We start from the raw sequence: 113,484 nt of genomic DNA, 5'->3' as shown, positions 1-113,484 counted from the left end.
AACTACACCGCGCTGTTCTCCGACGAGGTGTTCCTGAAGGCCCTGTGGCACAACATCCTGCTCCTGGTCTTCCTGCCGATCGCGACCATCCTGCTCGCCCTCTTCTTCGCCTTCATGGTGAACGTGGGCGGGCGGGGTGGCTCCGGCGGGATCCGCGGAGTGAGGGGATCGGGCCTCTACAAGATCCTTTTCTTCGTTCCGCACGTGCTCTCGATCGCCATCCTCGCCGTGCTCTGGCGGGCGATCTACCGCGGCGACGTCGCCGGCCTGATCAACGGCATCTTCCTCAAGCTGGGCCTGTCCGACCCCGCGCACCCGATCGAGTGGCTCAACGACCCCGACCTCGTGCTGTGGTGCGTGGCCTTCGTGCTGCTGTGGTGGGGCGTCGGCTTCTACCTCGTACTGTTCTCCGCCGCGATGCAGTCGGTGCCGAAGGAGATCTACGAGGCCGCGCTGCTGGACGGCGCGAGCCGGACCCAGTCCTTCTTCCGGGTCACGCTGCCCCTGCTGTGGGACACCGTGCAGACGGCCTGGGTGTACCTCGCGATCCTCGCCATGGACTGCTTCGCCCTCATCTCGGTCATGACACCGGGCAACAGCTACGGCGGCGGCCCCGACCACAACAGCGAGGTCATGGCGACCTACCTGATGCGCAACTTCCTCTCCTTCGGAAAGAGCGGTTACGCCTGCGCCATGGGCGTCGTCATCCTCGTCCTCACGCTGATCCTGTCCCTCGTCACGCTGCGGGTCAGCCGCCGCGAGCGCATCGAATACTGAGCGGGGAACACGCCATGTCGAACACCCGGTTGATCACCGGCGTCGAGAAGGACGCCGTGCCCGGCCCGCGCGGCTCGCAGAACGGTGTGGACGGCCGCACCGGATCCGCCGGCGGCGACGGCGAGGGCAGGGTCCTCAACGTCTTCTCGCACGGCTTCCTCATCCTGTGGGCCGTGATGATCGTGCTGCCGCTGTTCTGGCTGCTGATCGGTTCCTTCAAGACCGACACGGAGATCGGCGCCAGCGCCTGGTCGTGGCCGTCGAACTGGAACTTCGACGCCTTCGGCCGCGCCTGGGAGAAGGGGATCGGCGACTACTTCGCCAACACCCTGATCGTGCTCGCCTTCTCCATCCCGCTGACGATGCTGCTCGGCGCGATGGCGGCGTACGTGCTCGCCCGCTACGACTTCCCGGGCAACCGCTTCTTCTACTACTTCTTCGTCGCCGGTGCGATGTTCCCGGTCTACCTGGGCCTGGTGCCGCTGTACTTCCTCGTCGACATGCTCGGCATGCTCAACACGTACCAGGGCCTGATCCTGGTCTACGTCGCCTACTCGCTGCCGTTCACCGTCTTCTTCATGCACGCGTTCTTCCGGACGCTGCCGACGGCCATCCACGAGGCCGCGGTCATCGACGGCGCCTCCCACACGCGGATCTTCTTCCAGGTCATGGTCCCGATGGCGAAGCCGGGCCTGCTCAGCGTCGGGATCTTCAACGTGCTCGGCCAGTGGAACCAGTACATCCTGCCCATGACCCTGATGCAGCAGCAGAGCGGCTTCGACGAGGACCGTTCGGTGCTCACCCAGGGCCTGGTGCTGCTGAACCAGCAGCAGGGCTACGAGGGCGACCTGCCGGTGATCTTCGCGGGCATGACGATCGCCATGCTTCCCGTGATCGTCGTCTACCTGTCCTTCCAGCGGCAGGTCCAGTCCGGTCTCACCGCGGGCACGCTCAAGTAACGAATAGGCTCCACCGCCCACCGCGGCGCACGCCCGGGCCCCGTTCGACGCCCCGTCGAACGGGGCCCGGGCGTTGGTGCGCCCTGGTGCCGGGGCCCTGTGGCCCTTGCTCAAGGTCTTGACGCGAAAGGGCCCCGAGAGTTGAGCTTAGAGTTCACAAGTTGGAGAGACGTCGGGGTCCCCTCGCGGAGCCCCGGCCGGGGGCGGTCGTCGCACCGCCCACCGGGGGCAGGAGTGGATGGGTCAATGGAGACTCCGGGATCGCAGACGTCACTGCACCGGGCCAACCTCGAGCGGGTCGTGCGCGCGGTGCGCATGGCCGGCTCGCTCACGCAGGCGGAGATCGCCAGGAGCACCGGCCTCTCCGCGGCCACGGTCTCCAACATCGTCCGTGAGCTCAAGGACGGCGGCACGGTCGAGGTGACGCCCACGTCGGCGGGCGGCAGACGCGCCCGCAGCGTCTCCCTCAGCGGCGACGCGGGCATCGTGATCGGGGTCGACTTCGGCCACACCCACCTGCGTGTCGCGGTCGGCAACCTCGCCCACCAGGTGCTGGCGGAGGAGGCCGAGCCGCTGGACGTGGACGCGTCGTCGGCCGAGGGCTTCGACCGGGCCGAGACACTGGTCAACCGGCTCGTCGAGGCCACCGGCATCGGCCCCGGAAAGATCATCGGCGTCGGTCTCGGCGTGCCCGGCCCCATCGACGTGGAGTCCGGCACGCTCGGCTCCACGGCCATCCTGCCGGGCTGGACCGGCATCAACCCCAGCGACGAGCTCTCCGGGCGCCTGGGCGTCCCGGTCTACGTCGACAACGACGCCAACCTCGGCGCGCTCGGCGAGCTGGTGTGGGGCAGCGGTCGCGGGGTCAAGGACCTCGCCTACATCAAGGTGGCCAGCGGTGTGGGCGCCGGGCTGGTCATAGACGGCCAGATCTACCGCGGGCCCGGCGGCACCGCGGGCGAGATCGGGCACATCACGCTCGACGAGTCGGGTCCGGTGTGCCGCTGCGGCAACCGGGGCTGCCTGGAGACCTTCGCGGCCGCCCGGTACGTGCTGCCGCTGCTGCAGCCGAGCCACGGCGACGGGCTGACCATGGAGAAGGTGGTGCGGCTCGCCCGCGAGGGAGACCCCGGCTGCCGGCGCGTGGTGGCTGACGTGGGCCGCCACATCGGCAGCGGCGTGGCGAACCTGTGCAACCTGCTGAACCCGAGCCGGGTGGTGCTGGGCGGCGATCTGGCGGAGGCTGGAGAGTTGGTACTGGGACCCATCCGCGAGTCCGTCTCCCGCTACGCGATCCCCAGCGCGGCGCGGCAGCTCTCGGTGGCGCCGGGAGCGCTCGGCGGACGCGCCGAGGTCCTGGGAGCCCTCGCCCTCGTGCTCAGCGAAATGGGTGATTCGACCCTTCTGGAGAGCGCGTTGCCCACCAGGACTCCTGCCTTCACTTAGATAACGGATGGCACCGTTGTCATCTCGTTAAGGATTTACTCCTTGACGCTGGCGGCGGGGCCGAGTTGACTTCCAGCCACCTCGGCCGCAGCGACGCGGCCTCGTCAGGGAGGTTTACATCGTGAACGCACATCTGCGTCGTGCCGCTATCGCTGCCGCTGCCACCGCAATGGCCGTCTCGCTCGCCGCCTGCGGCCAGGCGGGGGAGTCGGGCGACGCCGCCGACGAGACCGGCGCGAAGAAGGGCGACGACCTCACCATCGGCCTGCTCCTGCCGGAGAACCAGACCGCCCGTTACGAGAAGTTCGACAAGCCGCTCATCGAGAAGAAGATCAGCGAGCTCACGGGCGGCAAGGCCAAGGTCGTCTACGCCAACGCCAAGCAGGACGCCACGCTGCAGACGCAGCAGGTCGACACCATGATCACGAACAAGGTCGACGCCCTGATCGTGGACGCCGTCGACTCGAAGGCCATCGCCGGCAGCGTCAAGAAGGCCAAGGACGCCGACATCCCGGTCGTCGCCTTCGACCGCCTGGCCGAGGGCCCGATCGACGCCTACACCTCGTTCGACAACGAAGAGGTCGGCCACGTCCAGGGCAAGGCCCTGCTGGAGGCCCTCGGCGACAAGGCCAAGGACGGCCAGATCGTCATGATGAACGGCGCCATCACGGACCCGAACGCCGCGCTGTTCAAGAAGGGCGCCCACGCCGAGCTCGACGGCAAGGTGAACATCGGCAAGGAGTACGACACCAAGGAGTGGAAGCCGGAGAACGCCAACGCCAACATGGAGGCCGCGATCTCGGCCCTCGGCAAGGACAAGATCATCGGCGTCTACTCCGCGAACGACGGCATGGCGGGCGGCATCATCACCGCCCTCAAGGCCGGCGGCTTCACCAAGCTTCCGCCGGTCACCGGCCAGGACGCGGAGCTCGCCGGTGTGCAGCGGATCGTCGCGGGCGAGCAGTTCATGAGCGTCTACAAGCCGTACGCGCCGGAGGCCGCCGCCGCGGCCGAGATGGCCGTGGCGCTCGCCAAGGGCGAGTCGCTCGACGCGATCGCCAAGGAGAAGGTGGACAGCCCGACCAACAAGGGCATCCCGGCGGTGCTCGTCCCGGTCGTCTCGCTGACCAAGGACAACATCAACGACACCGTGATCAAGGACGGCGTCTACACCGTCCAGGAGATCTGCACCCCGAAGTTCAAGGCCGCGTGTGACCAGCTCGGCCTGAAGTAAGGCCGCACGCCGGAGCACCGGTCCCCGGAGCTGCGGCCTCTGCCCGAGGGACGGTCCCGTCCCTGCAGAAACCTTCCGGTGCCCCCTCCCGCCATTCATCCCCCGCTGCGGGAGGGGCACCGGTCGGAACACTCGCACATATCTGCTCTGCTCAGCCTCCGCGCCGCCTACCCCGTGGCGCGGCATCCCCGCCGGTCAGGCGGCGAAGGAGATGGTTCACGTGTCCGCTACGCCCGTGTTGGCGTTGCGCGGGGTCTCCAAGCGGTTCGGTGCCGTCCAGGCGCTCACCGACGTAGAGCTCGAGATCCACGCCGGTGAGGTGGTCGCCCTGGTCGGCGACAACGGCGCCGGAAAGTCCACGCTGGTCAAGACGATCGCCGGCGTGCATCCCATCGATGAAGGCGTCATCGAGTGGGAGGGCAGGGGCGTGTCGATCAACCGCCCCCACGACGCCCAGAACCTCGGCATCGCCACGGTCTACCAGGACCTCGCGCTGTGCGACAACATCGACGTCGTCGGCAACCTCTACCTCGGCCGTGAGCTCCGCAAGCGCGGTGTGCTCGACGAGGTCGAAATGGAGCGCCGCGCCCTCGAACTGCTGAAGACGCTGTCGATCCGCATCCCCAGCGTCCGCATCCCGATCGCCTCGCTGTCCGGCGGTCAGCGCCAGACCGTGGCCATCGCGCGGTCGATGCTCGGCGAGCCCAAGCTCGTCATCCTCGACGAGCCCACCGCCGCCCTGGGCGTCGAGCAGACCGCACAGGTGCTCGACCTCGTGGAGCGGCTGCGGGAACGCGGCCACGCCGTGATCCTGATCAGCCACAACATGGCCGACGTCAAGGCGGTCGCCGACAAGGTCGCCGTGCTCCGGCTCGGCCGGAACAACGGCGTCTTCGAGGTCAAGTCGACCTCCCAGGAAGACATCATCTCCGCCATCACCGGCGCCACGGACAACGCCGTGACCCGCCGTGCGGCGCGCAACGCGGAGGTTCAGAAGTGAGCACCGAGAAGACCTCCACCCCCGTAGAGGCGCCCGTCGTCAACCCGGACGCGGCGCACGACGCGGTCACCGCGGTCGACCCCCGCCTCCTGGTGCGCGAGCAGGGCCTCAAGGGCTACGTCTCCGAGTTCCGGCGGAAGATGCACGCCGGTGACCTGGGCTCGATCCCGGTCGTCCTGGGCCTGGTGATCATCGCGATCATCTTCCAGAGCCTGAACTCCGCCTTCCTCTCGGCGGAGAACCTGAACAACATCGCCGTCACCATGGTCGGCACCGGCATGATGGCCGTCGGCATCATCTTCGTCCTGCTGCTCGGCGAGATCGACCTGTCGGTCGGCTCCGTCAGCGGTGTGGCGGGCGCGATCGTCGCCGTCATGAGCGTCACCCACGGGATGAACGAGTGGCTCGCCGTCCTCGTCGCCCTCGTCGGGGGCGCGGCCATCGGCGCTCTGCACGGCTTCTTCTTCGCCAGGATCGGGGCCCCCGCGTTCGCCGTCACGCTGGCGGGCCTGCTGTTCTGGCTCGGCTTCATGCTCCAGCTCCTCGGCGACGCCGGAACGATCAACCTGGACTCCGAGGGTGTCGTCGGCAGTCTGACCACGTACTACTTCTCGGACATCGCGGCCGCGTACGGTCTCGCCGCTGTGGCCGTGGCCGTGTTCTTCCTGACGTCGTTCTTCGACAACCGGCGCCGGGAAGCCGCGGGCGTGCCGTCCCGGCCGTTGTCCGACATCGTGCTGCGCACGGTGCTCCTCGCGATCGTCGCCTTCGCGGCGGCGGCCATGTTCAACCAGTACAAGGGTCTGCCGCTGGCGCTGGTGCTGTTCCTCGCGGTCCTCGTGATCACGGACTTCGTGCTCCGCCGCACCGGGTACGGCCGCAAGATCTTCGCGCTGGGCGGCAGCGTCGAGGCGTCCCGCCGCGCCGGTATCAACGTCACCGCGGTCCGCATCTCGGTCTTCGCCCTGGCCGGGTTCTTCGCGGCGGTCGGCGGCCTGTTCTGGGCGTCCAAGATCGCCGCGGCCAACCAGAGCGCCGGCACCGGCGACCTGCTGATGAACGTCATCGCGGCGGCCGTCATCGGCGGCACCAGCCTCTTCGGCGGCCGGGGCCGCACCTGGAACGCCCTGCTCGGCGTCATGGTGATCGTCTCGATCCAGTACGGCCTCGCCCTGGAGGGCATCGCGACACCTGTTGTCTACATGATCACCGGCGGTGTGCTGCTCGCCACGGTCGTGATCGACTCCATCACGCGCAAGACCCAGAAGACCGCTGGTCGCGCCTGATACGGCCCCCAGTGCCCGGCACCGCCCCGCGGTGCCGGGCACTGCTGTGCGCGGCGGCCGGCGTGACCGACAACGCACGGCCGCGCACCGGAGATCGCGATCGGAACATTAGACTCGGGCAATCGGCAAGGCTCGATCAGCTCGAAGCAAGGAGGCAGAGTGACGCAGCCGCGCGAAGCGCGCCCTTCACGGGTGGTGGTGGGCGACGGGTGGGGTCTGCTTTCCCGTATCAAGGGACCGCGCGACCTGGACCGGCTCGGCCCGGAGCAGTTGGAGCAGCTGGCCGCAGAGATCCGGACCTTCCTGGTGGACGCCGTCTCCAAGACCGGCGGACATCTCGGCCCCAACCTGGGCGTGGTCGAGCTGACGATCGCCCTCCACCGCGTCTTCGACTCCCCGAAGGACAAGGTCCTCTGGGACACCGGTCACCAGAGCTACGTCCACAAGCTGCTGACCGGTCGTCAGGACTTCTCGAGGCTGAAGATGAAGGGCGGCCTGTCCGGCTACCCCTCACAGGCGGAGTCCGAGCACGACATCATCGAGAACTCGCACGCCTCCACCGTTCTCGGCTGGGCCGACGGCCTCGCCAAGGCCAACCAGGTCCTGAAGAAGGACGACCACGTCGTGGCCGTCATCGGCGACGGCGCGCTCACGGGCGGCATGGCCTGGGAGGCGCTGAACAACATCGCCGCGGCCAAGGACCGCCCGCTCGTCATCGTCGTGAACGACAACGAGCGCTCCTACGCCCCCACCATCGGCGGCCTCGCCGACCACCTGGCCACCCTGCGCACCACCGACGGCTACGAGCGCTTCCTCGCCCGCGGCAAGGACATCCTGGAGCGCACCCCGGTCGTCGGCAAGCCGCTCTACGAGACGCTGCACGGCGCCAAGAAGGGCCTGAAGGACTTCATCGCCCCGCAGGGCATGTTCGAGGACCTCGGCCTGAAGTACGTCGGCCCCATCGACGGCCACGACATCGAGGCACTGGAGTCCGCCCTCGCCCGCGCCAAGCGCTTCGGCGGGCCGGTCATCGTGCACTGCCTCACCGAGAAGGGCCGCGGCTACCAGCCCGCCCTGGCGGACGAGGCCGACCGCTTCCACGCCGTGGGCAAGATCCACCCCGACACCGGTCTGCCCATCTCCAGCTCGGGCCTCGACTGGACCTCGGTCTTCGGCGAGGAGATGGTCAAGCTCGGCAACGAGCGCGAGGACATCGTGGCCATCACCGCCGCGATGCTCCAGCCGGTCGGCCTCGACAGGTTCGCCAAGGCCTTCCCCGAGCGGGTCTACGACGTCGGCATCGCCGAGCAGCACGGCGCCGTGTCCGCGGCGGGTCTCGCCACCGGTGGCCTGCACCCCGTCTTCGCGGTGTACGCGACGTTCCTGAACCGCGCCTTCGACCAGGTCCTGATGGACGTGGCCCTGCACAAGTGCGGCGTCACGTTCGTCCTCGACCGGGCCGGCATCACCGGCACCGACGGCGCCTCCCACAACGGCATGTGGGACATGTCGATCCTCCAGGTCGTCCCCGGCCTGCGGATCGCCGCTCCCCGCGACGCCGACCAGGTCCGCGCCCAGCTGCGCGAGGCCGTCGAGGTCGACGACGCACCCACCGTGGTCCGCTTCTCCAAGGGCGCCGTCGGCCCCGCCGTCAAGGCCGTCGGCACCGCCGGCGGCATGGACGTCCTGCGGTACGCGGACAGCGAGCGGCCGGACGTGCTGCTGGTCTCCGTCGGCGCGCTCGCCCCGATGTGCCTGGAGATCGCCGACCTGCTGGACGCGCAGGGCATCTCCACCACGGTCGTCGACCCCCGCTGGGTCAAGCCCGTCGACGAGGCGCTCGCCCCGCTCGCCGAGCGGCACCGCGTCGTGGTCACCGTCGAGGACAACAGCCGCGTCGGCGGTGTCGGCTCCGCGATCGCCCAGGCCCTGCGCGACGCGGGCGTCGACGTACCGCTGCGCGACTTCGGCATCCCGCCGCGCTTCCTCGACCACGCCTCCCGCAAGGAGGTCCTCGCGGAGATCGGGCTGACCGCGCCCGACATCGCCCGCCAGGTGACCGGACTGGTCTCCAGGCTGGACGGCCGGATCGACAGCGAGGCGGTCGAGCCCGCCCGCGACTGAGCTGACCCATCTGCGCACACGTAGGGCCGGACGGAGCACCCCCAGGGGTTTCCGTCCGGCCCTTTCGTGTGAAACGCACTGCGAGGGCGGGCGCGGTCCCGCACCGCTCTCGATCATGGGTATACGGCCATGGCTACGGAGGTACGCCGGTGAGCACAGAGCAGCAGCGCCCCCAGAGCACCGGGGTGTTCCGCACCAAGACTGTGGAACAGTCCATCCGCGACACCGAGGAGCCCGAGCATGCGCTGAAGAAGAGTCTGTCCGCGTGGGACCTCACGATCTTCGGTGTCGGTGTCATCATCGGCACGGGAATCTTCGTCCTCACCGGCATCGCGGCCCGCAACAACGCCGGACCGGCCACCGCACTGTCCTTCGTGGCCGCGGGCATCGTCTGCGCCCTCGCGGCGCTCTGCTACGCCGAGTTCGCGTCCACCGTGCCGGTGGCCGGCTCGGCGTACACCTTCTCCTACGCCTCGATCGGGGAACTGCCCGCCTGGATCATCGGCTGGGACCTGGTCCTCGAATTCGCTCTCGGCACCGCCGTCGTGGCGGTCGGCTGGTCCGGCTACGTACGCAGCCTCATGGAGACCAATCTGGGCTGGGACATGCCCGTCGCGCTGTCCGGGCCCGACGCGGGAGGAAGCTTCGACCTGCTGGCCTTCCTGCTCGTCCTGGTGCTGACCGCCATCCTGGTCGCCGGGACCAAGCTCTCGGCCCGGATCACCGCGATCGTGGTGGCCGTCAAGGTCACCGTCGTGCTGATGGTCATCGTCGCGGGCCTGTTCTTCATCAAGGCGGACAACTACTCCCCGTTCGTGCCCCCGGCCCAGGCGCAGCCCGCCGGAAGCGGCCTGCACGCGCCGCTGATCCAGGTGCTCTTCGGCTACGAGCCGACCAACTTCGGCGTCATGGGCATCTTCACCGCGGCCTCGCTCGTCTTCTTCGCCTTCATCGGCTTCGACGTCGTGGCGACTGCCGCCGAGGAGACCAGGAACCCGCAGCGTGACATGCCGCGCGGCATCCTCGGCTCGCTGTTCATCTGCACCGTGCTCTACGTGGCCGTGACGCTTGTCGTCACCGGTATGCAGTACTACCGGGAGATGTCGCCGAGCGCTCCGCTCGCCGACGCCTTCAAGTCCGTGGGCCAGCCCTTCTTCGCCGGTGCCATCAGCCTCGGTGCGGCCGTCGGCCTCGTCACCGTCTCCATGATCCTGCTGCTCGGCCAGACCCGGGTGTTCTTCGCGATGAGCCGTGACGGCCTGCTGCCGCGCTTCTTCTCCATCACCCACCCGAAGTACCGCACCCCCTACCGGGCGACCATCCTGCTCGGTGTGGTGATCGCCGTCATCGCGGGCTTCACCAGCCTCGAGAACCTCGCGGAACTGGTGAACATCGGGACGCTCTTCGCCTTCGTCGTCGTGGCGCTCGGCGTCATCATCCTGCGCCGCACCCGGCCCGATCTGCACCGCGCCTTCCGCACGCCGTGGGTGCCGCTGATCCCGATCCTGTCCATCGCGGCCTCGCTCTGGCTCATGCTCAACCTGCCGACCGAGACGTGGATCCGGTTCGGCGTCTGGATGGCCGTCGGCGTCGTCGTGTACTTCCTCTACGGACGGTCCCGCAGCCGTCTCGGGCGACTGGGACGCGACGCCACGTTCTGAGGCTCCGCCGCTTCCGGCCCCGTACGCCTGCGGGTGTGCGGGGCCGGAGCGCGTCCCAGGCCCCGTCTTCCGGGAAGCGGCGGCACATGACGCGGGATCAGTTCGCCGGTGCGTCAGGAGTTGCCTGCTCCGCCCAGATGATCTTGCCGGTCTTCGTGTAGCGAGTGCCCCACCGCCTGGCGAGCTGCGCGACGATCAGCAGTCCCCGGCCTCCCTCGTCCGTGGTCCGGGCGTGGCGCAGGCGCGGTGAGGTGCTGCTGGCGTCGGAGACCTCGCAGATCAGGGCGCGGTCCCGGATCAGACGCAGCGAGATCGGTGCGGTCGCGTGGCGGATGGCGTTGGTGACCAGTTCGCTGACGATCAGTTCCGTGGTGAACAGCAGATCGTCCATGCCCCACTCCGACAGCGTCCGGCCGGCGAGGCTGCGGGCATCGGCGACGGCGGCGGGATCGGAGGGCAGGTCCCAGGAGGCGACCCGGTCCGAGCCCAGGAGGCGCGTACGGGCGAGGAGCAGGGCGACGTCGTCGGACGGCGGACCGGTCAGCAGGGCGTCGACCACGTTGTCCCCGATCTCCTCCAGCGTCGGCCGCGTCACCGCGAGGGCGTCGCTGAGCCGGGACAGCCCGACGTCGATGTCGCGATCGCAGGTCTCGATGAGGCCGTCGGTGAAGAGCCCGATCAGGCTGCGTTCGGGCAGCTCCAGCGTGACGGATTCGAAGGGCAGCGAGCCGAGACCGAGCGGCGGTCCGGCGGGCAGGTCCAGGAAGTCGACAGCGCCGTCGGGGCCGACGATCACGGGCGGGAGGTGGCCGGCCCGGGCCAGCGTGCACTGCCTGCTGACCGGGTCGTACACGGCGTACAGGCAGGTGGCGCCCATCATCGCCGCGCCGACGCCTTCGTTCTCGGTTGCCGCCGGCCCGTCGCCGCGGTGCGCCTCCATGAGGCCGATGACCAGGTCGTCCAGGTGGGCCAGCAGTTCGTCGGGGGGCAGGTCCAGATTGGCGAGGGTGCGCACTGCCGTGCGAAGCCGCCCCATGGTGGCCGCGGAGTTGATTCCGTGTCCGACCACGTCCCCGACGACCAGTGCGACCCGGGTTCCGGACAGGGGGATCACATCGAACCAGTCACCGCCCACACCGCTCGGCGCGTCCGCCGGGTAGTACCACGACGCCACGTCCAGAGCGGATCCGCCGGTCAGCTCCTGGGGCAGCAGATAGCGCTGCATCGAACGGGCCGCGGTGCGCTCCCGGGTGAAGCGGCGTGCGTTGTCGACACACAGAGCCGCGCGCGAGACCAGCTCCTCGGCGAGACGTACGTCGTCCTCCTCGAAGGGGCCCAGGCGACCGGACCGGACGAACGTCGCCACGCCCAAGGTGACGCCGCGCGCCCGCAGCGGCACCACCATCACCGAGCGGAAGTCGAACTCGCGGATGACGGCACCCAGCGACGGGTCCATGGCCACCCAGGAACCGGCGGAGGAATCCAGGTCCTCCACCAGGGTCCTGCTCTCCAGAAGGCACCGGGCGACGGGCGAGGACGGGTCGCGCTGGACCGCCTCCCCCACGGCCAGTCTTGCCTCCGGGCTGCCCTCACGCACCGACTTCTGGCCGGCGCGACGGATGACGGGGCCGGTGTCGACGGGGCCGGGGTCCGGTTCCTCGCCTCTGATGACGGAGTCCAGCAGGTCGACGGCGACGAAGTCGGCGACGGACGGCACGGCGTTGTCGGCCAGTTCCTGTGCGGTCAGCGGCACGTCCAGCGCGCTGCCGATACGGGCACTGGCGTCGTTGAGCAGGGCCAGGCGCTCCTGCGCCCGCCAGCGCTCGGTGACGCTGATGATCATGTACCAGACACCCACGGTCCGGCCGTGGCGGTCCTTCATCCCGAAGAACGACGCCGAGTACGCACGCTCCCGCTGGGGATCCGCGTAGGTGGGGCCGCGGAACTCGTGGTCCATCACCGGAGCCCCGGTCCGAAGGACCGTCTGCATGTTCTTCTCGAACGCCTCCGCCTCCAGCCTCGGCAGCACCTCGTCCACCCGCCGCCCCAGGCGTTTCTCGAGCGGGATCAGGCGCGCCAGGATGTCGTTCACCCAGACGTAGCGCAGGTCGGTGTCCAGGACGGCCACACCGACCGGTGCGTGCGCGAGAAACGGTTCGAGCCTCAGCTGGCTGACCCCGCCTCCCGGCATCCGCCAGAAGGCACGCTCCGGCGGCCGGCCGACGAACCTGCCGAACGCCAGCGCGGCGACCGTGGCGACCAGCACGCCCGGAACCATCTCGTAGATGCCCGACTCGAGCGGCCCGAGCAGCGGGTTGATCTTCTTCCAGAGCAGCACCGTGGCCGCGCCCGACACGATTCCGGCCATGGCCCCCGCCCATGTCATACGCGGCCAGTACAGCGACAGGAGGACGACCGGCCCGAAGGCCGCCCCGAAACCGGCCCAGGCATAGGCGACGATGTTCAGCACTCCGCCACCCTTGAGCGCGATCGCGCAGGCGACCAGGATCACCACCACCACGGCGCCGCGACCGGCCCACACCAGCGTCCTGTCCGAGGCCCGGCGGCGGAGGAACGCCCGGTAGAAGTCCTCGGTGAGCGCGACGGACGACACGAGAAGCTGGCTGTCCGCGGTCGAGATGATCGCGGCCAGCACGGCGACCAGCATCACCCCGGCGACCCAGGGGTTGAGCAGTGCCTGGCTCAGGGCGATGTAGACGGTCTCCGGGTTGTCCAGCGGTGTGCCGAGCTGACCGGCCCCCACGAGGCCGACGAGGATGGCGCCGGCGAGCACGACGAGCACCCAGCCCGTTCCGATGCGCCGGGCCGCCGGGACGGCATGGGTGCTGCGGATCCCCATGAAGCGGGCCAGGATGTGCGGCTGACCGAAGTAGCCCAGGCCCCAGGCGAGCAGCGAGACGATGGCCACTGCGCCCAGGGGGCCGCCTGCCGTCCACTGACCGTCGGCGAAGCGTGCCTCGGCCCCCACGTCCAGCAGCGCCGGCGTCCTGCTGTCGAGGGCGTCTGTCAGCGGCCCGAAGCCACCGAGCGTCGCGATACTGATCGCCGGGAGCACGATGAGGGCGAGGATCATCAAAGTGGCCTGCATCACGTGGGTCAGGCTCACCGCGAGGAAGCCGCCGAGGCACGAGTAGACCACGATCACCAGGGCGGTCACGGACACCGCGAGTTCGAAGTCGACGTCGAAGACCTGCTCGAACAGCAGCCCGCCGGCCACCAGACCACTGGCGACGTAGACGGTGAAGAACACGACGGTGACGGCCGCCGAGACCAGCCGGAGCATCCGGGTACGGTCCTCGAACCGCTCCTCCAGGTAGGCCGACAGGCTCACGGCGTTCCCGGCGCGCTCGGTGTAGGTGCGCAGCCGCGGCGCGACGAACAGCCAGTTGAGGTAGGTGCCCATCGCCAGCCCGACGGCGATCCAGCCGGCGCCGATGCCCGCCGCGTACACGGCTCCCGGGAGTGCCAGGAACAGCCACCCGGACATGTCACTGGCACCTGCGGACAGGGCGGCCGCCAGCGGGCTGAGCCTGCGGCCACCGAGGGCGAAGTCGGCGAACGTGCGGGTGCGGGGGTACGCCCAGACACCCACTGCGATCATGACAAGCACATACACGACGAATGTGGCCAGGATCGGCGCGCTCAGGTCGGACATGTCTTCCTCGCCTGCGAGGCTGATGAGCACCAGCACGGCAGTGGCAGGTCTGCACGTTGCCCTGTCATACAAATCTACAGATTCCGCCCCGGCAGGGACGGCCGCATCCCGCCGCGCGGCCCCGTGGCTTCAGGCCACCGGCGCCCTCGGGAACGCGCTTCGCCCCGTGCGCAGGGCCCGGGCGCCTGTCGTGCCCCACCGTGTCCGCGTCAGACGGTGTCCATGCGCCGGCGCACCGAGCGCGGACCGGCGCACCGCGCCCCGTACCGCGTCACCCGCTCCCGCAACTGCCGGTCGGCGGTGACCACGACACAGGGCCGCCCGGCGCCCATGGCCGCCGCGGCCAGCTCGGTGATCAGGTCGTCGCCGCTTCCGGACGCCGCCTCCACCCGCACCCCGGGCACCGGGGCGACGCTCCGCGCGGCCCCTTCGACGACGAGAACGATCTCCACGGGACCTGTCGCCGCCGACTGCCCGCCGGGAGACGCCAGCGAGTCCCGCAGCCGTACGGCGGCGCCGTGGCGGTCGTGCCACCACCGGTCCGGGACCGAGCCGACGACATTGGCGCCGTCCACGATCACGACTGTGTCCACGGGACCAGCATCCCAGGGCCGCGTGCAGCGCCCGGAACCGGGCTGAGACAATGACCGCCGTATGAACGACTCGGTACCGATCGGTTTGGACGCACTGGACCTGCCATGACTGCTGTGCGTGCGACGACGCTCCCGGACCCGCAGGGCACCGGCCCCGGACGACTCTCGGGCAACTGGCTGACCCGGGGCAGGGACGGACTGCTCACCGCCTTCGCGCCCACGGAGGGCGGGGTACTGCGCTGGACGCAGAGGGGAGCGGGCTGGACCGGCCCCGATCTGCTGCCCGCACCCGGACTGCTGCCCCGGCTCGCCGTCGCCCAGGGGGCGGACGGTTACATCCACCTGGTGGGCATGCGCCCGGTCGGCTCCGGCCACGGTCTGGAGCTGGTGCACGCGGTGCAGTTCCAGACCGGGCGTCCCCTGCTGGGCTGGGATGTGATCGGGCACCCCAACAAGGATCCGCAGTGGACCGGCAACCCGGTGGCCGTCGTCGACGGCGAGGGCCGCCTCTGCGTCGGACTGCGCAACGGCGGCTCCGGCGTCAGCTGCCGGAGCCAGGGGCCGCGCGGCGGCTGGGGGCGCTGGCAGGACCTCGGCGGCTTCGGAGTCCAGGAGTCCTTGGCGGCGGCCGTCGACGGCGCGGGGCTCGTCGAGCTCTTCGTGCCCAGCCAGAAGGCGATCACGCACTACACCCAGGAGAAGCCGGGCGCTCCCTTCGCCCTGGCGGACCGGTTGGACACGCGTGCCGTCCCCGGGACGCTCTCGGCACTGGCCACCGCGTCCGGTTCCGTCTCCCTGTTCTTCGTCGACGACGAGGGGGTGGTCCAGGTCTGGGCCCCGCGGCGGGATCCGCAGCCCCGGCCGCTGATGAAGGCGGCCGGTCCGGGTCCGCTCCACCTCGCGCCGGCGATGATCGAGGGTTACGCCTGCACGGTCCTCGCCCAGGAGACTGGCGAGGGGGGCGAGGTCGCGTTCGCGGCCTACCCGGCGGAGAACGAGGAAGCGGGTGCCTGGTGGACCCCTACCTCGATCGTTGCCGCCACCGGCACGGACGGCCCGATGCCGCTGGCGCTGCAGGAGCACGGTGACGGCGGGCTGATCGCCATGGCGCTCACCGGCGACGGCGTGCCGATGGCCACGCGCCAGAAGACGGCGGCCGGCGGATTCGCGCTGGGCCGCTGGAAGCCGCTGGTGTGAACGGGCGGCAGCGACGGGCCGGATGACGCGCGTGCCGCCTGGTCGGTGCCCCGCCACTGCGCACCGACCAGGCGGCACGCGGAACGGGTCGTACACGCGGAACGGGTCGTACACGCGGAACGGGTCGTACACGCGGAACGGGCCGTACACGCGGAACGGGCCGTACACGGGGAACGGGCCGTACGGGATCTCTCCCGTACGGCCCGTTCGCCGTGACTGCGGTGCTTACGCGGGGACGCTGGCCACGCCCGGCGCCAGGAACCGCTTGCCGTTCACGCGCTCCGAGACGCCCTCGCGGTCCAGGTACGGCGTGATGCCGCCCAGGTGGAAGGGCCAGCCGGCACCCGTGATCAGGCACAGGTCGATGTCCTGGGCCTCGGCCACGACACCCTCGTCCAGCATCAGGCCGATCTCCTGCGCCACCGCGTCCAGGACGCGGGCACGCACCTGCTCCTCGGTCAGGACGGTGTCGCCCTGCTTCAGGAGGGCGGCGACCTCCGGGTCCAGCTCCGGCTTCCCCGAGTCGTAGACGTAGAAGCCGCGCTTGCCGGCCTCGACGACCGCCTTCAGGTTGGGGGAGACCTTGAAGCGGTCCGGGAAGGACCGGTTGAGGGTCTCGGAGACGTGCAGACCGATGGCCGGGCCGACGAGCTCCAGCAGGACCAGCGGCGACATCGGCAGACCGAGCGGCTCGACGGCCTTCTCGGCGACGGCGACCGGGGTGCCCTCGTCGATGACGTTCTGGATCTCGCCCATGAAGCGGGTCAGGATGCGGTTCACGACGAACGCCGGGGCGTCCTTGGTGAGGACCGCGGTCTTCTTCAGCTTCTTCGCGACACCGAACGCGGTGGCGAGCGACGCGTCGTCCGTCTTCTCGCCGCGGACGATCTCGAGCAGCGGCAGGACCGCGACCGGGTTGAAGAAGTGGAAGCCGACCACGCGCTCCGGGTGCTTGAGCTTGGAGGCCATCTCGCTCACCGACAGCGAGGAGGTGTTGGTGGCGAGGATCGCGTGCGCCGGGGCGACCGCCTCGACCTCCGCGAACACCTTCTGCTTGACGGACATCTCCTCGAACACGGCCTCGATGACGAAGTCCGCGTCCGCGAAGCCCGCGGCCTTGTCGAGCACGCCGGTCACCAGGGCCTTGAGGCGGTTGGCCTTGTCCTGGTTGATGCGGCCCTTGCCGAGCAGCCTGTCGATCTCGGCGTGGACGTAGCCCACGCCCTTGTCGACGCGCTCCTGGTCGATGTCGGTCAGTACGACCGGCACCTCCAGGCGGCGCAGGAACAGCAGCGCCAGCTGAGAGGCCATCAGACCGGCGCCGACGACGCCGACCTTGGTGACCGGGCGGGCCAGGCTCTTGTCGGGGGCGCCGGCCGGGCGCTTGCCGCGCTTCTGGACCAGGTTGAAGGCGTAGATGCCGGAGCGCAGTTCGCCACCCATGATCAGGTCGGCGAGCGCGGTGTCCTCGGCGTCGAAGCCCTTCTGCAGGTCGCCGTCCTTGGCGGCCTCGATGATGTCGAGGGCGCGGTAGGCGGCGGGAGCGGCGCCGTGCACCTTGGAGTCCGCGATGAAGCGGCCACGGGCGACGGCCTGGTCCCAGCCCTCGCCGCGGTCGACGTCGGCGCGCTCGACCGCGATCTCACCGGTGAGGACCTTGGCGGTCCACAGCAGGGACTGCTCCAGGAAGTCGGCGCCCTCGAAGATCGCGTCGGCGATGCCGAGTTCGAAGACCTGCGCGCCCTTCAGCTGCTTGTTCTGGTTGAGCGAGTTCTCGATGATGACCGAGACCGCGCGGTCCGCGCCGATCAGGTTCGGCAGGATCGTGCAGCCGCCCCAGCCCGGGACGAGACCGAGGAAGACCTCGGGCAGCGAGAACGCCGGGATCGCCTTGGAGACGGTGCGGTAGGTGCAGTGCAGACCGACCTCGACACCGCCGCCCATGGCCGCGCCGTTGTAGTACGCGAAGGTCGGAACGGCGAGGCCCGCGAGGCGCTTGAAGACGTCGTGGCCGCCCTTGCCGATGGCGAGCGCGTCCGAGTGCTGCTTGAGCAGCTCGACGCCCTTGAGGTCGGCGCCGACGGCGAAGATGAACGGCTTGCCGGTGAGGCCGACGCCGACGATCTTGCCCTCGGCGGCCTCCTTCTCGACCTGGTCGATCGCCGCGTTGAGGTTGGCGAGCGACTGCGGTCCGAAGGTGGTCGGCTTGGTGTGGTCCAGGCCGTTGTCCAGCGTGATGAGCGCGAAGCGCCCGGCGCCCGAGGGGAGGTCGAGGTGGCGCACGTGCGCCTGCGTCACGACCTCGTCGGGGAAGAGCTCGGCCGCGCCCTTGAGGAGTTCAGCGGTGGTGCTCACTTGTCGCCTCCGGCGTCCTTGTGGTGCGGGTTCTCCCAGATGACCGTGGCGCCCATGCCGAAGCCGACGCACATGGTGGTGAGTCCGTAACGGACCTCCGGCTGCTCCTCGAACTGCCGCGCGAGCTGCGTCATCAGACGCACGCCGGAGGAGGCCAGCGGGTGACCGAAGGCGATGGCGCCGCCGTACTGGTTGACGCGCGCGTCGTCGTCGGCGATGCCGTAGTGGTCCAGGAAGGCCAGGACCTGGACGGCGAACGCCTCGTTGATCTCGAAGAGGTTGATGTCCTCGATCGTCAGGCCCGCCTTGGCGAGGGCCTTCTCGGTCGCCGGGATCGGGCCGTAGCCCATGACCTCCGGCTCGACGCCGGCGAAGGCGTACGAGACGAGGCGCATCTTGACCGGGAGGTTGTTCTCGCGGGCGAAGTCCTCGGAGGCGATGATCGACGCGGTGGCGCCGTCGTTGAGGCCCGCGGCGTTGCCGGCGGTGACGCGGCCGTGGACGCGGAACGGCGTCTTCAGACCGGCCAGGCTCTCCAGGGTCGTTCCCGGGCGCATCGGCTCGTCGGCGGTGACCAGGCCCCAGCCGGTCTCGCCGGCCTCGGGGTTGGTACGGCGGACCGAGATCGGCACCAGGTCCTGCTGGATCTTGCCGTCGGCGTACGCCTTGGCCGCCTTCTCCTGCGAACGCACGGCGTACTCGTCGGCGCGCTGCTTGGTGATGTGCGGGTAGCGGTCGTGCAGGTTCTCCGCGGTCATGCCCATGAAGAGGGCCGACTCGTCGACGAGCTTCTCGCTGACGAAGCGCGGGTTGGGGTCGACACCCTCGCCCATGGGGTGACGCCCCATGTGCTCGACGCCGCCGGCGATGACGGCGTCGTACGCACCGAAGGCGATGGAGCCGGCGACGCTGGTCACGGCGGTGAGCGCGCCGGCGCACATGCGGTCGATGGAGTAGCCCGGCACGGACTGGGGCAGACCGGCGAGGATGCCGGCGGTGCGGCCGAGGGTCAGGCCCTGGTCACCGATCTGCGTGGTCGCGGCGATGGCGACTTCGTCGATCTTCTTCGGGTCGAGGGCCGGGTTGCGCCGCAGCAGCTCCCGGATGGCCTTCACGACGAGATCGTCGGCGCGGGTCTCGTGGTAGATGCCCTTCGGGCCCGCCTTGCCGAACGGGGTGCGGACGCCGTCGACGAAGACGACGTCCCTGACGGTACGAGGCACGATGGCTCTCCTCCAGGGTGCGGGGTTGCACTGCTGCGGCGCACACGCCTGAGCGTGCGCTTGCTTCCTCCATGCTACTTGCGGGTAACCAGGCTGCCCAGTCCCCTGAGGGGCGGGGCGGTGAAGGTCACACGTCAGGGTGGTGTTCGGGGGGTCTCGGCAGCGCTCGCCCGGAGGGGACGGGCGGGGGCTGTCGGGCGGCCGCGAGGCGAGACCGAGGAGATGTCGCCCGGACGGGGGACGGACACCGTGCCGCAGCGCCGACGCCGGTCTGTGCCGAGTCCCTCGGGGCCCGAGCGGGTGCAGAGGCGATGGCAGTGGCTGCGTGGGGGGCGCCGTTGGCCGCCGAACGCCGGCGACAGGCTCGTCGCGGTGAGCGGGCACGCGGCGGTGGTGCGGTGCCGGGCGCGACGATGTCGCCCGCCCCGACGGGAACGCCGCCCGGCCGCCGAACGGCGGGAGGGAGATGGCGGGCCCTGGGCACGGGGCTCGTCGCGGCAACGGGGCCCCGCCCCGGCGGGCGCATCCGCCATCCACGGCACCTCGCTCGGCCGGGCCGGCCAGAGGGCGGGGTGCCCCGCTGGGGCGGCAACGAGGCCCGCCCCGACGGAACGCGGAGGCTGCGGCGCCCGGCCGCCGAACGGCGGGAGGGAGATCGCGGGCTCCGGGCGCGGGGCTCGTCGCGGTGAGCGCGCGCACGGCCCCCGGTCGGGCAACGAGGTCGCGGAGCATCAGCCGCCCACGGCACCTCGCCGCGTGGCGTTACGCCGGTCCTGCGACCAGCGCAGCCGACAGCAGCGGGGCCACCAGGGCGATCTGCCACTGCCTCGCGCCCAGCGAGTCCAGCATCTGGGCCACCGAGTCCGGCGTGACCGGCGACGGCGGTTCCCAGCAGACCCTGCGCACCGTGTCCGGGGTGATCAGGTTCTCCTGGGGCACGTTCAGTTCCTCGGCCAGCGCCGACACCGCCGTGCGGGCGGCCGACAGGCGGGCCGCCGCCGCGGGGTCCTTGTCGGCCCAGGCGCGGGGCGGCGGGGGGCCCGCCACGGGCTGGCCGGGCTGCGGGAGCTCGGAGTCGGGCAGGGCCTTCGCCCGGTCGACGGCCGCCTGCCACTGCTCCAGCTGACGCCGTCCCATCCGGTGCCCGAAACCGGGCAGCGCCGTCAGGGCGTGCACGTTCGCCGGCAGCGCGAGCGCCGCCTCCACGATCGCCGCGTCGCCGAGCACCTTGCCGGGCGAGACGTCACGCCGCTGCGCGACCTTGTCGCGGGCCGTCCACAGCTCCCGTACGGCCGCCATCTGACGGCGCCTTCGTACCTTGTGCATGCCCGACGTCCGCCGCCACGGGTCCTTCCGCGGTGGCGCCGGCGGGGCCGCGGCGATCGCGGCGAACTCCTGGACCGCCCACTCCAGCTTCCCCTGGCGCTCCAGCTCCTTCTCCAGCGCGTCGCGCAGGTCGACCAGCAGCTCCACGTCGAGCGCGGCGTAACGCAGCCACGGCTCGGGCAGCGGGCGGGTGGACCAGTCGACCGCGGAGTGGCCCTTCTCCAGCGCGTAGCCGAGGACGCCCTCCACCATCGCGCCGAGCCCGACGCGCGGGAAACCGGCGAGGCGGCCGGCCAGCTCGGTGTCGAACAGCCGCGTCGGCACCATGCCTATTTCGCGCAGGCAGGGCAGATCCTGGGTGGCGGCGTGCAGGATCCATTCGGCGTCGGCGAGAGCCTCGCCGAGCCCGGACAGATCGGGGCAGCCCACCGGGTCGACGAGCGCGGTGCCCGCGCCTTCGCGGCGCAGCTGCACGAGGTAGGCGCGCTGGCCGTAGCGGTAGCCGGAGGCGCGTTCCGCGTCGACGGCCACGGGGCCGGTGCCCGCGGCGAAGGCCGCGATCACCTCGGCGAGCGCGTCGTCGTCGGCGACCACCGGCGGGATGCCGTCACGGGGCTCCAGCAGGGGGATCGGCAGCCCGTCGGAGGGTACGCCGTCGTCCGGGGGGGCGCCCCCGGTGGTTCGCAGTGATGTCTGCGCTGCGGTCTCTTGGGCGTCGGTCACGTGTCAAGGGTATCTGTGAACGGAACGCGCCCGTCGACGGAACGTTCCGTCGACGAGCGCGGAAGATGTGTCAAGTGTGTCAGTGGATGATGCCGGTCCGCAGGGCCACCGCCACCATTCCGGCCCTGTCTCCCGTGCCCAGCTTGCGTGCGATACGGGCGAGGTGGCTCTTGACGGTCAGTGCGGACAGGCCCATCGAGACGCCGATCGCCTTGTTCGACTGGCCCTCCGCCACCAGGCGCAGCACCTCGACCTCGCGTCCGGACAGCTCGCGGTAGCCGCCCGGGTGGCTCGGGGCACCCGGGGGGCGGCGGTGCATGCGGCCGGCCGCGGAGCCGAGGGGAGCGGCGCCGGGCCGGGCGGGGTGTCCGATGTTGGTGCGCGTACCGGTGACGACGTAGCCCTTGACGCCCCCGGCGAGGGCGTTGCGCACGGCGCCGATGTCGTCGGCGGCGGACAGCGCGAGGCCGTTCGGCCAGCCCGCGGCACGCGTCTCGGACAGGAGGGTCAGCCCGGAACCGTCGGGCAGGTGGACGTCGGCAACGCAGATGTCGCGGGGGTTGCCGACGCGGGGACGGGCCTCCGCGATGGACGACGCCTCGATCACGTCACGGACCCCGAGCGCCCACAGGTGGCGGGTGACGGTGGAACGGACGCGCGGGTCGGCCACGACGACCATGGCCGTCGGCTTGTTGGGGCGGTAGGCGACCAGGCTTGCGGGCTGCTCGAGAAGAACGGACACCAGGCCTCCTGGAAAGGTGCGGGACGGAGCCGGCTCGGGGGATAAGCCGGGGCGAACCGTGCAGTTAGGTCATTGACCTCTTCGGCATCAAACCCGCCCGCCTTTAGAGAATGATCACGATTTGGTGAGTAATTATCGGGGCAATTCGGACAGGCGATCGATCATCCTACGAGCGAGCAGTGGGCGTGCGCCTGCCCCTGTACGAGTGGGGCAGGGCCGTGACACGGCCCGCGCCAGTGTCCCGGAGGCGAGCCGTTCCGCCCCTCAGGGCTGCTGCGGTCCGCGCCGCTGCGGAAGGCTCACCACACCCGTCGTGCCGTCCGCGGCACCGGCCGGGGACGGGGGCAGTCCGGCGACCTGGCAGAGGAGATCACACCAGGCCGCGAGGTGCGTGGCGGTGTCCGGGACGCCCCCCGCCCCCTCCCGCGGAGTCCACGACGCACGGATCTCGATCTGCGTCGCGGGACGGCGGTCGGCGAGTCCACCGAAATAGTGAGACCCCGCGCGGGTGACGGTGCCGCTCGGCTCCCCGTACGCCAGCCCGCGGGCCTCCAGCGCGCCCGTCAGCCAGGACCAGCAGACCTCGGGCAGCAGCGGGTCGGCGGCCATCTCCGGTTCCAGCTCGGCCCGCACCAATGTGACGAGGCGGAACGTGCCCTGCCAGGCCTCGTGGCCCGCGGGCTCATGGAGCAGGACGAGCCGGCCGTCCGCGAGATCGTCCTCGCCGTCGACGACCGCGGCTTCCAGGGCGTAGGCGTGCGGGGCGAGCTTCTGCGGCGGCCGGGTCGGATCGATCTCGATCTCCGCCCGCAGCCGGGCGGACCGCAAGCCCTCGACCGCCTGGCGGAAAGCGCGCGGCACCCCTCCCTGCTCCGTGCCTTCCGCCGCGTCGACGCCGTTGGAATGATCGGAAAAATGTCCCTGAGCCGCAGCCATGCGGGGAAGAGTAGGCGGAACGAGGCCATCGCGCAGGGAAGGACACCCTGCCCGGGGCGGCCACTTCCGGCTCACGTGCGAAGATTCTGGTCGTGAGCGCCAATGACCTTCCCCAGGCTCGAGGCTCCGCCCGAACCGGGGACGCCCCGTCCCAGGGCCAGCCGACGAAGACGTACGACTCCGCCTTCCTGAAGGCGTGCAGGCGCGAACCCGTGCCGCACACGCCGGTCTGGTTCATGCGGCAGGCCGGGCGCTCGCTCCCCGAGTACCTGAAGGTGCGCGAAGGCATCCCGATGCTCGAGTCGTGCATGCGGCCCGAGCTCGTCACCGAGATCACGCTGCAGCCGGTACGGCGGCACAAGGTCGACGCGGCGATCTTCTTCAGCGACATCGTGGTGCCGCTGAAGGCCGTCGGGGTCGACCTCGACATCAAGCCGGGCGTCGGCCCGGTCGTGGCCGAGCCGATCCGGAGGCGCGCCGATCTGGAACGGCTGCGCGATCTGACGCCCGACGACGTCGCCTACGTCACCGAGGCGATCGGGATGCTCACCGAGGAGCTCGGCGCGACACCGCTGATCGGCTTCGCGGGCGCGCCGTTCACCCTGGCGAGCTATCTGGTGGAGGGCGGGCCGTCCCGCAACCACGAGCACACCAAGGCCCTGATGTACGGCGACCCGCAGCTGTGGGCCGACCTGCTCGACCGGCTCGCGGACATCACCTCCGCCTTCCTGAAGGTCCAGATCGAGGCCGGGGCGTCCGCCGTCCAGCTCTTCGACTCCTGGGTGGGCGCGCTGGCCCCGGCGGACTACCGGCGCTCGGTGATGCCGGCGTCGGCGAAGGTCTTCGAGGCGGTCGCCCCGTACGGCGTCCCGCGCATCCACTTCGGTGTGGGCACCGGCGAGCTGCTGGGCCTGATGGGCGAGGCGGGCGCGGACGTGGTCGGCGTCGACTGGCGCGTCCCGCTCGACGAGGCCGCCCGCCGGGTCGGTCCCGGCAAGGCGCTCCAGGGCAACCTGGACCCGGCCGTGCTGTTCTCCTCCCCGGAGGCGGTGCGCGCGAAGACCCGTGAGGTCCTGGAGGCGGCCGCGGGTCTGGAGGGCCACGTGTTCAACCTCGGGCACGGGGTGCTGCCCACGACGGACCCCGACACGCTGACGCGTCTGGTGGCCGACATCCACGAGACGACCGCGCGCTGAGCCTCGCGCCCTGACACACCGCTCGCCGCCGGGCCGGGCCCGGCGGCGAGCGGTTCCTGCCCCAGGACCGCCGAGCGGCCGGCGGCGAGGTCGCCGGAGCTCACCCGGCAGAAGCCGCCGCCCTGCGTCCACCCGGCCGGCCGCGCCGGCGGCGCGGCCCCCGCCCGGGCGTCTACCCGCCCGCCCGCACCGCCGCCGTCGCCTTGCGCGCGGCCACCAGGACCGGGTCCCACACCGGCGAGAACGGCGGCGCGTATCCCAGGTCCAGAGCCGTCATCTGCTCCACCGTCATCCCCGCGGTCAGTGCCACGGCCGCGATGTCCACGCGCTTCGCCGCGCCCTCGCGGCCCACGATCTGAACCCCCAGCAGCCGGCCCGTGCGGCGTTCGGCGAGCATCTTGACCGTCATCGGGGCCGCGTCCGGGTAGTAGCCCGCGCGGCTCGTCGACTCGATCGTCGACGTCACGTACTGCAGGCCGACCTCCCGCGCGTCCTTCTCCCGCAGACCCGTCCGGGCGATCTCCAGCTCGCAGACCTTGCTCACCGCGGTGCCCACCACGCCGGGGAACGTGCCGTATCCGCCGCCCGCGTTCGCGCCGATGACCTGGCCGTGCTTGTTCGCGTGGGTGCCCAGCGCGACATGGCGTTCGCGGCCCGAGACCAGGTCCAGCACCTCGACGCAGTCACCGCCCGCCCAGATGTTCTCGTGACCGCGCACCCGCATCGACAGGTCCGTCAGCAGGCCTCCGTACCGGCCCAGCGGCAGGCCCGCGGCACGGGCCAGGGCCGTCTCCGGTTCGACCCCTATGCCCAGGACCACCACGTCCGCCGGGTACTCCGCCTCGTCGGTCGCCACCGCACGGACCCGGCCGTCCTCACCCGCGAGGATCTTGGTGACGGCCGAACCGGTCACCGTGATGACGCCAAGACCGTCCAGCGCCCGGTGCACCAAGGCGCCCATGTCCGGATCCAGCGTGGCCATCGGCTGCCGGCCGCGCGTCACCACGGTCACCTCGTAGCCGCGCTTGAGCAGCGCCTCCGCCATCTCCACACCGATGTATCCGGCGCCCACCACCACCGCGCGCCGGCCCTTCGTACGCGTCAGCGTGTCCAGGAGCGCCTGGCCGTCGTCGAGCGTCTGCACCCCGTGCACGCCGGCCGCGTCGATGCCGGGCAGCGGGGGCCGCACCGGGCGGGCGCCGGTCGCGACGACCAGCTTGTCGTAGCCGGTCCACGCCTCCTCGCCCGTCTCCAGGTCGCGGGCGCGGACGCGTCCGCCCGCCGTGTCGATCTCCGTCACCTCGGTGCGCATGCGCAGATCGATGCCGCGGGCACGGTGCTCCTCGGGCGAACGGGCGATCAGTTCGTCCCGCTCGGAGACGTCCCCGCTCACCCAGTACGGGATGCCGCAGGCCGAGAACGAGCTGAAGTGCCCGCGCTCGAACGCCACGATCTCCAGCTCGTCCGGGCCCTTCATCCTGCGTGCCTGCGATGCGGCGGACATGCCCGCCGCATCGCCCCCCACGACCACCAGTCGCTCCGTTGTCATGGGGAACACGCTACGACGCAGGGTCCGTTCAGTCCCGGGCCCCGGAAGGAGATGTCACCTCCGCCCCCCGCACCGCAGGGCGCGCCTTCGACCGCAGCCGAGGCCGCACCAGCCACCGCCACACCGCGTACAGCAGGCCCAGCAGCGCGGCGAACGGCGCCACCGCACCGATCACCACCGTGATCCACCGAAGCGTCGCCACGAGCGCGTCCCAGCCGCCGCCGAGCGCCTCCAGGAACCCGGGGTCGTCGTCCTCCTGCGCGACCGCCGCCTCCGCCTCGGTCAGCGTCAGCGTGATCGTCGCCAGCGTCGTCCGGTCCTTCAGCGAGGCCTGCCGTGCCAACAGGGACTCCAGCTCCGCCTGACGGCTGCTCAGCTGCCCCTCCAGCGTGACCACGTCGGACAGGTTCGTCGCCCGCTCCATCAGCTCCCGCACCCGCGCCACACTCGCCCGCTGCGTCGCGATACGGCTCTCCACGTCCACCACCTGGTCGGTGACGTCCTTCGCGTCGGCCTTGCGGGAGAGCAGCTTTCCGGCACCCGCGAGCTCCGCGAGGACCGGGCCGTACCGCTCCTGCGGTACGCGCAGGACGACACGGGACGTCACGTGGGTGTCGTCGACGCGTTCGGTGGTCTCGTCCTCCACCCGGCCGCCCGCCCGCTCCGCCACCGCGCGCGCGTTCGCGAGTGCCTTGACCGCGTCCTTCACCTCCACGTCGAGTTCGGCGGTGCGGATGACGTGCGCCGCGGTCGGCGCCGAGGGCTTTGTCGTCCCCTCCCGGCCCGCCCCCTCCGCGGGCTTCTCGGCGGACTCGTCCGCCGCGTAGCCGGATCCGGCGGCCCCCTTGCCGCCGTCGTGCGCGGCCGGTTTGGCGTCGCCGGACGCGGAATCGTTCGCGCCGCAGCCGACGAGGCCGAGCGACGCGGTGAGCAACAGGACCGCGAGCGTTCGTCGTGCACCCATGAGACCCCCCAGGGTTGAAATGGTGAGCGGTTGCCGGTTCGACGGCTCACCCCTGGTGACCGGTTGCCCGTATCCGATCCCGAACCGGTCACGGTCAGGACTCGTTACGGGGGTCGTGCCGGCGTTTGAGAGAGTTGCCTCATGAACGTGGACACAGCGGCGCGTCATGTCGTCGTCATCGGGGGCGGCATCGCCGGTCTGGCCGCCGCTCACCGCCTGGTCGACGCCGGGGTGCGCGTCACCCTCGTCGAAGCCTCCGACCGACTCGGCGGCAAGCTCCAGGGCGGCGAGATCGCGGGAGTCCCGGTGGACCTCGGCGCCGAATCGATGCTCGCTCGCCGCGTCGAGGGCACCGACCTGGCCCGTGCGGTCGGTCTCGGGGACCGGCTCCAGCCGCCCGCCGTCGCGACCGCCGCGGTCTGGACCCGCGGCGCCCTGCGTCCCATGCCCAAGGGCCACGTCATGGGCGTCCCCGGCACCCAGGAGGCACTGGCCGGCCTGATCTCGCCCGAGGGGATCGACCGCATCGGGCGCGAGAAGGACCTGCCGCCCGTCGACGTCGGCGACGACGTCGCCATCGGCGCGTACGTGGCCGAGCGCATCGGCCACGAGGTCGTCGACCGGCTCGTCGAGCCGCTGCTCGGCGGGGTGTACGCGGGCGACGCCTACCGCATCTCGATGCGCGCCGCGGTTCCCGGCCTCTTCGACGCCCTGCGCCGCCACGCCACGCTCCTCGACGGCGTACGCGAGGTCCAGGCCAGGGGAGCGGCGCAGCAGGGCGCGGGGCCCGTCTTCATGGGCCTCGACGGCGGGATGGGCACCCTGCCCGCCGCCGTCGCCGCGTCCGTGCGCGACGGCGGCGGCGACATCCGCACCTCCACCGCCGTGCTCGGGCTGACCCGCACCGGCTCCGGCTGGCGGATCCGCACCGACCGCGAGCCGCTGACCGCCGACGCCGTCGTCCTCGCCACCCCTGCCTGGTCCGCGTCCGCGCTGCTGGCCGCCGAGTCCCCGGCCGCGGCCGCCGAACTCGGCCGCGTCGAGTATGCCTCCATGGCCCTGGTCACCCTCGCCTTCAGGCGGGCCGACCTCGGCTCGCCGCCGCCCGGCAGCGGCTTCCTCGTCCCGCCCGTGGACGGCCGGGCGATCAAGGCGTCCACCTTCTCCTCCAACAAGTGGAGCTGGGTGGCCGAGGGGGCGGGCGACCTGTTCGTCCTGCGCACCTCCGTCGGCCGCTACGGCGAGGAGCAGGCACTGGAACGCGAGGACTCCGAGCTGGTCGGCGTCTCCCTGACCGACCTCGCCGAGGCGATCGGCCTCACGGCCGCGCCCGTGGCCTCCGAGGTCACCCGGTGGACCGGCGGTCTGCCCCAGTACCCCGTCGGGCATCTCGCCCGGGTCGCCCGCGTCCGCGACGCGGTCGCGAAGCTGCCCGGCCTGCGGGTCTGCGGAGCGGCGTACGACGGCGTCGGCATCCCCGCATGCATCGGCAGCGGACAGCGCGCGGCGGACGAGATTCTCGCCACGCCGACCCTGGCGCGGGGCACTGATCGGGACGCGGGACAATAGCCGTATGAGTGCGCCCGAAAAGATCCCGAACGCAGGCAAGAAGGCCAAGGACCTCAACGAGGTCATCCGGTACACGCTGTGGTCCGTCTTCAAGCTGCGCGACGTCCTGCCGGAGGACCGTACCGGCTACGCCGACGAGGTCCAGGAGCTGTTCGACCAGCTCGCCGCCAAGGACGTCACCGTGCGCGGCACCTACGACGTCTCCGGGCTGCGCGCCGACGCCGACGTGATGATCTGGTGGCACGCGGAGACCGCGGACGAGCTCCAGGACGCGTACAACCGCTTCCGGCGCACCCGTCTCGGCCGCGCACTCGAGCCGGTCTGGTCGAACATGGCGCTGCACCGCCCCGCCGAGTTCAACAAGTCGCACATCCCGGCCTTCCTGGCCGACGAGACGCCCCGCAACTACGTCTCGGTGTACCCCTTCGTGCGCTCCTACGACTGGTACCTGCTGCCCGACGAGGACCGCCGCCGGATGCTCGCCGACCACGGCAAGATGGCCCGCGGCTACCCGGACGTGCGCGCCAACACGGTCGCGTCGTTCTCGCTCGGCGACTACGAGTGGATCCTGGCCTTCGAGGCGGACGAGCTGTACCGGATCGTCGACCTGATGCGCCACCTGCGCGCGTCCGAGGCGCGTATGCACGTGCGCGAGGAGGTCCCGTTCTTCACGGGCCGCCGCAAGAGCGTGGCGGATCTGGTGGCGGGGCTCGCGTAGCCCCGCGGAATCCCGACGGCGAAGGTTTCTCCGCGTTCCCGGCGGAAACCCAGCCGTCCACGACCGGGCTCGACGGCCCGGTCGCCCCGGCCGGGCCCGTGGAAACGGACCGCCGGCAGGGACCGTCTCCGGCCCCTGCCCTGGTCAGCCACGGACCTGGCTGCCTCGGCCGGGCCCGTGGAAACGGACCGCCGGCAGGGACCGTCAACGGCCCCTGCCCTGGTCAGCCACGGACCCGGTCGCGTCCCTGACCCGGAAGATCAGACGGCGTGCGGCAGCTTCCGCTGTTCCGCGTGCCGGTCCAGCGACACCGGGTCCGGCTCCGGGTGCGGCGCGCACGATGCGCGCCGCACCGGCGTCTTCCCGTGCAGCAGGTAGTCCTCCAGGTACGCGTTGACGCACGCGTTGTTCCCGCCGCCGATGCCGTGCGTGCCCGCGTCCTCCTCCGTGATCAGCACCGAGCCGCGCAGCCGCCGCTGCAGTTCCAGCGCCCCCTCGTAGGGCGTCGCCGCGTCCCGCTCCGCCGCCAGGATCAGCGTCGTCGGCAGCGCGCCCCGCGCCGTGCCCACGTCCACCGGTTGCTGCCGGGGCGCCTGCCAGAACGCGCACGGCAGGTTCATCCACGCGTTGTCCCACGTCTCGAACGGCGCGATCCGCGCGAGCCGCGAGTTGTCGCGGTCCCAGGTCTGCCAGTCCTCGGGCCAGGGGGCGTCGTTGCACTCCACCGCCGTGTAGACGGCGTTGGCGTTCTCCGCCGCCTTCTCGGTGCCCGGCTCGGGCGCGGCCTGGTCGATCAGCGGCTTCGGGTCGCCCTTCAGATACGCCGACAGCGCCTTCGCGCGCAGCGGCCAGTAGCCGTCGTGGTAGGCCACGCTCAGCAGCGCCGCATGAAGCTGCCCCGGGCCGACCTTGCCGCCGGCCGGCTTCGCCGCCAGCGCGGCGCGCACCCGTTCGTGACTGCGGGCGACCTCCTGGGCGGTGGTGCCCAGTTCGTACGTGGCTTGGTGCTTGGCCAACCAGGTGCGGAAGTCGGCCCAGCGGCTCTCGAACGCCTCGGACTGACGGAGGTTGTTGCGGTACCAGATCCTGCTCGGGTCGGGGTTGACCGCCGAGTCGAACACCATGCGGCGCACCTGGCGCGGGAACAGGGTCGCGTAGAGGGCGCCGAAGTACGTGCCGTACGACGCGCCCATGAAGGTCAGCTTCTTCTCGCCGAGCGCCGCGCGCAGCACCTCGAGGTCGCGCGCGTTGTTGAGCGACGTGTAATGGCGCAGTGCCGCACCGGCCTTGCTCGCGCAGCCCCGCGCGTACGCCTTCGCCTGCGCGATCCGCTTCTGCTTGTACGCGAGGGAGGGATGCGTCGGCGCCTGCGTCGGTGCCTGTACGAAGTCCGCCGGGTCCTGACAGGACAACGGCGCGGAGCGGTCCACGCCCCGGGGCGCGTAACCCACGATGTCGTACGCCCGCGCGATGTTCTTCCACTCGGGCAGCTCGGCCGCCATGGGGAAGGACATGCTGGACGCGCCGGGGCCGCCCGGGTTGTAGACGAGAGCGCCCTGCCGCTCCGACGGCCGGCCGCCGGCCCGCACCCGGCTGACGGTCAGCGTGATCTGACGGCCCGACGGCTTCGCGTAGTCCAGCGGGACCTTGACGGTGCCGCAGGTGACCGGCTCGGCCAGGTCCTCCTCCTTCGGGCAGGCGCCGAAGACGATGCCGGCGGCCGCGGCGCGCTCGGCCGCCACCGCCGTCCCGCGGGCCTCGGCGGACGTCAGGGAGGCGCCGCCGGCCGGACGGACGGCGCCGGCCGGAGGGGCGGTGAGCGTCGTGAGGACCAAGGAACCGAGGCCCGCCACGGCTCCGAACTTCGCAACTGTTCTCATCGCGTTCCCTTCGTGCACGTGCGGCGGCCGACGGCCGCGGGGACGAAAGGATCCTTTGTTGAGCGCTTGACGTTGTAAAGCACCGATATGTGCCGCGTGTCGGCCCCCCGGTGGCCGGAATCAGCGGATCCGGTCGACTGTCCGGCCGTCCGCGAAGGCGGCCCGCAGCTGCGGATCGTCGAGTGCGCGGATCCCGTGAACGGCGACCATGGTGAGTTGAGCGCGTTCACCGGCGCCGGACGCGGCGTGTGCGGCGGCCCGGTCGGTGAGGGAGGCGAGCAGCCGGTTGCCGGCGGGGGAGGCCCAGCCGAGGTAGGGGTGCACCTCGAAACGCGCTATGGCCAGACAGCCCAGCGTCATGGCGAGCGGCAGCGCGAACCACGCCACGACCGGACCGGGCCGTTGCCCCTGAGGGAGCGTCAGCACCGCGCCGACGGCCAGCACCAGGGTCGCAACGCTTGCCGCACGGACGGCGCGGATCGCGGAGACCACGGGATTCCTGGCCGTGTCGGGGACGGCGAGCCCGGCGCGGACGAGCCGGTCGGCGAGGACGCGTACGGCATCGGCGGCGGACACGGCCGTCCGCACCGCCGCCGTGCGGGCCTGGCCCGACGGACCGATCGCGCCGATGACCGAACGCTCCAGGTCGCTCTCGCCGTCGGGATCCACGACCGTCGCCCAGCCCGTGTGCGCCAGCAGCAGCCGGCGCTCGCGGTGCATCGACACGAGCGTCAGCTCGGTGACCCGCTGCGGGCCGCCGGCCAGGAACGCGGCCTCGGGCAGCGTGAGCTCGTACGTGCCGCACACCTCGGCGCCGGCCGCCTCGCCGTGTGCCTCCTCGGCTGCCTCGTCCAGGTGGTGGGGCGCGTCGGCCGCGGCCAGACACAGCCGCAGACAGCTGACCGCCGAGACGGCCCAGGCCAGAAGGACGAGGATGAGCCAGAGCATGGGCGAGTTCTACGCGAGGAGTGGGCGTCGCGCCACAGGTTGTTCGCGATATGGACGCGCCGGTGACGCCTGTCAGGAGCTGCTGGACGATCCACAGCTGGAACCGGAGGAGCCTCCGCAGCTCGAACCGACGGACGAGCCTCCGCAGCTCGAACCGCCGGACGAGCCTCCGCAGCCGGAGCCGCCGGACGAGCTGCCACAGCCCGATCCTCCGCTGCCGGCCCCGCAGCCCGAACCGGAGCCCGAACTCGCGCACCATACGGGCTCTGCGCAGGCGGCGGAGTCGTGCCCGGCGTACCCGGTGTGCGACACCGTGGAACGCGATCCGCGGCCGAGCCGGGCGGCGCCGGTCAACTGGGCCCGCAGGTGCGGGTCGGGGAGCGCCCGCACTCCGCGGAGCGCGATGAACGCGACGACGCCGGGGGCGGCGTGGGCGTGCGCGGCGCTGTAGGAGCGCAGGGCGCGGCGGCCCGCAGGGGCGACGCGACGGCCCGCACGGCCCGCCTGGTTGAAGCCGATCAGCATCCCCGGGAGCAGCGCGGGCAGAGCCGTCAGCACGAACGGCAGACCGACCGGCTTGTGCCCCGAGCCCATGAACTGCGCGATGGTCGCGAAGAGCGACAGAGGCAGGCCGATGAGGCAGACGATGCCCTGGATCTGTCCCCAGGCGGAGAGGCCGCTGTGCTGCCGGGGAGGCGTCATGAGCCCGCGGGCGGCGAGGGCGTGGCCGATCTCCTGCACGGCGGGGCTGCGCATGACGTCCTGCCGCACGAGGGGGAGCGCTCCGCTCGGAGCGGTGGCCAGTGCCCGGAACACCTCGCGCTCCACGGGGTCGTGCGCGACCGGGCGTACCGCCGTGACCACGCCGGGACCGCCGACGACGACCCTGCCGTCCGTGTGCAGCGCGGCGAGCGCCGCGTCGGCGACGCGGGCCGGGCCGCCCGCCAGGAAGGCGGCCTCGTAGGGGTGGTGGACGCGTGCGTCGCCGTGCGAGGCGCTGCGGAGGGCGGCGGAGACGTTGACGATCAGCAGCGCGGAGGAGAGTCCGACGGCGAGGTACAGGGAGAGGAGGACCATGGGGCTCACCTTCCGATTCCGGCGAGAGCCGCGCGGGCGGCGCGGGCGAACCGTACGGTCCGGCGCGGCGGCTCGGGCGCGGCGCGCTCCTGCCACCAGAGGGTGAGCCGTCGCCGGACGGCCGCGTCCTCGGGGCGGCCGGTGGCGAGGAGGTGCCCCACGAAGTCCATCGCGTCGCGCCGGTAACCGGCGTGCATGGGGCGGCTCCTGGCGTAGGAGAGGAACGCGGGGCGGTAGGCGTCGCCCAGGATCCGGGGAAGTTCGGGCGCGACCTTGCCGACGACGTCGGCCCGCTTGGCCAGGAGCGCCCTGCTCTGCACGCGCAGCCGACGCCGGTCGAACCCCTCGGGCGCGGGGGTCCCCGCGACGAGTGCGGACATCAAGGCGGCCTGTCCGATCGCCACCCGCTCCCGCGCGGCGTCGGTGTCGTGCGGCGGGACGTCGACACGCTCGCGCGCGTCGCCTCCCGCCTCGGACTCGGCGGGCGCGGCGGGCCCGTTCGTCGTGCGGAGCGTCTCGCGGATCCTGGACAGCTCGGCCGACAGGGCCTTCGGCCCGGGAAAGTCGTCGTCACGTTCCAGCAGCACCCCCGGCGGGCACACCCTCGCGCGGAGGTCCGCGAGCACGTCCAGGACCGGCTGCGTCACCGGGTGCGCGTGGGTGTCGTGCCAGACGCCGTCCCGCTCGACGCCGCCCGCCACGTGCACGTACGCGATCGCCTCCACCGGCAGCGCGTCCAGCGCCATCGAAGGGTCCTCGCCCCGGTTCACACGGTTCGTGTGCAGGTTGGCGACGTCGATCAGGAGTCGCACGCCCGTCCGCTCGACCAGCTCCGCCAGGAACTGGCCCTCCGTGAGCTCCTCGTCCGGCCAGCTGATCAGCGCCGCGATGTTCTCCAGCGCGAGCGGCACCGGCAGCGAGTCCTGCGCGATGCGCACGTTCTCGCAGAGCACGGACAGCGCGTCCCATGTGCGCGGCACCGGCAGGAGGTGGCCCGCCTCCAGCACCGGGGACGCGGTGAGGGGGCCTCCGGCCCGTACGAACGCGATGTGCTCGGTCACCAGCGGCGCGTCCAGGGCCGCGGCCCGCTCCGCCAGGTCGGCGAGGCGACGCGCCGAGGGCCGGTCGGCGCCGCCGAGGCCGAGCGAGACCCCGTGCGGGACGACGCGCGTGCCGCGCTCCCGCAGCCGGGTCAGCGAGGCCGGCAGGTGCCCGGGGCAGATGTTCTCCGCGACGACCTCGACCCAGTCGACGTCCGGCAGGCGTTCCACCGTCTGCGCGATCTCCGGCCGCCAGCCGATTCCGATGCCGAGTTCCATGACGTCGCCCTCCTCTGCCCGGCAAGCCTCTGCCCGACATGTGATGTGCAGAGGTCATGGCCCCGCCGGGCACGGGTGAATCCGCAGAGGGGGACGTTCAGAGCTACATCTGAGGTTCCGCCGGGGGATGCCTCACCCGGCCGGGGGCACCTCGGGACGGTTCGTGTTCACCGTGCCCGGCGCCCCGGGCGACGGCCGTGACGTGACGGTCACGTCACCGGTCGGCTGCGCGGGTGCCGGCGCGGGCGGCAGGTTCCCGTCCGGCGCCGGAGGACCGCTCGGGCTCGCCGTCGCCTTGCCGGCCGCCTCGTTCGCGATCGCGTCGAAGTCGACCATCCCGGTCGCCTCCAGCATGGTGATGTGGTCGAGCACCGTCTGGTTGGCGTCGCTCGCGAGCTGGCGTATCAGCGTGTTGCGGGTCGTGTGCCGGACCTCCGCTATGGCCGCGAAGACCTTGCCGTGCGCGTTGCGCAGCAGGTTGGCGAACTTGCGCTCGTACTCCTGTCCGCTCGCCGCGGACAGTTCCCGCAGCCAGCCCTGCTGCTGCTCCGTGGGCTGGTTGGGCAGTGCGACGCCCAGCTTCGCCGCCACGTCACGCGCCCGCCGGTCCAGATCGGTGTGGCCGACGATGAGGTGGTCGCCCGCCTCCTTGATCGCCTGGCTCGGCGCCCGCTCGATGGCCTGCTGGCCCGCGGGCAGCTCCCACAGGCCCGCCAGCCGCACCTTCACCAGCAGGTCGCGGTCGGCAGCCGAGAGGGGGCCCCACTGTGTCGCGACGGTCGAGGCGTTGAGGTTCGCCTGCCCCGTACCGGAGCGGTCGGCGTAGGACCAGACGGGAAACGCCAGCGCGCCGACCGTGACGACCAGAGCCGCGATGATGAGTGCTGTCCCGTTGATGCGCCGCAACAATGTGCCTCCCTGGCCGATGCGTGACACGGCAGCCGAAACCGCCCCCCAACTGACTGGCCGGTCAGTGGCCGGCCCGTCCCGCCGGTCGAACATAGCCGGTCAACCTACTTGGCGGTACTGATGTATACGCACCCGGGGGCCGGGATGTTCAGCCGCGCAGCGCCGGATGATCGGCGATCACCGTGCACGACCCCGGAGCGATCTCGGTGAACCCCGCGTCGCGCACCACCGGCAGTCCGCTGTCGGTGAGCGCCCGCCAGTGTGCCGGATCGGCGGTGCGCACCGACAGGCGACAGCCGGCCGTCCGCCACGCCTTGCGGTCCGTCTCGGAGAGTTCCCACCAGGCGAGTTGGGCACCGTGGCCCACCTGGGCCATCGCCTTGCCGGCCGACATGTCCAGGTCGGGGCTCAGCCACAGCACCGGACCGTCGAGGTCGGGGGCGGCGGGCGGTGCGGGATCGTCGAGATCGGTGCCGGACACCTGCAGCTTGGCGAGTTCCTTCGGCCAGCCGTCGAGCGGGACGGGCGGGAAGACCCGTACCTCCGCCCGCTCGCCGGTCACGGTGATGCCCGGCAGCGTGCACGCCCGGCGCCACTCCGCGCCGCGCGCCCGGCGCACCACCTTGCGGATACGCGCGTCCTGCCAGTCCCGCATCGCCTGGGCCCACTCGCCCTCACCCACGGACCGTTCGTCACCGAGGATCTCCAGGACGGCGCGCGCCGCGGTCTCCAGCGCGTCGGTGCGGGCGGGCGGTTCGGCCTTCTCGATCCGTACGACCAGCGGCAGGACGAACTGCGGTGCCGCGTCGCGCAGGCGGTTCTCGTGCCGGAAGGGACTGTCCGCGGGCCGGGCGGTCTCGGTGCCGGTGTTCTCGCTGCTCACCCGATCAGTGTGCCAGCCGCCACGCCGCGCCCTTCGGGGCAGTTGGCGGAACCAGTGGCTCCGGGCGACCATGCCCCCCATGAAGAGCGATCTTTTCAACGGCGACAACATGGCGCAGCAGGCGACGGTGCCGGGGATGACCCTGCAGAACGCCAAGTCGGTCAAGTACGCGGTCAACGGGGAGATGCACGCGCGTCAGGGCTCGATGATCGCTTTCCGCGGCAATCTCCAGTTCGAGCGCAAGGGTCAGGGCATCGGCGGCATGCTCAAGCGCGCCGTCACGGGCGAGGGCCTGCCGTTGATGGCGGTGCGCGGCCAGGGTGAGGCGTGGTTCGCGCACGAGGCGGCCAACTGCTTCATCGTGGACATCGAGCAGGGCGACGCGCTGACCGTCAACGGCCGCAACGTGCTGTGCTTCGACGCGACCCTCTCCTACGAGATAAAGGCGGTGAAGGGCGCCGGCATGACGGGCGGCGGACTCTTCAACAGCGTCTTCACCGGCTACGGGAAGCTCGCGGTCATCTGCGAGGGCAGCCCGATCGTGATCCCCGTCACCCACCAGCAACCGGTGTTCGTGGACACGGACGCGGTCGTCGGCTGGAGCGCCCACCTGAGCACCTCGCTGCACCGCTCGCAGTCCATCGGATCGATGATCCGGGGAGGTTCGGGCGAGGCGGTCCAGTTGAAGCTGGAGGGCGAGGGGTTCGTGATCGTCAGGCCCAGCGAGGCCACTGCGCAGAAGGCGGCGCAGAGCTGAGGCTGCAAGGAGTCGGCCGCCGTTACGGCCTCGGCGGTCCGTGGGTGCTGCGCGGCGTCGACCTCGACCTCGCCCCGCGCACCCTGGTCCGCGTCGAAGGCGCCAACGGCAGCGGCAAGTCGACACTGCTCAGGCTGCTCGCCGGCGTCGACGCCCCGACAGAGGGCCGTGTCACGGACCGGCCACGCACGGCGTACGTGCCCGAACGGTTTCCGGCCGCGCTGCCGTTCACCGCACACGGCTACCTGGTCCACCTGGGACGGATCCACGGCCTCGGCCGACGGGCCGCTTCGGCTGCCGCGGCGCGGTGGCTGGAGCGCTTCGGCGCCGCGGGCCATGCCCGTACGCCGCTCGGTGAGCTGTCCAAGGGCACCAGCCAGAAGGTCGCCGTCGCCCAGGCGCTCCTCGCCGGGCCGGAGCTGCTGGTGCTCGACGAGGCGTGGACCGGACTGGACGCGGCGGCCCGCCAGGAACTCGACCGCGCGGTCGCCGAACATGTCGCGGCGGGGGCGACGGTCGTGTTCGTCGACCACGATCCGCGCCGGCTGGCGGGCGCGGTCGATGTGGTGCACTCCGTTCGGGAGGGCCGGCTGACGCGGGCCGGACCGCGGTCCGCCGACGGGCCGCCGGGGCCGCGCTCCCGGATCGTGGCGGTGGGGCCGCCGGGTGCGGCGCCGCCCGGGGACCTGCCCGGCGCGCCCGACGGCGTCCCGGGCCGGGACGGCGCGACGGTGTTCTCCGTCGCGGCCGCGCACTCGGACGCCCTGCTCCGGGCGCTGCTGACGTCCCGGCCGCCGTGGCACATCCGCCGGCTCGACCCTCCTCCAGTGCCTCGCCCGACGACATCAGCGGTGCCCGCCCCGGCACCGGCCGCCGGCACGCAAGACCCGGCCCGCCCTGCCGCGCAGGCGCCGGGTGGTCCGGGCGACGCGGCCGGCGACGCCGCTTCGGACGGCCGGCCCGGCGGCGCCCCCGCACGGCGCGTACCGGACGAGGAGCCGGGCCGCGCCTCGGCGGCGGGTCGCGACGCGTCCGGCGAAGAGGCCACCCGCACGCACACGACCACGGGGCACGACACACCATGACCGCTCTCTTCGGCTATCAGGCCGCTCTCCTGCTGCGCTCCCAGCGGTGGCTGCCGCCCGTGCTGCTCTACGCCATCACCCTGGCCGTCGGCGTGCAGGGCGGCAGGCCGGTGCTCGACTCACTGGGCTGGACGGCCGCCGCGCTCCTGCCGGTCACTGCCTGGCTGGTGCGGGTCTGCGCCACCCAGGAGCCGCCCGCCGCGCGCGCCGTCACGGCCGCCGCCGCGGGTCCGCCGCGGGCACACCTGTCGGCCCTGCTCGCCGCCGTGGCCTGCGCCGGGGTGCTCGGCGCCGCGGCCACCGGGGTCGTCGCGCTGATCAGCGACGCGAGGAGCGCCGACCACCGGGTCGTGGTCCCCCTGCTGCCCGCCGCGGCGGCCGGGCTGCTCGCCTGTGCGGTGAGCGTGCTGGTGGGCGCCGCGGTGGGCGCGCTGTGCACCCGGCCCCTGCTGCACGCGCGCGGCTGGTCGCTGCTGGCCACCGCGACGGCGGCGCTGCTGGCGCTGGTGACCACCGGCTCGCCGGCGCAGCACGCGGTGAGCGGCCTGGTCGCCGGCTCGCGGACAGGGGCGGTGCACCTGCCGGTGACCGCCCTGGCGGCCGCGGCGCTGATCGCGGCCGCGGCGGCCGCGATCGCCTGCCTGCTGTGCTCCCTGCGGGGCGCGGACGGGGGAGCGGCCTCGGCCTGAGGCAGGGCCGCCGTCGCCCCCGGTCGCGGACTACAGTCGTACGTATGGACGAGCCGTACCGCGAGACTCCGACCGACTCCGGCACCGCCGCCGGAACGGCCGCGGACGCGGCACCCGGCGAGGAGTTCGCCGAGTGCGTGCTGTGCCGCGAGCCGACCGAGTACCCCGCGTCCGTCAAGGGCGCCCCGCTGTGCCCCGTGTGCGAGTGGCGAGAGGCCGAGAAGTCGGCCTGCTCCGGCTGAGCCGGGGCGGGCGGACGCCTACGAGGCGCGCATCAGGTCCGAGACCTTCACGAAGCGGTACCCGCGGCGGCGCAGCTCCGGGACGATCCGGCGCACCGCCTCCTCGGTGACCGGCGCCGCGCTGCGCGTGCAGTGCATGACCACCACCGAACCCGGTCGCACCCCGGCGAGGACCTGCTCGGCGACGGCGTCCGCGTCGGCGGCGAAGGCGTCGCCGCTGACGACGTCCCACTGCACCGCGGTGACCTCAACGGGCGCGACCGCGCGCAGCGCGCGGTCGTCGTAGCAGCCGCCGGGGAAGCGGAAGTACGGCACCGCGTTGCGCACCCCGGCCTTCTCGAACGCCGTGAAGGCGCGTTCCACGTCCGCCCGCATGTCCTTCGCGGCGACGACCGGGAGTCCGTAGCAGCCGGACGTGAAGGCGTGGTGGCTGTAGGAGTGGTTGGCGGTCTCGAAGAGCGGGTCCGTGCCGATGGCTCTGGCCTGCGCGGGGTACTCCTCGGCCCAGCGGCCGGTCATGAAGACGGTGGAGGGAACCTTCAGCGCGCGCAGCGCCGTGATGAGTCCCGGGTTGTCGAAGCGCTCGCCCCGTGCGGCGCGCGGGCCCTGGTCGGCGGTCATGTCCGCGTCGAAGGTGAGGGCGACCGTCATGGGGGCGTCGGCGGCCGGAGCCGCCGCACGCCGGAACACGGGCGTCAGCCCGCGCGGTCCGGGGGCGAGCGTCGGCGCCTTCGGTCGCTGCCGGGCGCCCGGTTGGCGGGGGTTGCCCGGCTGGGGCGACGCGGCCTCCTGGCCGGGCGGGGCGGGGGAGTCGGACGCCCCGAGTGCGGCGGCGCGGGGATCGGCGCCGGAGGAGGTGCCGGTGCCGCATCCGACAAGTACAGCGGCCAGGGCAGCCATGGCCGCACATCTTCGCGCAGAAGTGGTCACTGGCGGAAAATATACGATCATCGGCCCGATGGGCCGTCAGGGACGCTGCTGCGTCGGGGTTGCCTTCACGGCACCGCGTTCGGCCGTGTCCGTTGCACCGTGCAATGATGCCTCCGGCTCGTCCCACGGTCCGCCGCGCGGATCTCGCGTTCAGGAGGAATGGCATGACCCAGCCCCCCACGGCCGGTGTGCTCGCCACCATGCAGGACCTGCTCGCCGTGCCGGAAGGCCGGGGCGGCGCCGTGTGGCGGCTGGATCCGGCCGCCCGCCAGCTGGACGCCAACGTCATCCGCGTCCTGCCCGGCGACAGCGTCGCGCGCCATGTCGAGCCCGACCTGGACGTGCTGCTGTGTGTGCTCACCGGCAGCGGTGAACTCACCGTCGGCGACGAGGTCCAGCGGCTCGAACCCGGCTGCGTCGCCTGGCTGCCCCACGGCATCGGGCGCGCCCTCGCCGCCGGGCCGGACGGGCTCGTCTACGTGACGGCGCACCGGCGGCGGGCCGGTCTCTCCATCAGGCCGGCGGCCCCCGCGGCCCCCGCCGCCCCTGGCGGCCCGGCCGCGGAGGGCGGCGAGTCCGCCTGTCTGCTCCACCGGATCTGCCCCGGCTGCGACCGTCCCGCCGAGGACGCCGGTGCACGGTACTGCAGCCGCTGCGGCACCGAACTGCCGCAGGCCGACGGCTTCTGACGCCCCGTCGGCCGTGCGGAAGGCGTCTTTCACGACGGGCGCCGATGAGCACAACGCCCGCCTCCTGCGTATCAAGGGTCGGACGCGTCCCCCGGTTCCCTCCGGCAACCGGATTCCGTACCCCCGCAGGAGGCAGCGAGTTGAGTCACAGGCGAATACCCAAGCGAAAGGCCGTGCTTGCAGGAGCAGGGGCGGTGGGCATCGCCGCGGCGGCCGTGCTGCTGCCGCAGGCCAACGCGTCGCAGTCCGATTCCGGCGCCGACGCGGCCCCGAGGGCGATGAGCGCCGCTTCCGCCCAGGACCTGCTGTCGCGGCTGGGCCCCGAACTGGGCGACGCGTACGCGGGCGCCTACTACGACGCGGCGAAGAAGCAGCTCGTGGTGAATGTCGTCGGTGACGACGACGCCATGGGACAGGTCAACGAGACCGGCGCCGTGGCCAGAGGCGTCGAGAACAGCATGGGCGAGCTGAAGGCCGCGGCGAGCACACTGGCCGCGAAGGCCACCATTCCCGGCACGGCGTGGGCCGTCGACCCGAGGACCAACCGGATCCTGGTCACCGCCGACCGCACCGTTGTCGGCGCACGCTGGGACAAGCTGGAGTCGGCCGTCGGGTCGCTGGGCTCGGGCACGGCCCGTATCGAGAAGTCGGCGGGCGAGTTCAGGACCTTCCTGGAAGGCGGCGACGCGATCTTCGGGGGCGGAGCGCGCTGTTCGCTCGGCTTCAACGTGACCACGCAGGAGGGTGCGCCGGGCTTCCTCACGGCAGGCCACTGCGGTGTGGCCGCCGAGCAGTGGTCCGAGGACGCGGGCGGCGCCCCGATCGGTACGGTCCAGGCGGCGACGTTCCCCGGCGACGGCGACTTCGCCCTGGTCGCGTACGACGACCCGGCGACGCAGGCGCCGAGCACGGTCGACCTCGGGAACGGCCAGACGCTGGACATCGTGGGCGTGGGCGACGCGGCGGTCGGTCAGCAGGTGTTCCGCATGGGAAGCACCACCGGCCTCGACGACGGCCAGGTCACGGGGCTGAACGCGACCGTGAACTACCCCGAGGGCACCGTCACCGGGCTGATCCAGACCGACGTCTGCGCGGAGCCTGGCGACAGTGGCGGAGCGATGTTCACCCGCGAGGGCCTCGCGATCGGCCTGACATCGGGCGGCAGCGGCGACTGCACGTCGGGCGGCGAGACGTTCTTCCAGCCGGTGACGACGGCGCTGGCCGCGGTCGGCGCGCAGATCGGCGCGGGCGGTGCCGGGGACGGCAACGGCGCGGGTGGCGGGGGCGGCGGCGCGCAGGACGCCGGGGGCGCGAACGGCGCGGGCAACGGCGCCGGCGACGCGCAGGACGGCGGCGACGCCGACGGGGTCGCCCGTCGGCAGGGCTGACCGCACGCGGCACCGGGGCGGCGGAGCTCCGGGCGGCCTTCCGGCCCCCGGAGCTCCGCCGCCCTCAGTCCGTCTCCGGGCCGTCGGCCGCGCAGTCGCCGGCTCCCGCGCCGCTCCCCGCCGTGTCCAGCGTCGCGGTCAGCGCGTCCAGCTCGGCACGCAGCGCCCGCATCCGGTCGAGCGGCAGACCCGTGGCCTCCGCGATCCTGCGCGGCACGCCCTGCGCCCGGCCGCGCAGTGCCTCGCCCTCGGCGGTGGGCCGCGCGGTCACGGAACGCTCGTCCGCCACACCGCGCCGGCGTTCCACGTACCCCGTCGCCTCCAGGCGCTTGAGCAGCGGGGACAGCGTGCCCGAGTCGAGGCGCAGGTGCTCGCCGATCTGCTTGACGGGCAGTTCCCCGTGCTCCCAGAGGACCAGCATCACGAGGTACTGGGGGTAGGTGAGGCCCAGGTCCTTCAGGGCCGAGCGGTAGACGCCGTTGAACGCGCGCGCCGCCGCGTGCAGTGAGAAGCAGATCTGGTGGTCGAGGCGCAGGAAGTCCTCGTCCGCCACATCGCGCAGTGTTGTGTTCTCCGTGCGTCCGTCGCGTCCGTCCATGTGCCCAGACTACCAAGGTGCGCACGATTGAGTTGTGCACAACTTAATCGTGTGCTTTATTGATGGGGCGGCCCGCTCCACGGCGGACCGCCACCGCATCACCGGACGAAGAGGGATGGACTCATGGACGCGCTCTACACCGCTGTCGCCACCGCCAACGGCCGCGAAGGCCGCGCCGTCAGCTCGGACGGCCAGATCGACCTGCCGCTCGCGTTCCCCGCGGCCCTCGGCGGGAACGGGCAGGGCACCAACCCCGAGCAGCTGTTCGCCGCGGGCTACGCCGCCTGCTTCGCCAGCGCGATGGGCGCCATCGGCCGCCAGGAGAAGATCGACGTCAAGGACGCCTCGGTGACCGCCGAGGTCTCCATCGGCAAGGACACCGACGGCGGTTTCGGCCTTTCCGTGATCATGCGCGTCGAGCTCCCCGACCACCTGCAGGGCGACGCGGGCCGCGAGCTGCTGGAGAAGACGCACGCGTACTGCCCGTACTCCAAGGCGACCCGCGGCAACCTCCCGGTCGAGCTCGTCATCGAGTGACCGCCGGTCCGCGAGGGCTTGGTCAGGTCCCGGCCAGCAGCCACTCGCGGCACTTCGCCGCGTCGAAACCGCCCGGCGGGAACCGCGGGTCCATGGCTTCGAGGTGTTCCAGCAGAAGGGCGCTGACCGCCCAGTTGCGGTACCACTTGTGGTCGGCCGGCACGACGAACCAGGGTGCCGCCTCGGTCGAGCACCGTTCCAGGGCGATCTCGTACGCCTCCTGGTAGGCGGGCCACAGCTCCCGTTCCTCCAGGTCGCCGGGGTCGAACTTCCAGTGCTTGTGAGGGTTGTCGATCCGCTTCAGCAGGCGGCGGCGCTGCTCGTCGAAGCCGATGTGCAGGAAGACCTTGACCAGGGTGACGCCGTCCTCGGCGAGCTCGTTCTCGAAGCGGTTGATCTGCCCGTAGCGGCGGTTGAGCCGCTCGCGGGGGACGAGCTCGCGCACGCGGGCGATCAGCACGTCCTCGTAGTGCGAGCGGTCGAAGATACCGATCTCGCCGGGGTGCGGCAGCGCCTGGCTGATGCGCCACAGGAAGGGCTGGCCGCGCTCCTGCGGCGTCGGCGCCTTGAAGGCCTTGATACGGCAGCCGACCGGGTTGAACAGGCCCACGACGTGCTTGAGCGTGCCGCCCTTGCCGCTGGTGTCCATGCCCTGGAGCACCAGCAGCAGGCGGCGGCGGTCGCCGGCCGTGGCCGCCGCGTACAGCCGCTCCTGGAGATCGGCGAGGCGCGGGGCCATCAGGGCGGTCGCCGCCAGGCCGGCCGCCTTGTCGGGCGGGCCGCCCGGGGTGGCGGACGGGTCGTGGCGGGACAGGTCGACACGGTCGCCCGGCGTGATCCGCAGCAGCTCGCTCAGCGGCACGGGCCGCTGCGGCTCGTCCGCGGTCCCGGCGGTCTGCTCGGGCCGGTTCTCGGCGTCGTCCTCGGCCACCGCGTGCCCCTTTCACGTCCGTGCGCCTCTCACGATCGTGCGACGCGACACGCACCACCGCGAGCGCGGCGCCACCGCTGTCCGCGATGCGGGACGCGCCTGGGTGGTGTCGCTTCCACAGGGCGACGGGCCCGCAGAGGCGAACCCCGGTCGGCCGCGAACGCCCGCGGGGCGGGGAACGCCCCGGGGCGAACGCCTGCCGGGCGGGCGCACCCGCCCGGGGCCGACGCGCCCGCCGGCGCGGTGCCGCGTGCGGCGCGCCCGCGGGCGTCGTGGCGGGGGCCCGGCCGGTCAGCGCCAGGGGCCGGTGACCGCGAACGTCGTGCCCGGCGTGTAGCAGTTCACGTACATCGTGCAGCCGTCCGGCGAGAACGCCACGCCCGCGAACTCGCCCCACTCGGGCTCCTCGGAGGTGCCGATGTTCTGCGCGTTGCGTGCCATCGGATACACCTCGCCGCGCTTGGTGAGCCCGTACACGTGCTGCGCGCCGTTCCCGTCCTCGCACACCATCAGGCCGCCGCTCGGCGCGAGGCAGATGTTGTCGGGCGACTCGCCCGGCAGCCGGATGTCCGAGTCCGGGCCGAAGACGATCACCAGCGTGAGGCGCCGCCGTCCGGGCTCGTACTTCCACACCTGTCCGTAGTGGTCCGCCGCCGAGCCCTCCGCGCTGCGCGCGTAGCTCGACACGAAGTAGACCGAGTTGCCGCCCCAGTAGCACCCCTCCAGCTTCTGGGCGTGGGTGATGCCCCGGGGGCCGAAGTCCTGGAGCCGGATCGGCGTCTGCTTCGCCTGGCTGTCCGGTACGGGCACCCACTCGATCCCCTCGAAGCGCGCCCCGATCTCCTGTATCTCCGACAGGTCGGGCACGCCCGGCACCCGCATCGCCTCGAGTTCACCGCCCGCCCGCAGCGAACCGGTCCCGCCCATCGGCTTGTTGGGCAGGAAGCGGTAGAAGAGGCCGAACGGTCGCTGGAAGGCGTCCTCCGTCTCGTACACGATCCCGCTCGACGGGTCGATGGCGATCGCCTCGTGCTGGAAGCGGCCCATCGCGGTGAGCGGCACCGCTCCCGTGCGGCGCGGGTCGGCGCCGTCGACCTCGAAGATGAAGCCGTGGTCCTTCGTGTAGCCGTTGGTGCCGGCCCTGTCCTCGTTTTCCTCGCAGGTGAGCCAGGTGCCCCACGGGGTGGGCCCGCCCGCGCAGTTGACGGCGGTGCCGGCGATGGCGACCTGCTGCGACACCACGTTGTTGCGGCCGTCCAGCTCCAGCGCCGTACAGCCTCCCTTGCCCATCGGGTCGTAGGTCAGGCCGCTGACGGCCGGCACGGGGATCCGGGCGTTGTGCCGGTTCTCGTGGTTGCGGACGAGGTGGACGCGGCCGCGGCGGCCGGCGAAGGCCGCCATGCCGTCGTGGTTGCTCGGCACCCTGCCCTGCCCGTGGCTCAGCTGGTCGCCCTCCCGGGACAGGACCGTGTAGCGGAAGCCTCTCGGCAGATCGAGCAGGCCGTTCGGGTCCGGCACGAGCGGGCCGTACCCGCCGTTGCCGCGGGCGGCCGCGCTGCCCGCGAAAAGTTCGGAGAACGCACCGGTGAACGCGATACCCGCGCCGACCGCACCGGCACCGGCCAGAACGTGACGTCGTGAAGCGGTCATGAGGCACCAACTCTCTGCTGGCGGACAGGAGATGTGACCCGCATGTGTGTATCACGCAGATGGTGTTCGCGTAACCATGCGGGCCACGGTGCCTGGTGGTGCGGCTGCTCAGCCCAGTTCGGCGGTGAGCGTGATCGTCGTGCCCGTCAGCGCCTGGCTCACCGGGCAGTTCGCCTTGGCGTCCTCGGCGGCCTTGGCGAAGGCGGCCTCGTCCAGGCCCGGGACCGTGCCCACGACGGTCAGGTGGATGCCGGTGATGCCCTCGCCCGGCTGGAAGGTGACGTCGGCCTTCGTCTCCAGGCGGGCCGGCGGGGTGCCCGCGCCGGCGAGGGCGTGCGAGAGGGCCATCGAGAAGCAGCTGGAGTGGGCGGCCGCGATCAGTTCCTCGGGGCTCGTCCGGCCGCTGGCAGGTGCCTCGGCGCGGGCAGCCCAGGTGACCGGGTACTCGCCGACGCCGGAGGAGTCGAGGCTGACGACGCCCTTGCCGTCCAGCAGGCTGCCTTCCCAGACGGTGTGGGCCTGACGCGTGGTGGCCATGGTGGTTCCCTTCAGATCGGGTATTACCGCCCCAACCTACTGCGCCACCAAGGCCTTCGCGTCCCGCGCCAGCGCGGTGAGCCGGGAGATCGCCCGGAAGTACTTCTTCCGGTAGCCGCCGTTCAGCATCTCGTCACTGAACAGCCTGTCGAACGGAAGGCCGGAGGCGAGCACCGGGACCTCCCGGTCGTACAGCCGGTCGGCGAGGACGACGAGCCGCAGCGCGGTCGACTGGTCGGGCACCGGCTGGACGTCGGTCAGGCACACGGCCCGCACCCCGTCGGTCAGCGCGCCGTAGCGGCTCGGGTGGACCCTGGCCAGATGCTCCAGAAGCCGCGGGAAGTCGTCGAGGGAGGCGTCCTCGGTCGCGTACGCGGCCTTGGTGACCTGCTCGTCGGAGTACGGGGGAGGGGCCTCGGGCAGACCGCGGTGACGGTAGTCCTCGCCGTCGATCCGCAGCGGGCGGAAGTGGGCGGACAGGCCCTGGATCTCGCGCAGGAAGTCGGCGGCGGCGAACCGGCCTTCACCGAGCTTGCCGGGCAGCGTGTTCGATGTCGCGGCGAGCGCGACGCCCGCGTCGACCAGCTTGCCGAGCAGGGTGGACACGAGGACGGTGTCGCCCGGGTCGTCGAGCTCGAACTCGTCGATGCACAGCAGCCGGTGTCCGCTGAGCGTGCGCACGGTCTGCTGGAAGCCGAGCGCGCCGACCAGGTTCGTGAGCTCGACGAACGTGCCGAAGCCCTTGAGCGCGGGTTCGGCGGGGGTGGCGTGCCAGAGCGAGGCGAGCAGGTGGGTCTTGCCGACGCCGTAGCCGCCGTCGAGGTAGACCCCGCGCGGCGCGGCGGGCGCGGCGTTCCTGGGGGCTCTGGAGAACCAGCGCCGCTTGCCGCCGCCCACGGCGTGCGCACCGCCGAGGCCGGACGCGAAGTCGCTCAGCACCTTGACGGCCTCGACCTGGCTCGGCTGCTGGGGATCGGGGACGTACGTGTCGAAGCGCACCGCGTCGAAGCGCGGCGGCGGCACCATCTCGGCGACCAGACGGTCGGCGGGGACGTGCGGCTCGCGGGCGCAGAGCGACAGGGGCGCGGCTTCGGTTATCGGGCTGGTCGGCACAGTACCCAACTGTAAGGGCCATGTAAGACTGCACAGCATGCGACGCCTGTTCCCTGTGACCGACCAGACACCGCCCGCCGACGTACGGGAAGACCGGGAGTGGTCGCTCGACGAGTTGGCCGAGGCCTACGCGTACCCCGCCGATGAGGAGCGGGAGGGCGCCTGGCTGCGGGCGAACATGGTCTCCTCGCTCGACGGCGCGGCCCAGCACGACGGCCGCTCGCAGCCCATCTCCTCCGACGCGGACATGCGGATCTTCGGCACCCTGCGGGGTCTCGCCGACGCCGTGGTCGTCGGCGCGGAGACCGTACGGCTCGAGGGCTACCGGCCCGCCCGTGCGCGGGAGGCCTTCGCCGACCGCAGGGCCGCGGCCGGGCAGGGGCCCGCGCCCGCGATCGTCGTGGTCAGCGCCTCGCTCGGCCTGGACTTCTCGCTGCCGCTGTTCACGCAGCCCCTCGTGCCGACGCTCGTCCTGACCGGCGCCGCCGCTGCCCCGGAGCGGATCAGGGACGCGGAGAAGGCGGGGGCGGAGGTCGTCGTCGCGGGTGACGGACCGGGTGTCGAGCCGGCGAGGGCCGTACGCGCGCTCGCCGAGCGCGGCCTGGTGCGGCTGCTGACCGAGGGCGGTCCCCGGATGCTGGGCCAGTTCGCGGCGGCCGGGGTGCTGGACGAGCTGTGCCTGACGGTGTCGCCGACGATGACGGTGGGCGACGCGCAGCGCATCGCCGGCGGCCCGGCGCTCCCGGACCCGGCCCGTTTCGCCCTGGCGTCGGTCCTGGAGGAGGCGGGCTTCCTCTTCACCCGGTACCGGAAGGTGTGACGGGACGGCCGGGAGTGCCCCGGCCATCCGGATGGCGTACCCGGGGCGGTCGGGGCGATGGCGGGGGTGGCCGGTGCGCGAGGACCCAGGGTGGGGACGGCCCTGTGCGGGCAGCCGCAGTCGGGTGTCCGTTGTCCGTACGGGCGCGCGAGGGCAGTCGTCGCGCGCCGTGGGCGCACGCTCGTCGGCGACAATCGCGGAATTTGCCGTTCCGCTTAGCTCCCGGGGGGCACACTTATCTCGCAGACCCCGTGCTGCACGGGGAAGGATGCTTTCCGCAGAAGGGCTCCTGAACGTGTTCACAAGCGTATTGATGATCGAGAAGCCCCTGACCTCGGAGGACGTGGAGTTCGTCACCACCCTGCACGGGGACGAGGGCGTCTCTTTCATCGTGCTGATGCAGCCGCGCGGTGACCAGGCCGACGTCCTGCTGCGGGCCATCGACGACGTCGCGCTCGGAGAGCTCAAGGAGGCCGTCCGGGAGGGCGAGGAGCCGGAGGGCGAGGCGGCCAAGGCCCCGGCCCAGCGCGGCCTCGAACACTCCCTGGCCGCCCTGCGCGCCGCGGGCTGCGAGGCCGTGGGCCAGGTCGTGGAGGACCACCCGCTGGACAAGCTGAAGGCCGTCGTCGACGAGGCCGGCGCGGACGAGGTGATCGTGCTGACCGCGCCGCACTACGTGGAGGAGTTCTTCCACCGCGACTGGGCCTCCCGTGCCCGGCACAAGGTCGGCGTGCCGGTGCTCAAGCTCTTCGCGCACAGCAAGTAGCACGGCAGGTGGCGGGCCGGGGGATGGCCCGCAGGCAATAGGGTGGGCCCCTGCACGTGTACGCGACCCCGGGAGACAGACACATGGCACCCGCCGTTCCCAGCGCCATGGAGCGCCCGCACTTCATCGGCATCGGCGGAGCGGGCATGTCGGGGATCGCGAAGATCCTCGCCCAGCGCGGCGCGAAGGTCGCGGGCAGCGACGCCAAGGAGTCCGCGACCGCCGAGTCCCTGCGGGCGCTGGGCGCGACCGTGCACATCGGCCACGCCGCCGAGCACCTGGCCTCCGACGCCAGCTGTGTCGTCGTCTCCAGCGCCATCCGCGCCGACAACCCGGAGCTCGCGCGCGCCGCCGAGCTGTCCGTCCCGGTCGTGCACCGCTCCGACGCGCTCGCCTCCCTGATGACCGGCCTGCGCTCGATCGCCGTGGCGGGTACGCACGGCAAGACCACGACCACGTCCATGCTGGCCGTGGCCCTGACCGAGCTGGGCCTGGACCCCTCGTACGCGATCGGCGGCGACCTCGCGGGCCCGGGCACCAACGCGCGGCACGGCGAGGGCGAGATCTTCGTCGCCGAGGCCGACGAGAGCGACCGCAGCTTCCAGAAGTACGACCCCGAGGTCGCGATCGTCCTCAACGTCGAGCTCGACCACCACGCCAACTACGCGTCGATGGACGAGATCTACGAGTCCTTCGAGACGTTCGTCGGCAAGGTCGTCCCGGGCGGCACCCTGGTCGTCGCGGCGGACCAGCCCGGCGCCGTCGAGCTGACCGCCCGCGTCCGCGCCGGGTCCTCGCTGAAGGTCGTCACCTACGGGGAGTCCGAGGGTGCGGACGTCCGCATCCACAAGGTCACCCCGCGCGGTCTGACCAGCGAGGTCACCGTCCTGCTGGACGGCCGCCTCCTCACCTTCACCGTCTCCGTCCCCGGCCGCCACTACGCGCACAACGCGGTGGCCGCGCTCGCCGCCGGCGTCGCCCTCGGCATCCCCGCGCACAACCTGGCCTCCGCCCTCGGAAAGTACACGGGCGTCAAGCGCCGCCTCCAGCTCAAGGGCGAGGCCGCGGGCGTCCAGGTCATCGACTCCTACGCCCACCACCCGACGGAGATGACCGCCGACCTGGAGGCCATGCGCGGCGCGGCCGCCGACTCGCGCCTGCTCGTCGTCTTCCAGCCTCACCTGTTCTCCCGCACCCAGGAGCTGGGCACGGAGATGGGCCAGGCCCTCGCGCTCGCCGACGCCTCGGTGGTCCTCGACATCTACCCGGCCCGTGAGGACCCGATCCCCGGCGTCACCAGCGAGCTGATCGTCGACGCCGCGCGCACCGCAGGCGCCGAGGTCACGGCCGTCCACGACAAGGCGGCCGTCCCGGACGTGATCGCGGGAATGGCGAAGCCCGGCGATCTCGTTCTCACGATGGGCGCGGGTGACGTGACGGACCTCGGTCCCCAGATCCTGGCCCGCCTGTCGAGCTGAGGGAGCGGTTGATGTCGTACGAGGTCGAGAAGCCGGACGAGCAGTGGCGGGTCGAGCTGAGCCCCGCCGAGTACGCGGTGCTGCGCCAGGCCGGGACCGAGCCCGCGTTCGTCGGTGAGTACACGGACACCAAGACGGCCGGCACCTATTCCTGCCGGGCGTGCGGGGCGGAGCTGTTCCGCTCGGACACGAAGTTCGAGTCGCACTGCGGCTGGCCGTCCTTCTACGACCCGAAGGACACGGACGCGGTCGAACTGATCGAGGACCGCTCCCACGGCATGATCCGCACGGAGGTCCGCTGCGCCCGCTGCGGCTCGCACCTGGGCCATGTCTTCGAGGGCGAGGGCTACCCGACGCCGACGGACCAGCGGTACTGCATCAACTCCATCTCGTTGCGACTGGAGCCGGACGCGGAGTAGGGCCCGTTCAGAAGAATTTTGCCCAGAGCAGGAATGATGCGAGTGCGACCGCCGCTTCGTAGGAGGTGGCGGTCTTCTCGTACGTTCGTACCGGCCCGCCCTCGACACCTCTCGAACCGGTGAGGAACAGGGCACGCGTTCTGCCTTCACGTTCCATGAGGACGTGAAGGACTTCTGCGGTCACCGGGGCGTCATGGCGACGACCAGCCAGTCGTCGCCGACCAGGAAATTCGGCTGCGCCGACCGGCGGGCCCGCCCAGACTGGGCGGGCCCTTCCCGTCCCAGCGAACCGAAGGAACACTTCCGCGTGCAGGCCGCCGTCACCGTCACTCCCGCCCAGGTTCCCGAACTGCTGCTCGGGCTTGCCACCGTGCGGCCCGTCTTCCTGTGGGGCGCGCCCGGGATCGGGAAGTCGTCGCTCGTGCGGAGGTTCGCAGAATCGCTCGGGCTGGAGTGCGTGAGTCTGCTCGGGACGCAGCTCGCGCCCGAAGACCTGATCGGGGTGCCGCAGATTCGTGACGGGCGCTCAGTGTTCTGCCCGCCCGAGGCCATCGCCCGCGCCGAGCCGTACTGCCTCTTCCTCGACGAGCTCAACGCCGCGTCCCCCGACGTCCAGAAGGCGTTCTACTCGCTGATCCTGGACCGGCGCATCGGGTCCTACGAGCTGCCCGCCGGCTCGATCGTCATCGGCGCGGGGAACCGCGCCACCGACAACGCCCTCGCGCGGCCCATCGCGTCGGCGCTGGTGAACCGCCTCACCCATGTGCATCTCCAGGCCTCGGCGGCGGACTGGCTGGTCTGGGCGGGCGAGCACGGCATCCACCCCTGGGTGACGGACTACCTCACCGACCGCCCCGACCACCTCTGGTCGCAGCCGCCGAAGACCGAGGAGCCGTTCTCCACGCCCCGCTCCTGGCACATGCTCTCCGACGCCCTGCACTCCTTCGGGCCGGGCATCGACGAGGACACCCTCAAGGTCGTCGTCCACGGCACCCTCACGCCTGCCCACGCCGTCTCCTTCTGCGGCTACGCCAAGATCGTGCGCCACGCCTTCGGCATCGAGGCGATCCTCAAGGGCGACGCCTCCTGGCCGAACCGGCTTCAGGACCGGGACCTGCTCTACTACCTGGCCGAGGCGTTCCGGGGGCGGCTGGTGAAGGAGCTGCCGCGGCAGAAGGAGCATGTGTCGCCGTCGCTGCGGCAGACCGCCTACCGGGCCAAGTCGCTGCTCGTGCAGCTCGCCGAGATCTCCGTCGAGGTCGCGCAGACCGTCATCGCGGACGACGCCGACGGGCAGCCGGTGCTGCCCTCCTGGTTCCTCGTCGAGGCCGCCCGCGACATGCCGCGGCTGGTGGAGGCCCGGCGATGAAGAAGGCCGCCGCGGGGCAGCAGGGCGGCAAGCCCGACCCGGCCACCGAGGCGTTCGCCGCCGGGCTCGCCATGGTCAAGCGGAACCCGGCCTTCGCCGCCGTCGAGGCCGAGTTCTGCCGGCACAGCAAGTGCGCCGCCACGCCTGCCGGGGGACTTGCTGCCGTGGACTCCAACGGCGTCGTCCACGTCCACCCCACCCGGCGCGCCGAACCGGACGACTGGGCCTGGACCCTCGCGCACTGCCTGCTGCACCTCGGGTTCGGGCACGTTCCCGCGGCCAAGGAAGCACCGCGCGAACAGCCCGACCGCTTCGAGCGGACCGCACGCTGCACGGTGGTCAACCGCTTCCTGCTCACCTTCCCGGTGGGCCGCCCTCCCGGCCACCTCCCCGAGACGTATCCCGGCGGCGATGAGGCGATGCTCGCCACCCGCTGGCGCCGCGACGGCATCCCCGCCGCCTACGAGCACTGCGGCACCGCGGGCGAGCACCCCGACCAGGTCCTGGTGCCCTGGAAGAAGTGGAACACCGCCCCGCCCGACTGGGAGACCGCATTCGCCCACGCGCTCACCCGCAGTGTCTCCGCCGCCATGGACGTGGCGGGCGGCCGCCGCGACCGCGTCACCGGCGAGCGCGTGCCCCAGCGGCCCTGGGACCGGGCGCTGAACTGGTTCGTCTCCTCGTACCCCCTGCTCGGCGGCCTGGCGGCCGGCCTCACGGTCGTCGCCGACGCCGAACTCGCCCGCACTCAGGACATCTCCATCGCCGCCGTCAGCTCCGTCGCCGGCGAGATCTACATCAATCCGCTGCGCACCTTCACCGACGAGGAGTGGCGCTTCATCCTGGCGCACGAGATGCTGCACGCCGCCCTGCGCCACGGCGAACGCCGCGGCACCCGCGACCCGGTGCTCTTCAACGTCGCCGCCGACTTCGTCGTCAACGGCTGGCTGGTCGAGATGCGTGTCGGCGAGATGCCCGAGGGGCTGCTGTACGACACGGACCTCAAGGACCTGTCGGTGGAGGAGGTCTACGACCGCATCGCGACCGCCCTGCGCCGCCGTCGCCGACTGGCGACACTGCGCGGCAAGGGCGCCGGCGACATCCTCGGCGAGCCGCTGCCGCACCCGGACGCCCGCCCCTGCGCCGACCTGGACGACTTCTACCGGCGCGGCCTGGTGCAGGGCTTCGACCTGCACCAGTACGGCGAGCGCGGTCTGCTGCCCGCCGGTCTCGTCCAGGAGATCCGCGCCCTCGCCCACCCGCCTGTGCCCTGGGACGCGCAACTGGCCCGATGGTTCGACGAGTACGTGCCCCGGCCAGAGCCCGTACGGTCCTATGCGCGCCCGGCCCGCCGGCAGGCGTCCACCCCCGACATCCCGCGCGCCGGACGGTACTTCCCGTCCGAGGAGACACCCCGCTGCACCTTCGGTGTCGTCCTCGACACGTCCGGCTCGATGAACAGCGCCCTGCTCGGCAAGGCTCTCGGCGCGATCGCCTCCTATGCCGAGGCCCGTGACGTCCCGGCCGCCCGAGTCGTCTTCTGCGACGCGGCGGCCTACGACGCCGGATACCTTCCCCCGGCGGAGATCGCCGGCCGGGTACGGATCCGCGGGCGCGGCGGGACGGTGCTCCAGCCGGGCGTCGACCTGCTCCACCGCGCCGACGACTTCCCGGCGAACGCCCCGGTGCTGGTCATCACCGATGGATGGTGCGACACGCTGCGCATCCGCCGCGAGCACGCCTTCCTGATCCCGCAGGGCGCGTCACTGCCGTTCACGCCCCGCGGCCCGGTCTTCCGGCTGACGTGACGGCGCCGGACGGTTCGGGGCGGACACCCCGAGCGTCGCAGAGGCCGGTGCGCGGGGGTGGTGGTGGCCGCAAGCGGACGGGCAAGGCGGTTCACAGGACTCCGCCCGCCTCGTCGTGGAACACCTCCGGCCAGTAGCGGTAGTCGTCGGGGCCGGCCGCGGGGAGGCAGGCGACCGGGTCGACCGAGGCGAGGGCGGCGGCCATCGTGTCGGCGAGGCAGGCGTAGAAGTCGTCGGTGAAATCGTGCTCCTTGTCGAGCGTCTGCTCCCGGCTGTGCATCCACACCGTGAAGGCCAGCGTGGAGATGTCCGCGTTGACCGGGGTGACGGTGTCCGAGTGGTACTCCCGGTAGTGCACCTGGCCGGTGCGGCCATCGATCAGGGCCTCGAAGTCGTGGACCAGGCTCCCCAGGCACACCAGCCACTCCGCACCGGCCGGCAGCCGCTCGCCCCCGTCCTCCCCGGTCTCCTCCCTCTCGGGCAGCGTCTGCAGCAGGTAGTCGTCGCGCCACAGCTCGAACATGAGACCGTCCTGCGGGAGCCCGACCTCCGTGAGGAACCTGCGTGTCGGCTCGTGCTCCAGAGCGGCCGGCAGGTCCGCCGGAGCCATACGGACCACTTCGCCCGGCCCGAACTCCTCGTCCAGCAAACCCTTCGGAAGGTCGAGCCGCAGGCCATCGCCCGGCGCGGCGATCAGGGCCAGGGGACGTATCAGCGCGGCGATCCGCCAGAACGCCGGGACGGCGTGGTCCCACTCCTGCGGATCCCCGGCAGCGCCCCAGCCGCCGTCTCCCCACTCCTCGTCGGTGAAGACGGACAGCAGTCGCGCCGTGGCCTCCTCCACCACCACCGGGCCCGTGCGGCCCACCAGGTCGGCGAAGTCGCCCCGCAGCGCGGTGAAGTCGTCGACAGCCGACAGGAAACGCGCGAGGGCGTTGACAAGACTGAGACAGTCGGTCCCGGCGGGGCGTTGGCCGACCGGTCCCGTACGGCTCCACGGCCTGCCCACGGCCGCGGATGTGGACGAGGACAACCGCGGTGGGCAGGCGGTCCGTTGGGCGATCGACGATCCCGTACTCTCAGGGCGTTCGATGGCCGCAAAGGGGTGGGGGTCCGCGTGTCGACACAAGGGAATGATGGCCGGGCCGGTGGGACGGCACCGGTGAGCCGGTGGCGGAAGCTGATCGGCGTACTGCTCGTGGGCAGTGTGGGGCTCGCCGTCGTCGGCGGCATCGCCTCCGTCTTCCTGGCCGGCTCGGGCTATCTGCCCTTCTTCTCCATGACGGTCGTCTGGGAGACCCCGGTCGACCGCAAGGCGGCCGAACACGGCAACGGCGACTGGCTTGTCGGCGACACCGTCGTCCGCAGCCGCTTCGACGCCGTCACCGCCTTCGACGCGGGGTCGGGCAAGAAGCGCTGGGAGTACGTCGTGCCCCGCCGGGCCGACATCTGCGCGGTCAGCACCGTCGCCGACGGCTCCGTCGCGCTCATCGCCTACGGCGAGGCGGGCGCGGCGGGAAGCACCGAGGTGGAGAAGGGCAAGGGCTGCGCCACCGTCGCCGCGATCGACCTCACCGACGGCCGCGAAATGTGGCACACCCCCCGCGCACCGGCGACCGGCGACGTGACCGCCGAACCCGACCTCGTCGCCACCGGCGGAGGACTGGCCGTACTCCGTGACAGCGACGGCTCCCGGCAGGTGAGGGAGAGGGAGAAGGCTTCCGGCCGGTCCGGCGTCCATGCCGTGCGCGCCTTCGACCTGCGAACCGGAACTCCGCGCTGGAAGGCCGCCGTACCGAAGGGCTGCCTCCCGCACCGGGTCGCCGCCGCCGCGAAGCAGGTCCTCGCCGTCGTCGGCTGCGCCGACGAACTGAAGCTCACCGCGTTCGCCCCGGCCGACGGCAAGGAGCGGTGGACCGTTCCCCTCGGCGCACGGCGTGCCGTCACCAGCGCCGACGTGACCTTCCTGTCCGCCGAACCGGCCGTGCTGCGCGTCGCGGAGGGAGAACGAGGCGTGAACGCCTTCCTCGCCTTCGGGCAGGACGGCCGCCCTCAGGGGCAGATCGATGCCACCGGCGACTACGGCAAGATCCCGCTGGACAAGCCGAACAAGGTGGCCGTCGACGACGGGAAACTCTTCGCCGCCGCCGAGTACGAGGACAACGTCAACCTCGATCGGCTTGTCGCCTTCGACCTGGCGAGCGGGGACGAGGCGTGGCGGGCGGAGGGCCCGGGCGGCTCGTACGACGTCGCGGCGCTGCACGTGGAGGACGGGCGGATGACGGTCCTGACCAGCTCCCCGAAGTACGGGGACGGGCTGATGGTCTTCGACGCCGCCACGGGCGACGAGGAGGACGACCGAGCCTTCCGCGAGGACCCGGTCAGCGGCTACGACGAACTCGCGGACGTGCTCACCTACAAGGACCTGGTCATCGCCGTGCGCTGGGGCGAGGGCGTGCGGCCCTTCTCCGCGTACGAGCGCTGGTGACGGGTCCGGACAGGCTGTCCGCTTCCGCCGAAGCGGACAGCCGCGCGCGTTCCGCGCCTGGACGTCAGGCCCGGGCGGCGGCGAAGGGGACGAAGGCCGTCCAGGAGGCGGGGGAGAGGGCGAGGCGGGGGCCCTCCACGTCCTTGGAGTCGCGGACATGGACGGTGTCGGGGCAGGCTGCCACCTCGACGCAGGAGTCGCCGGAGCCGCTGCTGTAACTGGACTTGTGCCAGGAGAGGGCTACTTCGACGCAGGAGTCGCCGTCACCGCCGCTGTAGCTGCTCTTGAACCAGGCCAGTTCTTCGGTGGTCATACCGCTCCTCGCATCAGCCGCAACAGGCTCAGGGAGTCCTCCAGGGTAAGAGCCTGTGACCGCATCCTGGCATACCGCATCTGGAGCACGCTGACCACTTTCGGGTCGGAGATGAACTGGCCACTCTTCTGCCCCTCGCAGTAGCCGAGCCACTGATTGTCCGGGGTCTCCAACAACTGCATCGGGCCGTCCATCCCGGCATGGCTGTGCCGTACCAACGGCATGATCTGAAGTTCGATGTTGCGCAGATTGGCCAGCTCGATGATGTGGTCCACGAGGTCCTGGGTGACGTGCGGTCCGCCCATTTCGCGCCGGAACAAGTGCTCTTCCAGGATGAAGCTGTACGCCGTGTTCGGCCGCTCCCGCAGCAACCGCTGGCGTTCCTGCCGCGCCACGAGCTGTGCCTCGATCTGCTCGTCACCCAGCGGCGGCAGCTGGTTCGTGAACAGCGTCCGCGCGTACGCCTCCGTCTGTAACAGCCCCGGGATCAACCGGCATTCGTACGTGTAGAGGCTCACCGCCTCCGCCTCCAGGCCCGCCCACTGGCGGAACCAGCTCGCCAGGCCCGGCCGGCGTGACAGGTGGCGTGCCGCGCCCCTGATCGTGCCGAACGCGTCCAGTACCTCCTCCGCCCGGACGACGAAGTCCGCCGGGGGGAACCGCCTGCCCTGCTCGATCGAGGCGACCGTCGGCAGTGAGTACCGCACCCGTGGCGCGAACTCCTCCTGCGTCAGGCGCGCCCGCTTCCGGAAGGACTTGACCACCTCCCCGAAGGACTTCAGGCTGTCCGAGACCTCCGGCTCCCCGCCCGAACCGCCCGAACCGCCAGAACCACCCGAACCCCCGGCTGTCGTCTCCGCCGTCATCTACGGCCACCTCCCGCGCGTGCACCTGTGCTGAGTAACCCCGCAACTGCTTCATCGTCACGGTCAGTTACCCGTACTGTCCACCGCGTGTACCCGTACGCCGACTGAGCGTACGGGTGCCTGATCTGGGGGAACGCCCCCGTGCCCCGCCACGGTGTGGACCATGCACTCATCCGTCACCCCGCAACTGCCGGGCGTCCTCAGCAGCTTCGCCCAGTGCTTCAGCTCCACGCCGCTCGGCGCCCGCCTCGCCCGCCAATTGACGCTTCGCCAACTGGACGCCTGGGGCTTCCCGCAGGGCAGCGACGCTTCCGACACCGCCGCGCTGATCGTCGCCGAACTGGCCGCGAACGCCGTGACGCACGGGCGCGTACCGGGCCGGGACTTCGAGCTGAGGCTCACACGCTCGCCCGACACATTGCGTATCGAGGTCTCCGACACGCGCGATGAGCGCCGCCCTCCCCGGCCGGACGCCCTTGCCGCACCGGAGCCGCTCGCCGACAGCGGGCGCGGGCTGCTGCTCGTGGAGAGCCTGGCCGACCGATGGGCCGTCCTCGACCGGGTGCCCGTCGGGAAGACCGTCCGGGCCGAGCTGGACCTGTAGCGACCGCACGTCGCCGCCCCTGTCACGTCCGGACTCGGATGACCCAACCCCGGGGGAGCCCGCCGCTACGGCCGGTAGGGGAACTCTTTCGGGTTACGCATATGCCTATAGCATATGTCGCACCTCTGTGGTCCCTACGATCCGGACCATGGTCACTTCCTCCCATGAGGCATCGCACCGGATCTTCCAGGATCGACCGGAGTTACTTGCGCCGGTCTTTCGCATTCTCGGTGTCCCGCTGCCGGCCCCCGCCACCGTGGACGTTCTGACCCCCGACACCACCGAGATCCGGCCGCTGGAACGCAGAGTGGACAGCGTCCTGCGCATTCAGCCGGTGTCCGGCGCGACGGGCGGCCTTCTGCTTGCCATCGAGGCCCAGGGGCGGCGGGACAAGACGAAGCCCACGAGCTGGGCGTACTACCTGGCGCACCTGAGGGCGAAGTACGACTGCCCAGTGCTGCTCCTGGTCGCGTGTCAGGACCAGGCGACGGCCCGCTGGGCAGCCGGCCCGTTCCATCTGGGTCCCGAGGGGTGGCACACGGCTCTCGCCGTCCATCCCCTGGTTCTGGGACCGGAGAACGTCCCGGTGATCAAGGATGCCGGGGAGGCGGCGCGGGATCTGGCGCTGGCGGCCTTCTCCGCGATGACGCATGGAAGGGATCCCAGCGTCGCTGCCATACTGGAGGCGCTGGCCACCGCACTCGGATCCGCCGACGGGGCGTCCGCCGAGTACTTCACCGAACTGCTGGAGATCGGCCTGGGGGACAGCCCGGCCAGGACCATCTGGAGGAAGCTGATGAGCGTGGGCACCTACTTCCCGGGGCGGGGCACCATCGTCGAGGAGTCCTACCTCAAGGGCATCGAGGAAGGCCGCGAGGAAGGGCGCACCGAGGAGCGTTCACAGATGGTTCTGCGCGTGCTCGACAAGCGGGGGATCCCCGCGTCGTCAGCCCTCCGTGAACGCATCGCCGCGTGCACCGACGCCGATGTCCTCGACCGCTGGCTGGACCGCGCCTTCACGGCAGCCGCCGCCGAGGACATCTTCGCCCAGGACTGAGGCACGGCTCAGGTGGGGCGGCAGAGCAGCGGCTTCGCCAGTTCGGCGCAGGGGCGGTGGCCCTGGGCGCGGAGGATGTCCTTGCCGACCTCGTTCGCCAGGTAGCGCAGGAAGCCGGCGGCGATCGAGTCGGCGGGCGGCTCCCCGTAGGTGTAGGCGAACTCGGTCTGCCAGTACGGGTACGCGCCGTCGTCCGCGCCCTCCAGCGTGGCCGCGTAGCCGTCGATCCGTACCCGCTGGAGGTCGTCGCGGGTGAGCGTGGCGCCGACCTCGCTGTGGCCGAGCGCGCCGGGGGTCGCGGCCACGGTGTCAAGAAGGGTGCCGGTGTCACCGACCTCGCAGCGGCCCGGTCTGCTTTCGTCCAGGGCCACGCAGTCGCCTTGCGTGACCTCCTTCAGTTCCTTGCCGTCGAGGACCTGCTGCACGAGCGTGGAGCGGGTGCCGGAGCCGGGGTTGCGGCTGACGAGCTGGACGGGGAGGTCGTTGCCGCCGACCTGCCGCCAGTTGGTGACGCGGCCCGTGTAGATCTCCCTGACCTGTTTCAGGGAGAGGTCCTGGACCCCGGCGTCCTTGTTGACCACCAGGGTGAACAGGGACAACGCGACGGGTCTGGGCAGCAGTTGCGGGCGGCGGACGCTCTTGACCCCGTCGGTGAACGCCAGCCGGTCGGGGAGCCCGGCACTGCCCTGCTGTTTCGCCTTCCTGCCGGCCGCGGCGAGCGAGTCGAGTCCGGCGACGCTGCCCTTGAACGAGTTCTCGGTGATCGGGATGCGGGCGTCCGGACACGTCTTCTCGTACTGCTCCGCGGCCTCACGGACGACGGGGGCGAACGCGGTGGAGCCGGAGAGGACCAGCGTCCCCTTGGCGCAGTCCAGCGGGGCGGCCCGGACCTCGTCCCTGGTGAACGTGGTCAGGGACTGGGCGGCCGCCACCAGGACCAGCATGGCGATGAACATCATGACGGGCTTCGAGGCGAGGACGTGGCTCGCGGTCTTCCTGATCGACCCGCCGTGCACCCCGCCCTTGATGCCGGCGACGACCACGGGGTCGGGGAACTCCGGGGCGGTGAACTCCGGTTCGCGTTCCAGGACCGCGAGAACCTTGTAGTGGTTGCCGCGGTTGAGGGCCACCTTCGGGAGGGTGATGCGGCCGTCGATGACCTCCAGGCCGGGGGCCGCCTCGGCGGGGACCCCGTCGCGGGGCGTGTGCACGAAGGACCGGCGCAGGTAGTCGTGGCTCATCTCGGTCACGACCATGCCGACGACCTGGCGGCCCGGGAAGCGGACCTCTATGCCGACGTCGGTGGAGCCCTGTGAGACGTAGTCGTCGGAGTCGATCAGGGTCCAGCCGCTGTTCTCGATGCGCAGCAGCGCGAACGAGGGGTCGCGCAACGAGGCGTTGTCCCGCTGCATCTGCCGCAGCACGCCGGCGTGCGGGGCCTCGGCCGCGTCCGGCGCGGTGGTGTCCATCTGGATCCGGTAGCCGAGCCGCTTGCGCCCCACGAGGGCGAACTCCCATGCGGCGGCCGCCACCGGGATGGCCAGACCGAGGATGGCGATCGTCGACTCCCAGGGAAAACCGTTCACCGCCGACTCCCGTGCTGACCGGATACGGATGCGCGCCAAAATTACGAGCGCGCCTGCGGGGGCTGCCACGGCTGCCGTGAGTGTTCGGACGGCATTCACCGGGCCGTCGCCAGGGGCGGTGGGCGTTCACGCGGCGTTGGCCGTAGGCGGCGTGGCGGGCCGGCGTGTCCTCCCCTCCGGAGCCGGGGGGACAGGGCTGTGTCAGCGTGTGCGCCGGGTGGCCAGCCAGAGGCAGATGCCGGGCGGTACGGCACCGGCCAGTCCCGCGATCAGTGCCGCCGTCGCGATCGGCTCGTCGAGGGTGGGGAGCACCGCGCTCCTCGCGCCGTCGGCGGTCCGCACGGTCACCTCACAGCCTTCCTCGGTCATGCTGACGCTGTCGCCCAGCCCGTAGCCGCCGTCGAAACACTTCCTGGTCGCGAAGGCGTCGGCGACGAGCCACAGCACTGCGGCCAGGGCCATGAACAGGAGCATGCCGGTGAGGCCCGCGGTCCGCAGGGACCGGTGCCGGCCAGGGGCCTGGTGGGTGTCCGCGCTCATGTGCTCATCATCCCCAGCTGCCGACGCCGGCGGTCGGCAGGGTCGCCGGCGGCGCCTCCGCGCCGGACGGTGTGCGCGGGTGCCGGACGCCGCTCGTGGTTAGGCTGCCGGGCATGGGCAACGTGGGAGCGACTGACCGGCGTCGATTTCTCCGAGCTTTCTCGGGCGTCGCCGCGGGGGCCGCGCTGCCCGGGTGCGGGGAGGCCCAGGATCCCCGACCACGAGCGCGGTCGCAGGCGGCGGTCACGCCCACGTCCCGCGCCCGGCGGGTCCGGCCGCTGTACCTGGGGACGTACACCTCCGTCGACGGGGGCGGGAGGGGGATCGGCGTCGCCAGGTACGACGAGACGACGGGACGCATCACCGGGGCGGGCGTCATCGAGGGCGTCGGAGACCCCTCGTACCTGGCCGTGCATCCCTCCGGGCGGACGCTGTACGCCGTGAACGAGCGTGAGGCCGGTGCCGTGACCGCCGTGCGCCTGGCGGACGGCGGCGACCACCGGGTGCTGGGCAGCCGGTCCACGGGCGGGGCCGCGCCCGCCCATCTGTCCGTGCACCCCACGGGACGCTGGCTGCTCAGCGCCAATTTCGGGTCCGGCAGCGTCGCCGTCCACCCCATCGACGTCTCGGGGGCGCTCGGCGAGCGCACGGACCTGGTCCGGCACACCGGCACGTCGCCGCACGCGCACCAGATCATCACCACACCCGACCGCGGTCACGTCCTCGCCGTGGACCTCGGCAACGACGCCGTGTACACCTACCGCCTCGACACCAGGGCGGGGACGCTGACGGAGGTGTCCCGCGCGGCCGTGCGGCCGGGAGCCGGACCGCGCCATCTGACGTTCCACCCCTCCGGCCGGTACGCCTACCTCGCCAACGAGCTGGACGACACGGTGGTCGTCTGCGCCTACGACCCGGCGACCGGCACGCTGCGGCCCGGCGAGCCGCAGTCGACCGGCACCGGCCCCGGCACCAGCTACCCCGCCCAGCTCGTGGTCACCGACGACGGCGCGTACGCCTACCACGCCAACCGCGGCCCCAACACCCTGACCCGCTATGCAGTCGAGGCCGGCGGCTCCCGGCTGCGGCTCCTGGACACGGTGCCGGTCGGCGGCGACTTCCCCCGCCAGATCGCTCTGTCGCCTTCCGGCGCTCTGCTGTTCGCGGCGAACCAGCGCTCCGGCACCGTCACCGTCTTCCACGTGAACCCGCGGACGGGCGAACTGCGGGCGGCGGGCGAGGCGTTCGAGTTCCCCGTGGCGGTGTGCGCGCTTCCGCTGTAGGGGCGTACGGCAGGATCCGCCGGGTGTTCCCAGGTTCTGGGCAGGGCCGCGACCGCCCACTTCGCCCGGGTCGACAGCTCGCTCAGGGAGCTGCGGAGCTGCCCGGCGATCGTCTTCAGCAGGACCTTGGCGTGGGCCATCGTCTCCCGTGCGAGGGCGTGGTCGCCCGCCTCGATCGCGGCGAGGACGAGTTCGAGATGCTGCTCCGTGATCTGCCGGCCCAGCACCCGGCGGTGCCACTCGGCGACCGTCTCGTCGGGTACGGGGCCGCCGCCCAGGCCGACGGCGGCCCGCGCCCGGCCCAGTGCCCTGCCCGCCGCGGCGAGATCGCCCTTCAGGCGCTCGACGCGGGCCAGGACGTAGGTCTCCGCGGCACGGTCCCAGCCGGTGTCCTGGAGCGAGGCGAGGCAGAACTGCGCGCGGGCCGCCTGACCGTGGTCTCCGAGGTCCTCCAGGGTGCGGCTCAGGGCGTGCAGGCGCTCGGCGTCCGGACCGGTGTCGTCCAGCATGCGGATCAGCGCCACCCGCGCGTGCTCGATGCGGCCCTGGCGGCGGGCCAGGCCGATCCAGGTGAACTCGCTCTCGGCCGCGGGATCCTGGCCGTAACCGCTCGCGTCCTCCTCGCGCGCCCACGTGACGACGCCGGCCGGGTCGTCGGACACGCACCCGGCGTGCGCCGACCGGACGAGGGGGACGTCCTCGGCCCGCCCGTGCAGGGCCACCAGCACGGCGGCGAGGCGCCGCTCCTCGAACCACTCCGTCCGCTCGGCGTCCTCACGCTCCAGCAGGAAGCGCAGCAGGGGGAGGTCGTCCGCGCGGCGGTCGTACTGCGCCGCGCGCAGCACCCCTGCCCGCAGTACCGCGTCGGCGCCCGCCTCCGCCAAGGACGCGGGCCCCCCGGACCGCATCCGCTCCAGGGCCGCGCGGCCGGGAGCGAGGACGACGTCGCGCAGCGGTTCGGGCGCCGCCCCTTCCGGCAGCCGGTAGGCGCAGAGCTCGGCGGAGTTGAGCAGCAGGTGGTCGGGCTCCGTGCGCCGGGCGGCCGCGTCCGACAGGGCGAGGAGTTCCCGCGGGGGCCGGACGCGCAGGCCCAGGCCGCTGACCAAGGCGGCGCGCATGGTGTCCAGTTGGGGCGCGAACTGCTCCCGCGCCTCGGCGTCGCCCTCGCGCAGTGCCGCCGGCAGCTGCTCCTCGTCGAGACCGGGCTCGATGCCCTCGCAGTAGGAGGGAAGGCCGATCAGGATCTCCAGGGCCTCGGTGACGCTGCCGCCGACCAGGACCGCGTCGCCCTCGGACGAGGCGTACAGGACCGCGCCGTCCGCACAGACGAAGTACGTGCCGCCGGTGTCGTCACCGGCGACCGGCTCCAGCGACGCGCCGGACGCCAGGTGTACGTCCTCGACGTGGTAGGCGCGACCGATGTCGAAGCCGAAAGGAAACGCGGCGAGTTCGGCCAGATCCGGTCGCTCGTGGAGCAGGCGCAGTAGGGGGTCGGTCATGTGGCCGGAGCCTACTGGGGCTCCAGCAGGTCCCACTTGTTGCCGTACAGGTCCTCGAAGACCGCGACCGTGCCATAGGGCTCGTGCCGCGGCTCCTCCAGGAAGCGCACCCCCGCCGCCGTCATCCGGGCGTGGTCGCGGGCGAAGTCGTCGGTGTGGAGGAAGAAGCCGACCCGGCCGCCCGTCTGCGCGCCGACGCTCGCGCGCTCGGCGGCGTTCTTGGCCCGGGCGAGCAGCAGACCCGTGCCGGGCGCGGCGCCGGGCGGGCGGACCACCACCCATCGCGAGGAGTCCCCGCGGTCCGTGTCCTCGACCAGGTCGAAGCCGAGAGCGTCACGGTAGAAGGCGATGGCCTCGTCGTAGTCGCGGACGACGAGACAGACCAGGGCGAGGAAGGGCATGGACCCAGGTTATACGTATGACCAGGATGCGACAATGCACGCCATGAGCCTCCCGCCTCACCTGTTGGACCGCGCACGTGCCCTGGCCGCCCCCGGGCGGCGCCGCATCCTGGGCCTCGCCGGAGCGCCCGGCGCCGGCAAGTCCACTCTCGCCGGCCGTCTCGTCGCCGCCCTGGACGGCCTCGCCGTGCTCGTGCCCATGGACGGGTTCCACCTGGCCCAGAGCGAACTGGAGCGCCTCGGCCGAGCCCACCGCAAGGGCGCACCCGACACCTTCGACGCCGCCGGATACGCCGCGCTGCTCTCCCGCCTGAGGGCGCCGGAACCGGACACCACCGTCTACGCGCCCGCCTTCGACCGCGGGATCGAGGAGCCGGTCGCGGGCAGCATCCCGGTCGGGCCCGACATCCCGCTCGTCGTCACCGAGGGCAACTACCTCCTCCACGACGAAGGGCACTGGGGCCGCGTCCGCCCCCTGATCGACGAGATCTGGTTCCTGGAGCTCGACGAGCCGACCCGTGTGCGCCGGCTCGTCGACCGGCATGTGCGCTTCGGCAAGGAGCGGCCGTACGCCGAGCGCTGGGTCCACGAGTCGGACGAGGCGAACGCCCGGCTGATCGGCCGGGGACGCGACCGGGCCGACCTCGTGGTCGCGGTGGGCTGAGGCAGGCCCCCGCCCGGTCGGATCCCGGACCTGCCCGCCCCGCCGCTGACCGGTGATCTGTAGGCTCGAACAAAGGACATGTGGCGAGTGACGAGCACGAAGGGCGGTCGGCGTGGGGCTGTTCCGGCGAGGGCCGAAGCGCGACGGACGCGATGGGCCCCGGGACCCCGAGTTCGCCTTCCTCTCGGCGGGTGAAGGCGCGCGGTTCCGCGGCCTCGTGCGCGAGGCGTTCGCCGAGCGGGGCCTCGAGGTGACCGTCTACGCGGACATGGTGTCCGACAGCGCGGGCCGCCAGTTCGGCCTCGGCAACCTCGCCGCCGTCTGCCACAACGACGAACGCGGGCCGCGCGCCTGGCCCGAACTGGTCCACCAGCACGTCGGCATGGTCCTGCGCACCATGGAGGCGCCGTCCGCCCTGGAGACCCTGCCGAGGGAGCAGATCCGCGCCCAGCTCTACCCTCGCGTCGTCGGCGCCGACGGTCTGGACCCGAAGAACTTCGCCTACGCCCGCCCCCTCGCTCCCGGCCTCTTCGAGATCCTCGCCCTCGACCTGCCCGAGAGCGTCATGATGCTCACCGACGAGGCCCTCGAACCGCTCGGCGACCTGCCCTACCTGCGCGACCAGGCGCTCTACAACCTCCGCGGCCTGCCCGTCGAGGCCCACGAGACCGTCGCGGACGACGAGGGAATGCGCTTCGAGGTCGTGCTCGGGGACTCCTTCTACACCGCGAGCCGGGTGCTCGCGCTGGAGTCCGTCGTACGGCAGGTCACCGGCGAGGAGCTGACGGCCGACGGGGCGCTCGTGGCGATGCCCTTCCGCCACCAGCTCGCCTTCCACGCCATCCACGACACCGGCATGATCGCCGCGCTGAACGCCATGGCGTCCTTCGCGGCCACCGGCTACGAGGACACCCCCGGGGCCATCAGCCCCTACGTCTACTGGTGGCGGGCGGGCACCCTGACCCAGCTCAGCGACCGCGACGAGGACGGGGCGGGGCTGCGGATCACGGTCGGCGAGGAGTTCCACGCGCTGCTGGAGCGGCTGGTCGCCGAGGAGGGCGGACGGGCCGGCGACGACGGCTGACCGCGACGGGACCGGGTGCCGGCCGCCACTCGCGCCCGACGGTGTGCCGACGGAGGATGGCGGGCAGGACGGTCCGAGGAGACGACCGCAGGCCGGGCAGGAGGCCCCATGACCAGCACGCCGCCCCCGTTCACCGCCGACGACTACCGCGCCCGGATGACCCGTGCCGCCGAGTCCGCGGCCGACGCCGGGCTCGACGGGGTGCTGATCGCGCCCGGACCCGATCTCGTCCACCTGACCGGCTACCGGCCCGTGGGCACCGAGCGGCTCACCGTGCTCGTCCTCACCGCCGGCCAGGAACCGGTCCTGGTCGTCCCCACCCTGGAGGCGCCCGACGCCGAGGCGGCGCCCGGCGCGCCCGCGCTGACCGTGCGCGACTGGACCGACGGCAAGGACCCGTACGCCGCCGTCGCCCCGCTCCTGGACGTGTCGGGCCGCTTCGCCGTCAGCGACAACACGTGGGCCATGCATCTGCTCGGCCTCCAGCGGGCACTGCCCGGCACCTCGTACGTCTCGCTGACGGAGGCGCTGCCCATGCTGCGCGCGGTGAAGGACGCCCGTGAACTCGCGCGCATCGAGGCGGCGGGCGCCGCGGCCGACGAGGCGTACGGCGAGATCCTCAAGGTGCCGTTCGCGGGCCGCAGGGAGACCGACGTGGCGGCCGATCTGGCCGCGCTGCTGCTGCGGTTCGGGCACTCGCAGGTCGACTTCACCGTCGTCGGCTCGGGCCCCAACGGAGCCAACCCGCACCACGAGGCGGGCGACCGCACGATCGTCCACGGCGACATGGTCGTGCTCGACTTCGGCGGCCTCAAGCACGGCTACGGCTCCGACACGACCCGCACCGTCCACGTCGGCGAGCCGAGCCCCGCCGAGCAGCACGTCCACGACGTCGTGCGCGAGGCGCAGCAGGCCGGAGTCGACGCCGTCCGGCCCGGCGTCGCCTGCCAGGAGGTCGACCGGGCCGCCCGCGAGATCATCGAGGAGGCCGGGTACGGGGACCTGTTCGTCCACCGCACCGGCCACGGCATCGGCGTCACCACCCACGAGCCGCCGTACATGATCGAGGGCGAGGACCAGCCGCTCGTCCCCGGCATGTGCTTCTCCGTCGAGCCCGGGATCTACCTCCCCGGCCGGTTCGGCGTCCGCATCGAGGACATCGTCACCGTCACCGAGGACGGGGTCCGCCGCTTCAACAACACCTCGCGCGAGATGGCGATCGTCGAGTAGCGCGCCGGGGATCGGGGGATCGCGGGCCCGTCCTAGGACCCGGCGAGCACCACACAGCTCTCCGCCGCCAGGCGCAACACCCCGTCGCCGCCCGGGACCTCGACCTTGCCCCAGGCGGCGGCGACCCGTCCGCCGCCGCCCAGCGGGATCTCGGCGGTGTCCTTGCCGAGGTTCACCGCGATCCGCAGGTCGCCGCGCCGGTACGCCAGCCAGCGCCCCTGCTCGTCGTACGCCACCTTCACCGACGCCAGGTCCGGATCCGTCAGGTCCGGCAGCGTACGGCGCAGGGCGATCAGCTCCCGGTGCCAGGCGAGCAGGGCCGCGTGCGGCTCGCGTTCGCGCTCGGAGCGGTCCAGGCAGGAGCGCTCCCGGGTGGCCGGCGACTGCGGGTCCGGCACGTCCTCCTCCGCCCAGCCGTGTGCCGCGAACTCCCGGCGCCTGCCCGCCCGTACGGCCTCGGCGAGGTCGGGGTCGGTGTGGTCGGTGAAGTACATCCAGGGGGTGCCCGCGCCCCACTCCTCGCCCATGAAGAGCATCGGTGTGAACGGGGAGGTCAGCACCAGCGTGGCGGCGCAGGCCAGCAGGCCAGGCGTGAGCGTGGCCGAGAGCCGGTCGCCGAGCGCCCTGTTGCCGATCTGGTCGTGGGTCTGCGCGTAGCCGAGGAAGCGGTACCCGGGCGCGGTGTTCACGTCGACGGGCCGGCCGTGGGTGCGGCCGCGGAAGGTCGAGAACGTGCCGTCGTGGAAGAAGACGTGGTTCAGCGTCTTGGCGAGCGCGGCCATCGGGGCGCGCGCGAAGTCGGCGTAGTAGCCCTGGGACTCGCCGGTCAGGGCGGCGTGCAGGGCGTGGTGGAAGTCGTCGTTCCATTGGGCGTGCAGCCCGAGGCCGCCCTCGGCGCGGGGCGTCGTGGTGCGCGGGTCGCACCGGTCGGACTCGGCGATCAGGAACAGCGGGCGGCCGAGGTCGGCGGCCAGGGTGTCGACGGCGGCCGACAACTCCTCCAGGAAGGTCAGGGCCCGGGTATCGGCCAGCGCGTGCACCGCGTCGAGCCGCAGGCCGTCGACCCGGTAGTCCCGCAGCCAGGCCAGCGCGCTGCCCGTCAGGAAGGCGCGCACCTCGTCCGATCCGGGGGCGTCCAGGTTGACCGCCGAGCCCCAGGGCGTGTGGTGGGTGTCGGTGAAGTACGGGCCGAAGGCGGGCAGATTGTTGCCGGAGGGGCCGAGGTGGTTGTGGACGACGTCCAGCACCACGCCCAGTCCCAGCCCGTGCGCCGTGTCGACAAAGCGCTTCAGTGCCTCGGGACCCCCGTACGGCTCGTGCACCGCCCACAGGTCCACCCCGTCGTAGCCCCAGCCGTGCACGCCGGGGAACGGGCACAGCGGCATCAGCTCGACATGCGTGACACCCAGATCGGCCAGTTCGCCGAGGCGGGCCGCCGCCGCGTCGAGGGTGCCCTCGCGGGTGAAGGTGCCGATGTGCAGCTCGTAGAGGACCGCGCCCCGCAGGCCCCGGCCGGTCCACTCGTGCCGCCAGGCGTACGCGTCGTGGTCGACGACCGCGCTCGGGGCGTCGGGACCGTCGGGCTGGCGGCGCGAACGCGGGTCCGGCCGCAGCGGGCCCCCGTCCAGCGCGAAGGCGTACCGGGCGCCGTCGCCTGCCTCGGCCTCCGCGATCCACCAGCCCGCCCGGCCCTGGTCGCGCTCCATCGGGCGTTCGGCGCCCTCCAGCCACAGCGTGACCCGCTCCTCGGCCCGCGGCGCCCACACCTCGAACAACAGCACTGGCGAATCCCCTCGTCGTCGATGCCGGTCCCGTCGATCCCGTATGTCCCGTCCATCCTGACAAGACCGGGGTCTTCAGGCGGGGTGCTTGGGCCATTAAGGTCACAGGACATGCCGATACCGACGGAGCCGCTGCCCGCTTTCCCGCCCGGCTTCCGCTGGGGTGCCGCCGCGTCCGCCTTCCAGACCGAGGGAGCCGCCGACGCCGACGGCAAGGGCCCCTCCGGCTGGGACGCCTTCGCGGCCGCCGGACGGATCAAGGACGGTGCGGACGCCGCCCGCGGCACGGGCTTTTACGACCGCTTTCCCGAGGACGTCGCCCTGCTCGCCGGCCTCGGCGCCGACGTGTTCCGCTTCTCGGTCTCCTGGCCCCGCGTCGTCCCCGGCGGCAGCGGCCCGGTCAACGCCCGCGGACTCGACTTCTACGACCGGCTCGTCGACGAACTCCACGCCCACGGCATCACTCCCGCACCGACGCTCTACCACTGGGACACGCCGCTTCCCCTCGACGAGGCGGGGGGCTGGCTGCGCCGCGACACCGCCGAACGGTTCGCCGAGTACGCCGCGGCCGTCGCCGCACGCATCGGCGACCGCGTACCGCTGTGGATGACCGTCAACGAACCGGCCGAAGTCACCCTGCTCGGTTACGCACTCGGCGAGCACGCCCCCGGCCGGCGGCTCCTCTTCGACGCCCTGCCCGCCGCCCACCACCAGCTGCTCGGCCACGGCCTCGCCGTCCAGGCGCTGCGAGCGGCGGGTGCCGCGGACGTCGGGCTCGCCGCCTCCCACTCGCCCGTGTGGACGGCCGGCGACAGCGACGAGGACCGGTTCGCCGCCGAGCTGTACGACACGGTGACCAACCGGCTGTTCGCCGACCCGTTGCTCACCGGCGCCTACCCCGACGGCTTCGCCGAGCTGATGCCCGGCCCCGTCGCCGACGACCTCGCCGTGATCGCGCAGCCGCTGGACTTCTACGGCGTGAACTACTACCACCCGATGCTCGTCGGCGCGCCCGCCCCGGACGCCCTGGACGGCTTCGCAGGCGTCGGCATGCCCGCGGAACTGCCTTTCGGTCTGCGGGAGATAGCGACCGACGAGCGCACCGACTTCGGCTGGCCCGTCGTCCCCGACGGGCTGCGCGAGCTGCTCGTGTCGCTGAAGGACCGCTACGGCGACCGGCTGCCGCCCGTCGTCGTCACCGAGAACGGCTGCTCGTACGACGGCATCGACGACCGGCGCCGTATCGCCTTCCTCGACGCGCATCTGCGGTCCCTGCACGAGGCGATGACGTCCGGCGTCGACGTCCGCGGCTACTTCACCTGGTCGCTCACCGACAACATCGAGTGGGTCGAGGGAGCCTCCCAGCGCTTCGGGCTCGTCCACGTCGACTACGAGACCCTCCGGCGCACGCCCAAGGCGTCGTACGCCTGGTACCGGGACGTGATCGCCGAGCAGAAACGCCGCGGCGGGCGGTGACGCGGGTGTCCGGAGCCCGGCCCCGGACACCCCGTCCGATCAGCTCCCGGTGGGCGGAAGGAAGTTGATCCGCTCCCTGACCACCGGGTGGCCCGCCTTGGCGAAGTTCGCCGCCATCGGGAAGTTCCCCTGGTCGGTGGCGCCCGCGATGAACTCGGCGCCCCGCTCGGCGAGGAAGTGCGTGCACTCCGCGAGCAGGTCGTACGCGTAGCCGCGGCCGCGCTGCTCGGGGACGACGCCGATGAAGCCGATGCAGGGGCCGCCCGGATTGTGCGCCGGGATGTGCACGCCGGCCAGCTCGCCGTCGGGTGTGTGGGCGAGCTGCCACCACTCCCGCGGCGAGGGGCACCAGTGGAAGAAGTCCAGCTCCTCCCGCGCCGCCTGGTCGAGACCGCCCTCGGCGATCGCCCGGAGCGCGTGCGCGTCCAGCGTCACGGAGTGGATGCGCCGCAGCGCCTCGAAGAACACGGAGTCGTCCGGCTCCGGCCGGAACGTGAGGCGGCCCGGCCGCTCGGGCAGACCGCACGCGGGGGTCCAGCGGTACATGAACCGCTCGACGAGCACCTCGTACCCGGCCGCCTTCGCGGCGCGGATCCGGGCCTCGGCGGCCGGCCGGGCGACCGGGTCGTCCCGCCAGCCGGCGGGCAGGTTGAGCTCCAGCTCGACCTGGAAGGGGGCGGTGCGCAGCAGTTCGGCACCCGCCTCCTCCTCGCCTTCGGCGACGTCGAACCAGTTGATGTTCAGCGGTGTCTCGTCACCGGGGCCGCCCCACCAGGCCCCTCGGGCCACGACTTCGCCGTCGCGCAGGGCGATCCGCTTCCAGTCGGGGCGGTGAACGGTACGGGCATGCCCCTCGGCCGCGCCGAGAGGGTCGGGCAGGGTGTCGAAGAGTCGGGCGTCGCTCGCGTCGAGCGCGCGGATGACCAGATCGGTCATGAGGAAGTCCTTTGGGACGGGATGTACGCGAAGCGCTCCCGGTCAGACACTGAACGCCGGGTGGACGGGGCGGGAGCGCGGGAATCGTGTGAGGTGCACGGCACTCGCCTCCTTCCGTCGTCATGGGCGTCGGTGGCCACCCTAGACGGGCCCGCGCGCATCGGTCCAGCGCTTTCCGGCTGCCTGGCGCGACGCAACGCGCCGCGCAGCCAGGGTAGTTGGGTCGCAGCGTGGCCGGAACGCCACCTTCCGTGCAGGTCAGAGGGGTCGCGCCGAACAGCGGAAGACCTGCTCTTCTGGACACCCCGGGCCCTTCGGTCCGACAATCTGAGTTGTGACCTCCTCCTACGAGTCCCCCACGTATCCCGCACGGCTGTCGGACGCCGAGCGCGAGCGTGTCCTCGATGTGCTCAGAGAGGGCGCGGCCCAGGGCAGGCTGTCGCACGAGACGTTCGTGCACCGGATGGAACTGGTCCTGGCCGCCCGCCGTTCGGAGGAGCTGGACGCCCTCACCGCCGACCTCGTCCACGAGAACAGGTGGGCGCGCCGGATCTACAGCGCGGTCGGGCGGGTCTCGGCGTTCTCCGTGCGGCTGCGCCGGGCCTGGCAGGCGGAGAAGCTGCCCCCGCTGCTGCTGCCCGAGCCGGGCCCCTACCCCCTGCGCATCGGCCGTGACCCGGTCAACGGACTGCGGCTGAGCCACGACACGGTCTCGCGGCTGCACGCCGAACTGAGCCATCAGGGCACTCTGTGGGTCCTGCGCGACCTCGGCTCGACCAACGGCACCACGGTCAACGGCCGCAGGGTGACCGGCGCGATCGTCGTCCAGGACGGCGACATGGTGGGCTTCGGCAGCATGAGCTTCCGCCTCACCGCCCGCTGAGCGGTGACCTGTTCGCCGCCGCGGGCGGCGGCCCGGCATTCGCGGTCGTGCCGGTGCCCCGGCAGCGCCTCCGTATCCGTCGGACGGCCGGGGCCTTCACCCCGCTGCGGCCGGCCTGCCGCCCGAATGGCGTAGCCGTCCCGACTTCACCCGTACGGACCTACGCGGACTGCGCTGACGGCGGCCCGGTGGTCACCTGAAGGGAGCAGCGGGGCGAAGAGACCCGCGGCCGTGACAGGGGAGCGCACACCATGCACGCGGACACACGCCCCACGCCCGAGCCCCCACCGCCCACCGACTCCGCGCTCCCCGCTGCGACGGGCCGCCGGGTCGGCGCGCTGCTGCCCGGGCTGCCCACGGGGAACGAGCACGAGCTGTACGAGGGCTACCGCCGGCTGCGTGAGGAGCACCCCCTCACCTATGACGCGTCCGTCGGCGCCTGGCTGCTCAGCCGCTACCGCGACGTCTCCACCGCCCTGACCGATCTTCGCTTCACCCACGGCCACCGGCCCGGCGACGCGGGATGCGCCGGACACCTCGCGCCCGTCCCGCACGCGCTGCGCGAGATCGTCCAGCGCACCGCGTACGTCCTCGCCCGGCGGCTCGCGGGCCGTGACCAGGTCGACCTGGTGGAGGAGTTCTGCCAGTGGCTGCCGTCCGGGGCCGTCGGCGTACGGGGCAGGACGGCCGGCCGGGCGCTGCTCGCCGGACGGTGCGTCTCCCAGGTCTCGGTGCGGCAGAAGGCACTCGCCTCGTTCTTCGCCAATGTGCTCGGCCACCCCGACCGGATGGCCGCGCTGCGGGCCGAGCCGCGGCTGATCGCACGGGCCTGGACCGAGTCGCTGCGGCACGATCCGCCGGTCCTGGTGGTGATCCGCAGGACGGCCGCCGAGGTCACGCTCAGCGGGGGCACGCTGCCGGCGGGCGCGGCCGTCGCCTGCCTGATCGGCTCGGCGGGCCGGGACCCGGAGCGGTTCCGCGACCCCGACCGGTTCGACATGCTCCGGGGCGATCCCGGCCAGCTCACCTTCGGTCTGGGCGGGTGCCCGGCCGTGGCGCTCGCGGCGATGGAGGCCGAGTACGGTCTGCGCGCGCTGAGCGAGGCGATGCCGAGGATGCGCTGGGCCGACGGATTCCGGCCGGTCGCCAGTGGCCTGATCACCCGGTCCCCCCAGACGCTGCTGGTCCGTCCGCGCGGCTGAGCAGCGCCACGGGCCGCGCCGCGAACAGGTCGGCCACCGGCACGGGCACCCCACCGGTGAACTCGCGCTCCCCGCCCAGCAGATCGCTCCACCGGCCCGGCGGAAGTGTCAGAGCCGTGCCCCGCCAGCCGCCCTCGCGCTCCAGCCGCATCGAGAGCCGGGTGACCGCCGTGACCACCTCCTCGCCCCGGCGGAACGCGACGCAGTGCCCCGCCGCCGGGCCGGAGGCGGTCAGCGCCTCGTACGCGGCGCGGGCGCCGAACAGGTCCGGACGCGCCCGGCGCAGCCTGAGCGCCGTGGCCGTCAGGGCCTGCTTCTCCGCACTCAGACCGCCCTGCGGATCCGTCCCCGAACCGCCCGCCGCGCCGGCGGTCAGCGGCTCGGACAACGGCGGGCCGAACGGGGCCGGGGCCCGGTTGTCCGGGTCGACCAGGGCCAGGAATTCGCGCTCCGAGCCCTGGTACACGTCGGGCACGCCCGGCATCGTCAGATGCAGCAGCGTCGCCCCCAGCACGTTCGCCCGCACGTACGGGGCGAGCTCCCGGACGAAACGGGCCACCGAATGCTGCGGGGAACCGGCCGGTCCGCTGCCCACGAACGCCGACACCGCCTTCTCGTACGCCGGGTCCGACTCCGTCCAGCTCGTGTGCACCCCCGCCTCCCGCACCGCTTTGAGCAGTGCCGCCTCCAGCCGGTCGGCGTCGGGGATGCCGAACCCGACGGCCGTCTGCCAGGCCACCCACGCGAGCTGCGCGTCGGGGGCCCCGCCGCCCCCGGACGGGCTCTCGGCCTCCTCCGTGATCCGCTCCAGGAACCGCGCCCACCGCTCCGGGCACTCGGACAGCACCGCGATGCGCGCCCGCACGTCCGCGCTGCGCTTGGTGTCGTGCGTGGTCAGCACCGTGCCCGTGCCCGCCCAGTCGCGGGCCAGACGGGCGCAGAAGGCGTGGAAGGCCGCGGGCTCGACCGCCGGGCTCCCGGGATCGCCGCCCACCTCGTTCGCCGAGATCAGCGGCGCGTACCGGTAGAACGCGGTGTCCTCCACCGACTTGGCCCGCAGCGCCGACGCCGTCTGGGCGAAGCGCGCCCGGAAGCGGACGTGGTCCGGCCCGTCGCCGAGCCGGCCCAGCGCCAGGTCCCGCACCACGTCCACCGCAGCCGCCTCCTCGGGCACGGCGAACGTGTCCCGCGCCGCCCGCGCCGCGTCCTCGGGGAGTGCGGACTCGGCATCGACCCGGTAGGGCCGGTAGACGGGCACGCGGACCAGCAGCTCACGCACGGCCGCGCGCAGCGCCCACGGGGCGTGGTCGCGCAGCCGTGTGTCCGCGGCGCAGATCCGCTCGGCGAGCCGGACGAGCGTCGAGGTCTCGGCAGCCAGCTCATGCGTCACGACCTCGTACGCCGCACGCCGCGCCGTCGCCTCCCACCGTCCGCCGAGACTGTCGTCCACGTCGGTGAAGTCACGGTAGACGCCGACCAGTTGGCGCATGCCGGCCGGGTCGGTGAACAGGCCGTCGACCCTGCGCAGCGCGTCGTACCCCGTGGTGCCCGCGACGGGCCAGCCGGCCGGCAGACGCTCGTCGCCGGTGAGGATCTTCTCCACGACGATCCAGCTGCCCCTGCGGTCCGGCGGCCGGGGAAGGGGACCCCAGCCACCGGTCGCCTCGTCGAGTCTGCGCAGATAGCCCTCGGGGTCGGCCACCCCGTCCGGATGGTCCACCCGCAGCCCGTCGACGACACCGTCGCGCACCAGCTCCAGGATCTTGGCGTGGGTCGCGTCGAAGACCTCCGGGTCCTCCACGCGCACCCCGATGAGGTCCGAGACGGTGAAGAACCGCCGGTAGTTGAGCTCGGTACGGGCAAGGCGCCACCACGCGAGGCGGTACCACTGGGCGTCCAGCAGCTCGGGCAGCGGCAGGTGCGCGGTCGACGCGCGCAACGGGAACCGCTGCTCCCCGTGGTGCAGCACCTCCCCCTCGACCCGCAGCCGCGCCAGCTCGCCGCCGATGCGCCCGGGCAGCACCGGCAGCAGCACCTTGCCGTCCCCGGCGGCCCAGTCGATGTCGAACCAGCGGGCGAACGGCGACCGCGGGCCCTCGCGCAGCACCTCCCACAGCGCGCGGTTGTAGCGCGGGACGGCGGCCATGTGGTTCGGCACGATGTCGACGACCAGGCCCAGGCCGTGCTCGCGGGCCGTGTGGGACAGGCGGCGCAGCCCGTCCTCGCCGCCGAGTTCCTCGCGGACACGGCTGTGGTCGACGACGTCGTACCCGTGCGTGGACCCAGGCACCGCCTCCAGCACCGGCGACAGGTGCAGGTGGGAGACGCCGAGGGTGGCGAGATAGGGAACCGCCGCCTCGGCGGCCGCGAACGGGAAGTCCGGCTGCAGCTGGAGCCGGTAGGTGGCCGTGGGTGTCATGCGAACATACGTACCCGCCCTGAACACTTCTGTGCCGCCGGTCCCGGCCGTTCGGTCGATCGAGTGATCATCCGCCGGGCCGGGAACTTCCGCGGGCGCCTCCCGCGGCCCGGGCTACGCGGGCCTGCGCAGCACGGTCAGGCTGCGGCCCACCAGCGGCAGCACCTCCCCCGCCGACACCATCGGCCCCTTGCCGGGCGGAACGCCCTCGCGCCGTGCGGTGTCCACGACGACCTGCCACTCCTCGCCGTGGTTGACGGGGACGGTGAACTCCAGCTCGTCCGCGCTCGCGTTGAACATCAGGAGGAAGGAGTCGTCGGAGATCCGCTCGCCCCGCGGCCCCGGCTCGGAGATGGCGTGACCGTTCAGGAACACGGACAGCGCCTTGGCGTGCGCGGCCTGCCAGTCGCGCTGGACCATCTCCTCCCCCTTCGGCGTGAACCAGGCGATGTCCGTCAGCTCGTCGTGGGTGCCCTCGACCGGACGGCCGTGGAAGAAGCGGCGCCGCCGGAAGACCGGGTGGTCGCGCCGCAGCCAGACCATCGTCTTGGTGAAGGTCAGCAGCGAGCTCTCCTCGTCCTCGCCCGGATCGGGCCAGTGCACCCAGGAGATCTCGTTGTCCTGGCAGTAGGCGTTGTTGTTGCCGCCCTGGGTGCGGGCGAACTCGTCGCCGTGGCTGAGCATCGGCACGCCCTGCGAGAGCATCAGCGTCGCGATGAAGTTGCGCATCTGCCGCTCGCGCAGCTCCAGCACGCCGGGGTCGTCCGTCTCGCCCTCGGCCCCGCAGTTCCAGGACCGGTTGTGGCTCTCGCCGTCGCGGTTGTTCTCGCCGTTGGCCTCGTTGTGCTTGCTGTTGTAGGAGACGAGGTCGTGCAGGGTGAAGCCGTCGTGGCAGGTGGTGAAGTTGATCGAGGCCAGCGGCCGGCGGCCGTCGTCCTGGTAGAGGTCCGACGAGCCGGTCAGCCGGGACGCGAACTCGGCCAGCGTGCGCGGCTCGCCGCGCCACAGGTCCCGCACGCAGTCGCGGTACTTTCCGTTCCACTCGGTCCACAGGGGCGGGAAATTCCCCACCTGGTAGCCGCCCTCGCCGACGTCCCAGGGCTCCGCGATCAGTTTCACCTGGCTGACCACCGGGTCCTGCTGCACGAGGTCGAAGAACGAGGACAGCCGGTCGACCTCGTGGAACTGGCGTGCGAGCGTCGCCGCGAGGTCGAAGCGGAAACCGTCGACGTGCATCTCCGTCACCCAGTACCGCAGTGAGTCCATGATCAGCTGCAGCACGTGGGGACTGCGCATCAGCAGGGAGTTCCCGGTGCCGGTGGTGTCCATGTAGTACCGGCGGTCGTCCATCAGCCGGTAGTACGAGGCGTTGTCCAGACCGCGGAAGGACAGGGTCGGCCCCAGGTGGTTGCCTTCCGCGGTGTGGTTGTAGACCACGTCCAGGATGACCTCGATGCCGGCCTGGTGCAGCGCCCGCACGGCCTGCTTGAACTCCAGCACCTGCTCGCCGCGGTCGCCCCAGGAGGCGTAGGAGTTGTGCGGGGCGAAGAAGCCGATGGTGTTGTAGCCCCAGTAGTTGTTCAGCCCCGCGTCCACCAGCCGGTGGTCGTTCACGAACTGGTGCACGGGCATCAATTCCAGCGCCGTCACGCCCAGTTCCGTGAGGTGGGAGATGACGGCCGGATGCGCGAGGCCCGCGTACGTGCCGCGCAGCTCCGGGGGCAGCTCCGGGTGGAGCATGGTGAGGCCCTTCACATGGGCCTCGTAGATCACGGTGCGGTGGTAGTCCGTGCGCGGCGGACGGTCGTCGCCCCAGTCGAAGTACGGATTGACCACGACGGACGACATCGTGTGCGGTGCCGAGTCGAGGTCGTTGCGGGAGTCCGGTCTGCCGAAGTGGTAGCCGTAGACCGACTCGTTCCAGTCGATGGACCCGCTGATCGCCCGCGCGTACGGGTCGAGCAGCAGCTTCGCGGAATTGCAGCGCTGCCCGCGGGCGGGCTCGTATGGGCCGTGGACCCGGAAGCCGTAGCGCTGCCCGGGCATCACCCCCGGCAGGTACGCGTGCCGCACGAACGCGTCGGTCTCGCGCAGCTCGACCGCGGTCTCCGAGCCGTCGTCGTGCAGCAGACACAGCTCGATGCGTCGCGCGGCTTCGGAGTGCACCGCGAAATTGGTGCCGGCGCCGTCGTACGTGGCGCCGAGTGGGTACGCCTGTCCCGGCCAGACCTGCATAGATTCGACTCTTCCATTTCTGATCCGGGTGTGGGGGACTACTTGGCGAAGATCCTCCCCCAAAGTGGAGCAACCTCCTAGGACTTCGAACCGTCCTACCGGGTGACCAATGGGGATCCTGGGGGAAAGGGGGGACAAGTGCGCCAATTGGTGCGCCGTCACCTGGGGAAGCTCTTGGCGGGGACCGCCATGGCGGTGACGGGTACGGCCCTGATGGTGGGAATCACTCTGCCGGACACGGCGGGCGCCGACGACGCGAACGGGGCGGGCGGCCAGGCCCGGGTCCCGGCCGCGGCAGGCCCGGCGGGCGCGGGGGAGGGCGGTGAGGCCGGGAGCGGCTCGGCCGCCGAGTCGCGGCCTCCTGCCGTCGCGGTGCCGCGTGAGGGAGAGCGGGGGGTCGGCAGGGACCCGCTGACACCGGCCGAGCTGAGCCGCGCGGAGCGGATCGCGCTGACATCGGCTGCCCGGTCGGAGGGCGAGAACGCGACGGGCGGCCGCGGTCCGCAGCACGTCGCGACCAATCTCGCGGAACCGCCGCCCACCGCTCCGGAGGCGGCCGTGCGCCGTGCCGAGGTCAGCTTCTACGACTACCGGACCGACGAGCTCGTCACCTCGACCGTCAACCTCGACTCCGGCAGGGTCGAACGCACGGGCGTCCAGCGGGGCGTCCAGCCGTCGCCGCACCCGGAGGAGCTGCGCGAGGCCGTGGCGCTGATCCTGGCCGACCCGCTCGGCTCCGACCTGAAGGCCGACTACCGGCACGCGACGGGCCGGTCCCTCACCTCACCCGATCAGCTCTGGTTCAACGGCGACGTCTACCGCACCCACCGCGAGAAGGACGTGCCGAAGGAGCTGGACCGCTGCGGCGAGCACCGCTGTGTCCGCCTCGTCACCAAGGTCGTGAACGGTCCCTGGATCGAGATCCGGAATCTGATCGTCGACCTGAGCGCCCGGACCGTCGCACGCGTCGGCTGACCGGCCGCCGCGCCGCTGTGGCGGCGCACCGTCCCGCACAACCTGTGCCACTACGTCCGCACGTCCCGGTGAGGGAGTACGTCCAGATGCCCGTGAACACACTCGTCCGCGTCCGCAGGCGCGGCGCGCTGCTGGCGGCGGCCGCGCTGCTCGGCAGCGCCGGCGCCGCCACCGGCCCGGCCTCCGCCGCTCCCGCAGCGGCGGGCGGCGCCCAGGCCGCCCCCAGGCCGCCGCACTCCGACTGCAGCGTCGCCTACCGCATCGAGCAGAAGCTCGACGGCGGCACGACCTGGCGGATGTGCTGGCGCTACGACACCGGCCACGGCCTGATCCTCGACAGGATCACCTATCAGCCCAAGGGCGAACGGCGTCCCATCCCGGTGCTGAACAGCGCCAAGCTCGCCCAGATACACGTGCCGTACGACGACGGCAACGCGGAGTACGACGACCTCACCGGCGCCGGATTCGGCTGGGGCCTGCAGAACCTCGCGCCCGCCGAGTGCCCCGGCGGCACGGTCACCAAGGTCAGGGTCCCGGAGATGGGGACGGTCGACGGCCTGTGCACCACCACCCGTGCCCGCGGCCACGCCTACCGGCTCGCCGGCGACGAGGGCACGAAGGTCTGGCAGGCCCAGGGCAAGGACCTGCTGGTCTACACGGTCAACAAGGTGGCCTGGTACGAGTACATCACCGAATGGCGGTTCTCCTCCGACGGCACCGTCTCCGCCAACGTCGGCGCGACGGGCAGCCTCGCACCCGACGACTACAACGCCGCCGACGGCCGCGGGTGGCCGATAGGCAAGGGCGCCCGCGACTACGCCACCAGCCACGCCCACAACGTGTTCTGGCGTCTCGACTTCGGCCTCGACGGCGGTAACACGAACCGGGTGGAGCAGTACGACTCGAAGGTCACCGCCCCCACGGGCGACGGCAGTCCGACCGTGAAGACGACCCGGACCCCTGTCACCAAGGAACTCGCCGGAGACGCCCGCACCATGCGCTGGTGGCGCGTGGTCAGCGCGCGGGGCAAGAACAGGGACGGCCACGCCCGCTCGTACGAGATCGTGCCCGGCCCGTCCAGCAGGCACGAGGGCCGCCCCTTCACCAAGCACGACATCTACTTCACTCAGAACAGGGCCTGCGAGCAGTTCGCCAGCGACAACGTCCTCGACTGCGGGAGGAACGCGCCCACGAGCGTGGACAAATGGGTCAATGGTGAGAACCTCACCAATCCGATCGTCTGGGTCAACATCGGGTTCCACCACATCGCCCGGGACGAGGACCAGCAGCCCATGCCGGTCCACTGGCAGGGCTTCCAGCTCGCCGCACGGGACGTGACGTCTATGAATCCGCTCACTCCGGCCGATCTCGCCGAGCAGAACGGCCATCACGATCACGGGAGTTGAGAAACAACCGGCTCATCCTGCTGCACCGCCTCCCGCTCCCGGAGTAGGCTTCCTTGATCGTTGAAGACGGCGTTCCAGGAAAGCAGAAGGCGGTGCGCGGGTGAGCTCGGGAGGCCTGGAGCTGCCCCCAGGTGACGCGGGTCACGAGGGGGGAGACTCTGCCGAGGTCCCACCGGGAGCGGTTTCGCTCGCGCGGCCCATGGAGATCGGGGCGGAGCTGGACTGGGGCGCGGAGGCCTGGAGCGAGGTGCGCACGCGCGCCCAGCGGGCAGGCCGCGCCTACATCTGGCTGAATCTGGTGGAACAGCGGCTGCGAGCGGTGGTCGCCGCCGTGCTGCGGCCCATCTACGACCCCGTGCACGGCGAGGACTGGGTCGTCGCGGCGGCCGGCCCCGCGGGCCAGGAGTGGGTGCAGCGGGCGGTCGCCGTGCGGGAGGTCTCGCGCCGCAAGGGCTACCTGCTGGACCCGGCGGACGACAACGTCCTGTCCTTCCTCACCCTGCCCCAGCTGCGCGAGCTGATGGTGCAGCACTGGCCCTGCTTCGAGCCGTACTTCGACGACCGGCGCGACGTCGAACTGGCGCTGGACGAGCTGGAGGTGGCGCGCAACGTCGTCTCCCGCAACCGGGCGCTCAACGAGGCCGTCCTCGCCCAGGCCGAGCGCGCCTCCGCCCGCCTGCTGGAGATACTCGGCAGCGGCGCCGGAGTGCCCTCCGCCGACCGCCTCCCCGTCGACGCCGTCGAGGACCTGGTCGGCGACCGGTACGCGGACGTCGTCTCCGTCCACCCCGACCGGGTCAGGCTCCAGCGCCAGCTGCCGGCCGAGGACCTCTTCGGCGGGGCGCGTCGCCTCGACGCGATCGGCATAGGCCTGAACCTTCTCGTGCAGAACTTCTCCGGCCGCCGCCTCGTGAGGCTGGCCGAGTCCGGTTGCCGGGTCCGGCTCCTCTTCCTCAACCCGGCCAGCAGCGCCGTCAAGCGGCGCGAACGCGAACTCGGTATCAAGAAGGGCGAGTTGAGCCGCACCGTGGAGATGAACATCCTCCACATGCGCCGGGTCCGCTCCCGGCTGCGGGACCCGGGCGCCTTCGAGATCCAGGTCTTCGACGAGACCCCCCGCTTCACCGCCTACCTCGTGGACGGCGACGGCCCCGACGGCCTCGCGGTCGTCCAGTCCTACCTGCGCCGCGCCCGCGGCATGGAGGCCCCCGTGCTGGTCCTGCGGGGAGACAGGCGCTCGGTGGTCCGCTCGGGGCAGGACGGCGAGAGCGGACTCTTCCAGACCTACCGCGAGGAGTTCGAGTCGGTGTGGACCGACTCACGCCCCGTGTCCTGATCCGGCGGAGTACGGTTCCCGCCTCGTTGTCAGTGGTGCGTGGGAAGGTGGGGAACCAACGGGGGAAGCACCATCGCACCATGGAGGAGGGGGCATGATGTCCTGGCACGGGGGCCCACTGGCCGGCTTCGATCTGGAGACCACGGGCACCGATCCGCTCGACGCCCGCATCGTGACGGCCGCCGTCGTCGAACTGCACGCGGGGGAGCCGGTGCTGCGCCGCGGCTGGATGGCCGACCCGGGGATACGGATCCCCGAGCAGGCCTCGGCGATCCATGGCATCAGCAACGAGCGCGCGGCGGCGGAGGGCAGGCCGGCCCGCGAGGTGGCCGACGAGGTCGCCCAGGTGCTCACGGGGTACTGGCAGCGGGGTGTCCCGGTCGTCGCGTACAACGCGGCCTTCGACCTGACGCTGCTCACGGCCGAGTTGCGCCGCCATGGACTGCCCTCGTTGAGCGAGCGGCTGGACGGCCGCCCGATCGGCCCCGTCATCGACCCGTACACGATCGACCGCGCCGTCGACCGCTATCGCAAGGGCAAGCGCAACCTCGAGGCGGTCTGCGCCGAGTACGGCGTCGTCCTCGACCGCGCCCACCGCGCGGACGCGGACGCGCTCGCCGCGGTCCTCGTCGCCCGGGCGATAGCCGAGCGCCACCCGTCGGTGGCGCGCCTCGACCCGGGCCTGCTGCACGAGCGCCAGGTGAGCTGGTACGCGCAGTGGGCGGCCGACTTCCAGAGCTTTCTGCGCCGCAAGGGGAGCCCGGAGGCCGTGGTCGACGCGTCCTGGCCCCTGCGCGCCCTCGCCCCCGCGGGGGCCTGACCGCCGGGGCCTGTCGGGCCGAGGGCGTTGAACCGGGCCGGAGGGCGCTTCCCGCGCCGAGGTCGTTCCGGGAGCCGGCTCGGCGTGGAGACACCACCGGGGCGGGCGCCTGCGCGTCCGGCCCGGGCGGCAAAGCCGCCGCCGCGCCGTGGGCCTCGGGGTGCGGTCGGTCGGCAGGCGACCCCGTACCGGTGGTCGTGCTCAAGGGGAACCGGCAGTCGCCCAGGGACCGGAGGCCCTCCGGCTGGCCGAGGTGTTCTCGTCGGCGGGGAACGGGCCGCCGTGTGTGGCCGAGGGGGCCGACGCGGTGCCGGGTGCCGGGCCGCCGCCGTGGCTTGCCGGCCCGGTTTCGGAGGCGAGGGACGAGTGTTCGCCGGCCGTGCCCGTGGTGAGCGTGCCGCACCGCTCGGTGGTTCAGAAGGGGTACCAGCGCACCTCGGGGTCGTCGTCGCGCAGTGAGGCCACCCGGCGGCGGAACTCGGCGAGCGCCTTGGGGTTCGTCGGGGCGTGCTGGGCCACCCACGCGCAGCTTGCCGTCTCGCGCGCACCGCGCAGGACCGCGCAGCCGTCCCACTCGCGCACGTCCCAGCCGTACGCGGCGGTGAACGCGTCATAGGCGGCCGGATCGAGGCCGTAGCGGTCGCGGGACAGAGCCATGACCACGAGGTCGTGCTCGCGCAGGTCGCAGGAGACCGTCTCCAGGTCGACCAGCACCGGGCCGTCCGGGCCCACATGGACGTTGCGGGGCAGCGCGTCGCCGTGGATGGGGCCGGGCGGCAGATGCGGCGTCAGTGAGGCCGCCGCCTCGGCGAAGCCGTCACGGCGCTCGCGCAGATACGCGGCGTCGGCGGCGTCGATCGCGTCCCCGGCCAGCCGCAGCCACCGTTCGACCCCGCCCAGCAGATCGCGGCGGGGCAGCGCGAAGGAAGGAGCACCGAGCGCATGGACACGGACCAGCAGTTGTGCCAGATCGGCCGGTGCCGCCGGGCGCACGGCGTCGGGCAGCCGGTGCCAGAGCGTCACCGGGTGGCCGTCGACGAGCTGCGCCCGCGGCTCCGCCGCGCGCACCGCGGGGACCCCCGCGTCGGCCAGCCAGGCCGCCACCGCAAGCTCCCGCTCGGCACGCGGCAGCAGCTCGGCGTCACGGCCGACCTTCACGACGATGTCGCCCGCCACGAAGACCGCGTTCTCGCCGAGTGCCAGCAGCGCGGCGTCACGGGCGGCGGCCACAAGCCCGGCCGCCGCCAGTACGTCGCGTGCCCGTGTCTCGTCCATCGGTCTCTCCCAGCCCAGTGCCCTGTCGTGTATCGGGCAAAGTCTCGCATCCGTGCAGGTGGCCTTGACGAACCGACGACCCGTCAGCACGATGACGGGGCCGCCGGGGCGGCGGATCAGGACCCGGTCAGGGCCGGGCCGCCCGAAGGAGTCGAATACATGACATCGGCGACCGCAACGGCGCGGTTAGGGAGGAAACCGGCCTTCGGCCCCTGGTTCCTCGTCCTGCCCGCGCTGATCCCCATCCTGTTACTGAGCGTCGGCCCGCTGCTCTACGGCATCGCGCTGGCCCTCACCGACTCGCAGGCGGGCCGCACCGAGCCCACCCAGTGGGTCGGCACACTCAACTTCCGGGACCTGCTGCACGACACCCTGTTCTGGGAGTCGTTCCGCGTCGGCCTGCTGTGGGCGGCCGGAGTGACCGTCCCGCAGTTCCTCCTCGCCCTCGGCCTCGCCCTGCTGCTCGACCAGCGGCTGCGGCTTCGCTGGCTCGCCCGTGCGCTCGCCATCGTGCCCTGGGCCATGCCCGAGGTCGTCGTCGGCATCATGTGGCGGCTCGTCTACAACCCCGACGCCGGCATCCTCAACGAGACCCTCCGCGACCTGGGCCTCGGCGACGGACGCGACTGGCTGACCGGCCTCGCCACCGCGCTGCCCGCCGTGGTCCTCGTCGGTGTGTGGGCCGGCATGCCGCAGACCACGGTGGCCCTGCTGGCCGGTCTCCAGCACACCCCGCACGAGCTCCACGAGGCGGCCGCCCTGGACGGAGCGGGCGCCTGGCGCCGGTTCCGCACCGTCACCTGGCCCGCGCTGCGACCCGTCGCGCTCGCCATCACGGCGCTCAACCTCATCTGGAACTTCAACGCGTTCGCCCTGGTCTACGTGCTGACCAACGGAGGACCGGGCGGACGGACCCGGCTGCCCATGCTCTTCGCCTACGAAGAGGCCTTCCGCTACGGCCAGTTCGGCTACGCGGCCGCCATGGGCTGCGTCATGGTCGCCGTCATGTCGGTGATGCTCGCCTTCTACCTCGTGGGACGGCTCAAGGGAGGCGACGAGACATGAGCGCGCTGCGCACCAGCAGAGCCGGACGTGCCGGGCAGTACGTCGCGCTGGTCTGCTATCTGGCCTTCCTCGCCTTTCCGTTCCTCTGGCTGGTCTCCACCGCGTTCAAGCCGGCGCGGGAGCTGGGATCCCTGCACCCCACCTGGATCCCCCAGCAGCCGACCCTCGACAACTTCCGGCAGGCCTTCGACGAACAGCCGCTGCTCCAGGCCGCGGGCAACAGTCTGCTCGCGGCGCTCGCCGCGGCCCTGACCGCCGTCGTCATCGCGACCCCCATGGCGTACGTGATGGCCCGCCACCGCGGCAGGCTGACGACCGCGGCCACCGGATGGGTCGTGGTCAGCCAGGCGTTCCCGTTCGTCCTGGTGATCATTCCGCTCTTCCTGATCCTCAAGAACCTCCATCTGATCAACACCCTCTTCGGGCTGATCATGGTCTATGTCGTCTGGTCGCTGCCCTTCGCGCTGTGGATGCTCGTCGGTTACGTCCGGGCAGTGCCGGAGGAGTTGGAGGAGGCCGCGGCCGTGGACGGCGCCGGCCGGCTGCGGACGCTGGTCTCGGTGACGGCCCCGCTGCTCGCGCCCGGGATCGTCGCCACCGCGCTCTTCGCGTTCATCACCGCGTGGAACGAGTTCTTCTTCGCGCTCGTGCTGCTCAAGACCCCGGAGAAGCAGACCTTGCCGGTCGTCCTCACACACTTCCTCGGCGCGGAGGGCGTCGCCGACCTCGGGCCGCTCGCGGCGGCCGCGTTCCTCGCGACGCTCCCCTCGCTGGTCATCTTCGCGATCATCCAGAAGCGGATCACGGGCGGCATGCTCGCCGGGGCGGTGAAGAACTGATGCGCGCACGACTGCTGCCCGCGGCCGTCGCCGCCCTCGCCCTGCTGCTCACCGGCTGCGGCGGGGACGGGGACCGCGCCGACGGAAAGATCAGGCTCCGTTTCCAGTCCCTGGCGTGGCAGAAGGAGTCCGTCGACGCCAACAAGGAACTGGTGAGGGAGTGGAACGAGTCCCACCCCGACATCCAGGTCGAGTACGTCCAGGGCAGTTGGGACAGCGTGCACGACCAACTGCTCACCTCGTTCGAGGGAGGCGAGGCGCCGGACATCATCCACGACGCCTCCGACGACCTCGCGGACTTCGCGTACGGCGGCTACCTCGCCGACCTCACCGATCTGCTGCCCGAGCGCCTCAAGGCCGACATCCCGCGGCAGAGCTGGCGGACGACCACCTTCGGCGACGGCGTCTACGGCGTGCCGTTCCTCCAGGAGCCCCGCGTCCTCATCGCCAACAAGAAGATCCTGGACGCATCCGGGGTCCGTGTCCCGACGGCCGGCCGGCCGTGGAGCTGGGCGGAGTTCCGGCAGGTGACGAAGGACCTGGCCGAGCACATGGGGGAGGGGAAGTACGGCATAGCCTGGCCGCTGAAGGAGCCGGTGTCCGTGACGCTCAACCTCGGGCTGTCCGCCGGCGGACAGCTGTTCCACCGCGGTGACGACGGCAAGGTCACCGTCCGGTTCACCGAGGGGGACGCGGTGGTGCCCCGGACCGTCCACGACCAGGTCAACGTCGACAAGAGCGCCACGCGCAGCACGCTGGGCTCCGGTGGTTCGGACACACTGCCCGGCCTCTTCGGCGGCAAGTACGCCATGGTTCCGCTGGGTTTCTCCTACCGGCAGCAGATCGTCCGGCAGGCACCCGAGGGATTCGAGTGGACGGTGCTTCCCGCGCCTGCCGGGCCCGGCGGGCCGGCGCAGGGCGTGAGCCCACAGACCTTGTCGGTCGCCGAGGACAGTCCGTACAAGAAGGAGGCGGCGCGGTTCATCGACTTCATGCTCCAGCCGAGGAACATGGTGCGGCTCGCCCAGGGCGACTGGATGCTGCCGACGGGGACCGAGGCGCTCGACGACCCGGCCCTGCACACGGACAGGCACGGCTGGGCCACGGGCGCCGAGCTCGCCCGGCATCTCCGGTCGGCTCCGGCGCAGTCGGTGCGCGGGTATCCGGAGTGGAAGGACAAGGTCGCGACCCCGGCGTACCAGGAGTACTACAGCGGGGCGATCGACGCCGGCGAACTGCGCGAAAGGCTGGTCGGGGACGGCAATCTGGTACTGGCCCGCTATCAGCGCTGAGCCGGCGCCGGGCACCGGTCCGACGCCACGTGCCGGCCGCCGGCGCCGCGCGCTGACGGGCGCGAGCCCCTCCCAGCCGTGTGCGGGCTGCCGAACGGCAGCCCGCACACGGGAGACGGGGTCACAGCGGGCAGACGCCTGTCCGCTATGCGCCCACGCGTTCCGGCTCGCGCCTTCCCGGTGCAGGCGAGTCGGCGGCGGGCTCGTCGTGGGTGAGGTCCGGGAGCCAGTGGAGCCACTTCGGGAAGTACCAGTTGCGGTCGCCCAGCAGCGCCATCACAGCCGGCAGCAGTACGCCGCGGATGATCGTCGCGTCGATCAGGACCGCCGCCGCGAGGCCCACACCCATCTGCTTCATCGACTGCATCGACAGCGTTCCGAAGATCGCGAACACCGCCACCATGATGACCGCCGCGCTCGTCACCACGCCCGCTGTCGTCACCACGCCGTGCGTGATCGCCTCACGCGTCCCCCGGCCCTGGAGCTTCGCCTCGCGGATACGGGAGACCACGAACACGTGGTAGTCCATCGACAGCCCGAAGAGGATCACGAACAGGAACAGCGGCAGCCACGCGATGATCGCGCCCACGCCCTCCGCGCCGACCAGTGACGCGCCCCAGCCGTGCTGGAACACGGCCGTCAGGATGCCGTACGCCGCGGCCACCGACAGCAGGTTGAGGACGATCGAGGTGACCGCGATCGTCAGAGACCGGAACGACAGCAGCATCAGCACGAAGGCGAACACCACCACGAACCCGAACACCGGTGCCACCGCGCCCGTCAGCTGGTCGTTGAAGTCCTTCGAGCCCGCGACCTGACCGCTGATGGGAGCCTCGAGCCCGTCGACCTCGCCCAGGGTGGCGGGACGCACCGTGTCGCGCAGCAGTTCCAGGCTCTTCTCCGCCCGGTCCTGGTCGGAGCCGCCCACCAGGGGGACGTAGACGAACGCGAGGTTGTGCTCCTTGTGCGTGACGACCTCGACCGGGCCCTGGGACGCGCCCGAACTCACCGCCTGCGCACGGAAATCGGCGATGGCGCGGCGAACGGGTGCGGAGTCGATGTCGTCCGCCTTGATCACGACCTCAGCCGGGTCCGCCCCGCCGGGGAACGCCTCGTTGATCCGTTCGTACGTCGCCACGATCGGCACGGAGTCGCCGAACTCCTGGTCCAGGGTGAAGTTCTGTGTCTTCATGCCGACCGCGGGCAGCGCGACCGCGACCAGCGCACCCGCCGCGACCAGGAACGACACCAGCGGGCGGCGAAGCACCCCGCCGAGCACCGCCGTCCAGACCCGGCTGCCGCCGTCTCCCCTCGTGTCCCGCTTCGTACGGCGCAGGAACGGAACCCGGCCCTTCTCCACCCGTTCGCCGAGCAGCGACAGCAGCGCGGGGAGCACCGTCACGGACCCCGCCATCGCGACCGCCACCACGATCAGCGACGCCAGGCCCATCGACTCGAACTCGCCGATGCCGGTGAAGAGCATGCCGGCCATCGCGACGCACACGGTCACACCGGAGACCACCACGGCACGGCCGCTGGTCGCCGCCGCGATCAGGATCGCGGTCCGGCCGTCACGGCCCGCAGCCCGCTCCTCGCGTTCGCGCCGCAGGTAGAACAGGCAGTAGTCGACGCCGACCGCGAGACCGACCAGCAGCATCACGGAGTTCGCCGTCTCGCTCATCGGCATCACCTGGCTCACGACGCCCATCAGGCCCATCGTCGCCATGATCGCCGTGATGGCCAGCAGCACCGGCAGAAGTGCCGCGACCAGAGCGCCGAAGGCGATGAGCAGAATGCCGAGCGCGACGGGCACCGCGGAGAACTCGGCCCGCTGGAAGTCGTCGCCGAACGCCTCGTCGAACGTCTTGTTCATGCTGGCGCCGCCGATCTCCTCGATCCGCAGCTCCCGGTGGCGTTCCTGCACATCGGCGACGGCCTCAAGGACCGGGTCGATCCGCTCGCTCGCGGTGTCGGGGTCGCCGCGTACGTCGAACTGGACGAGCGCGCTGCGCCCGTCCTTCGAGATGCTCCCGGTGTCGTACGGCGAGGTCACGGCGGTGACTTCACGGGTGCCGTCGACAGACTTCATCACGTCGTCGACGGCGGCGCGGAAGGCCGGGTCCGTCGCCTTGACCGACCCGTTCCGTGCCTGGACGAGTACGGTCTCGCCCGCGGGCTCGGCGATGCCGGCCTCCTCGGTGATGCGCGCCGCCTGCGTCGTCTCACCCGACAACTGCTCGCTGTCCTTGAGTTCCTCCCGGCCGGTGGCCGACCCCGCGACCATGGCCAGCAGGACGAACAGCACCCAGATCCCCACGGCGGCCCAGCGGTGCCGAGCGCTCCAGCCGCCCGCCCGCGCGGCGATCCCGCGCGTTCCCCCTCCAGCTCTCCCCATGATCTTCACGCCCCCTTGTGCGTCGCTCCACAGACGGCGGTATTCGCCGCCGTGTCCGCTTCGAAGCTAAGGGCGTATTCAGGTCGTCTCGTCCTGCCGGCCGACGAGGGGAACCGGCAATGCCCTCCTCCTTCAGAAGGGGGCACATCCCCGACATGGGGGACCGAAGCCCCTTACATCTATGGGCAGTTGAAGCCCGAGTCCGACTTGGGCGGCCCTGGCCGATTTCTTATTGCGAAACCTTGTTGAGTAAGTCACAGGTAGATGAAGGTCTTGATCTGGGCGCGTCAATCGGTCAGGGTTTCGAACCAGTCCCCGGAGTTTTTACGGCCGCGGGGCAATCCCCCCCACAAATGATGACGAGGAGACCCCTCTTCATGGCAACTCACAAGCGCTCGAACCGGATCAAGCTGACGGCGGCCGTGACCGCCGTTGCAGCTGCAGCGGGTGTAACGCTTCTCAACACGTCCTTCGCCGGCGCCGCGGCGCCCGCCGAGGGCAAGATCTACGGCGCGAACGCCGAAGGCGCCGTCGCGGGCAGCTACATCGTGATGCTCGACCAGAAGGCCGACAAGAAGGAGCTGGCCAAGGAGTACGGCGGCACGCTGAAGCGCAACTACAGCTCCGCCATCAACGGCTTCTCCGCCAGCGGCCTTTCGGAGACCGAGGCCAAGCGCCTCGCCGCCGACCCGGCCGTCGCCAAGGTCGTGCAGAACAAGAAGTTCACGATCAACGCCACCCAGGAGAACCCGCCGTCGTGGGGCCTGGACCGCGTCGACCAGGCCGACACCGCCGGTGACAGCAAGTACACCTACCCGGACACCGCCGGCGAAGGCGTCACCGCGTACGTGATCGACACCGGAGTCCGCATCTCCCACAAGGACTTCGAGGGCCGCGCCACGCACGGCTTCGACGCCGTCGACAACGACGACAGCGCCGACGACGGCAACGGACACGGCACGCACGTCGCCGGGACCATAGCCGGTGCCGCGCACGGCGTCGCCAAGAAGGCGAAGATCGTCGCCGTCCGCGTCCTCGACGACAACGGCTCCGGCACCACGGAGCAGGTCGTCGCGGGCATCGACTGGGTCACCCAGAACCACCAGGGCCCCTCCGTCGCCAACATGAGCCTCGGCGGTGGCGCCGACGAGGCCCTCGACGAGGCCGTCCGCAAGGCGATCGCCGCTGGTGTCACCTTCGGCGTCGCGGCGGGCAACGAGTCCAGCGACGCGGGCCAGGGCTCCCCGGCCCGTGTCCAGGAGGCCATCACGGTCGCCTCGTCCACGAAGGACGACGCCCAGTCGGACTTCTCCAACTTCGGCGAGATCGTGGACATCTACGCGCCGGGCTCGGACATCACGTCCTCCTGGAACGACAGCGACGAGGGCACCAAGACCATCTCCGGCACGTCGATGGCGACCCCGCACGTCGTCGGCGCCGCCGCGGTCTACCTCGCCGGACACCAGGACGCCACCCCGGCGGACGTCGCCAAGGCGCTCACCGACGGTGCCACGGCCGACAAGATCACCAACCCGTCCTCCGGCACGCCGAACAAGCTGCTGAAGGTCGTCGAGTGACCAAGGGCCCTTCCTCCGCCCGCACCTGATGCGGAGGAGGGCCCCTGGGGGTGTCGTCCGGGCCGGAACTTTGCCGCCCGGGCGGCACCCCCGCGGCGTGTGCGCCGCCGAGCCGGCGGCCCCCGTGCCCTCCCCCACGGGGCGCGGCGGCCGCCTTATCGTGTGCCCATGACGACGAGGTACGCCGCCCTGCTGCGCGGAATCAACGTGGGCGGCAAGAAAAAGGTCCCCATGGGCGAACTCCGCGCGCTCCTCGCGGAGTTGGGTCACAGCGACATCGCCACCTACCTGCAGAGCGGCAACGTGGTCTTCAGCAGCGCGGCGGGCGACGAGCGGGCGCTCGCCGCCGGGATCGAGGAAGCCGTCGAGCAGACCTTCGGCTTCCGGGTCGACATCCTCGTGCGCGACGGTGCGTACCTGCGGGCGGTCGCCGACGCCTGCCCCTTCCCCGCTCACACGCTCCAGGGCAAGCAGCTGCACGTGACCTTCCTCTCCGAGCAGCTCGCGCCCGAGCGGCTGGCGTCCGTCGACGCCGCGGCCCTCCTGCCGGAGGAGTTCCGGCTCGGCGACCGGGTGATGTACCTGTACACGCCGGAGGGCCTCGGCCGCTCCAAACTCGCCGAGGTGCTGGGCCGGCCGAGCCTTTTCAAGGGCGTCGTCGCGACCAGCCGCAACTGGAACACCGTCGTCAAACTGGTGGAGATGACCCGTGACTGAACTCGTGACTGAACTCGTGACCGAAGCCGTGACCGAAGCCGTTGAACCCGGGACCGATGCCGTGAACGCCGCGATGGAGGCGGAGTTTTGGCTGCTCGACCCGGCGGTGCGGTCCAGCCCCGAACAGCTCGCGCGGCTCCTCCACCCCGGCTACACGGAGTTCGGCACCTCGGGCCGGCTCTGGGACCGCGAGTCCATACTGTCCGCTCTGTCGTCGCCGGGCGCGCCCTCGCACCGGCCGATCACCACCTCCCGGATGAGAGGAGTGCAGCTCGCGGCCGACGTCGTGCATCTGACCTTCGACACCGAGTCGGGCGGCCAGCGTGCCCACCGCAGCTCGATCTGGCGGCGGACCGGCGGCGACTGGCTGCTCTGGTTCCACCAGGGCACACGCTTCGCGGAGACGGGAGCCCCGTAGCCGCTCGCGGTACGGCGAGCCGCGAACCGCGACACCGGAATGGCCCACCGGAACGGAAGGCGAATGGCCCGTGGGAGCGTGCCAATCCATGGCTAGGGTCGACGTCATGGACACCGCGCAGCGCACCGACGGCCCGGCCGGCTCGCAGAAGACCGTCGTGGACTTCTACTTCGACCCGGTCTGCCCCTTCGCCTGGATCACCTCACGCTGGATCCTCGAGGTCGAGCGAGAGCGCGCCCTCGACCTCCGCTTCCGTCTGATGAGCCTGTACCTGCACAACATCGGCAACGAACTGCCCGACTGGTACCGCGATCTCGTGGACCGCTCCGTCGGACCGGTGCGCGTCCTCGCGGCCGCCGCCCGGCAGCACGGCGACGGTGTGCTGCGCGACCTCTACACCGCACTGGGCACTCGGATCCACCGGGACCGGAACGAGGACTTCGACGCGGTCGTCACCGAGTCCCTGGCCGAACTCGGCCTGCCCGCCGCACTGGCCGCGGCAGCGCACGACCCGTCGTACGACGACGAGGTGCGCGCCAGTCACGACACCGGCAAGGACCCGGCCGCCGAGGCGTACGTGGGCACCCCCACTCTGCACGTCGACGGCACCGTCTGGTTCGGCCCGGTCCTCAACTCGATCCCGCGGGGCGAGGAGGCCGTCGCCCTCTTCGACAGCTTCCGGGTGCTCGCCGGCCACCCCGACCTCTTCGAACTCAAGCGCGCCCGCACCGGCAGCCTCGTCTTCGACTGACGGCGGCGCTGTCGCGTTTGTTCAAGACCCGCGCACCGGGCGCGGCGCAGGATACGGGGCATGAACAAGGACACCGTGTACCCCTGCCTGTCGGAATGCGCCGCCGAGGCCGCACGGGTCGCCCGGGGCGCCGCCGCGAGCGGGCTCACCGGACCGACGCCGTGCACCGACTGGGACATCAGGACGCTCGTCAACCATCTCGTGCTCTACACGGCCCACGGACTCGAACACCGCGCCCTGCGCCGGCAGTTGTCCGCTGAGCTCACCGCCCGCGACTTCACGGCGGACGCCGACTGGCCACTGAGCTACGCCGAGCAGCTGGACCGCGCCCTCGCCGCATGGTCGGACCCGGCGGTGTGGCAGGGCGAGGTGGATCTCGGCTTCACGAGCATGCCGGCAGGCGATACCGTCTCGCTGATCACCAAGGAACTGGCCGTGCACGGCTGGGACCTGGCGCGCGCGACCGGGCAGGAGTACCGCGTCTCCCAGGCGGCGGGCGCACTCGTCCTGGATGTCGTGGAAGCCCACGCCGAGATCTATCGGCAGTACGGCGGATTCGCCGCGCCCGTCGCGGCGGACGGGTCGGCTACCGCGTTCGAACGGGCCCTGGCGGCGGCGGGCCGCGACCCCCGCTGGACCGCGCCCGTCACCGCCTGACCGTTACGCGGTGAATGCCAGGGCACGCTCCCGGGTGCGCGCCTCGTCGTAGCGGGTCAGCAGCAGACGGGCCAGCTCCGGCCCGGGGCCCAGCACATCGGCCAGCACGTCCGCGTCCCGCGCGCCCTCCGCGATGCGGTCCGGCAGGCGCCCGGGGGCGATCACGTACGGCGCGACCGCCACCCGGCGCACGCCGAGGGCGCGCAGCTCGCGCACGGCGTCCTTGGTGCTGGGGAAGCCGTCGGCGGATACAGCGGAGGCGAACGCAGGTCGCACGGCGCACCAACCGGTGTGCCGCAGCTCCCGCGCTGTCTGGTCGATCACTGCGATCGCCTCCGGGTCGGTGGAGCCCGCCGACGCCAGCACCAGGCCGGTCGAGCTCTTGTCGGCGGGGCCGAGCCCCGCCTCGTACAGCCGTCGGTGGACGGCGGACAGCAGCAGCGGCGAGGGACCCAGCACCTCGGCCTGCCGTATGCCGAGCGACGCGGGAGCCTCGCGCAGGACGGCGGGGATGTCGGCCTTCGCGTGGAAGGCACGCGTCAGCAGCAGCGGCAGCGCCACCACCTCGCGGACGTCCTCGGCGGCCAGACGCTCCAGCACGCCCGTCACCGACGGCACGTTGAAGTCCAGGAAGCCGACCTCGACGCGCAGCCCCGGCCGCAGCGACCGCACACGCCGGACGAGGGAGTGCACCGTCGCGGCGTGACGCGGGTCGCGGCTGCCGTGGGCGATCACGAGGAGGACGGGCGCGCTGCGGGTGCCCCCGGACGGAGTCTGGGGGAGCTTCCTCGACAGAGTGGCCGCCGGTGACCGGAGGGCGGGGCTGTGCATCCGGACTCAGCTCCTGACGAGGAGACCGCGGCTGCGCAGCACCCACCGCTCCAGCGGACTGAAGATCAGCAGGTCGATCGCGATGCCGACGATCAGGATCAGGACGATGGCGAGGAACACGCCGGCCATGTCGGCGTTGTTGCGCCCGTTCTCCAGCAACTGGCCGAGCCCAAGGCCCAGATCGGGGGAGGACGCGATGATCTCCGCCGCCATCAGCGACCGCCACGAGAACGCCCAGCCCTGCTTCAGGCCCGCCACGTAACCGGGCAGCGCCGCCGGCATCACGATGTGCCAGGTGCCCTTCAGCCCGGTCGCGCCGAGCGTGCGGCCCGCCCGCAGGAACAGCGGGGGCACCTGGTCCACGCCCGACACCAGGCCGTTCGCGATCGAGGGGACCGCGCCCAGCAGGATGACGGCGAACATCATCGAGTCGTTCAGCCCCAGCCAGATCACGGCGGGCGGCACCCAGGCCACCGACGGCAGGGACTGCAGCCCGGACAGGATCGGCCCGATCGCGGCGCGGACGAACTTCACCCGGGCGACCAGCAGGCCGAGCGGCGTGCCGATCGCGAGCGCCAGCAGGAAGCCCAGCAGACCGCGGGACACGCTGGTCCACACGACGTCGAGCAGCGTGCCCTGCAGCCACATCTCGGACACGCTGTCCCACACCGCGGACGGCGCGGGCAGCTTGTAGGCCTCCGTGACCTCCGCCCAGACCAGCAGCTGCCACACCACCAGCACCAGGGCGACGGCGGTCAGCGGCGGCAGCACCTTCCGCAGCAGCACCTCGCGCACCGGCGTGCGGCTGACCTGCACCGCGTCCAGCGCGTCGAGACCGGCCTCCAGCCCCGCGAGGTCGTCGTTCTTGACCGTGGCCTTCGCGGTCGTGTCAGTGCTGGCCATGTCGGCGGATCTCCCCACGCAGTTCTTCGGTGATCTCGACGGACAGCTCCGCCACCGCGGAGTCCTCGATGCGCCGCGGCTGATCGATGTCCACGGTCCACTCACGGGCGATACGGCCCGGCCGCGACGACAGCAGCACCACGCGCTGCGCGAGCCGCACCGCCTCGCGGACGTTGTGCGTCACGAACAGCACCGAGACGTTTGTCTCCCGCCAGATGCGGGTCAGCTCGTCGTGCAGCACGTCGCGCGTGATGGCGTCCAGCGCCGCGAACGGCTCGTCCATCAGCAGCAACTGGCTGTCCTGCGCCAGTGCGCGAGCCATCGCGACCCGCTGCCGCATACCGCCCGACAGTTCGTGCACCCGCTTGCCGTACGCGCCGCCGAGCCGCACCAGCTCCAGCAACCGCTCCGCCTCCGGGCGGCGCCGCGACTTCGGCACGCCGCGCAGGCGCAGCGCCAGTTCGATGTTCTTGCCCGCGCTCAGCCACGGGAACAGCGCGTGCTCCTGGAACATCAGGGCGGGCCGGCCGCCGGGGGTCTCGATGGATCCCGCCGTCGGCCGGTCCAGCCCCGCGACCAGGTTGAGCAGCGTCGACTTGCCGCAGCCCGAGGCCCCCAGGAGGGTGACGAACTCGCCCGGAGCGACATCGAGCGTGATGTCGTCCAGGACGAGCTGGGTGCCGGCGGGGCCGGCGAAGGACTTGGAGACATGCCCGATCCGGGCCGCGTACTCGGTGCGCACGCGGTCGTCGGCCTTGGCGATGGCAGTGGCCATGGTCGTCACCTCCTGGGTGTGAGCGGCGGACGTGTTACTTGACGCCGAGCCCGGCGTCGGCGACCGCGGGCTTGCCCGCGGCCTGAAGGACCTTGTTCAGCGGCCGCAGGTCGTAGATGCCGGCGAGGTCGGGCTGCTCCAGCAGACCGGCCTTCACCGCGTGACCGGCCTGCGCGTCGAGCGTCGCGGCCAGCGGGTCGTCGGTGAACCGGATCGACGGCCACGCCGGGTCGATCACCTGCGGCGGCAGCGCCTTGCCGGTGAGCTCCCGGAGCTTGGCGTTGGCGGAGGCCTTCGCCTTGTCCGGGTTGGCGTTGATCCACTCGTTGGTCTTCACCGTGCCGCGCAGGACCGCCTCGACGACGGCCGGGTGCTCCGCGAGGAACTTCTGCGACACGATCACGTTCGTGATGACGAACTTCTTGTCGGGCCACAGCGTCGACTCGTCGAGCAGCACCTTCGCCCCGTCACTGACCAGCTTCGACGCGGTCGGTTCCGGCACCCAGGCGCCGTCGACGGAGCCGGACAGATAGGCGTTCGGCGTGACCTTGTTCTCCGTGCGGACCACGGAGACATCGCCCTTGCCGCTCTGCGGGTCGACCTTCCAGCCCTTCTCGGCGATCCAGTTGAGGAACGCCACGTCCTGGGTGTTGCCGAGCTGCGGGGTGGCGATCCTCTTGCCCTTGACGTCGTCCAGGGTCTTGATCTTCTTCGGGTTCACGACCAGCTTGACGCCGCCGGAGGCCGAGCCGCCGATGATGCGCAGGCTCTTGCCCTGGGACTTCACGTAGCCGTTGACCGCGGGCGAAGGCCCGATGAAGCCGATGTCGATCGAGCCGGCGTTGAGCGCCTCGATCTCGGACGGACCCGCGTTGAAGGTCGCCGTCGACAGCTGCGTGCCGCCGAGCTCCTTCTGGATGATGCCCTCCTGGTCGCCGACCAGGGCGGTCGCGTGCGTCAGGTTGGGGAAGTAACCGACCTTGACGGTGTCCAGACCGTCGATCTTCTCGCCCTTGGCGGCAGGGGCGACCTTGTCGTCCTTGGCCTGGGAGCCGTAGCCGCAGGCGGTGAGCGCGATGGCGAGGAGCGGCAGGGCGGCCGCGGCGGCGAGGCCGCGGCGGAGGGTGGTGCGGGTGGCTGGCACGGGAGGCTGTCCTCTCGTCGGCCCGGTCGGCGCGTCGGTTCAGGTGGGACGCGGCCGGGTCGTCGGCGGTCTTCGTCGGTTCTTGGGGTGGGTGGTGCGGGTGGTGCGGGCGCGCGAGCGGCGTGCCTGCGGCACTGCAGTCATCGCGCACATCGCGCCACCCCGCCCCTGCCCGCGCCGAGGTCCCCTCCCCCAGACTTCGTCCGGGGGTACCCCCAGCCGACGCGGCCGCCCTCCTTGGCGAAGGTCCCGAAGACGTCGGTCATGTCAGAAGTCCCAGCCGTCGTCGTCGGCCTTGTCCCGGACGGGCTCCGGCGACGCGAACGACTCGCCGACCATGCCCGCGGTGAGCGTGGTGCCGTCGGCCGGGTCGATCAGGATGAACGCGCCGGTGCGGCGGGAGTCCGCGTACGAGTCGAGCGGCAGCGGCTCGGCCGTACGGATCTTGACGCGGCCGATGTCGTTGGCGATCAGCTGACCCGGGTGCGGGTGCAGGGAGAGGTCGTCGAGCGTCAGCCGGGACGGGATGTCCTTGACGATCGCCTTGACCGTGCGGGTGCCGTGCTTGAGCAGCACGCGGTGGCCGACGGTGAGGGGCTGGTCGGCGACGTGGCAGACGGTGGCCTCGACGTCCTGGGTGGTCGGGGGCGCGTCCTTGCTCGGCACGATCAGGTCGCCGCGCGAGATGTCGATGTCGTCCTCCAGCAGGAGGGTCACCGACTGGGTCGTCCAGGCCACGTCGACCGGCTTGCCCAGCAGGTCGATGCCCGAGACGCGCGAGGTGCGACCCGACGGCAGGACCGTGATCTCCTCGCCGACCCGGAAGGCGCCGGCCGCGATCTGGCCCGCGTAGCCCCGGTAGTCCGGGTGCTCGGCGGTCTGCGGCCGGATCACGTACTGCACGGGCAGCCGGGCGTGGCAGTGGCTCAGGTCGTGGCTGACCGGCACGGTCTCCAGGTGCTCCAGCACGGTCGGGCCGCCGTACCAGTCCATGTTCGCGGACGGGTCCACCACGTTGTCCCCGGCCAGCGCCGAGATCGGGATCGCGGTGACCTCCGGGACGCCCAGCTCGGTCGCGTATGCCGTGAACTCCTCGGCGATCGCGGCGAACACGGACTCCGCGTAGTCGACGAGGTCCATCTTGTTGACGGCGAGGACCACGTGCGGAACGCGCAGCAGCGCGGCGATCGCCGCGTGGCGGCGGGTCTGCTCGACGACTCCGTTGCGGGCGTCGACCAGGATCACCGTGAGCTCGGCCGTGGACGCGCCGGTCACCATGTTGCGCGTGTACTGCACATGGCCCGGGGTGTCGGCGAGGATGAACCGGCGGCGCGGGGTGGCGAAGTAGCGGTACGCCACGTCGATCGTGATGCCCTGCTCGCGCTCGGCCCGCAGGCCGTCGGTGAGCAGCGCCAGGTCGGGCGCCTCCTGGCCGCGGCTGCGGGAGGCGTGCTCGACGGCCTCCAGCTGGTCCGCGAGGACCGACTTGGAGTCGTGCAGCAGCCGGCCCACCAGCGTGGACTTGCCGTCGTCGACGGAACCGGCGGTGGCGAAGCGCAGCAGGGTGGTGGCCGAAAGCTGCTCGGTCAGCTGCTCGGTGGTGCTGGTCATGTCTAGAAGTACCCTTCGCGCTTGCGGTCTTCCATCGCGGCCTCGGACAGCTTGTCGTCGGCGCGGGTCGCGCCCCGCTCGGTGAGGCGGGAGGCGGCGATCTCGGCGATCACGGCGTCCAGCGTGGTGGCGTCGGAGTCGACGGCACCGGTGCAGGACATGTCGCCGACGGTGCGGTAGCGGATGAGCCGCTTCTCGGTCGTCTCCGACTCCTTCGGGCCGCCCCACTCACCCGCGGTCAGCCACATGCCGGCACGCTTGAACACCTCGCGCTCGTGGGCGAAGTAGATCTGCGGCAGCTCGATCCGCTCCCGCTGGATGTACTGCCACACGTCCAGCTCGGTCCAGTTGGAGAGCGGGAAGACGCGGACGTGCTCGCCGGGGGCGTGGCGGCCGTTGTAGAGCTGCCACAGCTCGGGGCGCTGCCGGCGCGGGTCCCATTGCGAGAACTCGTCGCGGAGGCTGAACACCCGCTCCTTGGCGCGGGCCTTCTCCTCGTCGCGGCGGCCGCCGCCGAACACCGCGTCGAAGCGGTGCTGCTGGATGGCCTCGGTCAGCGGCACGGTCTGCAGCGGGTTGCGCGTGCCGTCGGGGCGCTCGCGCAGCTTTCCGGCGTCGATGTACTCCTGCACGGACGCGACATGGAGACGCAGGCCGTGCTTCTCGACCGTGCGGTCGCGGTACTCGATGACCTCCGGGAAGTTGTGGCCGGTGTCCACGTGCAGCAGCGAGAAGGGGATCGCGGCGGGCCGGAAGGCCTTCAGCGCGAGGTGCAGCATGACGATGGAGTCCTTGCCGCCGGAGAACAGGATCACCGGCCGCTCGAACTCGCCCGCCACCTCGCGGAAGATGTGCACCGCCTCGGACTCGAGCGCGTCCAGGTGGGAGAGGGCGTACGGGCCGGCGCCCCCGGAATTGTCCGCAGCCTCGCTCAGGACGTCGACACTCGTGGTCACAGGAGACCCCTTTCGGTCAGCAGCGCGTGGACCGCCGCGGCGGACTCCTGCACGGTCTGGTTCTGGGACTCGATCCGCAGATCGGGTGACTCGGGCTCCTCGTACGGGTCGTCGACGCCCGTCAGCCCGCTGATCTCGCCGGCCGCCTGCCTGGCGTACAGCCCCTTCACATCGCGCACCGAGCAGACCTCCACCGGAGTGGCGACATGCACCTCGACGTACGCGGTGCCCTCCTGCTGGTGGCGCTTGCGCACGGACTCGCGGCTGTCGGCGTACGGGGCGATGACCGGGACCAGCACCTTCACGCCGTTGGACGCGAGCAGTTCGGCGACGAAGCCGATCCGCTGCACGTTGGTGTGCCGGTCCTCGCGGCTGAAGCCGAGGCCCGCCGAGAGGAACTCGCGGATCTCGTCGCCGTCGAGCAGCTCGACCCGGTGGCCCTCCTCGCGCAGCCTGCCCGCAAGCTCGTACGCGATGGTGGTCTTGCCGGCGCTCGGCAGACCCGTGAGCCAGATGGTGGCTCCGGTCACGTCGTTCTCCTGGTCCTTCTGAGTGTTCGTCATCAGCCGTGCAGCCCGCATTCCGTCTTTCCCCGCCCGGCCCAGCGGCCGGCGCGCGCGTCCTCGCCCTCCAGCACCCGGCGGGTGCAGGGGGCGCAGCCGACGGACGTGTAGCCGTCCATGAGCAGGGGGTTCGTCAGGACACCGTGCTCGGCGACGTAGGCGTCCACGTCGTCCTGCGTCCACCGGGCGATCGGCGAGATCTTGACCTTCTGCCGCTTCTCGTCCCAGCCGACAACCGGGGTGTTCGCCCGGGTCGGGGACTCGTCGCGGCGCAGGCCGGTGGCCCATGCGGCGTAGCGGGTCAGCCCCTCTTCGAGGGGCTTGACCTTGCGCAGGGCGCAGCACAGATCGGGGTCGCGGTCGTGCAGCCTCGGCCCGTACTCGGCGTCCTGCTCGGCCACGGTCTGACGCGGGGTGAGCGTGATGACGTTGACGTCCATCACGGCGTCCACGGCGTCCCGTGTGCCGATCGTCTCCTCGAAGTGGTAGCCGGTGTCGAGGAAGACGACGTCCACACCCGGGAAGACGCGCGAGGCGAGGTGGGCGACGACCGCGTCCTCCATGGAGGAGGTGACGCAGAAGCGCTCGCCGAAGGTGTCGGCGGCCCACTTCAGGATGTCGAGCGCCGAGGCGTCCTCGAGGTCGCGGCCCGCCTGCTCGGCCAGCGACTTGAGGTCCTGACCGGACTGAATCGTCGTCATGTCGTTTCCCCTCCACCGTCGTTGGACTGAAGTCCGCGGGACAGGAGCCCGAGGAACTTCAGCTGGAAGGCCCGATTGCACGCCGCGCATTCCCAGGCGCCGTGGCCCTGCTCGCTCGGGCGCAAGTCCTCGTCCCCGCAGTAGGGGCAGTAGAAGGGGGCGGCGCGCTCGCTCATGAGAGAGCCTCCTCGGAGGCGCGTGCCGCCCACGTGGCGAAGCGCTCGCCGTCCTCGCGCTCCGCCTCGAAGCGCTTGAGGACCCGCTCCACGTAGTCGGGCAGCTCGGCGGAGGTGACCTTCAGACCGCGCACCTTGCGGCCGAAGGCGGGCTCCAGACCCAGCGCGCCGCCCAGGTGCACCTGGTAGCCCTCGACCTGGTTGCCCTCGTCGTCCAGGACCAGCTGGCCCTTGAGACCGATGTCCGCGACCTGGATGCGCGCGCAGGCGTTCGGGCAGCCGTTGATGTTGATGGTGAGGGGCTGGTCGAACTCGGGCAGGCGCCGTTCCAGTTCGTCGATGAGCGCGGAGCCGCGGCCCTTCGTCTCGACGATCGCCAGCTTGCAGAACTCGATGCCGGTGCAGGCCATCGTGCCCCGCCGGAACGGCGAGGGCTTGACCTGGAGGTCGAGTGCCTCGAGGCCGGAGACGAGCGAGTCGACCTGGTCCTCGGCGACGTCGAGCACGATCATCTTCTGCTCGACGGTGGTGCGCAGCCGGCCGGAGCCGTGCGCCGCCGCCAGATCGGCGATCTTGGTGAGCGTGGTGCCGTCGACGCGGCCCACCCGCGGGGCGAAGCCGACGTAGAACCGGCCGTCCTGCTGGCGGTGGACGCCGACGTGGTCGCGCCAGTGCTCGATGGGCTGCTCGGGAGCGGGGCCGTCGACCAGCTTGTGCTTCAGGTACTCGTCCTCCAGCACCTGGCGGAACTTCTCGGCGCCCCAGTCGGCGACGAGGAACTTCAGGCGGGCGCGGTTGCGCAGGCGGCGGTAGCCGTAGTCCCGGAAGATCGAGATGACGCCTTCCCAGGCGTCCGGGACCTCGTCGAGGGGGACCCAGGCGCCGAGGCGCACACCCAGCTTCGGGTTGGTGGACAGGCCGCCGCCGACCCACAGGTCGAAGCCCGGACCGTGCTCGGGGTGGTTCACCCCGACGAAGGCGACGTCGTTGATCTCGTGCGCCACGTCCAGCAGCGGGGAGCCGGAGATCGCGGTCTTGAACTTGCGCGGCAGGTTCGAGAAGTCCTTGTTGCCGATGAACCGGCGGTGGATCTCGTCGATGGCCGGGCTGCCGTCGACGATCTCGTCCTCGGCGATGCCGGCCACCGGGGAACCGAGGATCGTCCGCGGGGTGTCGCCGCACGCCTCGGTCGTCGACAGGCCGACGGCCTCCAGGCGGCGCCAGATCTCGGGGACGTCCTCGATGCGGATCCAGTGGTACTGGACGTTCTGCCGGTCGGTGAGGTCGGCGGTGCCGCGCGCGAACTCCTGCGAGATCTCGCCGATGACGCGCAGCTGCTCGGTGGTCAGCCGGCCACCGTCGATGCGCACCCGCAGCATGAAGAACTCGTCGTCCAGCTCCTCCGGCTCCAGGATCGCCGTCTTGCCGCCGTCGATCCCGGGCTTGCGCTGGGTGTACAGGCCCCACCAGCGCATACGTCCGCGCAGGTCGGCGCCGTCGATGGAGTCGAAGCCGCGGTGGGCGTAGATCGTCTCAATGCGTGTCCGCACATTGAGACCGTCGTCGTCCTTCTTGGTCTGCTCGTTGCCGTTGAGGGGCGTGTGGTGGCCCATGGCCCACTGGCCCTCGCCGCGGTGGCGTCCGGCCTTGCGTCGAGACGTGGCGGAGACGGGCTTTTCAGGGGTGGCGGCCATGGCGGTATGTCCTTCGAGACTGCAGGAGGGCGGCTCTGAGCTGCACACTCGCGACGAGGGCGCGACAGTGCGCAGGGCGGGGTGAAGCAGGGGAAAGCGCGGCTGTGCTGGGCTGTCAGCAGGCCGGACAGATGGCGCTGGACATGCGGCCGAGGTCGACGTGCCGCCGACTCACCAAGGCAATTCCAGTGCTAGACATGACGGAAGCGTGTCATGGGACTTTGGACTCAGTCCACCGCTATCCAAAATGTGGACAACACTGTCCCGCATCGCGAGACAATGTGTCGTGGGTCACGACATGGCCGATTGTCGCCCCTCGCCCCGCGCCCGGCAGCCGTCGCCGACGACGACTGCCCGGGGCGCGGGGTGCCCGGCTTCCCCTGGCCGGTACTCCGGGAGAGCCGAGGCGTACCGACGCGGGCGCGGCCCCGGAGAGCGGGGCCGCGCGAAGCGGGCCGGGCGGGCGCGGGCGCGGTCCGGAGCGCCGGGTCGTTCGGAAGCGGGCGCGGTCGGGAGGGCCGGGGCGTTCGGAGGCCGGCGCGGTCGGAAGCGCCCGGTCGCTCGGAGGCGGGCGCGGTCGGGAGCGCGCGGCCGGTCAGAGGCCCGCGCCGGGCCAGGGGCCGGGGGTCGCCGCCGCGTCCCCTTCTTCTTCCTCGACCTTGGTGTCGAAGACCGTGAAGCCGCGGCGCAGATAGTTGTCCATCGCGTGCGGGCCGTCCTTGGAGCACGTGTGCAGCCACACCCGCTTGGTCGGGGCGAGCCCCGGCCAGCGGTCGGCCAGGTCCCAGGCCCGGGCGACGCCGTACGACAGCAGGTGCCCGCCGATCCGCCGGCCCCGGAAGGCAGGGATGAGCCCGAAGTAGACGATCTCCACCGCACCGTCGTCCTGCGCCTGGAGCTCGACGTAGCCGGCGGGCGTCCCCTTGTCGTACGCCACCCACGTCTCGACGCCCGGCAGCTCCAGCCACTCCTGCCAGGCGGCGTAGGTCATGCCGAGGCGGTCCGTCCAGTGGATGTCGCCGCCCACGGCCGTGTAGAGGAAGCGGCTGAACTCCGGCGAGGGGACCTCCGCCCGGACGATCCGTATGTCCCCGTCGGGCGCCGCCGCCGGCCGCTGGTCGGCGGGCGACGTCTGCTCCAGGGACCAGGTGGTCACAGTGATGCTCATGCGCGCCAGACAATCACGACGACGAGTTCCGGCCAAGCGCCGGTCAGGCCGCCCGCGCCCGCCGGACCGCCGGAGCCGTCGAGTGCGGCAGCAGGTCACCCGGCTGTTCCGGCGCCACCACCTCCACCTCCAGCTCCTCGGAGAACCGGTACGGGCGGTGCGCCAGCACCTGGGCGAGATGGCGCCGCAGCCGCGACATCTCCGCCCGCACCGTCACCGTCCGCGTCCGGTCCCCGAAGAGGTCCCCGGCCAGCTGCGCCGCACTGCGCCCGTCCCGGTGCAGCGCCAGCAGGTACAGCAGCTCGGCATGGCGCGGACTGAGCTCGTACGTCCAGCTGCCCGAACCGCCCGACACCCGCACCGACGGCCGACGGGGCCTGCTCAGATCCAGCACGACCCGGCCCGGCGTCACCGGCTCCGGGTCCTCCTCGTCCACGCGCACCAGCCAGCCGCCGGGCAGCGGTTCCACGGAACACATCCCCAGCGACGGCAGCCACATCCGACCGGAGCGCACCGCCTTCGGCAGCGCCAGCCTGCCTGGCGGAGCCATTCCGGTCACCGCGGCGGGCCAGCCGGTGGCGTCCACCGCCAGCGCCCGGCCGCCGATCCGGCCCAGCAGCGGCGCCGCCGCACTGCGCAGCCGGTCCAGCGACTCGTGGTGGCGGTTGCGCAGCTCGGCCTCGGCGAGCTTGGTGACCGAGGTGACCAGGGCGAGCGTCGCCGGATGCATGGTGGACAACGGTCCGCTGATGTCGACGACGCCGATCAGCCTCCCGTCGCGCGGATCGGTGACCGGGGCGCCCGCGCACGTCCAGGTGTGGTGTGTGGAGACGAAGTGCTCGGCCGAGTGCACCTGGACCGGGCGCCGGATCACGAGCGGGGTACCGACGCCGTTGGTGCCGACCAGGCCCTCGGACCAGTCCGCGCCGAGGACGAAGCCGTGCCCGTCGCCCTTGCGCAGCACGGGCGTGCTGCCCTCCCGCCACAGCAGCCGGCCCTCCGCGTCCGAGACGACCATGATGTGCTGCGCCGCCTCCGCGATGGACACGAGACCCTCGCGGAGCACCGGCAGCACGTCCAGCAGCGGCGAGGACAGCCTGCGGCGTTCGATCTCCTCCAGCGGCAGCAGCCCGGCCCTGCGGTCCTTGTCCGGGTCCACCCCGCCGCGCAGCATCCGCTGCCACGACTCGTCGATGTCCGTGCGCGGGCCCACCTGCGGCCGGCGCCCGGAGAGCGCGGCGTCCCGTACGCCCTTCAGCAGCCGGAGGGCCTCCGCGGTGTCCATGGCCGCGAGCCTCGCCAGGTCGAGCGATGAGTTGTGCACTGGGTCCTCCTCGATGACGCCAGCGTCCGGAGCGGGGGTGGCGGGGTGTGCCCGGCCATATCCTGCCGTGCTCCGGGCACAGCGCGCCGCCATATGCCACACAAGGATGCAACCCTTTGCAACCGTGGCGAACGGACGTGCGCGTGCACGAAGGTGACGGAGCACCGGTCCGCCGGTGCGGGGTGGTGCCGTGTCGGCGCAGCACCACCCGACAAACGTCACGGGCGCGGGCCGTCGCACCACGGCCCGCGCCCGTTCGACGTCACACCGATGCGCGCGCCCGCTCCACCACCGACGCCAGGTCGAGCGAGTGCGGCAGCGTCCCGAACGCCGCCCCCCAGTCACCGCCCAGCCGCGAGGCGCAGAACGCGTCGGCCACCTCCGGCGGCGCCCAGCGGACCAGCAGCGATCCCTGCAGGACCAGGGCCATGCGCTCGACGAGCCGCCGCGCCCGCGCCTCGATGCCGTCCAGGTCCGCGAGCTCCGTCAGCAGGTCCTTGATCGCCGCGTCCAGCCGGTGGTCCGCGCCCCGCGCCGTGCCGACCTCCTGGAGGAAGGCGTTCAGCGCCTGCGGCTCCCTCTGCAGCGCGCGCAGCACGTCCAGCGCCTGGACGTTGCCCGAGCCCTCCCAGATCGAGTTGAGCGGCGACTCGCGCAGGAGCCTCGGCATGCCCGACTCCTCCACATAGCCGTTGCCGCCCAGGCACTCCAGGGCCTCGGCCGCGACCGGCGTGCACCGCTTCGTCACCCAGTACTTGGCCGCGGGCACCGCGAGCCGCAGGAACGCCCGCTCCTCCTCGGTGTCCGCGTCATACGCCGCGGCCAGCCGCAGTCCCAGCGTCGTCGCCGCCTCCGACTCGAGCGCCAGATCGGCCAGCACGTTGCGCATCAGCGGCTTGTCGACGAGCAGCCCGCCGAAGGCACTGCGGTACGTCGCGTGGTGCACGGCCTGCGCCACCGCCTGCCGCATCAGGGCGGCCGAGCCGAGGACGCAGTCGAGCCGGGTCGCGGCCACCATCTCGATGATGGTGCGCACCCCGCGGCCCTCGTCGCCGACCCGCCTGCCCCACGTGCCGTCGAACTCGACCTCGCTGGACGCGTTGGACCGGTTGCCGAGCTTGTCCTTCAGCCGCTGGATCCTGAAGACGTTGCGCGTCCCGTCCTGAAGCACCCGCGGCACCAGGAAGCAGGTCAGCCCCCCTGGCGCCTGGGCGAGGACCAGGAAGCCGTCGCTCATCGGCGCGGAGCAGAACCACTTGTGACCGGTCAGCACGTACTCGCCGTCGGCGGCCAGCGGCTCGGCGCGCGTGGTGTTCGCGCGCACGTCGCTGCCGCCCTGCTTCTCGGTCATGCCCATCCCGAACAGCGAACCCGCCTTCTCGGCCGCCGGGCGCAGACCTTCCTCGTACACCGTCGACGTCAGCCGCGGCTCCCACACCGCGGCGAGCGCCGGATCCGTCCGCAGGGCCGGGACCGAGGCGTGCGTCATCGACAGGGGGCAGCCGTGCCCGGCCTCGGCCTGGGTCCACACCAGGAATCCGGCGGCCCGGCGCACATGCCCGGCCGGCCGGTTCCAGGCGTTCACCAGGCCCGCCGAGACGCCGTGCCCGAGCAACCGGTGCCAGGCCGGATGGAACTCGACCTCGTCGATCCGGTTCCCGTACCGGTCGTGGGTGCGCAGCTTCGGCGGGTTCTCGTTGGCCTGCGTCCCCCATTCCTGTGCCTGCGCCGAGCCCGCCGTCTGCCCGAGTGCGGACAGCTCCTCGCGCACCTCGTCCCGGAGCGCGGGGGCGACATGCCGGTCGACCGCTTCCGTGAGGGCACGGTCGGCGCTGTAGACGTCGTACCCCACCAGGGGCGGAGCCTGGTTGGTCACTGTGTGGGTGCTGTCTGCCATGCCGATACGGTAAGGAGGTGCAGGCAGCAAATGAAACACCCGAGCGGCCCCATGGGCGGCTCCACCGAGCCCGAGTCCTCTACCGCAACGTCTCCAAGCGGAAGATGGCATGGCTGCTGCTCAAGGACACCGTCAATTCCTGCATCGAGTACCGGATCCTCGGCCTGGCCGCCGAGGCGGCGTTCTTCACGCTGCTGTCGGTGCCGCCGCTGATGCTCGGCCTCCTGGGCCTGCTCGGCTACATCGACGACTGGACCAACACGACCACCGTCGCCTCGATCGAGGAGAACATCCTCACGGCCGTCGGCACGGTGCTCTCCGACCGGGGCGTCAACGACATCGCCAAACCGCTGCTGGAGGACGTCACCCACGGCGGCAGGCCGGACCTCATCTCCATCGGGTTCGCCATCGCCCTCTGGTCGGGCTCCCGCGCGGTCAACGTCTTCATCGACACCATCACCGTCATGTACGGGCTGGACGGTCACCGGGGCATCGTCGCGACGAGGCTCCTGGCGTTCCTGCTCTACATCATCGCCCTGCTGATCGGCGCGGTGGTGCTGCCGCTCGCCGTCGTCGGCCCGGACCGGGTCGTGGAGCTGATGCCGTGGGGCACGGAAGTGGTGGAGTTCCTCTACTGGCCGGTGGTGATCCTGCTGTCGATCGCCTTCCTCACCACCCTGTACCACGTGTCCGTGCCCGTGCGGTCGCCCTGGGTGGAGGACGTGCCGGGAGCGCTCGTGGCGCTCGGGATGTGGGTGCTCGGCAGCTTCCTGCTCCGTATCTACCTGACCAGCACCGTCGAGGGCCCCACGATCTACGGCTCGCTCGCGGCGCCCATCGCCTTCCTGCTCTGGATAGGCATCTCCGCCTTCGCCGTCCTCGTCGGGGCCGCCGTCAACGCCGCCATCGACCGCGTATGGCCTTCGGTCGCCACGGCCGCGGCCCGCGCCGCCAACGAGCGGGCCCGCGCGGCTGACGCCGCCGAGCTGCTCGCGCGGGCGAGGGCGGCCCAGGTGTACGAGGACGACGAGGACGGGGACGAGGGCGGCGGCGACATGCCGTCCGAGTTCCCCGAGCGCTGGTCGAGGTTCCTGCCGCCGGACGACGTGCGGTCCCGCCTGCACACCGGCCGGGACAACGGCAGGGACAGCGGTCGCGACCACGGCAGGGACCAGAGCCGCGACGACGGCCCGGACGGCCACGCCTGACCGCCGGACCGCGTCCTACCCTCGGTCGTATGTACCGGCAACGCCCCTCACGGCTGGACGGCGCCGTCGTCTGGACCAGGACCCTGCACGAGCACGGGCACGACGGCCCGGCGCATCCGGTGCTCCCCGACGGCTGCATGGACCTGCTGTGGAACGGGGAGCGGCTGCTCGTCGCGGGCCCCGACACCGCGGCCCACACCCCGGACGGCGGGGCCGGGACACTCTGGGCGGGCCTGCGCTTCCCGCCCGGCGCCGCGCCTGCGTTCTTCGGCGTACCGGCGCACGAACTGCGCGACAAGCGGGTCGAACTGGCCGATCTGTGGGGCGCGGCGACAGCGCGCGGGCTCGCCGGGCGGGTCGGCGACGCGGCCGGCCCGGCCGCCGGACTGGAGGCCGTGGCGCTCGCCCGGGCCGCGCAGGCGCCGCCGCCGGACCCGCTGCTCGCGCGCGTCGCCGGGCACCTGGGCGCGGGAGGCACCGTCGCGGCCGCGGCGGAGGCGGCCGGACTCGGCGCCCGGCAGCTGCACCGGCGTTCCCTGGACGCGTTCGGCTACGGCCCCAAGACGCTGGCCCGCATCCTGAGACTGCAGCGCGCGCTCACGCTGGTCCGCGCCGGTGTCCCCTACGCCGAGGCGGCGCTCGCGGCGGGCTGCGCCGACCAGGCGCACCTGGCCAGGGAGATGCGTTCCCTGACCGGTACCACCCTCAGCTCCTACGCGGCGTCGGCGAAGAGGGAGACACCCATGCCGTCCGGGTCGAGCACCACCGCGTAACGCTGCCCCCACACCGCGTCCCACGGCTCGATGTGGCTCCGGTACCCGGCGGACACCAGCTCGTCGTGGACGGCGTCGACCTCGGCGGGGCCGTCACACCGGAAGCACAGCCCGATGCGATCGCCGCCGGACGGGCGGGTCCAGCCGTGATCGAAGGAGCGGACGGTCTCCTCGGTGTCCCACAGCACCCGCAGCCCGCTGGGCAGGGTCGCCTCCGCGTGCGGGGCGGAGTCCGCGTCGGCGGGGACGTCCAGGCCGAGGCGACGGTAGAAGGCGAGGGAGGCGGCCATGTCGGAGACGACGAGGCCGACGGCGTCGAGTCGTGGAGTCATGCCGTCACCGTAGGGCGGCCGGGGGACCGCGGTCTTGAACGAATCGGACGCCCGGCGGCCGCCGCTGCGAGGCCGGCCGGCGACGGGGAGCGTGCCGAGCGGACCGGACGCCGGTGCGCATACGGGGCCGCATCCGCGAGCCCGGACGAGGCCGGGCCGACGCTGTTCGCCTCGCGGGCCGGCGGCCACGAGCCGGCCGTCCGCCGAAGCGCGGCCCGCGCGTACGAAGGGCTCGGCCGGGGCAGGGAATCGGCGACGCACGTGCCGTGACCGAGTGGAGGCGCAATGGCGTACGACAACGGATGGCAGTTCCTGGACGACCGCGGCCGCCTGGCCGGCGCGCCGCGCACTCCGGCGCGGATCACCGCCTACATACAGGCGGGGGCCACTCTCCACGACCACGGCGTACGGCCGGTGAGCGTCTTCGGCTCCGCCCACGACGGCGCCGACGCCGACCCGGCCAAGGCCGGAGCCCTGCCGCCCGGCACCGTCGACTACCTCGGCCCGGGCCCCCGACTGAGCGCCGAGGACCTCCTGCGCTCCGCTCCGGACCTCGTGGTGGCGGTGGCGTACGGCTCCGACCACGTCTACGGGCTCGACCCCGACACGGCCAAGCACCTCGAGGAGCGGGTTCCCCTCGTGGTCGTGGACGTCGGGAACGGGCGCCCGCTCGACGGGACGCGGGAGCGGTTCGGCGCGCTTGCCGCCTCGCTCGGCGCCGGTGAGGACAGGGCCGCAACGGCCGGACTGACCGACGCGCGAACGCGGTTGAGCGCCGCGGCGGGCCGGGCGCCCGAGGTCCGCGTCCTCGCCCTGTCGCCCGCCGGCGACGACACCGTGCACCTGGCCCGGCCCACCGCGTGGCCCGACCTGCGGGCCCTGACCGGTCATGGGGTGCGCATGGCCGAGCCCGGCCCCGGCCCCGGCGTCAGCTGGTCCACCACCGACTGGACGGCGGTGGAGCGACTGGAGCCCGACGTCGTTCTGGTGGACGTGCGCGCCCATGCCGTGCCGACGCACCGCCTGGGCGGGCCCGGCGGCCGGTGGGCCGCCACGGCACGCTCCCGCGTCGTGCCGTGGAACCCCGAACTCCCGTGCAGCGCCCGCGCCCACGCGGAGTTCCTCGCGGCGGTGGCGGAGGCACTTCAGACCCGCTGACCGGCCCCCCGGCGCAACCGTCAAGAAGCCCGCGGCACTCTATGGGGTGTGACCTCCACCTTCCCGCAGCAGACCCAACTGCCCACCACTACGGGCCACATGATCGTGTGCGGCGACGACACGCTGGCGCACCGGCTCGCCGCCGAACTGCGCGAGGTCTACCGGGAACGGGTGACACTCGTCGTGCCCGCGGCGGGAGCGCCGAGAGGTTCCGAACCGTCGTCGCCGGGCAGGGCCAGGGCGTCCGCGCTGTTCGGGCGGGTGTCGGCCGCCATGACCCGCGCGGTCGCCCCGCCCGTCGCGCCCGGTGACACCCCGCCGGCCGACCTCCCACGGGTCCTGGAGACCCCGCAGCTGGACGAGGACGTACTGCTGGAGGCCGGGGTGGGCGACGCCGCGGCTCTCGCGCTCGTCCACGACGACGACGAGACCAACATCCGGGCCGCGCTCGCCGCGCGCCGCCTCAACCCGCGTCTGCGCCTGGTGATCCGCCTCTACAACCGCAAACTCGGCCAGCACCTCGAACAACTCCTCGACCAGGCGGCGGCGTTGGCCGACCCGGGGATCGACCCCGAGAAGCTGGACGCCTCCACGACCGTCCTGTCGGACGCGGACACCGCCGCACCCGCCCTGGCCGCGACCGCGATCGCCGGGACGAGCAAGGTGGTACGGGCCGACGGCCTGCTGCTGCGGGCAGTCGAGCGCACGCCGCCCGCCCGGGGCGAGGTCGCCGACCCCGGGCTGTGCACCCTCGCGCTGCTGTCGTCGACCACCAACGACCCGGCCGGCGAGGAGGGTTCGGACCGCAGCGGTCGGGACGGTCCGCGGCTGCTCCCCGACGACCGGAGCGTCGCGGAGGCCACCGGGCGCGGCACGGTCGTGCTGGAGGCCATCTCGCACACCGCACCGGGCCGTGCGCCCGGACCGCTCTCGGGCCGGGGAGCACCCCTGGGCCGGCTCTTCTCACGGCGGCTGCGCTGGTCGCTCGCGGGGCTCGGCGCCGCCGTCTTCGGCCTCGGCGTCACCACCTGGCTCACCACCGGCGACCATCCGCTGCACGCGGTCTACCTCATCCTGCTCGACCTGTTCGGCATGGGCGACCCCGCCCACGGCGCGGAACCCGACCGTCAGGTCCTCCAACTCCTCACCGGCTTCGCCGGACTGCTGCTGCTCCCGCTCACGGTCGCGGCCGCGCTGGAGGCCCTGGGCACGTTCCGCACCGCCTCCGCGCTGCGCCGCCCGCCGCGCGGGCTGTCGGGGCATGTGGTGCTGCTCGGGCTCGGGAAGATCGGCAGCAGGGTGCTGATGCAGCTCAGGGAGCTCGGCATCCCCGTGGTCTGCGTCGAGGGGGACCCCGAGGCGCGCGGCATCCCGCTCGTGCGGCGCCTGCGGGTGCCGACCGTGCTGGGCGACGTGACCCAGGAGGGCGTGCTGGAGGCGGCGAAGATCCACCGGGCGCACGCCCTGCTCGCCCTCACGAGCGTCGACACGACGAACCTGGAAGCCGCCCTGTACGCACGCTCCGCCAAACCCGATCTGCGGGTCGCCATGCGGATCTACGACGACGAGTTCGCCCTCGCCGTCTACCGCAGCCTGCGCTCTGCCCACCCCGGCGCCCTCACCCGCAGCCGCAGCGTGTCCACCCTGGCGGCCCCGGCCTTCGCCGGAGCCATGATGGGGCGTCAGATCCTCGGGGCGATCCCGGTCGAACGCAAGGTGCTGCTGTTCGCCGCCCTGGAGGTCGCCGGCCAGCCGCGGCTCGAAGGACTGACGGTGGAGGAGGCGTTCCGCCCGGGACACTGGCGCGTCATCGCTCTGGACGCCACCGCTCCCGGCGACCGGCGCCCCGATCTGGCCACCGCCCGCCGCTCGGGCGAGGACGGCGCCGCCGGACTCGTCTGGGACCTGCACCCCGGCTATGTGCTGCGCGCCGAGGACAGGGTGGTCGTGGCGGCGACCCGGCGGGGGCTCGCCGAACTGCTGGGCAGGAGACACCGCACGACTGGCGGGCAGCGGTGAACGAAGGGCGGCCCCCGCGCGGGCGCCCCGGGGCCCCCCCCGGCGGTCGGGGTTTAGTAACGGGACACGAAGCCCGCGGGGCCGGCCGGGAGGGCGATCGGAAGA

General features: G+C 72.1%; 99 protein-coding genes and 1 pseudogene (1 of these 100 only partly in view). 51 read left to right on the top strand and 49 right to left on the bottom strand.

Annotation, left to right across the window (positions count from 1 at the left end):
• The 8 genes from AB0K02_RS21240 to AB0K02_RS21205 all read left to right on the top strand — a co-directional run.
• Positions 1-777, top strand: partial view of a sugar ABC transporter permease gene (locus AB0K02_RS21240; RefSeq protein ID WP_365994028.1) — the 3' portion only. It extends 156 nt beyond the left edge of the window; only the last 777 of its 933 coding nucleotides appear in the window; its start codon lies off the left edge, out of view; its stop codon occupies positions 775-777.
• Between the two features lie 14 nt (positions 778-791).
• Positions 792-1,736 carry a carbohydrate ABC transporter permease gene (locus tag AB0K02_RS21235; protein WP_365994027.1) on the top strand — a complete coding sequence of 315 codons (945 nt, stop codon included), beginning with the start codon at positions 792-794 and terminating at the stop codon, positions 1,734-1,736.
• A gap of 246 nt (positions 1,737-1,982) precedes the next feature.
• Complete coding sequence (locus AB0K02_RS21230; protein ID WP_365994026.1) at positions 1,983-3,182, top strand: ROK family transcriptional regulator; 1,200 nt, start codon at positions 1,983-1,985, stop codon at positions 3,180-3,182.
• Between the two features lie 169 nt (positions 3,183-3,351).
• Positions 3,352-4,416 carry a substrate-binding domain-containing protein gene (locus AB0K02_RS21225; RefSeq protein ID WP_365994059.1) on the top strand — a complete coding sequence of 355 codons (1,065 nt, stop codon included), beginning with the start codon at positions 3,352-3,354 and terminating at the stop codon, positions 4,414-4,416.
• A 211-nt stretch (positions 4,417-4,627) separates the two neighbouring features.
• The gene (locus AB0K02_RS21220; protein WP_177151831.1) at positions 4,628-5,416 is read left to right on the top strand and encodes an ATP-binding cassette domain-containing protein; all 789 of its coding nucleotides are present in this window, start codon (positions 4,628-4,630) and stop codon (positions 5,414-5,416) included.
• On the top strand, positions 5,413-6,702 hold the full coding sequence (locus tag AB0K02_RS21215) for a sugar ABC transporter permease (protein ID WP_365994025.1): 1,290 nt from the start codon (positions 5,413-5,415) through the stop codon (positions 6,700-6,702). Before AB0K02_RS21220 ends, AB0K02_RS21215 begins: the two co-directional genes overlap by 4 nt.
• Before the next feature lie 216 nt (positions 6,703-6,918).
• On the top strand, positions 6,919-8,826 hold the full coding sequence (gene dxs, locus AB0K02_RS21210; protein ID WP_365994058.1) for a 1-deoxy-D-xylulose-5-phosphate synthase: 1,908 nt from the start codon (positions 6,919-6,921) through the stop codon (positions 8,824-8,826).
• A gap of 149 nt (positions 8,827-8,975) precedes the next feature.
• On the top strand, positions 8,976-10,487 hold the full coding sequence (locus tag AB0K02_RS21205) for an amino acid permease (protein ID WP_365994024.1): 1,512 nt from the start codon (positions 8,976-8,978) through the stop codon (positions 10,485-10,487).
• 97 nt (positions 10,488-10,584) lie between these two features.
• Here the strand turns inward: AB0K02_RS21205 and putP are convergent, their stop codons facing one another.
• Positions 10,585-14,163, bottom strand: coding sequence for a sodium/proline symporter PutP (putP, locus tag AB0K02_RS21200; protein WP_365994023.1), 3,579 nt, complete (start codon positions 14,161-14,163; stop codon positions 10,585-10,587).
• A 209-nt stretch (positions 14,164-14,372) separates the two neighbouring features.
• On the bottom strand, positions 14,373-14,756 hold the full coding sequence (locus AB0K02_RS21195) for an NTP pyrophosphohydrolase (RefSeq protein ID WP_365994022.1): 384 nt from the start codon (positions 14,754-14,756) through the stop codon (positions 14,373-14,375).
• A gap of 105 nt (positions 14,757-14,861) precedes the next feature.
• On the opposite strand from AB0K02_RS21195, the gene AB0K02_RS21190 reads away from it, so the two are divergent.
• Positions 14,862-15,953 carry a hypothetical protein gene (locus AB0K02_RS21190; protein WP_365994021.1) on the top strand — a complete coding sequence of 364 codons (1,092 nt, stop codon included), beginning with the start codon at positions 14,862-14,864 and terminating at the stop codon, positions 15,951-15,953.
• Between the two features lie 225 nt (positions 15,954-16,178).
• Here AB0K02_RS21190 and AB0K02_RS21185 read toward each other — a convergent pair whose 3' ends face one another.
• The 5 genes from AB0K02_RS21185 to AB0K02_RS21165 all read right to left on the bottom strand — a co-directional run bounded on the left by AB0K02_RS21185 (position 16,179) and on the right by AB0K02_RS21165 (position 23,258).
• Positions 16,179-18,308, bottom strand: a complete 2,130-nt coding sequence (locus AB0K02_RS21185; protein WP_365994020.1) for a 3-hydroxyacyl-CoA dehydrogenase NAD-binding domain-containing protein — start codon at positions 18,306-18,308, stop codon at positions 16,179-16,181.
• Complete coding sequence (locus AB0K02_RS21180; protein ID WP_365994019.1) at positions 18,305-19,531, bottom strand: acetyl-CoA C-acyltransferase; 1,227 nt, start codon at positions 19,529-19,531, stop codon at positions 18,305-18,307. The genes AB0K02_RS21185 and AB0K02_RS21180 overlap by 4 nt, the downstream gene beginning before the upstream one ends.
• 762 nt (positions 19,532-20,293) lie before the next feature.
• Positions 20,294-21,580 (bottom strand): ribonuclease D, encoded by a 1,287-nt coding sequence (locus tag AB0K02_RS21175; RefSeq protein WP_365994018.1) that lies wholly within the window; start codon positions 21,578-21,580, stop codon positions 20,294-20,296.
• A gap of 79 nt (positions 21,581-21,659) precedes the next feature.
• A complete protein-coding gene (locus AB0K02_RS21170) occupies positions 21,660-22,322 on the bottom strand; it encodes a response regulator transcription factor (protein WP_365994017.1) in 663 nt (220 codons plus the stop codon).
• Between the two features lie 264 nt (positions 22,323-22,586).
• Positions 22,587-23,258: a DUF3000 domain-containing protein gene (locus AB0K02_RS21165; RefSeq protein ID WP_365994016.1), complete on the bottom strand. Its 672-nt coding sequence runs from the start codon at positions 23,256-23,258 to the stop codon at positions 22,587-22,589.
• Between the two features lie 188 nt (positions 23,259-23,446).
• Between AB0K02_RS21165 and hemE the strand changes: the two genes are divergently transcribed.
• On the top strand, positions 23,447-24,454 hold the full coding sequence (gene hemE / locus AB0K02_RS21160) for a uroporphyrinogen decarboxylase (protein ID WP_365994057.1): 1,008 nt from the start codon (positions 23,447-23,449) through the stop codon (positions 24,452-24,454).
• 172 nt (positions 24,455-24,626) lie between these two features.
• Here hemE and AB0K02_RS21155 read toward each other — a convergent pair whose 3' ends face one another.
• A complete protein-coding gene (locus tag AB0K02_RS21155) occupies positions 24,627-26,003 on the bottom strand; it encodes an FAD-dependent oxidoreductase (RefSeq protein WP_365994015.1) in 1,377 nt (458 codons plus the stop codon).
• Positions 26,004-26,031: 28 nt separating this feature from the next.
• Positions 26,032-26,967, bottom strand: coding sequence for a DUF4349 domain-containing protein (locus tag AB0K02_RS21150; RefSeq protein WP_365994014.1), 936 nt, complete (start codon positions 26,965-26,967; stop codon positions 26,032-26,034).
• A 141-nt stretch (positions 26,968-27,108) separates the two neighbouring features.
• Between AB0K02_RS21150 and hemG the strand changes: the two genes are divergently transcribed.
• Together hemG and hemQ are read left to right on the top strand one after the other, a co-directional pair.
• Positions 27,109-28,536: a protoporphyrinogen oxidase gene (gene hemG / locus AB0K02_RS21145; protein WP_365994013.1), complete on the top strand. Its 1,428-nt coding sequence runs from the start codon at positions 27,109-27,111 to the stop codon at positions 28,534-28,536.
• 4 nt (positions 28,537-28,540) lie between these two features.
• Positions 28,541-29,254: a hydrogen peroxide-dependent heme synthase gene (gene hemQ / locus AB0K02_RS21140; RefSeq protein ID WP_365994012.1), complete on the top strand. Its 714-nt coding sequence runs from the start codon at positions 28,541-28,543 to the stop codon at positions 29,252-29,254.
• A 260-nt stretch (positions 29,255-29,514) separates the two neighbouring features.
• Here the strand turns inward: hemQ and AB0K02_RS21135 are convergent, their stop codons facing one another.
• From AB0K02_RS21135 to AB0K02_RS21110, 6 genes are all read right to left on the bottom strand, one after another.
• A complete protein-coding gene (locus AB0K02_RS21135; RefSeq protein ID WP_365994011.1) occupies positions 29,515-31,134 on the bottom strand; it encodes an alpha/beta hydrolase in 1,620 nt (539 codons plus the stop codon).
• Between the two features lie 120 nt (positions 31,135-31,254).
• The gene (locus AB0K02_RS21130; protein WP_365994010.1) at positions 31,255-32,082 is read right to left on the bottom strand and encodes a TIGR04222 domain-containing membrane protein; all 828 of its coding nucleotides are present in this window, start codon (positions 32,080-32,082) and stop codon (positions 31,255-31,257) included.
• A 72-nt stretch (positions 32,083-32,154) separates the two neighbouring features.
• Complete coding sequence (locus AB0K02_RS21125; protein ID WP_365994009.1) at positions 32,155-33,159, bottom strand: TIGR04222 domain-containing membrane protein; 1,005 nt, start codon at positions 33,157-33,159, stop codon at positions 32,155-32,157.
• A gap of 5 nt (positions 33,160-33,164) precedes the next feature.
• On the bottom strand, positions 33,165-34,478 hold the full coding sequence (locus AB0K02_RS21120; RefSeq protein ID WP_365994008.1) for a DUF692 domain-containing protein: 1,314 nt from the start codon (positions 34,476-34,478) through the stop codon (positions 33,165-33,167).
• 132 nt (positions 34,479-34,610) lie between these two features.
• On the bottom strand, positions 34,611-35,384 hold the full coding sequence (locus tag AB0K02_RS21115) for a DUF4142 domain-containing protein (RefSeq protein WP_365994007.1): 774 nt from the start codon (positions 35,382-35,384) through the stop codon (positions 34,611-34,613).
• A gap of 151 nt (positions 35,385-35,535) precedes the next feature.
• Positions 35,536-36,270 carry a peptidyl-tRNA hydrolase gene (locus tag AB0K02_RS21110; protein ID WP_365994006.1) on the bottom strand — a complete coding sequence of 245 codons (735 nt, stop codon included), beginning with the start codon at positions 36,268-36,270 and terminating at the stop codon, positions 35,536-35,538.
• Between the two features lie 79 nt (positions 36,271-36,349).
• Between AB0K02_RS21110 and AB0K02_RS21105 the strand changes: the two genes are divergently transcribed.
• The 4 genes and pseudogenes from AB0K02_RS21105 (at position 36,350) to AB0K02_RS21090 (ending at position 39,043) form a co-directional block, all read left to right on the top strand.
• Positions 36,350-37,027, top strand: a complete 678-nt coding sequence (locus tag AB0K02_RS21105) for an AIM24 family protein (protein WP_365994005.1) — start codon at positions 36,350-36,352, stop codon at positions 37,025-37,027.
• 44 nt (positions 37,028-37,071) lie between these two features.
• A pseudogene (locus AB0K02_RS21100) lies at positions 37,072-37,845 on the top strand (ATP-binding cassette domain-containing protein); the annotation flags it as partial.
• A gap of 263 nt (positions 37,846-38,108) precedes the next feature.
• Positions 38,109-38,801, top strand: coding sequence for an ABC transporter (locus AB0K02_RS21095; RefSeq protein WP_365994004.1), 693 nt, complete (start codon positions 38,109-38,111; stop codon positions 38,799-38,801).
• 44 nt (positions 38,802-38,845) lie between these two features.
• Complete coding sequence (locus AB0K02_RS21090) at positions 38,846-39,043, top strand: hypothetical protein (RefSeq protein WP_365994003.1); 198 nt, start codon at positions 38,846-38,848, stop codon at positions 39,041-39,043.
• 18 nt (positions 39,044-39,061) lie between these two features.
• On the opposite strand, the gene AB0K02_RS21085 is transcribed toward AB0K02_RS21090, so the two are convergent.
• A complete protein-coding gene (locus AB0K02_RS21085; RefSeq protein ID WP_365994002.1) occupies positions 39,062-39,943 on the bottom strand; it encodes a polysaccharide deacetylase family protein in 882 nt (293 codons plus the stop codon).
• Between the two features lie 194 nt (positions 39,944-40,137).
• On the opposite strand from AB0K02_RS21085, the gene AB0K02_RS21080 reads away from it, so the two are divergent.
• Positions 40,138-40,662, top strand: a complete 525-nt coding sequence (locus AB0K02_RS21080) for a cupin domain-containing protein (RefSeq protein ID WP_365994001.1) — start codon at positions 40,138-40,140, stop codon at positions 40,660-40,662.
• A 140-nt stretch (positions 40,663-40,802) separates the two neighbouring features.
• Positions 40,803-42,050 carry a S1 family peptidase gene (locus AB0K02_RS21075; RefSeq protein WP_365993999.1) on the top strand — a complete coding sequence of 416 codons (1,248 nt, stop codon included), beginning with the start codon at positions 40,803-40,805 and terminating at the stop codon, positions 42,048-42,050.
• 64 nt (positions 42,051-42,114) lie between these two features.
• Here AB0K02_RS21075 and AB0K02_RS21070 read toward each other — a convergent pair whose 3' ends face one another.
• On the bottom strand, positions 42,115-42,648 hold the full coding sequence (locus AB0K02_RS21070) for a MarR family transcriptional regulator (RefSeq protein ID WP_365993998.1): 534 nt from the start codon (positions 42,646-42,648) through the stop codon (positions 42,115-42,117).
• Between the two features lie 123 nt (positions 42,649-42,771).
• On the opposite strand from AB0K02_RS21070, the gene AB0K02_RS21065 reads away from it, so the two are divergent.
• The gene (locus AB0K02_RS21065) at positions 42,772-43,185 is read left to right on the top strand and encodes an organic hydroperoxide resistance protein (RefSeq protein WP_365993997.1); all 414 of its coding nucleotides are present in this window, start codon (positions 42,772-42,774) and stop codon (positions 43,183-43,185) included.
• Positions 43,186-43,207: 22 nt separating this feature from the next.
• On the opposite strand, the gene AB0K02_RS21060 is transcribed toward AB0K02_RS21065, so the two are convergent.
• From AB0K02_RS21060 to zapE, 4 genes are all read right to left on the bottom strand, one after another.
• Entirely contained in the window at positions 43,208-44,047 is an 840-nt protein-coding gene (locus tag AB0K02_RS21060) for a PPK2 family polyphosphate kinase (RefSeq protein WP_365994056.1), read from the bottom strand.
• Between the two features lie 360 nt (positions 44,048-44,407).
• Positions 44,408-45,766: an alkaline phosphatase PhoX gene (locus AB0K02_RS21055; RefSeq protein ID WP_365993996.1), complete on the bottom strand. Its 1,359-nt coding sequence runs from the start codon at positions 45,764-45,766 to the stop codon at positions 44,408-44,410.
• A 108-nt stretch (positions 45,767-45,874) separates the two neighbouring features.
• The gene (locus tag AB0K02_RS21050) at positions 45,875-46,303 is read right to left on the bottom strand and encodes an OsmC family peroxiredoxin (RefSeq protein WP_365993995.1); all 429 of its coding nucleotides are present in this window, start codon (positions 46,301-46,303) and stop codon (positions 45,875-45,877) included.
• A gap of 36 nt (positions 46,304-46,339) precedes the next feature.
• The gene (zapE, locus tag AB0K02_RS21045; RefSeq protein ID WP_365993994.1) at positions 46,340-47,455 is read right to left on the bottom strand and encodes a cell division protein ZapE; all 1,116 of its coding nucleotides are present in this window, start codon (positions 47,453-47,455) and stop codon (positions 46,340-46,342) included.
• Between zapE and AB0K02_RS21040 the strand changes: the two genes are divergently transcribed.
• From AB0K02_RS21040 to msrB, 4 genes are all read left to right on the top strand, one after another.
• Complete coding sequence (locus AB0K02_RS21040; protein ID WP_365993993.1) at positions 47,454-48,236, top strand: pyrimidine reductase family protein; 783 nt, start codon at positions 47,454-47,456, stop codon at positions 48,234-48,236. The genes zapE and AB0K02_RS21040 overlap by 2 nt on opposite strands.
• A 295-nt stretch (positions 48,237-48,531) precedes the next feature.
• Positions 48,532-49,002 carry an indole-3-glycerol phosphate synthase gene (locus AB0K02_RS21035; protein WP_365993992.1) on the top strand — a complete coding sequence of 157 codons (471 nt, stop codon included), beginning with the start codon at positions 48,532-48,534 and terminating at the stop codon, positions 49,000-49,002.
• Between the two features lie 83 nt (positions 49,003-49,085).
• Positions 49,086-50,480 carry a UDP-N-acetylmuramate--L-alanine ligase gene (murC, locus tag AB0K02_RS21030; protein ID WP_365993991.1) on the top strand — a complete coding sequence of 465 codons (1,395 nt, stop codon included), beginning with the start codon at positions 49,086-49,088 and terminating at the stop codon, positions 50,478-50,480.
• A gap of 11 nt (positions 50,481-50,491) precedes the next feature.
• Positions 50,492-50,899, top strand: coding sequence for a peptide-methionine (R)-S-oxide reductase MsrB (gene msrB, locus AB0K02_RS21025; RefSeq protein ID WP_365993990.1), 408 nt, complete (start codon positions 50,492-50,494; stop codon positions 50,897-50,899).
• A gap of 7 nt (positions 50,900-50,906) precedes the next feature.
• On the opposite strand, the gene AB0K02_RS21020 is transcribed toward msrB, so the two are convergent.
• Positions 50,907-51,083 (bottom strand): hypothetical protein, encoded by a 177-nt coding sequence (locus AB0K02_RS21020; RefSeq protein ID WP_365993989.1) that lies wholly within the window; start codon positions 51,081-51,083, stop codon positions 50,907-50,909.
• A 123-nt stretch (positions 51,084-51,206) separates the two neighbouring features.
• Between AB0K02_RS21020 and AB0K02_RS21015 the strand changes: the two genes are divergently transcribed.
• Positions 51,207-52,268 carry a MoxR family ATPase gene (locus AB0K02_RS21015; RefSeq protein ID WP_365993988.1) on the top strand — a complete coding sequence of 354 codons (1,062 nt, stop codon included), beginning with the start codon at positions 51,207-51,209 and terminating at the stop codon, positions 52,266-52,268.
• Positions 52,265-54,076, top strand: a complete 1,812-nt coding sequence (locus AB0K02_RS21010; protein ID WP_365993987.1) for a hypothetical protein — start codon at positions 52,265-52,267, stop codon at positions 54,074-54,076. The genes AB0K02_RS21015 and AB0K02_RS21010 overlap by 4 nt, the downstream gene beginning before the upstream one ends.
• A gap of 91 nt (positions 54,077-54,167) precedes the next feature.
• Here the strand turns inward: AB0K02_RS21010 and AB0K02_RS21005 are convergent, their stop codons facing one another.
• A complete protein-coding gene (locus tag AB0K02_RS21005) occupies positions 54,168-55,085 on the bottom strand; it encodes an SUKH-4 family immunity protein (protein WP_365993986.1) in 918 nt (305 codons plus the stop codon).
• A gap of 153 nt (positions 55,086-55,238) precedes the next feature.
• Here AB0K02_RS21005 and AB0K02_RS21000 point away from each other — a divergent pair, with 153 nt between their 5' ends.
• The gene (locus tag AB0K02_RS21000) at positions 55,239-56,564 is read left to right on the top strand and encodes a PQQ-binding-like beta-propeller repeat protein (protein ID WP_365993985.1); all 1,326 of its coding nucleotides are present in this window, start codon (positions 55,239-55,241) and stop codon (positions 56,562-56,564) included.
• A gap of 64 nt (positions 56,565-56,628) precedes the next feature.
• Here the strand turns inward: AB0K02_RS21000 and AB0K02_RS20995 are convergent, their stop codons facing one another.
• Positions 56,629-56,877, bottom strand: a complete 249-nt coding sequence (locus AB0K02_RS20995; RefSeq protein WP_365993984.1) for a DUF397 domain-containing protein — start codon at positions 56,875-56,877, stop codon at positions 56,629-56,631.
• Complete coding sequence (locus AB0K02_RS20990) at positions 56,874-57,743, bottom strand: helix-turn-helix transcriptional regulator (RefSeq protein WP_365993983.1); 870 nt, start codon at positions 57,741-57,743, stop codon at positions 56,874-56,876. The genes AB0K02_RS20995 and AB0K02_RS20990 overlap by 4 nt, the downstream gene beginning before the upstream one ends.
• 163 nt (positions 57,744-57,906) lie before the next feature.
• On the opposite strand from AB0K02_RS20990, the gene AB0K02_RS20985 reads away from it, so the two are divergent.
• Both AB0K02_RS20985 and AB0K02_RS20980 read left to right on the top strand, forming a co-directional pair.
• On the top strand, positions 57,907-58,347 hold the full coding sequence (locus tag AB0K02_RS20985) for an ATP-binding protein (protein WP_365993982.1): 441 nt from the start codon (positions 57,907-57,909) through the stop codon (positions 58,345-58,347).
• A 148-nt stretch (positions 58,348-58,495) separates the two neighbouring features.
• Entirely contained in the window at positions 58,496-59,404 is a 909-nt protein-coding gene (locus AB0K02_RS20980) for a hypothetical protein (protein ID WP_365993981.1), read from the top strand.
• A gap of 8 nt (positions 59,405-59,412) precedes the next feature.
• Here AB0K02_RS20980 and AB0K02_RS20975 read toward each other — a convergent pair whose 3' ends face one another.
• Positions 59,413-60,990, bottom strand: coding sequence for a substrate-binding domain-containing protein (locus AB0K02_RS20975; protein ID WP_365993979.1), 1,578 nt, complete (start codon positions 60,988-60,990; stop codon positions 59,413-59,415).
• Between the two features lie 201 nt (positions 60,991-61,191).
• The gene (locus AB0K02_RS20970; protein WP_365993978.1) at positions 61,192-61,530 is read right to left on the bottom strand and encodes a hypothetical protein; all 339 of its coding nucleotides are present in this window, start codon (positions 61,528-61,530) and stop codon (positions 61,192-61,194) included.
• A 113-nt stretch (positions 61,531-61,643) separates the two neighbouring features.
• Here AB0K02_RS20970 and AB0K02_RS20965 point away from each other — a divergent pair, with 113 nt between their 5' ends.
• Entirely contained in the window at positions 61,644-62,813 is a 1,170-nt protein-coding gene (locus tag AB0K02_RS20965) for a lactonase family protein (protein ID WP_365993977.1), read from the top strand.
• Positions 62,814-64,323: 1,510 nt separating this feature from the next.
• Here the strand turns inward: AB0K02_RS20965 and AB0K02_RS20960 are convergent.
• Complete coding sequence (locus tag AB0K02_RS20960; protein ID WP_365993976.1) at positions 64,324-64,713, bottom strand: VOC family protein; 390 nt, start codon at positions 64,711-64,713, stop codon at positions 64,324-64,326.
• A 43-nt stretch (positions 64,714-64,756) separates the two neighbouring features.
• Between AB0K02_RS20960 and AB0K02_RS20955 the strand changes: the two genes are divergently transcribed.
• From AB0K02_RS20955 to AB0K02_RS20945, 3 genes are all read left to right on the top strand, one after another.
• Entirely contained in the window at positions 64,757-65,377 is a 621-nt protein-coding gene (locus tag AB0K02_RS20955) for a nucleoside/nucleotide kinase family protein (RefSeq protein ID WP_365993975.1), read from the top strand.
• A gap of 112 nt (positions 65,378-65,489) precedes the next feature.
• Entirely contained in the window at positions 65,490-66,461 is a 972-nt protein-coding gene (locus tag AB0K02_RS20950; protein ID WP_365993974.1) for a hypothetical protein, read from the top strand.
• A gap of 108 nt (positions 66,462-66,569) precedes the next feature.
• Positions 66,570-67,691, top strand: a complete 1,122-nt coding sequence (locus AB0K02_RS20945) for a Xaa-Pro peptidase family protein (protein ID WP_365993973.1) — start codon at positions 66,570-66,572, stop codon at positions 67,689-67,691.
• Between the two features lie 32 nt (positions 67,692-67,723).
• Here AB0K02_RS20945 and treZ read toward each other — a convergent pair whose 3' ends face one another.
• A complete protein-coding gene (gene treZ / locus AB0K02_RS20940) occupies positions 67,724-69,469 on the bottom strand; it encodes a malto-oligosyltrehalose trehalohydrolase (protein ID WP_365994055.1) in 1,746 nt (581 codons plus the stop codon).
• A gap of 114 nt (positions 69,470-69,583) precedes the next feature.
• Here treZ and AB0K02_RS20935 point away from each other — a divergent pair, with 114 nt between their 5' ends.
• Positions 69,584-70,948, top strand: a complete 1,365-nt coding sequence (locus tag AB0K02_RS20935) for a GH1 family beta-glucosidase (protein WP_365993972.1) — start codon at positions 69,584-69,586, stop codon at positions 70,946-70,948.
• Between the two features lie 39 nt (positions 70,949-70,987).
• Here AB0K02_RS20935 and AB0K02_RS20930 read toward each other — a convergent pair whose 3' ends face one another.
• Entirely contained in the window at positions 70,988-71,884 is an 897-nt protein-coding gene (locus AB0K02_RS20930; protein ID WP_365993971.1) for a GNAT family N-acetyltransferase, read from the bottom strand.
• A gap of 334 nt (positions 71,885-72,218) precedes the next feature.
• Here AB0K02_RS20930 and AB0K02_RS20925 point away from each other — a divergent pair, with 334 nt between their 5' ends.
• Complete coding sequence (locus AB0K02_RS20925) at positions 72,219-72,767, top strand: DUF1707 and FHA domain-containing protein (RefSeq protein ID WP_177151764.1); 549 nt, start codon at positions 72,219-72,221, stop codon at positions 72,765-72,767.
• A 251-nt stretch (positions 72,768-73,018) separates the two neighbouring features.
• Positions 73,019-73,969, top strand: coding sequence for a cytochrome P450 (locus tag AB0K02_RS20920; protein ID WP_365993969.1), 951 nt, complete (start codon positions 73,019-73,021; stop codon positions 73,967-73,969).
• Here the strand turns inward: AB0K02_RS20920 and treY are convergent.
• Positions 73,926-76,388: a malto-oligosyltrehalose synthase gene (gene treY / locus AB0K02_RS20915; RefSeq protein WP_365993968.1), complete on the bottom strand. Its 2,463-nt coding sequence runs from the start codon at positions 76,386-76,388 to the stop codon at positions 73,926-73,928. The two genes, AB0K02_RS20920 and treY, sit on opposite strands and share 44 nt — an antisense overlap.
• A 114-nt stretch (positions 76,389-76,502) precedes the next feature.
• On the bottom strand, positions 76,503-78,623 hold the full coding sequence (gene glgX / locus AB0K02_RS20910) for a glycogen debranching protein GlgX (protein ID WP_365993967.1): 2,121 nt from the start codon (positions 78,621-78,623) through the stop codon (positions 76,503-76,505).
• A 138-nt stretch (positions 78,624-78,761) separates the two neighbouring features.
• Between glgX and AB0K02_RS20905 the strand changes: the two genes are divergently transcribed.
• The 4 genes from AB0K02_RS20905 to AB0K02_RS20890 all read left to right on the top strand — a co-directional run bounded on the left by AB0K02_RS20905 (position 78,762) and on the right by AB0K02_RS20890 (position 83,160).
• Positions 78,762-79,598, top strand: coding sequence for a Tat pathway signal sequence domain protein (locus AB0K02_RS20905; RefSeq protein ID WP_365993966.1), 837 nt, complete (start codon positions 78,762-78,764; stop codon positions 79,596-79,598).
• 86 nt (positions 79,599-79,684) lie between these two features.
• Complete coding sequence (locus AB0K02_RS20900) at positions 79,685-81,004, top strand: copper amine oxidase (protein WP_365993965.1); 1,320 nt, start codon at positions 79,685-79,687, stop codon at positions 81,002-81,004.
• Between the two features lie 100 nt (positions 81,005-81,104).
• Positions 81,105-82,340 carry an SAV2148 family HEPN domain-containing protein gene (locus AB0K02_RS20895; protein WP_365993963.1) on the top strand — a complete coding sequence of 412 codons (1,236 nt, stop codon included), beginning with the start codon at positions 81,105-81,107 and terminating at the stop codon, positions 82,338-82,340.
• Between the two features lie 97 nt (positions 82,341-82,437).
• Complete coding sequence (locus AB0K02_RS20890) at positions 82,438-83,160, top strand: 3'-5' exonuclease (RefSeq protein ID WP_365994054.1); 723 nt, start codon at positions 82,438-82,440, stop codon at positions 83,158-83,160.
• A gap of 414 nt (positions 83,161-83,574) precedes the next feature.
• Here AB0K02_RS20890 and AB0K02_RS20885 read toward each other — a convergent pair whose 3' ends face one another.
• Positions 83,575-84,435: an aminoglycoside phosphotransferase family protein gene (locus AB0K02_RS20885; RefSeq protein WP_365993962.1), complete on the bottom strand. Its 861-nt coding sequence runs from the start codon at positions 84,433-84,435 to the stop codon at positions 83,575-83,577.
• Between the two features lie 159 nt (positions 84,436-84,594).
• Here AB0K02_RS20885 and AB0K02_RS20880 point away from each other — a divergent pair, with 159 nt between their 5' ends.
• The 3 genes from AB0K02_RS20880 to AB0K02_RS20870 are packed head-to-tail and all read left to right on the top strand — an operon-like array spanning position 84,595 to position 87,631.
• Entirely contained in the window at positions 84,595-85,500 is a 906-nt protein-coding gene (locus tag AB0K02_RS20880; protein ID WP_365993961.1) for a sugar ABC transporter permease, read from the top strand.
• Entirely contained in the window at positions 85,497-86,339 is an 843-nt protein-coding gene (locus AB0K02_RS20875) for a carbohydrate ABC transporter permease (protein ID WP_365993960.1), read from the top strand. The genes AB0K02_RS20880 and AB0K02_RS20875 overlap by 4 nt, the downstream gene beginning before the upstream one ends.
• Positions 86,339-87,631, top strand: a complete 1,293-nt coding sequence (locus tag AB0K02_RS20870; protein WP_365993959.1) for an extracellular solute-binding protein — start codon at positions 86,339-86,341, stop codon at positions 87,629-87,631. The genes AB0K02_RS20875 and AB0K02_RS20870 overlap by 1 nt, the downstream gene beginning before the upstream one ends.
• A gap of 145 nt (positions 87,632-87,776) precedes the next feature.
• Here the strand turns inward: AB0K02_RS20870 and AB0K02_RS20865 are convergent, their stop codons facing one another.
• Positions 87,777-90,026 carry an MMPL family transporter gene (locus AB0K02_RS20865; protein ID WP_365993958.1) on the bottom strand — a complete coding sequence of 750 codons (2,250 nt, stop codon included), beginning with the start codon at positions 90,024-90,026 and terminating at the stop codon, positions 87,777-87,779.
• A gap of 377 nt (positions 90,027-90,403) precedes the next feature.
• Here AB0K02_RS20865 and AB0K02_RS20860 point away from each other — a divergent pair, with 377 nt between their 5' ends.
• The 5 genes from AB0K02_RS20860 to AB0K02_RS20840 all read left to right on the top strand — a co-directional run bounded on the left by AB0K02_RS20860 (position 90,404) and on the right by AB0K02_RS20840 (position 94,146).
• On the top strand, positions 90,404-91,603 hold the full coding sequence (locus AB0K02_RS20860; RefSeq protein WP_365993957.1) for a S8 family peptidase: 1,200 nt from the start codon (positions 90,404-90,406) through the stop codon (positions 91,601-91,603).
• Positions 91,604-91,771: 168 nt separating this feature from the next.
• A complete protein-coding gene (locus AB0K02_RS20855; RefSeq protein WP_365993956.1) occupies positions 91,772-92,320 on the top strand; it encodes a DUF1697 domain-containing protein in 549 nt (182 codons plus the stop codon).
• A complete protein-coding gene (locus tag AB0K02_RS20850; RefSeq protein ID WP_365993955.1) occupies positions 92,313-92,738 on the top strand; it encodes a nuclear transport factor 2 family protein in 426 nt (141 codons plus the stop codon). The genes AB0K02_RS20855 and AB0K02_RS20850 overlap by 8 nt, the downstream gene beginning before the upstream one ends.
• A gap of 106 nt (positions 92,739-92,844) precedes the next feature.
• Complete coding sequence (locus AB0K02_RS20845) at positions 92,845-93,489, top strand: DsbA family protein (RefSeq protein ID WP_365994053.1); 645 nt, start codon at positions 92,845-92,847, stop codon at positions 93,487-93,489.
• A gap of 60 nt (positions 93,490-93,549) precedes the next feature.
• Positions 93,550-94,146, top strand: coding sequence for a TIGR03086 family metal-binding protein (locus AB0K02_RS20840; RefSeq protein WP_365993954.1), 597 nt, complete (start codon positions 93,550-93,552; stop codon positions 94,144-94,146).
• A 3-nt stretch (positions 94,147-94,149) separates the two neighbouring features.
• On the opposite strand, the gene AB0K02_RS20835 is transcribed toward AB0K02_RS20840, so the two are convergent.
• The 14 genes from AB0K02_RS20835 to AB0K02_RS20770 all read right to left on the bottom strand — a co-directional run bounded on the left by AB0K02_RS20835 (position 94,150) and on the right by AB0K02_RS20770 (position 107,889).
• Positions 94,150-94,977 carry a sirohydrochlorin chelatase gene (locus tag AB0K02_RS20835; RefSeq protein WP_365993953.1) on the bottom strand — a complete coding sequence of 276 codons (828 nt, stop codon included), beginning with the start codon at positions 94,975-94,977 and terminating at the stop codon, positions 94,150-94,152.
• A 6-nt stretch (positions 94,978-94,983) separates the two neighbouring features.
• On the bottom strand, positions 94,984-95,880 hold the full coding sequence (locus AB0K02_RS20830; protein WP_365993952.1) for an ABC transporter permease subunit: 897 nt from the start codon (positions 95,878-95,880) through the stop codon (positions 94,984-94,986).
• Positions 95,867-96,655 carry an ABC transporter ATP-binding protein gene (locus AB0K02_RS20825; protein ID WP_365993951.1) on the bottom strand — a complete coding sequence of 263 codons (789 nt, stop codon included), beginning with the start codon at positions 96,653-96,655 and terminating at the stop codon, positions 95,867-95,869. Before AB0K02_RS20825 ends, AB0K02_RS20830 begins: the two co-directional genes overlap by 14 nt.
• A 34-nt stretch (positions 96,656-96,689) precedes the next feature.
• Positions 96,690-97,799 carry an aliphatic sulfonate ABC transporter substrate-binding protein gene (locus AB0K02_RS20820; protein ID WP_365993950.1) on the bottom strand — a complete coding sequence of 370 codons (1,110 nt, stop codon included), beginning with the start codon at positions 97,797-97,799 and terminating at the stop codon, positions 96,690-96,692.
• 267 nt (positions 97,800-98,066) lie between these two features.
• Positions 98,067-99,410, bottom strand: a complete 1,344-nt coding sequence (locus tag AB0K02_RS20815) for a GTP-binding protein (protein WP_365993949.1) — start codon at positions 99,408-99,410, stop codon at positions 98,067-98,069.
• A 2-nt stretch (positions 99,411-99,412) separates the two neighbouring features.
• Positions 99,413-100,366, bottom strand: a complete 954-nt coding sequence (cysD, locus tag AB0K02_RS20810) for a sulfate adenylyltransferase subunit CysD (RefSeq protein ID WP_365993948.1) — start codon at positions 100,364-100,366, stop codon at positions 99,413-99,415.
• Complete coding sequence (gene cysC / locus AB0K02_RS20805) at positions 100,363-100,929, bottom strand: adenylyl-sulfate kinase (protein WP_177151739.1); 567 nt, start codon at positions 100,927-100,929, stop codon at positions 100,363-100,365. The genes cysD and cysC overlap by 4 nt, the downstream gene beginning before the upstream one ends.
• Entirely contained in the window at positions 100,929-101,630 is a 702-nt protein-coding gene (locus tag AB0K02_RS20800) for a phosphoadenylyl-sulfate reductase (protein WP_365993947.1), read from the bottom strand. The genes cysC and AB0K02_RS20800 overlap by 1 nt, the downstream gene beginning before the upstream one ends.
• Complete coding sequence (locus AB0K02_RS20795) at positions 101,627-101,806, bottom strand: hypothetical protein (RefSeq protein ID WP_365993946.1); 180 nt, start codon at positions 101,804-101,806, stop codon at positions 101,627-101,629. Before AB0K02_RS20795 ends, AB0K02_RS20800 begins: the two co-directional genes overlap by 4 nt.
• Positions 101,803-103,500 carry a nitrite/sulfite reductase gene (locus tag AB0K02_RS20790; protein ID WP_365993945.1) on the bottom strand — a complete coding sequence of 566 codons (1,698 nt, stop codon included), beginning with the start codon at positions 103,498-103,500 and terminating at the stop codon, positions 101,803-101,805. Before AB0K02_RS20790 ends, AB0K02_RS20795 begins: the two co-directional genes overlap by 4 nt.
• Positions 103,501-103,615: 115 nt before the next feature.
• Positions 103,616-103,699 carry a putative leader peptide gene (locus AB0K02_RS20785; RefSeq protein WP_310650533.1) on the bottom strand — a complete coding sequence of 28 codons (84 nt, stop codon included), beginning with the start codon at positions 103,697-103,699 and terminating at the stop codon, positions 103,616-103,618.
• Positions 103,700-104,095: 396 nt separating this feature from the next.
• A complete protein-coding gene (locus AB0K02_RS20780) occupies positions 104,096-104,668 on the bottom strand; it encodes a GNAT family N-acetyltransferase (protein WP_365993944.1) in 573 nt (190 codons plus the stop codon).
• 43 nt (positions 104,669-104,711) lie between these two features.
• Positions 104,712-105,953 carry a GAF domain-containing protein gene (locus AB0K02_RS20775; RefSeq protein ID WP_365994052.1) on the bottom strand — a complete coding sequence of 414 codons (1,242 nt, stop codon included), beginning with the start codon at positions 105,951-105,953 and terminating at the stop codon, positions 104,712-104,714.
• 301 nt (positions 105,954-106,254) lie between these two features.
• Positions 106,255-107,889, bottom strand: a complete 1,635-nt coding sequence (locus AB0K02_RS20770) for an acyl-CoA dehydrogenase family protein (protein ID WP_365993943.1) — start codon at positions 107,887-107,889, stop codon at positions 106,255-106,257.
• 17 nt (positions 107,890-107,906) lie between these two features.
• Here AB0K02_RS20770 and AB0K02_RS20765 point away from each other — a divergent pair, with 17 nt between their 5' ends.
• Together AB0K02_RS20765 and AB0K02_RS20760 are read left to right on the top strand one after the other, a co-directional pair.
• A complete protein-coding gene (locus AB0K02_RS20765; protein ID WP_365993942.1) occupies positions 107,907-109,097 on the top strand; it encodes a YihY/virulence factor BrkB family protein in 1,191 nt (396 codons plus the stop codon).
• Between the two features lie 29 nt (positions 109,098-109,126).
• Positions 109,127-109,870, top strand: a complete 744-nt coding sequence (locus AB0K02_RS20760; RefSeq protein WP_365993941.1) for a helix-turn-helix domain-containing protein — start codon at positions 109,127-109,129, stop codon at positions 109,868-109,870.
• Here the strand turns inward: AB0K02_RS20760 and AB0K02_RS20755 are convergent.
• The gene (locus AB0K02_RS20755) at positions 109,810-110,202 is read right to left on the bottom strand and encodes a VOC family protein (protein WP_365993940.1); all 393 of its coding nucleotides are present in this window, start codon (positions 110,200-110,202) and stop codon (positions 109,810-109,812) included. The genes AB0K02_RS20760 and AB0K02_RS20755 overlap by 61 nt on opposite strands.
• A 285-nt stretch (positions 110,203-110,487) precedes the next feature.
• Here AB0K02_RS20755 and AB0K02_RS20750 point away from each other — a divergent pair, with 285 nt between their 5' ends.
• Both AB0K02_RS20750 and AB0K02_RS20745 read left to right on the top strand, forming a co-directional pair.
• Positions 110,488-111,360, top strand: coding sequence for an ABC transporter substrate-binding protein (locus AB0K02_RS20750; RefSeq protein ID WP_365993939.1), 873 nt, complete (start codon positions 110,488-110,490; stop codon positions 111,358-111,360).
• A 99-nt stretch (positions 111,361-111,459) separates the two neighbouring features.
• On the top strand, positions 111,460-113,379 hold the full coding sequence (locus tag AB0K02_RS20745; protein ID WP_365994051.1) for an NAD-binding protein: 1,920 nt from the start codon (positions 111,460-111,462) through the stop codon (positions 113,377-113,379).
• The last annotated feature ends 105 nt before the right edge of the window (positions 113,380-113,484 follow it).

Source organism: Streptomyces sp. NPDC049597 (assembly GCF_040675505.1).
Taxonomy (GTDB): Bacteria; Actinomycetota; Actinomycetes; order Streptomycetales; family Streptomycetaceae; genus Streptomyces.
The sequence above is the reverse complement of the archived record's forward strand: the minus strand, read 5'-3'. Positions and strand labels throughout refer to the sequence as shown.

What these genes read in the sequence shown, in the direction of transcription:
- AB0K02_RS20745 (WP_365994051.1), top strand. Translation starts at nt 111,460, where the DNA reads ATGATCGTGTGCGGCGACGACACGCTGGCGCACCGGCTCGCCGCCGAA.
- AB0K02_RS21090 (WP_365994003.1), top strand. Translation starts at nt 38,846, where the DNA reads ATGGACGAGCCGTACCGCGAGACTCCGACCGACTCCGGCACCGCCGCC.
- AB0K02_RS21150 (WP_365994014.1), bottom strand. Translation starts at nt 26,967, where the DNA reads ATGGGTGCACGACGAACGCTCGCGGTCCTGTTGCTCACCGCGTCGCTC.
- AB0K02_RS20900 (WP_365993965.1), top strand. Translation starts at nt 79,685, where the DNA reads ATGCCCGTGAACACACTCGTCCGCGTCCGCAGGCGCGGCGCGCTGCTG.
- AB0K02_RS20890 (WP_365994054.1), top strand. Translation starts at nt 82,438, where the DNA reads ATGTCCTGGCACGGGGGCCCACTGGCCGGCTTCGATCTGGAGACCACG.
- AB0K02_RS21010 (WP_365993987.1), top strand. Translation starts at nt 52,265, where the DNA reads ATGAAGAAGGCCGCCGCGGGGCAGCAGGGCGGCAAGCCCGACCCGGCC.
- AB0K02_RS20980 (WP_365993981.1), top strand. Translation starts at nt 58,496, where the DNA reads ATGGTCACTTCCTCCCATGAGGCATCGCACCGGATCTTCCAGGATCGA.
- AB0K02_RS21125 (WP_365994009.1), bottom strand. Translation starts at nt 33,159, where the DNA reads ATGGTCCTCCTCTCCCTGTACCTCGCCGTCGGACTCTCCTCCGCGCTG.
- AB0K02_RS21085 (WP_365994002.1), bottom strand. Translation starts at nt 39,943, where the DNA reads ATGGCTGCCCTGGCCGCTGTACTTGTCGGATGCGGCACCGGCACCTCC.
- AB0K02_RS20880 (WP_365993961.1), top strand. Translation starts at nt 84,595, where the DNA reads ATGACATCGGCGACCGCAACGGCGCGGTTAGGGAGGAAACCGGCCTTC.
- AB0K02_RS20845 (WP_365994053.1), top strand. Translation starts at nt 92,845, where the DNA reads ATGGACACCGCGCAGCGCACCGACGGCCCGGCCGGCTCGCAGAAGACC.
- AB0K02_RS20785 (WP_310650533.1), bottom strand. Translation starts at nt 103,699, where the DNA reads ATGTCTAGCACTGGAATTGCCTTGGTGAGTCGGCGGCACGTCGACCTC.
- AB0K02_RS20760 (WP_365993941.1), top strand. Translation starts at nt 109,127, where the DNA reads ATGTACCGGCAACGCCCCTCACGGCTGGACGGCGCCGTCGTCTGGACC.
- AB0K02_RS20930 (WP_365993971.1), bottom strand. Translation starts at nt 71,884, where the DNA reads ATGACCGATCTGGTCATCCGCGCGCTCGACGCGAGCGACGCCCGACTC.
- AB0K02_RS21080 (WP_365994001.1), top strand. Translation starts at nt 40,138, where the DNA reads ATGACCCAGCCCCCCACGGCCGGTGTGCTCGCCACCATGCAGGACCTG.
- AB0K02_RS21105 (WP_365994005.1), top strand. Translation starts at nt 36,350, where the DNA reads ATGAAGAGCGATCTTTTCAACGGCGACAACATGGCGCAGCAGGCGACG.
- AB0K02_RS21220 (WP_177151831.1), top strand. Translation starts at nt 4,628, where the DNA reads ATGGTTCACGTGTCCGCTACGCCCGTGTTGGCGTTGCGCGGGGTCTCC.
- AB0K02_RS20965 (WP_365993977.1), top strand. Translation starts at nt 61,644, where the DNA reads ATGGGCAACGTGGGAGCGACTGACCGGCGTCGATTTCTCCGAGCTTTC.
- AB0K02_RS21095 (WP_365994004.1), top strand. Translation starts at nt 38,109, where the DNA reads ATGACCGCTCTCTTCGGCTATCAGGCCGCTCTCCTGCTGCGCTCCCAG.
- AB0K02_RS20795 (WP_365993946.1), bottom strand. Translation starts at nt 101,806, where the DNA reads ATGAGCGAGCGCGCCGCCCCCTTCTACTGCCCCTACTGCGGGGACGAG.
- hemG (WP_365994013.1), top strand. Translation starts at nt 27,109, where the DNA reads ATGAACGTGGACACAGCGGCGCGTCATGTCGTCGTCATCGGGGGCGGC.
- AB0K02_RS20960 (WP_365993976.1), bottom strand. Translation starts at nt 64,713, where the DNA reads ATGCCCTTCCTCGCCCTGGTCTGTCTCGTCGTCCGCGACTACGACGAG.
- AB0K02_RS20750 (WP_365993939.1), top strand. Translation starts at nt 110,488, where the DNA reads ATGGCGTACGACAACGGATGGCAGTTCCTGGACGACCGCGGCCGCCTG.
- AB0K02_RS20835 (WP_365993953.1), bottom strand. Translation starts at nt 94,977, where the DNA reads ATGCACAGCCCCGCCCTCCGGTCACCGGCGGCCACTCTGTCGAGGAAG.
- AB0K02_RS20800 (WP_365993947.1), bottom strand. Translation starts at nt 101,630, where the DNA reads ATGACGACGATTCAGTCCGGTCAGGACCTCAAGTCGCTGGCCGAGCAG.
- AB0K02_RS21230 (WP_365994026.1), top strand. Translation starts at nt 1,983, where the DNA reads ATGGAGACTCCGGGATCGCAGACGTCACTGCACCGGGCCAACCTCGAG.
- AB0K02_RS21070 (WP_365993998.1), bottom strand. Translation starts at nt 42,648, where the DNA reads ATGGACGGACGCGACGGACGCACGGAGAACACAACACTGCGCGATGTG.
- AB0K02_RS20770 (WP_365993943.1), bottom strand. Translation starts at nt 107,889, where the DNA reads ATGGCAGACAGCACCCACACAGTGACCAACCAGGCTCCGCCCCTGGTG.
- treY (WP_365993968.1), bottom strand. Translation starts at nt 76,388, where the DNA reads ATGACACCCACGGCCACCTACCGGCTCCAGCTGCAGCCGGACTTCCCG.
- AB0K02_RS21225 (WP_365994059.1), top strand. Translation starts at nt 3,352, where the DNA reads ATGGCCGTCTCGCTCGCCGCCTGCGGCCAGGCGGGGGAGTCGGGCGAC.
- AB0K02_RS20875 (WP_365993960.1), top strand. Translation starts at nt 85,497, where the DNA reads ATGAGCGCGCTGCGCACCAGCAGAGCCGGACGTGCCGGGCAGTACGTC.
- AB0K02_RS20995 (WP_365993984.1), bottom strand. Translation starts at nt 56,877, where the DNA reads ATGACCACCGAAGAACTGGCCTGGTTCAAGAGCAGCTACAGCGGCGGT.
- AB0K02_RS20825 (WP_365993951.1), bottom strand. Translation starts at nt 96,655, where the DNA reads ATGGCCACTGCCATCGCCAAGGCCGACGACCGCGTGCGCACCGAGTAC.
- AB0K02_RS21130 (WP_365994010.1), bottom strand. Translation starts at nt 32,082, where the DNA reads ATGCTCTGGCTCATCCTCGTCCTTCTGGCCTGGGCCGTCTCGGCGGTC.
- AB0K02_RS20865 (WP_365993958.1), bottom strand. Translation starts at nt 90,026, where the DNA reads ATGGGGAGAGCTGGAGGGGGAACGCGCGGGATCGCCGCGCGGGCGGGC.
- zapE (WP_365993994.1), bottom strand. Translation starts at nt 47,455, where the DNA reads ATGCTGTGCAGTCTTACATGGCCCTTACAGTTGGGTACTGTGCCGACC.
- AB0K02_RS21120 (WP_365994008.1), bottom strand. Translation starts at nt 34,478, where the DNA reads ATGGAACTCGGCATCGGAATCGGCTGGCGGCCGGAGATCGCGCAGACG.
- AB0K02_RS20815 (WP_365993949.1), bottom strand. Translation starts at nt 99,410, where the DNA reads ATGACCAGCACCACCGAGCAGCTGACCGAGCAGCTTTCGGCCACCACC.
- AB0K02_RS20935 (WP_365993972.1), top strand. Translation starts at nt 69,584, where the DNA reads ATGCCGATACCGACGGAGCCGCTGCCCGCTTTCCCGCCCGGCTTCCGC.
- AB0K02_RS20830 (WP_365993952.1), bottom strand. Translation starts at nt 95,880, where the DNA reads ATGGCCAGCACTGACACGACCGCGAAGGCCACGGTCAAGAACGACGAC.
- cysC (WP_177151739.1), bottom strand. Translation starts at nt 100,929, where the DNA reads ATGACGAACACTCAGAAGGACCAGGAGAACGACGTGACCGGAGCCACC.
- glgX (WP_365993967.1), bottom strand. Translation starts at nt 78,623, where the DNA reads ATGCAGGTCTGGCCGGGACAGGCGTACCCACTCGGCGCCACGTACGAC.
- AB0K02_RS20955 (WP_365993975.1), top strand. Translation starts at nt 64,757, where the DNA reads ATGAGCCTCCCGCCTCACCTGTTGGACCGCGCACGTGCCCTGGCCGCC.
- AB0K02_RS21165 (WP_365994016.1), bottom strand. Translation starts at nt 23,258, where the DNA reads ATGGCTGCGGCTCAGGGACATTTTTCCGATCATTCCAACGGCGTCGAC.
- msrB (WP_365993990.1), top strand. Translation starts at nt 50,492, where the DNA reads ATGTCGTACGAGGTCGAGAAGCCGGACGAGCAGTGGCGGGTCGAGCTG.
- AB0K02_RS21055 (WP_365993996.1), bottom strand. Translation starts at nt 45,766, where the DNA reads ATGACCGCTTCACGACGTCACGTTCTGGCCGGTGCCGGTGCGGTCGGC.
- AB0K02_RS21040 (WP_365993993.1), top strand. Translation starts at nt 47,454, where the DNA reads ATGCGACGCCTGTTCCCTGTGACCGACCAGACACCGCCCGCCGACGTA.
- AB0K02_RS21135 (WP_365994011.1), bottom strand. Translation starts at nt 31,134, where the DNA reads ATGAGAACAGTTGCGAAGTTCGGAGCCGTGGCGGGCCTCGGTTCCTTG.
- AB0K02_RS20945 (WP_365993973.1), top strand. Translation starts at nt 66,570, where the DNA reads ATGACCAGCACGCCGCCCCCGTTCACCGCCGACGACTACCGCGCCCGG.
- AB0K02_RS20775 (WP_365994052.1), bottom strand. Translation starts at nt 105,953, where the DNA reads ATGGACACCGCGGAGGCCCTCCGGCTGCTGAAGGGCGTACGGGACGCC.
- AB0K02_RS20855 (WP_365993956.1), top strand. Translation starts at nt 91,772, where the DNA reads ATGACGACGAGGTACGCCGCCCTGCTGCGCGGAATCAACGTGGGCGGC.
- hemQ (WP_365994012.1), top strand. Translation starts at nt 28,541, where the DNA reads ATGAGTGCGCCCGAAAAGATCCCGAACGCAGGCAAGAAGGCCAAGGAC.
- AB0K02_RS20790 (WP_365993945.1), bottom strand. Translation starts at nt 103,500, where the DNA reads ATGGCCGCCACCCCTGAAAAGCCCGTCTCCGCCACGTCTCGACGCAAG.
- AB0K02_RS21065 (WP_365993997.1), top strand. Translation starts at nt 42,772, where the DNA reads ATGGACGCGCTCTACACCGCTGTCGCCACCGCCAACGGCCGCGAAGGC.
- AB0K02_RS21050 (WP_365993995.1), bottom strand. Translation starts at nt 46,303, where the DNA reads ATGGCCACCACGCGTCAGGCCCACACCGTCTGGGAAGGCAGCCTGCTG.
- AB0K02_RS20755 (WP_365993940.1), bottom strand. Translation starts at nt 110,202, where the DNA reads ATGACTCCACGACTCGACGCCGTCGGCCTCGTCGTCTCCGACATGGCC.
- AB0K02_RS21155 (WP_365994015.1), bottom strand. Translation starts at nt 26,003, where the DNA reads ATGACAACGGAGCGACTGGTGGTCGTGGGGGGCGATGCGGCGGGCATG.
- AB0K02_RS20840 (WP_365993954.1), top strand. Translation starts at nt 93,550, where the DNA reads ATGAACAAGGACACCGTGTACCCCTGCCTGTCGGAATGCGCCGCCGAG.
- AB0K02_RS21190 (WP_365994021.1), top strand. Translation starts at nt 14,862, where the DNA reads ATGACTGCTGTGCGTGCGACGACGCTCCCGGACCCGCAGGGCACCGGC.
- AB0K02_RS20780 (WP_365993944.1), bottom strand. Translation starts at nt 104,668, where the DNA reads ATGAGCATCACTGTGACCACCTGGTCCCTGGAGCAGACGTCGCCCGCC.
- AB0K02_RS20970 (WP_365993978.1), bottom strand. Translation starts at nt 61,530, where the DNA reads ATGAGCGCGGACACCCACCAGGCCCCTGGCCGGCACCGGTCCCTGCGG.
- AB0K02_RS20860 (WP_365993957.1), top strand. Translation starts at nt 90,404, where the DNA reads ATGGCAACTCACAAGCGCTCGAACCGGATCAAGCTGACGGCGGCCGTG.
- putP (WP_365994023.1), bottom strand. Translation starts at nt 14,163, where the DNA reads ATGTCCGACCTGAGCGCGCCGATCCTGGCCACATTCGTCGTGTATGTG.
- murC (WP_365993991.1), top strand. Translation starts at nt 49,086, where the DNA reads ATGGCACCCGCCGTTCCCAGCGCCATGGAGCGCCCGCACTTCATCGGC.
- AB0K02_RS20870 (WP_365993959.1), top strand. Translation starts at nt 86,339, where the DNA reads ATGCGCGCACGACTGCTGCCCGCGGCCGTCGCCGCCCTCGCCCTGCTG.
- AB0K02_RS20990 (WP_365993983.1), bottom strand. Translation starts at nt 57,743, where the DNA reads ATGACGGCGGAGACGACAGCCGGGGGTTCGGGTGGTTCTGGCGGTTCG.
- AB0K02_RS20985 (WP_365993982.1), top strand. Translation starts at nt 57,907, where the DNA reads ATGCACTCATCCGTCACCCCGCAACTGCCGGGCGTCCTCAGCAGCTTC.
- AB0K02_RS20885 (WP_365993962.1), bottom strand. Translation starts at nt 84,435, where the DNA reads ATGGACGAGACACGGGCACGCGACGTACTGGCGGCGGCCGGGCTTGTG.
- AB0K02_RS21235 (WP_365994027.1), top strand. Translation starts at nt 792, where the DNA reads ATGTCGAACACCCGGTTGATCACCGGCGTCGAGAAGGACGCCGTGCCC.
- AB0K02_RS20920 (WP_365993969.1), top strand. Translation starts at nt 73,019, where the DNA reads ATGCACGCGGACACACGCCCCACGCCCGAGCCCCCACCGCCCACCGAC.